Source organism: Rhizobacter sp. Root1221 (assembly GCF_001425785.1).
Classification (GTDB): domain Bacteria; phylum Pseudomonadota; class Gammaproteobacteria; order Burkholderiales; family Burkholderiaceae_C; genus Rhizobacter.
Map to the genome: position 1 here is coordinate 56,759 of NZ_LMDI01000010.1, position 82,911 is coordinate 139,669.

Consider the following 82,911-nt stretch of genomic DNA (forward strand, 5'->3'; position numbering starts at 1 on the left):
TTCGACCAGACCTACGGCCTGCGCGACGGGGTGTATCCGGTGCTCGAGTGGCTGGTGACCCAGCACACCGAAAGCCCGTCGTTCCACGTGTTGCACGGCAAGACCACCAGGCTGTGCCTCTTCCGCATCGACTCACCCCACGCCACGCTCGACCGCGTGCGCGAGGGCGATGTGCTGCCGCTCGACAAGGGCGCGGGCGGCCGGGCCCTCGCGGCGTTCGCGCAAGGTGCCAGCGCCAAGGCGCCACTCGTGTTCACGTCGCATGGCGAACGCGACCCGCTGTGTGCGGCCATCGCGAGCCCGGTGTTCGGGCCATCCGGGCTGCTGCTGGGCGCCTTGTCGCTGTCCGGTCCGCTGGAGCGTTTTTCGGAACATGCGGTGCAGCGCATGAGCATGTTGCTGCTGACCGCCGCCGAAACGGCCACCCGATCGCTCGGTGGGCGTTGGCCCGGGGCGCTGGCCCCGATGGACCGCCGCCGGGCGTGAGCGCCATCAGGCCGGCAGTGCCGTGCCGCAGCGCGCGCAGAACTTCGCTTCCGCCGATGCCGCGCCTGCGCCGCACGCGGTGCAGTGTTTTGCCGGCATGGCGGTCAGTGCCGTGGCCACGTGCTGTTCGTGGGCCAGCTGGGCCGCGGTGGGTTGCCCCAGCAGGTCTTCACCGGCACGCAGCGTGGCGAAGCGGGCATGGTCCTCGGCGGACCCCGGGGTGACCAGCACGCTCTGCGACTGCCCGAACTGGGCGAGGTGCACGGCGAGCGCCTTGGCCTCGCGTTCCGTGGAAAACATCGCGGTGACCTGGCGGCCCGCATCCTTGCCGAACACCACCGACTCGATGCGGGCACGCCAGACACGCAGTGTCATGGCCTCGGTGCGCACCACGTCGTTCTGCGTATTGAGGCGGCTCGTGAAGCTGTTGCCGGTGCCCACGCGCGACGTCTGCCAGTTGCCTGCCATCTCGACCCACACCAGCACCGATTCGAAGTTGAAGCGGCCCCAGAGCCGCGAGGCCGACTGGAAGCAGAACGCGGCCACGAAGGCGAGGATGCCCGCGCTGCCGATCAGCGACAGCGGGTTGCCGCGCCAGCCGGCTTGCACGTCGAAGCCACGCACGAAATGCAGCGCGATGCCCACGGCCACGCACACCAGCACCACCCCGTACAGGTCGAGCAGCAGCACGAACCGGTGGCGTGGCGTGCCCAGGGCCGCGCCGAACGTTGGCGCCTTCGTGCCCGCCACCGGCAGCGGCTGGGTTTCCTCGAACAGCTCGCCCGCGAAACTGCCCGACGGTGACGTGGCCGGCGTGAGCGGGTCGATTCGCGCGTAGCGCCGGTTCGGGATGCGCTCGGTCCATTCGGACTGCAGCAGCCGGTCCAGTTCGTCCATCAGCAGGGCGGGCGGCGCGTTCATCGAGAGGCGGCCCTGCTCGACACTCGTGCGTGTCTGCGGGGACGGGTCCACCTGCGCCAGCACCGCGGCCATCGCGAGCCCGCAGGCCACGAGGGCAGTGCCCAGCATCACGAAGGTCTGGGTGTTGAGCGAAAAGCCGCCGGTGGACGGCAGCCGCGGCGCGAGCCAGGCCACGAGCACCGGGCCCACGATGGCGGTGACAACGAGGCCCACCAGCGAGGCGGCGCTCAGGCGCGCGCGTTGCTGGGTGAGCACTGGCCGGGCGAGGAAAAAGAAGCCGAACGCGAAGTACAGGAACCCGATCCACGGCCGGGTGCTGCCCGTGCCGAACAGCACCCACGACACCAGGAAGCTGACGAGCGTGGCCGCGATGGCCGCCAGGTTGAACACGTGCCGGCGTGCCAGGTCCTGCACTTCTTGCGGCGCCGTGATCAGCGTGGGCGCCCAGTGGTACAGCAGGCCTTCCACGGCACCTTGCGGTTCAGGGTAGGTGATGCCTCCCTGGCGCAGCATCTCCTTGACCCGGTCGGCCGAGGCCGAGCCACCCACCGCGCCCGCGGGAATCTCGGGGGCGAGTGGTGCCGGCCGGCCGCGACCGAAGAAGAACCGCAGCCGCCGTGCCGCCGTGGCGGCGCACGCGAGACCCGCGACGAGCATGGCCACACCGGTCAGCAGCGGGGCGATCACGAGGCGCCAGGCCTGGTCCTGCACGGCTCCGCGTGCCCACCACAGGCCGGTGACGCCGGCCAGCACGAGCACCACGGCGCACAGCCACAGCAGGTGGTTCTGAAGCCGGTAGGGGTTGGGCAGCTCCAGCAGTTTGGATTCGGAGCTGTAGTCGTAGGCCATCGGGGCTCCAGGCAGGGCTGCGGTCAGAGGTCAGCGGTCGGTGCGGAACGGGGCGTCCGGGTCGTCGTCTTCCGGGGCGGGGGGTTTGGCGGCCAGCCGGTAGCTTTCGCTGGCCCAGGCGCCAAAGTCGTTGTTCTTGCAGCGTTCGCTGCAGAACGGGCGGAACGGGTTTTCGGCGGCGTAGACGCTGTCGCCACGGCAGCGGGGACAGGCGACGATGCGGCGCGGGATCGAAGGGACGGTCATGTGCACAAGGTGAGCTCGAAGCTCGCGTCGGCACCGGTAGGGCGCAGGCGGCCCTCGGCGTCCTGGCGCATCAGGCGCACGAGCACCATCAGGCGATGGCCGCTGATCTCCGGCACGAGCTGTTGGGAAGGGTCGATGCGCAGGCGCAGCAGCTGGTACACGCGGCCGGCCGGCAGGCTTTGCTGGTATTGGCCGCCCTGGCTCATCACCTTGTGCGGCACACCCGAGTCGCGCAGCAGCGCGAGCACGAGCTTGAGGGCTTCGGCGAGCGGCATCATGGTGCCGACCCAGCCGTTCAGGTCGGCCCGGCGGCGCGCCGGGTCGAGCTGCTGCCACGCGTAGTACGCCGGCAGGTCGAATTCGCAGGTGCCGCCGGGGATGCTGATGCGGCTGCGGATGCTCATCAGCCATTCGTTGCTGTTGAGGGACTGGCCTGCCTTGCCGGCAAGCGTGTTCAGCCCGTCGAACGCGTGGTCGATGCGGCGGATGACGCCGTCGAGTGCGTCTTCGGCGATGGCCGGGTTGCCGCGGTAGCTGTTGAACTGGGTGCGCTGGCGCTCGAGGTCTTTCAGGACGTCGGACTTCAGGTCGGCGCGCGACGAGACATCCATGATCTCGAACAGCGTGGCGAGCGCGTAGTGGTGGTCGACCGCTTCGTCTCGCGGCAGCAGCCGGCCCAGCCGGTCGAACAGGTGTTCGAGCCGGAGCATGGTGCGGATGCTTTCGTTGAAGGGGTATTCGTAGAGGACCAAGTGGTGGCTTTCTGCTCGATCAACACCGATCGCTTCAGCGCCATTGTTCCACAGGGCACCAGCGCTGCCACAACGAAGCCACCTCGGCGGCAAGCTCTTCCAGCCCGATGCCGTCGTTGAAGATCACCGCGTCGGCCGCGGCGCGGCGTGCAGCGCGGCTCGCCTGCTGTCCGATGACGGCCAGCACCGTGTCGCGCGCCCACGCGGAGCGCGCCAGCACCCGGGCCACCTGCACCTCTTCCCGGCAATCGACCACCAGCACGCGGTCCACCCGGGCCCGCCAGCGGGCCGATTCCACGAGCAGCGGCACGTCGAACACCCGGACGGCGTCGCCGGCGGCATCGGCCTGGCGGTTGCATTCGAGGCCGATGAGCGGGTGCAGGATGCCCTCGAGGCGGGCCTTGGCGGTGGGATCGGCGAACACGTGCTCGCGCATGCGGGCGCGGTCCATGGCGCCGTCGGGGGCGATGAGGTCATCGCCGAAGGCGGCGCGCAGCGGCTCGATGGCCAGGCCCCCCGGCCGCGTGAGGCTGCGCGAGATGGCGTCGGTGTCGATCAGCACCGCCCCATGGGCCACCAGCATGGCCGCCACCGTGCTCTTGCCGCTGCCGATGCCGCCCGTGAGGCCGATCTGGAGCGGGTGGGTCACCACGGGCGAGATGCTCAGTCTCTCAGCGCCAGCCGAGCCAACCTGCCACGCGTTCCGGCCCGGCCAGCATCACCACCAGGCCGCCGCCGGCCAGGAACGGGCCGAACGGCACGTACTTGCCCTCGCGGAGCCCGCCAGTGAGCTTCAGGACGATGCCCACCACGGCCCCAACGAGCGAGGCGCCGAGCACCACCGGCAACAGCATCTTGATGCCGAGCCAGGCGCCGAGGGCGGCGAGCAGCTTGAAGTCGCCGTTGCCCATGCCCATTTCGCCGCGGAGGCGCGCGTGCACGTTGGCGACGACCCAGAGCGACAGGTACCCGGCCACGGCGCCCCAGATGGCCTGCGGCAGCGGCACGGTCCACCCGAGCGTGCTGGCGATGAGGCCGGCCCAGAGCAGCGGCAGGGTCAGGTTGTCAGGCAGCAGCGTGGTGTCCCAGTCGATGCCGGCCATCGCGATCAGCATGGCGACGAACCCGCACCACACCCAGGCCACGGGTTGCTCGCCAAAGCGCCAGGCGACCGCCGCAAACAGCGCGCCGGTGGCCAGTTCGATGAGCGGGTAGCGGGGCGAGATGCGTGTCTTGCACGCCGAGCAGCGTCCGCGCAGCACGAGGTAGCTCACCACCGGGATGTTCTCGTACCACGCGATGGCGTGCCCGCAGGACGGGCACCGTGACCGTGGGCGGGAGAGGGTGACCGGCTCGGGCAGGTCGACCTTCACGTCCAGGAACTCTGCGCTCTCCGCCTTCCACTCGCGTTCGAGCCGAAGGGGGAGCCGGTAGATCACGACATTGAGGAAACTGCCGATGCACAGGCCCACCAGGGCCAGCAACCAGGTGCTGGCCGCGATGTCAGTGGGCAACCACGAAAGCCATTCCATCACGGCGGATCAGACCACGGCCCCGAGCTTGAAGATGGGCAGGTACATCGACACGACGATGCCGCCGATGATGGTGCCCAGGATCACGATGATGAACGGTTCCATCAGGCTCGACAGGCCGGCCACGGCCTCGTCCACTTCCTGCTCGTAGAACTCGGCGGCCTTGCCGAGCATGCCGTCCAGCGCACCGGATTCCTCGCCGATGGCGGTCATCTGCAGCACCATGTTCGGGAACACGCCGGTCGTCTCCATCGACGACGTGAGGCTGGCGCCAGTGGAGACGTCCTTCTGGATCTGTTCCGTGGCGTCCTTGAACACGGCGTTGCCGGAGGCGCCGCCCACCGAGTCAAGCGCTTCAACCAGCGGCACGCCAGCGGCGAACATCGTTGACAGCGTGCGTGTCCAGCGGGCCACGGCGGCTTTGTTCACGAGCGGGCCGAACACCGGCACCTTCAGGAGCAGCCGGTCCATGGAGCGCTGCATGTTCTCGGAACGCTTCCACGATTCGAAGAAGAAGTAGGTGCCACCGCCCAGGAAACCGAAGATGGCCCACCAGTACTGGGTGAACACCTTGGACATGCCGATCACGAACATGGTGGGGGCGGGCAGGTCGGCGCCGAACGACTGGAACACGTTCTCGAACACCGGGATCACGAACAGCATGATCACGACGACCACGACGAATGCGACGACCAGCACGGCCACCGGGTAGATCAGCGCCGACTTGATCTTGTTCTTCAGCGCCATCGTCTTTTCCTGGTAGATGGCCAGGCGATCGAGCAGCGTGTCGAGAATACCGGCGGCTTCGCCGGCCTCCACCAGATTGCAATACAGCGAATCGAAGTGCAGCGGGTGCTTGCGGAACGCCGACGACAGGCTGGTACCGGTTTCAACGTCGGTGCGGATGTCGATCAGCAGCTTCGTCATGCGGGGGTTCGAGCTGCCTCGGGCCACGATGTCGAACGACTGCAGCAGCGGCACGCCGGCACGCATCATGGTGGCCAGCTGGCGGGTGAAGACCGCGATGTCCTTCTGCTTGATGGCCTTGCCGCCGCTGGTGCGGCGCTTCTTCACCTTCTTGATCAGGATGCCCTGGCGGCGCAGCGTGGCGCTGACCATGGCTTCGCCACCGGCCCGGATTTCACCACGGACAACCTTGCCGTTCTTGTCCTTGCCTTCCCACTCGAAAACGAACTCTTTCTCTCTGACGGCTGCTGCTGTTGCCATGGTCTCTCCGGGAAATACAGTGTTCCCGTCCCGTTTAGGTTGTCGTTCGGTATTGTGCTGATGGATCCGGGGGTGCCGCGGCCGATCACTCGTTGGTCGCGGCGATCACCTCTTCGAGCGTGGTGAACCCGCCACGGACCTTCACGAGCCCGGACTGGCGCAGGTCGCGGATGCCTTCGCGACGGGCCTGTTCGGCGATGTCCATCGAGGTGCCCTCGGACAGGATGATGCGCTGGATCTCTTCGCTGATGGGCATCACTTGGTAAATGCCGACCCGGCCTTTGTAGCCATTCGTGCACGCGGAGCAGCCCACGGCACGGTAAGGTTTCCAGGAGCCGTCGAGATCGGCTTCCTTGTAACCGGCCTTCAGCATGGCCTCGCGGGGGTACTCGGCCGGGGCCTTGCACGATTCGCAGAGGCGGCGGGCCAGCCGCTGGGCGGTGATCAGCAGCACGCTCGACGCGATGTTGAACGGGGCCACGCCCATGTTCAGCAACCGCGTGAGGGTGGTGGGGGCGTCGTTGGTGTGCAACGTGGACATCACCATGTGGCCGGTCTGGGCGGCCTTGATGGCGATGTCGGCAGTTTCCAGGTCCCGGATTTCGCCGACCATGATGACGTCGGGATCCTGCCGCAGGAACGATTTCAGCGCGGCGGAGAACGTGAGCCCCGCCTTGTCGTTCACGTTGACCTGGTTGATGCCCGGCAAGTTGATTTCGGCCGGGTCTTCCACCGTGGAGATGTTCACCCCCGGCTGGTTCAGGATGTTCAGGCAGGTGTAGAGCGACACGGTCTTGCCGCTGCCGGTGGGGCCGGTCACGAGCACCATGCCGTACGGACGCACGATGCACTTGAGCAGGCGCTCTTTCTCGATCTTCTCGTACCCGAGGGCCTCGATGCCGAGCTTGGCGCTCGAGGAATCGAGGATCCGGATCACGATCTTCTCGCCGAACAGCGTGGGCAGCGTGCTGACCCGGAAGTCGATGGACTTGTTGCCGAACTTCAGCTTCATGCGGCCGTCTTGCGGGACCCGCTTTTCGGCGATGTCCATGCGCGAAATGACCTTGATGCGCGACGCGAGCTTGTCTTTGATGGCGATGGGCGGCTGCGTGATCTCGCGCAGTTCGCCGTCGACGCGGAAGCGCACGCGGTAGTGGTACTCGTAGGGCTCGAAGTGCAGGTCGGACGCGCGGGCGTTGATGGCGTCGATCAGCATCTTCTGCAGGAACCGCACGACCGGCGCGTCCTCGACGTCCGTGGTGACCTCTTGCGGTTCCGGGGTGTTCGAGGCTTCGTCGTTGACGTCGAACTCGAAGTCGCCGCCCACGATGTTGTCGAGCGATTCGGCCGCGGAGATGCCGGCGCTTTCCAGCACCTTGGCGAGCTTGTCGTGTTCGAGGATGACCCATTCGGGCGACAGCTGCGTGGCGAACTTGATGCGTTCGACGGCTTCCTGGTCGGTGGGGTCGGAGCCACCGATGAACAGGCGGTTGCCCCGCTTGCCGAGCACCAGCACCTGGTACTGCGTGGCCAGCTTGACGTCGATGACGTTGCGCGGCAGCCGCTGCAGGTCGACCGCGTTGATGTCCATGACCGGCATGGCCAGTGCATGGGACAGGGTGTGCGCCAGGTCGGCCGGGGTGATGGCGCCGCCGGCGATCACGGAGGAAATGAAGGAGACCTTCTTTTCCTTGGCGGACTTGACGAGGTCTTCGGCGGTCTTGGCGTTGAGCTTGCCGGCGTGTACCAGAACCCGTGCGACGCCAGACAACGACGATTGGGGGGCTTCGACAAGGGTGTCCACAGGCACGGTTTTATGTCACAAGGTGAAATGAGGGCGAATCGACTCATGATCGCCGATTCGACCAACACTGTAAACCTCGCCCACCCTCACGATTTGCCAGAAAAAGCAGCTTTCTGGCCGTGATTTCCTGCAACCAAATGCGTCCAAGTGGCTGGGCGGCCGGTGGAGGTCACCCCGACGGTACCAGGGAGGCCGCCAGCGCCTCGCGTTCGCCGGTGAACCGGTACTGCAGCGCAGGCAGGTCGTCCTCCCACTGGGCAAAGGTCCGCACCATTTCCTGGCGGTGGGTGATCGGCGGTTCGAGTTCCCGGGTGGCCGGTTCACCGCGCCAATGACCGACCTGGTCGCCGGCGATCAGGCCTTTCGGCTGGTGTGGGGGTTGTCGGCCAGGACCCCGTGGACCGCTTCGATGGCGTTCGCATCACGGTTGACGGGCATCCGAGGAATACCTCGCCACGGCGAACCGGTCCTGGTTCGCCGTGCTGCGCCAGCCGCACGTGACGATCCATGCCACACGGGCGAGGCCCGGCTCGAGCGCATGCTGCCGTTGCTCGCCTTCTTCCGGGCCCACGAGCAGGACCATCTCGCGAGCCCGGGGTGACGAGGATCAGCGCGGCGCGCCGGGGGCTTCGGCCCACGCCGCTTCCTGGTCGCCGGAGATGGCGCTTCCCACCACCTCGGCCCACACGTTCCTGAACTGGTTCGACACATACTCGGGGTGCAGGTAGCGGCTGACCACCATGTCCTCGAGGTCGAGCACGATGGGGGCTGGCATGTGGCCGCGCGCGGGCAGTTCCAGCACGGCACGCCGATAGCTGCGCATGCCGTCGCGGCCGTTCTCTTCGTCCAGGTCGAGGGCCCATCGATAGCCGTCGTGCCGCTGCACGATCAGTTCGCCCAGCAGCAGCGTCACGTCAAGCAACAGCGAGTACACCACCGCGTTGCCCGAGCGGTGGCCGCGCAGCCACACGTCGCGGTGGGCGATGGCGGGATCGTGCCACGCGGGCCAGCGGGCGTTGGCCCACTGGTGCAAGGCGTCGAGCAGCGGTTGGGGGTTGCCGCCCACGAGCGCCGGCCGGATGTCGATGCCTTCGGGGCGCAGCCAGTCGCCCAGCACCACCATGCGGTGGGCCCGGTGCCGCATCAGGTGGTCGAGGTTGTCCTGGGCCTGGGCCAAGGTCCATCGCGTCTGCGGCCCCGCGTGGGGGGCGTCGTAGGGGGGGTACACCTGCAACCGCGCATGCGCGTCGCGGGTGTCCGGGTCATGCGGGCCTGTCAGGCGCGCCAGCCATTTCAGCATCGGTGTCCGTCCGCGGGTCAGAACCAGCTTTTGACTGTATCAAAGAGGCCGCGGCGCGGCTTCGGCGCCGAGGCCGGACAGCGAAAGGGCGCGGCCGGCACGGGTGGTGCCACGGTCACTTCACCCACTGGATGGTCGAGCAGGCCGAAACCCATTGGCCGCCCGTGCCGGACAGGTCGTGCACCTTCAGGCCGTATCTGACGTCGTAGGTGGGCCAGTCCAAGTGCCCACCGGCAGCGCGCGCACGAACCGCAGTTCGCTGTCGTCCCGCGTGCCCAGCCGCGAGCCGCGGTCCTGCTGCATCCGCTTGAGCGACGCCATGGAGGCCCAGGCCAATGCCACCACGAAGGCCAGCGCGACGAAGGTGCTCAACCGCTCACGCGAGAAGCGTGTTCATGTTCTCCGGCGGCCTGCTGCTGTTCGCGGGAGCTCGTGCTGATGCTCACGCTCGGGTCGATTCCGTCACCCGCATGGTCACCCCAGGCCTCCGCCGTGCCATGCGCGTGGCGCTCACGGGCAAGATCCTGTTGAGGCGGAGCACAAGGCCGCGGCATACCGCCCGGCAGATGGTGCCGTCCCTATCTAGGGTCGACCCCGGGGATGTGTGCCGCACCGGGGCGCAAGGGGGCTTTTCGCCGTGCGCGGCACACGGCCTCGAGGTCATGGCCGTCGGCCGACAGCATGCCTTCGTACACCCCGCACGGCCACTGGATGCCGCCGTAATTGTGCAGGCCCCACGCGAGCGGTTCGGCATCGCAGATGTCGATCAGCCTCACCTGCCACGGCCCGTCGGCCTGGTTCAGGACCACCCAGAGCCGCTTGTCCATCCCGGGTGCACACGACGTGAGTTCCCAGTCGAGGGTGGCGCCGGGTGCCGGGTACAGCTCGCCTTGCAGCAGGGCCCAGCCGTCGTCGACGAACAGGGACTCCACCTTGAGCCGCACCGGCTGGCTGGCCTTGGCCGCGGCCACGGCGCGTGCGGCATCCAGGATCGCCTTGCGCTCCGCGCCCGTGGGCGCGCGCGCGGCACACGCCAGTGCCGCGAGGCTCAACAGGAGGAACGCGGCGATGCGGTGCATGGGGGAGTGCCAATGAGAAAGCCGTTGATCTGCAAGGAGGTTCCTTGCGAATCAACGGCTTGGATTGGTCGGGGTGAGAGGATTCGAACCTCCGGCCTCTACGTCCCGAACGTAGCGCTCTACCAGGCTAAGCTACACCCCGATGTTTTCGTTCTTGTGAGATCGCTCGACTGCTTCAGGAAGAGCGGTCAACCGACCGAACGCAGAATTCTATCAGAGCTTCCTTGTGAGGTGAAGGGGGAAGCATCGACAAGCTCACGCGGGCCTTCTCGGCCTCTTGGCGCGCGGCATCGCGTGTGGCGTCCAGTGCGCCGGTGCGGCTCACGATCTCGACGATCTCCGCCAGGCGCGTGACCTCGCCGTGTTCGATCGCATGGCGGATCAGCGTGCGTTCGTCGGGGGTGGCGCGTTCCATGGCCACGAGCAGCGGCAGCGTGGGCTTGCCCTCGCGCAGGTCGTCGCCCACGTTCTTGCCGAGCTGCGAGGTGGAGCCTTCGTAGTCGAGCAGGTCGTCGACCAGCTGGAACGCGGTGCCGAGCGAGCGGCCATACGACGCGCAGGCATCCTCGATCTCGGGGTTCGCGCCGGCCAGCACGGCGCCCAGCCGGGCGCTCGCCTCGAACAGCTTGGCGGTCTTGAAGCGGATCACTTTCAGGTAGTCCTCGACGGCGAGGTCGGCGTCGTGCATGTTCATCAGCTGCAGCACCTCGCCTTCGGCGATCACGTTCGTGGCGTCGGCCAGCACCTCGAGCACACGCATGCGGTTCACCGAGACCATCATCTGGAACGCGCGCGAGTAGAGGAAGTCGCCGACGAGCACGCTCGCCGCGTTGCCGAACAGCGCGTTGGCCGTCTGGCGGCCGCGGCGCAGGTCGGACTCGTCGACCACGTCGTCGTGCAGCAGCGTGGCCGTGTGGATGAACTCCACGGTGGCGGCCATCTCGTAGCGCTCACGGCCCTGGAACCCGAGCGCGTTGGCGAACAGCAGCACGAGCATGGGCCGCAGGCGCTTCCCACCTGCGCTGATGATGTAGTGCGAGATCTGGTTGATCAGGACAACTTCGGAGGCGAGCCGGAGTCGGATGACGGCATCCACCTCGCGCATCTCCGCCGCGATGAATGCGGCGTGGCCGGATGGAACTTCGGAGGGGGAGGGGGATGGCGGCTGCACGGTGGGCTCAATTGGGTATCGCAAATTATAGGAAGACCGGACGGCCTCCCGGGAGTGAGCTTCCGGGCGCCCCACGCGTTCCGTGTGGCATGGCGCGGCTGCACAAATTTCTGGCAGTTGGCCAAATCCCCGTGCTAGAATGTTCGGCTCTGCGTGTCAAGCAGGGCAGTTCCAGGGTGCCTTCGGGTGGTCTGGCGCTGATTTCACTGAAAGGCTGATATGTACGCGCTCATCAAAACCGGTGGCAAACAATACAAGGTTGTTGCCGGCGAAAAAATTAAAGTCGAACAGATTGCTGCGGACGTTGGCCAAGAGATCACGATCGACCAGGTGCTGGCTGTTGGAGCCGGTGCCGATCTGAAGGTCGGGACTCCCTTGGTAGCAGGCGCAACCGTTGTGGCCACCGTGGTGGCCCAAGGCAGGCATGACAAGGTGCGCATCTTCAAGATGCGTCGCCGCAAGCACTATCAGAAGCGGCAAGGCCACCGTCAGGCCTACACCGAACTTCAGATCAGCGCCGTCAACGCCTGAGTCTGGCCCAACCCCCGAGTTTGCAGGAGTTAAACGATGGCACAGAAAAAGGGCGGCGGTTCCACACGGAACGGCCGCGACTCTCAACCGAAGATGCTGGGCGTGAAAGCGTTCGGCGGTCAGGTCATTTCGGCCGGCTCGATCATTGTTCGTCAGCGTGGCACGCAGTTCCACCCGGGCATCAATGTCGGCATCGGCAAGGACCACACGTTGTTCGCCCTGACCGACGGCACCGTCGAGTTCGCGGTGAAGGGTTCGGCCAACCGCCGTACCGTCAACATCAAGGCCTGATGCCGGGGCTGCTTCGCAGCTTCGCATCCGCCTGATCGAACGAAGCCCCGGTCCGCCGGGGCTTTGTTTTTTTGGGGCGCGGCTCGCTTACGATGCGAGACCGAGCCCCTCAATTGAACGGATGCCCAGGGGTGTCCGTCTGGATACACCATGAAATTCGTTGACGAAGCCACGATCGATGTCGTGGCGGGCGATGGCGGCAACGGCTGCATGAGTTTTCGCCGCGAGAAGTTCCTGCCGTTCGGCGGCCCGAACGGCGGCGACGGCGGCAAGGGCGGCAGCGTGTGGGCCATGGGTGACCGCAACCTCAACACGCTGATCGACTTCCGGTACGCGCGGCGTCACGAGGCCCGCCGCGGTGAAAACGGCCGGGGTTCCGACCAGTTCGGCGCGGCCGCCGAAGACATCGTGCTGCGCATGCCGATGGGCACGATCATCACCGACGTCGAAACCGGCAACGTGATCGCCGAGCTGCTGGTGCCCGACGAGAAGATCCTGATCGCCAAGGGCGGTGACGGTGGCTTCGGCAACATGCACTTCAAGACGAGCACGAACCGCGCGCCGCGCCAGAAGACCCCCGGCTGGCCCGGCCAGTCGTTCAAGCTCAAGCTCGAGATGCGCGTGCTGGCCGACGTGGGCCTGCTCGGCATGCCCAATGCCGGCAAGTCCACCCTGATCACGGCCGTCTCGAACGCCCGCCCGAAGATCGCCGACTACCCCTTCACCACGCTGCACCCGAACCTGGGCGTGGTGCGCGTGGCGCCGGAGCAGAGCTTCGTGGTGGCCGACATCCCCGGCCTGATCGAAGGCGCGTCCGAAGGGGCCGGCCTCGGCCACCTGTTCCTGCGCCACCTGCAACGCACCCACCTGCTGCTGCACCTTGTCGACATGGCCCCGTTCGACGACAGCGTGGATCCGGTTGCGCAGGCCAAGGCCATCGTCGGCGAACTGAAGAAGTACGACGACCAGCTCTACGACAAGCCGCGCTGGCTCGTGCTGAACAAGCTCGACATGGTGCCGGAGGACGAACGCGAGAAACGCGTGAAGGACTTCGTCAAGCGCTTCAAGTGGAAGGGTCCGGTGTTCCAGATCTCGGCGCTCACGCGCGAGGGCTGCGAGGGCCTGGTCCACGCCATCTACCAGCACGTGTCCAAGTTGAAGAACGTGGTGCCGGACGATCCGGACCCGCGTTTCGATGCCCCCGCCGACAGCACTGACCCGAGGGCACTTCCCACCGCCTCCCATGACTGACGCCCTCAAGAACGCTCGACGCATCGTCGTCAAGGTCGGCTCGAGCCTCGTGACCGACGAGGGCCGTGGCGTCGATGCCGAGGCCATCGGCACGTGGTGCCGGCAGATGGCGGCGTTGGCGGGCCAGGGGCGTGAGGTGGTGATGGTGTCGAGCGGCGCCATCGCCGAGGGCATGAAGCGGTTGGGCTGGCGGTCGCGCCCGAAGGAAATCCACGAGCTGCAGGCGGCGGCCGCGGTGGGGCAGATGGGTCTGGCGCAGATCTACGAGACGCAGCTGCGTGCCTATGGCATGGGCAGTGCCCAGGTGCTGCTCACGCACGCCGACCTGGCCGACCGCGAGCGCTACCTGAACGCCCGCGCCACGCTGCTGGCGCTGCTGCGCCTGAACGTGGTGCCGGTGATCAACGAAAACGACACCGTGGTCACCGACGAAATCAAGTTCGGCGACAACGACACGCTCGGCGCGCTCGTGGCGAACCTGATCGAAGCCGACGCGCTGGTCATCCTCACGGACCAGAAGGGCCTGTACTCGGCCGACCCGCGCAAGAACCCCGACGCCCAGTTCATCCACGAAGCCCAGGCCGGCCTGCCCGAGCTGGAGCAGATGGCCGGCGGTGCGGGGTCGAGCCTCGGCCGTGGCGGCATGATCACCAAGATCCTCGCGGCCAAGCGGGCGGCACGCAGCGGGGCGTCCACGGTGATCGCCTACGGGCGCGAACCCGACGTGCTGCTGCGCCTGGCCGCTGGCGAGGCCATCGGTACCGCGCTCACTGCGTCAACGGCCAAGATGGCCGCGCGCAAGCAGTGGATGGCCGATCACCTGCAGATGCGTGGGGCGGTGGTGGTGGACGACGGGGCCGTGGCCAAGCTGCGTGATGGCGGCAAGAGCCTGCTGCCCATCGGCATGGTCGAGGTGACCGGCGACTTCGTGCGCGGCGACGTGATCGCGGTGCGCAACGCCGCGGGTGTGGAGATCGCGCGGGGCCTGTCGAACTACTCGGCCGCGGAGGCCCGGCTCATCGCGCGCCGGCCGTCGTCGGAGTTCGAACGGCTGCTCGGGTTCACCGCGGAACCCGAGATGATCCACCGCGACAACCTGATCATCACCTGAGAGCAAGAAGGACCGGCACTCAGGCCGGTTCGTCATCGCCCGGGGGCTGGCTGTCGGGGTGAACGTGCGGGGCATCCATCGGGTGGCCGTCGTGGCCGTCGTAGCCGTCGTCCCGGTGGTGCGTGCGCATGCCCGACCGCAGGTAGCGGTTGTGGTGGTTGCTGCGCGGCAGGAACCGGGCGAGTTCGGTGAGCGCCATCTGGTACACGTCGCGCTTGAACTCGATGACCCATTCGAGCGGCACCCAGTACTCGTTCCAGCGCCAGGCGTCGAACTCGGGGTGGTCGCTGGCGCGCAGGTTCATGTCGCTGTCGCGGCCCACCAGCTGCAGCAGGAACCAGATCTGCTTCTGGCCCCGGTAGTGGCCGCGGGCGTCGCGGCGGATGAAGTGGTCGGGCACCTCGTAGCGCAGCCAGTCGCGCGTGCGGGCCACGATGCGGACGTGGTCGGGCAACAGCCCCACTTCCTCGTGGAGCTCGCGGAACATCGCCTGCTCGGGCGTCTCCCCGTACTTGATCCCACCCTGGGGGAACTGCCAGGAATGGGTGCGGATGCGCTTGCCCCAGAACACCTGGTTACGGGGGTTGAGCAGGATGATGCCGACGTTGGGTCTGAACCCATCCCTGTCGAGCATAATCAACCTCGAAATCTCTAGTTGAAATCATTATTGCACCGCGATGACGGGAATCAACCCCGCAGAATCCCGCTCCGATCCAGCGTGTGCAGCCCATCCGATCCCTGACTTCCTGTTCTCCGCCTGCCCATGAAAGCGTCCCAGTTTTTCATCTCCACCCTCAAGGAAGCCCCCGCTGAAGCCGAGGTCGTCAGCCAGAAGCTGATGATGCGGGCGGGGTACATCAAGCGCCTGGGGGCGGGCATCTACAGCTACATGCCGATGGGGCTGCGCGTGATCCGCAAGGTCGAGGCCATCATCCGCGACGAGATGACCCGCGCCGGCGCCGTCGAGCTGCTGATGCCGGTGGTGCAGCCGGCCGAGCTGTGGCAGGAGTCGGGCCGCTGGGACAAGATGGGCCCCGAGATGCTGCGCGTGAAGGACCGCCACGACCGCGACTTCATCATCCAGCCCACCAGCGAGGAAGTCATCACCGACATCGCCCGCCAGGAACTGCGCAGCTACCGCCAGCTGCCGAAGAACTTCTTCCACATCCAGACCAAGTTCCGTGACGAACGCCGCCCGCGCTTCGGCGTCATGCGCGGCCGCGAGTTCACGATGAAGGATGCGTACTCGTTCGACCGCAACCCGGAAGCCGCACTGAAGAGCTACCAGGCGATGTACGACGCGTACTGCCGCATCTTCGAGCGCCTGGGCCTCACGTACCGCGCCGTGTCGGCCGACACGGGTGCCATCGGCGGCGCGCTGTCGCACGAATTCCAGGTGATCGCCGACACCGGCGAAGACGCCCTCGTCTACAACCCGCAGTCCGACTTCGCCGCCAACATCGAGCTGGCCGAGGCGGTGTCGCTGCTCGCGTCGCGGGCCGCACCGTCACAGCCGCTCACCAAGGTGCCCACGCCGGGCAAGAGCACCTGCGCCGACGTGGCCCAGCTGTTGTCGCTGCCTCTCTCGCAAACCGTGAAGTCGCTGGTGCTGGCCACCGACACCAAGACCGATTCGGGTGACACCACCGTGACGGTGTACCTGCTGCTGGTGCGGGGCGACCACGACCTGAACGAAGTGAAGGCCGGCAAGGTGCCGGGCCTGAAGCACGGCTTCCGATTTGCCACCGCGGCCGAGATCGAGCGCCACTTCGGCTGCAAGCCGGGTTACCTGGGCCCGGTGGGGCTGAATGCGGACGAGCGCGAAAAAGTTGTGGTCGTGGCCGACCGCACCGTGGCGAACATGAGCGATTTTGTCTCCGGCGCCAACGAACCCGACTTCCACATCACCGGCCTGAACTGGGGCCGTGACCTGCCTGAACCCGACCTGGTGGCCGACATCCGCAACGTCGTCGAGGGCGATCCGTCGCCCGACGGCAAGGGCACGCTGGCCATCCAGCGTGGCATCGAGGTGGGCCACGTGTTCTACCTGGGCACCGTGTACTCGAAGCCGCTGAACGCCACGTACCTCGATGAACAGGGCAAGCCGCAGCTGATGGAAATGGGCTGCTACGGCATCGGTGTCACCCGCATCCTGGGTGCCGCCATCGAGCAGAACCACGACGACCGCGGCATCATTTGGCCGGCGTCGATCGCGCCGTTCGAGCTGGTGCTGTGCCCCATCGGCTACGACCGCTCGGCCGACGTGCAGGCCGCGGCCGACACGCTGTACGGTGAACTCCAGGCCCTCGGCGTGGACGTCATCCTCGACAACCGCGGCGAACGCCCGGGTGCCATGTTCGCCGACTGGGAACTCGTGGGTGTGCCACACCGCGTGGTGCTGGGCGACCGGGGCCTGAAGGATGGCCAGGTCGAGTACCAGGGCCGGCGCGACGCGGCGGCCCAACCGGTGCCGCTCGCAGACATCGTGGCCTTCGTGAAGGCCAAGCTCGGCCGATGAACCCGGCCGGTCTTGCCGGCCCGGGGCTCACGAGGCGGCAACTTGCGTTCGGGGCCGCGGGTGCGCTGGTCTTCCCCGGGGCCGCCCATGCCGGCCGCCAGGCCGAGGAGCCCCTGGCCGATTCGGTGCGGTCGGTGCTGTCGTCTGCCATCGCCAACAACGCGCCGCCGAAGCCCAACTTCGACTCGGTCGAGGCCCGCATCACGTACCTCAAGTGGCTGGGCGAGATGAGCAACCGGCTCAAGAAGCGCAAGGCCGAGCATGTGACCCGCATCGAGTTCCTCGAGACGGTGTACTACGAGGCCAAGCGCGCAGGCCTGGAGCCTGCACTGCTGCTGGGGCTGATCCAGGTGGAGAGCGGGTTCCGCAAATACGCCATCAGCATTGCGGGGGCGCGCGGCTACACGCAGGTGATGCCGTTCTGGTCGCGCCTGATCGGCGACGGTGAACCGGCGCGGCTGTTCCACATGCAGACGAACCTGCGGTTCGGGTGCGTGATCCTGCGCCACTACCTGGACCGCGAACGCGGTGACCTGTACATGGCGCTCGGCCGCTACAACGGCAGCCGCGGCAAGCCCGAGTACCCGAACCTGGTGTTCGGCGCGCGGCGCGCCTGGGAATACAAGCCCGCCTGAAAGACCGAGAGTCTCGGGGCGCGGGTCAGAGCCCCGCCCAGGCCTTGGGTGCGGCGCTGTCCACCCCGATCAGCGCCAGCACCCGTTCCACGGTTTCGTTGACCATCTCGTCGATGGTCTGGGGCCGGTGGTAGAAGGCCGGCAGCGGCGGGAACACCACGGCACCCATCTCGGTGGCGGCGGTCATGTTGCGCAGGTGGGCCAGGTTGAACGGCGTTTCGCGCACCATCAGCACGAGGCGGCGGCGTTCCTTCAGCGTGACGTCGGCCGCGCGGCTCAGCAGGTTGTCGCAGAAGCCGTGGGCCACCGAGGCCAGCGTCTTCATCGAGCAGGGGGCCACCACCATCGCGGCCGTGGCAAACGAACCGCTCGCGATGGCGGCACCCACGTCGGACGGGTGGTAGGCCGTGTGCGCCAGGCCTTCGAGCGTCTGCCGGTCGAGGCCCAGCTCGTGGTGCACGTTGAGCACACCGGCCGGACTGACCACCAGGTGCGTTTCGCGGCCGGCAGTCCTCAGGCGTTCGAGCAGGCGCACGCCGTAGACGGCGCCCGTGGCCCCGGTGATGCCAACCACCACCCGGGCGGGCGCGTTCGACATGGGGAGGTCAGGCCGCCTTGGCGCCGAGCACTTGCTGCAGTTCGCCGGCTTCGTACATCTCCATCATGATGTCGGAGCCGCCGACGAATTCGCCGTCGACGTACAGCTGCGGGATGGTGGGCCAGTTGGCGTAGTCCTTGATGCCCTGGCGCACGTCCGGGTCCTCGAGCACGTTGAACGTCTTGAGGTCGGTCACACCGCAGGCCTTCAGGATCTGCACGGCACGGCCGGAAAAGCCGCATTGCGGGAACTGGGCGGTGCCCTTCATGAAAAGCACCACGCGGTTGCCTTTGACGAGGGTGTCGATGCGTTGCTGAACGTCGCTCATGATCGGTAGCCGGGCAAGCCGGGTCAAAACGTGTGAATCCCGCAAGGATAAGGCATCGGGCCGGCGCGAGGCGCTGGCGATGCAATTGGCCTTGGCGGATCAGAAGGCGTAGGTGAAGCCGAACTGCAGCACCGGCGACAGGCGCAGGTCGCGGACCATGTCATCGAGGTTCTGCGAGCCGCCGAGCACCTTGCCGAAACGGCCGATGTTGCCGGGGCTGAGCGACATGAGGCCCAGGTCGGCCGAGAACCCCCAACTGCCGCTCTTGCCGTAGGTGCCGCCCGTGCCGGAGTAACCGAGGCCGACGTACGGCGTGGACGTGTGTTCGTAGTTGCCGCTGTCGTAGCCGGTGTTGCGGCGGTCGATGCCGAAACCGCCGAGGTTGTTGGACGACATGCCCCACAGCGCCGACCGCCGGCCGAACATGATGCCGCTCGTGGCACGCAGGCCGCCCAGCGTGAGCTGGCTCAGCGACGGACGCAGGTAGTAGTCGCCCATGAAACTCAGGCTGCTGACCTTGAATGCGGTTTCCGACGCCTGCAGGTCGGTGCGCAGCGGGGTGGTGTCGGTGGCAAAGGCCAGGCGGCCCTGCAGGCGGCCCCAGCTGAGCGGGGCGAGGGGCGCCGAGGCGCCCGTGGTGCCCACCGTGTCGGCTCGGCTCGGCGTGACCGCACCCAGGGTGCAGAGCATGCAGAACGCGGCGGACAACAAGGTGGTGCGCATGATGGGCTCGGGGAAGTCTTCTTGTGGAGTCTGGCGCGGGGTCCGGGTAGGACCTTGGCCCCTTGAATGGAATCCTACGCCTGAAGAATCCGCCTGTGTGTCACCGAACGCATCCTTCGGCCATTCGGACGAGGGGGGGCCTTGCGGTGCGTGGAGAACACCACGGTTCGCGGTGGGGCGGTGCCTAAATACAACGCCCGCCGGTGCACCGGGGGACGCCCCCGAGGTCGTGCCGGGTGGCCACTTCGGTGAAACCGTGGTCGCGCAGCAACTCTGCCACGGCACCGGCCTGGTCGTAACCATGTTCGAGCAGCAACCAGCCGCGGGGTTCCAGGTGACCGGGGGCGCCAGCCACGATGTCGCGCAGCGCCTGCAGGCCGTCGCCTTCCGGGGTGAGCGCCAGGCGCGGCTCATGGGTCAGGTCGTCCAGGTGGTGGTCGTTCCCGGCGATGTAGGGCGGGTTGCTCACCACCACGTGGAACCGGCGCCCGGCCAGCGGCGTCCACCACGGGCCGGCGGCGAATTCGACGCCGAGGCCCAGGCGGGTGGCATTGCCCTGGGCCACGGCCAGGGCGTCCGGGCTCACGTCGGTGGCGGTGATGTGGGCGTCCACCAACGCCGCCCGCAGCGCGAGGGCGATGGCGCCGCTGCCGGTGCCGAGGTCGGCCACGCAGGGTGACCCGATCCCGGCCAGGCATTCGAGTGCCCATTCGACCAGGGTTTCGGTGTCGGGCCGCGGCACGAGCACGGCCGGCGACACCTGCAGCGTGAGCCCGCGGAATTCCTTGCGGCCCACCAGGTAGGCGAACGGTTCGCCGGCCGCGCGGCGAGTGGCCCAGGTGTCGAACCGGGCCTGGTGGTCCGCGGTGAGCGGGTCGTCGCCATGGGCGAAAAGCCAGGTGCGCGGCTGCCCGAGCACCTCGGCCAGCAGCAACTGGGCGTCGAGCCGCTCGACACCACGTGCGACGGCCGCCCGCAGGGCCTCGTCGACGGTCACGACCCGCGTCCTTCGAGTTCGGCCAGCTGCTGCGCCGCCCGTTCGGCCTGGAGCGCCGCCAGCACGTCGTCGAGCTCGCCTTCCATGACCGCCCCGAGCTTGTACAGCGTCAGGTTGATGCGGTGGTCGGTCAGGCGGCCCTGGGGGAAGTTGTAGGTGCGGATGCGGTCGCTGCGGTCGCCGCTGCCGATCAGGCCTTTGCGGGTGGCGGCTTCCTTGGCGGCGCGTTCGCTGCGGTCCTTCTCGCGCAGGCGGGCCGCCAGCACCGCGAGGGCCTTGGCCTTGTTGCGGTGTTGCGAGCGGTCGTCCTGGCACTCGGCAACGGTGCCGGTGGGCAGGTGGGTGATGCGAATGGCGCTGTCCGTCTTGTTGACGTGCTGGCCACCCGCACCACTGGCGCGGAACGTGTCGATTCGCAGGTCGGCCGGGTTGATCTGGATGTCCTCGGCTTCGTCGGCCTCGGGCATCACCGCGACCGTGCAGGCACTGGTGTGGATGCGGCCCTGCGTTTCCGTCACGGGCACCCGTTGCACGCGGTGCCCGCCCGATTCGAAGCGGAGTCTTGCGTACACGTCCTGGCCCTCGATCCGCACGACCACTTCCTTGTAGCCCCCCAGGTCGGACGTGCTTTCGGACATCAGTTCCGTGCGCCAGCCCTGGCGTTCGGCATGGCGCAGGTACATGCGCAGCAGGTCAGCCGCGAACAGCGCGGATTCGTCGCCGCCGGTGCCGGCGCGGATTTCGATGAAGGCGTTGCGGCGGTCGTCGGGGTCACGGGGAAGCAAGGCGGCCTGCAGTTCGAGGTGCAGGCGGGCCAGGTCGGCCTCGGCCGACACGATCTCCTCGCGGGCCATCTCGGCCATGTCCGGCTCGCCGAGCATCTCGCGTGCCGCGGCCAGGTCGCGTTCGCGCTGTTCGTACTGGCGGAACGTGGCAACCACCCCACCCACCTCGGCGTGTTCGCGGGTGAGTGCGCGAAAGCGCGTCATGTCGGAGACGATGGACGGGTCGGCGAGCGTGGCGTCGAGTTCGGTCAGGCGCAGGCCGAGGCGCTCGAATTGTTGGCGAAGGGCGGCTTTCATGCAGGGCTCCGGAGGCGGTGGGGCGCCGGTGCAGCGGCCGCAGTGGCGGCGGGCGCACCGGGAGGGCGTTCGGAGCGCCGCTAACGGGAGTCGTCGGCCGGGTTGCGGCTGGCGCCGCGCAGGAACAGCCGGGACACGGTCTGGGCCAGTTGCACCCGGTGGTCGCCATCGACCGCGTGCAGCTCGGCCATGGCGCCGTGCAGCATCTTCTGCGTGAGGCCACGCGACAGCGCGTCGAGCACGGACTCGATGTCCTCGCCCTTGGCGAGCAGCTTGCGGGCGCGGGCGATCTCGCCGGCGCGCCAGGCGTCGGCCTGCGCGGTGAGGGCCTGGATCAGCGGCACGGTGCCCCGCTGGCCCAGCCAGTGCACGAAACTCTGCACCCCCGCGTCGATGATGGCCTCGGCCTGCTCCACGGCGGCCTGGCGCTTCTCGCCGGCGGTCTGCACGAGGGCGGACAGGTCGTCCACGGTGTACAGGTACACGTCGGACAGGCGGGCCACCTCGGGTTCCACGTCGCGTGGCACGGCCAGGTCCACCATGAAGATGGGGCGGTGCTTGCGGCTCTTGAGCGCGCGTTCGACGGCGCCGAGCCCGATGATGGGCACGGAGCTGGCCGTGCAGGAGATGACGGCATCGAACTCGCCCAGGCGGGCGGGCAGGTCGGCCAGGCGAATGGCTTCGGCGCCCAGGCGGCCGGCGAGCTTCTCGCCGCGCTCGAGCGTGCGGTTGGCCACGGCCATGGCACGCGGCTGGCGGGCGGCGAAGTGCGTGGCCACCAGTTCGATCATCTCGCCGGCGCCCACGAACAGCACCCGGGTTTCGCGCAGGTCTTCGAACAGCTGCGATGCCAGGCGAACGGCCGCGGCGGCCATGCTGATGGAGTGCGAACCGATCTCGGTGGACGTGCGCACGTCCTTCGCGACCGCGAACGAGCGCTGGAACATCTGGTGCAGCGTGGTGCCCAGCGTGCCGGCGGTGTCGGCCTCGCGCACGGCCTGTTTCATCTGGCCGAGGATCTGCGGTTCGCCGAGCACCATGGAGTCGAGGCCGCTGGCCACGCGGAACGCGTGGCGGGCCGCGGCGCCGCCCTGCAGCACGTAGGCGTGGTCCATCAGCTGGTGCGGCGCCACGCCGCCCACGCTGGCGAGCCAGTCCACCGCGGGCTGCACCACCGCGGCTTCCGCCGCGCAGTACAGCTCGGTGCGGTTGCAGGTGGACAGCAAGGCCACCTCGGGCGCCCCCGGCACGGCCACCAGCCGCTGGCGGAATGCCTGCAGTGTGGGGGCCACTTGCTCGAGCGAGAACGCGAACCTTCCGCGCAGGTCCAGCGGGGCGGTGGTGTGGTTCAGGCCGAGGGCGAAGACGCTCATTTGCAGGATTATAAAATCGACGGCTGCCGGTCGTCCGACGACCGTCAATTTCCCCGGCGCCGCGGCGCCCGACCTCGTGAGGAATGCACTGCCATGGGCATGCTGGACGGACTGTGGCACCTGCTGAACTTCTTCGCCCCGGCGATGGCCGTGGGGGCGCTGGCGTCCGCATTGACCAAGCTGCTGTGGTGGCGCGACCTCAAGACGGTGTCGTGGCTGCGCCTGGCGGCCTGGGCCGTGGCCGTGTCGTCGGCCGTGCTGGTGGCGGGCCTCGCCTGGACGGGCCGGGACGGCAAGATGGTCACCTACGGCGCCATGGTGGTTGGCAACGCGCTCGGCCTGTGGTGGGCTGCGTTCGGCCCGAGACGGGGCTGACGCGCGACCGCTGCCCGCCGGGTGCCTCAGTCCGCCGTGACGGGGGCCACGGGTTCCGTCAGCGCCACTTCGGCGCGGAGCGAATGGGCGTAGGCGGCCGTGATCTTCACGTCGATCATCTGGCCCACGAGGCGCGGAGGGGCCTTGAAGTTGACGATGCGGTTGCACTCGGTGCGGCCCATCAGCTCCCCGGCGTCGCGGCGCGACGGCCCTTCCACGAGCAGGCGCTGCGTGCTGCCCACCATCGAGCGGCTGATGCGTTCGACGTTGTCCTCGATGCGCGCCTGCAGCACCTGCAGCCGGGCGAGCTTGGTCTCGTGCGGGGTGTCGTCTTCCAGCGAGGCGGCCGGCGTGCCCGGGCGCTTGCTGAAGATGAAACTGAACGATGCGTCGTAGCCCACGTCGTCGATGAGTTTCATCATCTTGGCGAAGTCGTCGTCGGTTTCGCCCGGGAAGCCCACGATGAAGTCGCTGGACAGCGCGAGGTTCGGGCGCACCGCCCGCAGCTTGCGGATGGTGCTTTTGTACTCGAGCGCGGTGTAGCCGCGTTTCATCGCCATCAGGATGCGGTCGCTGCCGTGCTGCACCGGCAGGTGCAGGTGGTTCACGAGCTGCGGCACCTTCGCGTAGACGTCGATCAGGCGTTGCGTGAACTCGTTCGGGTGGCTCGTGGTGTAGCGGATGCGTTGGATGCCGGGGATCTCGGCCACGTACTCGATCAGCAGTGCGAAGTCGGCGATCTCGGCCGTGCCGCCCATGGGGCCGCGGTACGCGTTGACGTTCTGGCCCAGCAGCGTGATTTCCTTGACCCCCTGGTCGGCCAGGCCGGCCACCTCGACGAGCACGTCGTCGAACGGGCGTGACACTTCCTCGCCGCGGGTGTAGGGCACCACGCAGTAGCTGCAGTACTTCGAGCAGCCTTCCATGATGGACACGAAGGCGCTGGCGCCCTCCACCCGGGCGGGCGGCAGGTGGTCGAACTTCTCGATCTCGGGGAAGCTGATGTCGACCTGCGGGCGGCGCTGCGCCTGGCGTTTCGCCAGCAGTTCGGGCAGGCGGTGCAGCGTCTGCGGTCCGAACACCACGTCCACGTAGGGGGCACGTTCGATGATGGCGGCGCCTTCCTGGCTGGCCACGCAACCGCCCACGCCGATCAGCACGCCCTTGGCCTTCAGGTGCTTGACCCGGCCCAGGTCGCTGAACACCTTCTCCTGCGCCTTCTCGCGCACCGAGCAGGTGTTGAAAAGGATCAGGTCGGCCTGTTCGGGGTCGTTCGTGGGCTCGTAGCCCTCGGCGGCGCGCATGACGTCGGACATCTTGTCCGAGTCGTATTCGTTCATCTGGCACCCGAAGGTCTTGATGAACACCTTCTTCGTGACGGTCGTGTCCATGGTGTCGCTCACGGCTTGGTCCAGGTCTGCGCAGCCGGATCGAAGGCCCACGCCTGCGCCTGCGCGGTGGTGACGGGCCACGGGCGCATCTTCACTTCCTCCGGGCGGAGGATCCAGACGTTGTGCACCTGGCCCGACGCGTCGATCGTGTAGTTGACGACCACCTTCAGGTTGATCAGCTGGCCGGTCATCACGACCATGTTGTTGCCGTCGCGCACGCGCGCACCGGGCGACAGCTGGGTGACCTGGCCGTTCAGCGCCACCACGGGCGGCTGGCCGAACGTGATCGTGCCGCGCAGGGCATTCTGGGGAAACGGGCGCTGGACCTGGGCGAGGGCAGGGGCGGCGATGGTGGCGGCGGCCACCACGGCGATGAGACAGCGGTACATGGTATGCGTCCAGTGGCTGTGGAAACGAACAGGGGAGGGGTGCCGAACGGCAATCCGACAGTGTACGCGGCAGGGCGGGGTCAGTGGTGACGCCCCCGTGCCCACCGCCTGCCCGGATGGGCGCTTTTCACGGTTCGCAGGCCTGCACAAGCCCCGCAAACGGGGCATTCACCAATCGGGCAGGTTCGGGCGCCGGATGGTAGAATCCATACATCGCAACGACCCTTCCACGGCGCCCCGCGCCCCTCCGTGAAGCCTGGTCTCTGGCAGCAGAGCCGGTCGTCGTTGCCTGCCTCGCGTGCGAGGGCGCCAACCCGGTGCGCCATCCTGCTCGCACGTTCCACCCGTCACTCGCGCTGCTGCTGTGTGTCGGGGCTTCTCTTTCTCCCGCCGGCTTTCGCCGGCACCGGCCTCGCCGGGTCGCTCCGACCCTGCCCGGCCGTCCGATCCCTCTTTGAAGAAAGTGTCCATGGCCAAGGAAGAACTGATCGAAATGCACGGCAAGGTCGACGACGTGCTGCCGGACTCCCGGTTCCGCGTCACCCTCGAAAACGGCCACACGCTCGTGGCCTACACCGCGGGCAAGATGCGCAAGCACCACATCCGCATTCTCGCGGGTGACCGCGTGTCGCTGGAACTGTCCCCGTACGACCTGACCAAGGGTCGCATCACGTTCCGGCACATCGAGGGCCGCGGCCCCGGTCCGCGCAGCAGCTGATCCCTGCGGTATCGTCCCGGCTCCACGAATGGGGCAGGGATGGACAAACACACCTCGGCGGCCCGAACCGCCTTCAGACGACGGGCCGCTTGGCTGGCTGTGCTGTGTGCGCTGGCGAGTGCCAGCGCCATCACTGCGCGCTGGTGGCCTGAAGCGCCGCTCCCCACCTTGCAATGGCTGATGGGCCTGTCGATCCATTGGCAGTGGCTCTACCTGTGCCTGGGTGGTGCCGCGTCCGTGGCGTGGGCGGCTCTCGGCGGTCGCGCCGCCTGGTTGGCGCTGTTGGTGTTGGTGGCGGCATGGTGGACCCACGCCCCCTCGGCCCCTCCTGCCGCTGAAGCGGCCCGCGGGGCCCCGGTGCTGCGCATCGGCACAGCCAACCTCCAGATCGGCAACCCCGACCTCTCCCGCCTGCAGCAATGGCTGCTGGACCCCGCGTCGCCCGACGTGGTGATGCTCCAGGAATTCGGCGACGACGCGGCGCGCCTGGTGGCCCACGGGCCCGTGCGGGCGCGTTACCCGCACCAGGTTCTGGCGCCAGCGCCCGACCCGTTCGGCATCGCGCTGCTGTCACGCCATCCCTTCACCGCCACCGACACCGTCACCACGCCTGCAGACCCGCGGCGCACGCCTCACCTGCGCGCGACGCTGTCGTGGCAGGGGCGTGCCGTGGCCGTCTCCGCCGTGCACCCGATGCCCCCGCTCGACCGCGCCTACGCGCTCGTTCGTGATGCCACGTTGCGTGACGAGGCCCGCTGGCTCGCCGGCGCCGCACCGCTCGGGGTGCTGGCCGGCGACCTCAACGACACACCCTGGTCCACGGGGCTGCGCGGCGTGGCACCCGCGTTGCAGCGGGCGTCGGGCCTGGCCCCCACGTGGCCCAACCTGGGCGGGTGGCTGTCACTGCTGCCGCTGGACCATGTGCTTGTCAGTGCCGGATGGCTTCGGGTGGCGTCGGCGGTCGGGCCCGACCTCGGGTCGGACCACCGGCCGGTGATGGTGGACGTGACACCCGCGCCATGACTCAGGGAAGCGTGCCGCCCAGGGGCGGGCGTCCCCTGACGTCAGTGGCGCACGCGGCCGTCGGCCGTCAGCACCGTGAGGTCGACGTAGCGCGAGCCGGTGTGCTTGTTCGGGCCGAAGTCGATGAAGTGGCCGCCGAGGTTCAGGTTGCTCAGCGATTCGAGCGCGCCCACCATCGAGTCGGGGGTGGGATTGGCGCCGGCCCGTTTCAGGCCTTCGACGAACACCCGCGCTGCCACGTAGCCTTCGATGCCGCCGTAGTTGGGTTCGAACTTCGTGCCCGACGACTTGCCGGCTGCGAGGTACTCGCCCGCGAGCGGGCTGGTGGCGCTGAACGGCAGCGGCATGACCTGGCTGATGACCACCCCGCGCGCGTCGGCGCCGAGTTCATTGACAAGCGCCTGGGTGCCCACGAACGACAAGTTGTAGAACCCGCCGGTGAAACCCGCCTTGCGCGCGGCCCGCACGAAGGCGGCGCACGACTTGTACGCGCTCACCTGCACGATCGCCTCCGGCTTGCCGGCGAGGATTTCCTTGACCGCGGTTTCCACCTCCACCGTGTTGCGCTCCACCGTGCCGAGCGACACGGCGGCCAGGCCCCGGGCCTTCAGTGCCTGGTTGACGCCGTCGAGGCCGGTCTGCCCGTAGCTGTCGTTCTGGTAGAAGACCGCGATGCGCTTGATCCCCACGGCGGTCAGCTGCTTGACGATCTCGGCGGTCTCATCGAAGTACGATGCACGCACATGGAACGCGTAGCGGTTGAACGGGGCACGCAGTGCCTCGGCGCCGCTGAACGGCGCGAAGAAGGGCGTGCGTGCGGCGGCCGCGAGCGGCAGGGCCGCCAGGCTGGTGGGCGTGCCCACGTACCCGAACAGCGAGAACACGTCGGCCGCCAACAGTTTCCGGGTGTTTTCGGCGCAGCGTTGCGGCTCGTAGCCGTCGTCGACACTGCGCAACTCGATGGTCCGTCCGTTCACGCCACCCCTGGCGTTCACTTGGTTGAACACGAGTTCCGCACCTTCCTTGAGCTGGGTGCCGAGCGAGCTGGCCGGGCCGGAAAACGGGGCCGATTGGCCGAGCACGATCTTGCGTGATTGTGCGATGGCGGGGAAGGCAAGCCCTGCCGAAGCAGTGGCGCCGAGCTGGAGGAGATGACGACGTTTCAAGAGAGGGTCCAGGTCAGCGGCGCACTTTGCCGTCTTCGGTCAGCATCGACACTTCGACGAAGTGCGAGGCCACGTGGTCGCGCGAACCGAAGTTCACGTGGAAACCACCGAGGTTGTTGTTCTGCACCGACTCGAGCGACGAGATCAGCTGCTCGCGGCTCGGGTTGCGCCCGGCGCGTTTCAGGCCTTCGACGAAGACCTTCGCGGCCACGTAACCCTCCATGCTGGAGTAGTTCGGCTTCGCGTCGCCGCCGGCCTTGGCCACCGCGTCGAGGTACTCGCGCGAGATGGGCGTGGTGGTGGAAAACGGGAACGGCATCACCTGGCTGATCACGATGCCGTGGCCTTCCTTGCCCAGTTCGTCGGCCAGCGCCTGCGTGCCCACGAACGACACGTTGTAGAACTGTCCGCCGTAGCCGGCCTTGCGGGCCTCGCGGATGAACGCGGCACACGCCTTGTAGGCGCCGATCTGCACGATGGCTTCCGGCTGGGCGGCAGTGATGTCGCGTACCGCCTTGGCCACGTCGACCGAGTTGCGCTCCACGGTGCCGAGTGCGGCCGGGGTGAGGTTCAGCGGCTTGAGCGCGCGCGTCACGCCATCGAGGCCGGCCTTGCCGTACGCGTCGTTCTGGTAGAAGACCGCGATCTTCTTCATGCTGAGCGACGTCAGCTGCTTCACGATCAGTGCCGTCTCGTCGTAGTAGGACGCACGGATGTGGAAGATGTTCTTCGCAAACGGGTCGCGCAGCGATTCGGCGCCCGTGAACGGACCGAAGAACGGGATGCGGCTCTCGAGCACGAGCGGCAGCGCGGCCAGGCAGGTGGGCGTGCCCACGTAGCCGAACAACGCGAACACGTTGTCCTTGATGAACTTCTCGGTGTTGGCCTTGCAGCGATCGGGCTCGTAGCCGTCGTCGAGCGAACGCAGCTCGATGGTGTGGCCGTTGACACCGCCGCTCGCATTGACGGCGTCGAAGTACACGCGTGCGCCGCGGTTCATCTGGATGCCCAACTGGGCGGCCGGGCCCGTGAAGGCAGCCGACTGACCCAGGACGATGCGGCGTTCGGATTGCGCGAAAGCAGGCAGGGCCAAGGCGGCGCTGCCGGTCAGCAGGTTCTGGATCAGGGTGCGTCTTTTCATCGGAGGGGTCTCGATCAAGGCGAAGCGCGCAGGCATCATGCATGCGGTGGGGCAGTGTAAATACCGATTGGCAGCTTGTAAGCTTCCGTGACATTCGTTCACGTCCGGAAATCGAAGGCCCCGTGAAATCCTTCTCTCGGGGTGACGAAGTTCGTCACTTCGGTAAACATTCTGGCAACCGAATTTCGTGATGGCTGTCACGTTTCTGCCAACAGCTTGGCGCGGAGGCACCCCCGAGGCGCGGGGGTGCCTTGCCAGTGTCGCAGCGGGCCTCTACCCTTGCCCCCCAACGCAGCAGCGGGGACTTGCTCTCGGCCCCACGCTGTTTTCGACCCCTACGCCGCCGTTTCGAGCGGCGACCTCATTTTCATCACACCTCTTAAGGAAGCAGCATGTCGGCTGTCATTGGGACGGGAGACACTCCGTCTGGAGCTCTTGGAATACTGGCCAAGGAACGCACGATCGCGGGCCCTGGCTTCAACCGCTGGCTCGTGCCGCCCGCGGCACTGGCGATCCACCTCTGCATCGGGATGGCCTATGGCTTCTCGGTGTTCTGGCTGCCGCTGTCGAAGGCGGTGGGCATCAACTCTGCCCTGGCCTGCCCGAAGGACATGGGCCTGGTGGCCGAGCTGTTCGCCACGAACTGCGACTGGAAGATTTCCACGATGGGGTGGATGTACACCCTGTTCTTCGTGCTGCTGGGCTTGTCGGCTGCGCTTTGGGGCGGTTGGCTCGAACGCGCTGGTCCGCGCAAGGCCGGTGTGGTCTCGGCGGTGTGCTGGTGCGGTGGCCTCGTGCTCGCGGCCATCGGCGTGTCCATCCACCAGATGTGGTTGATGTGGCTGGGGGCCGGGGTCATCGGGGGCATCGGGCTCGGGCTCGGGTACATCTCACCCGTCTCGACGCTGATCAAGTGGTTCCCGGACCGCCGTGGCATGGCCACCGGCATGGCCATCATGGGCTTCGGCGGCGGCGCGATGATCGGTTCGCCGCTCGCGGCCGAGCTGATGAAGACCTTCGCCACGCCCGACAACGTCGGCGTCGCTTCCACGCTGCTCGTGATGGCCGCGGGCTACTTCGTCTTCATGATGGCCGGTGCCTTCGGCTACCGCGTGCCGCCGAGCGGCTGGAAGCCCGAAGGCTGGACGCCGCCGGCCGCCCAGGTCGACAACCAGATGATCACGCGCCGCCACGTGCATGTGAAGAAGGTCTGGGGCATCCCCCAGTTCTGGCTCGTGTGGATGGTGCTTTGCATGAACGTCAGCGCCGGCATCGGCGTGATCGGCATGGCCAGCCCGATGTTGCAGGAAGTCTTCGGCGGTTCGCTGATCGGCCTCACGCAGAAGTTCGGTGAACTCGACAAGACCCAGCTCACCGCCATCGCCGGCGTCGCCGCAGGCTTCACCGCGCTGCTGAGCCTCTTCAACATCGGCGGCCGCTTCGTCTGGGCGAGCCTGTCCGACCGCCTCGGCCGCAAGGTGACGTACATCGTGTTCTTCGTGCTGGGTGGCCTGCTGTACGCCAGCATCCCGGCCAGCGCGTCGGCCGGCAGCAAGCTGCTCTTCGTGGGTGCCTTCTGCATCATCCTGAGCATGTACGGCGGCGGTTTCGCCACCGTGCCGGCGTACCTCGCCGACCTGTTCGGCACGCAGATGGTGGGCGCCATCCACGGCCGCCTGCTGACCGCATGGGCCACCGCCGGCATCCTGGGCCCCATCGTCGTGAACTACATGCGCGAGTACCAACTCGGCCTGGGCATCCCGCGCGAGCAGGTCTACAACCAGACCATGTACATCCTCGTGGGCATGCTCGTGATCGGCCTGATCTGCAACCTGCTGGTTCGCCCGGTCGCCGACAAGCACTTCATGACGGACGAGGAACTCGCCGAAGAGAAGCGCCTGGCCCACGACCGCAGCGTTGCCGCGGAAGTGACCGGCAGCGGTTCGGGCGGCACCACGCCCACGTTCGTCGTGGCGCTCGCCTGGGCCGCCGTGACGATCCCGCTGCTGTGGGGTGTGTACCGCACGCTGCTGAGCGCCGCGAAGGTGTTCAGCTGATCCGGCTCACCCTCTCGACATGAAAAGGCCCGCGCAAGCGGGCCTTTTTTGTTGCGGCTGGCTACTGGTCGAGCCCGTGGGTTCGAAGAAAGGCCGACAGCAGGCCGGCGATCTCGCCGTTGTTGAGATCGGAGAACGGAAAGTGCGTGTTGCCGCGGATGCCGATCTCCGGGAGATGCACCACCGTGGCGTTGCCGCCGTGCCGGTTCACGGCTGCTGCCCACAGCCTGGCCATCTGCAGTCGCACGCGCCAGTTGTCCTCGCCGAAGTGCTTCGACGGCTCGCTCGGGATGTTGTCGCCGTAGTAGATGACGATCGGAATTCGCGTCAGCTTGGCAAATTCCGCTGGCGGCACGGCCACCCCTTCGAGCGGGCCGGTGGCGCTCGGCATCGGGGCCGGCAGCTCACCTTCGGGAAAGACAAAGCCGCTGCCCGGTTCGTAGGACACGATGGCCCGCACCCGCGGATTGTTCATGGCCACGGTCCAGCCCATTCCGCCGCTGTGCGAATGCGTGACGAGCACGCCCGGGCCGATTCGGTCGAACAAGGCAGACACGGCACGGGTCACGACCTGGGTGTCGAGCGGTCCCGTGTCGGGCACCATCTGGCGGAAGTACTGCGCCAGGGCCAGCGGGTCCTGCGAGAACTGCACGCCCGGGAAAAACGCCGGCCAGCGTCCCAGCCGGAACGTGTTGAACCAGCGTTGGTCATCCGGTGTGGCGGGCAGCTCAGCCGCCACCGTGCTGCGTGCGGCGCCACCACGGCGGCTGATCGACCACATGCACCGGAAAGCGTTGGCGCAGCAGGAGCGTCTGGAAGCCCTCGCGGCCGTCGGGTGTGCTCTCCCAGGTCTTGCCGAACTGCCCGAAGCCGTGCCACAGGACGAGGGGCAGCTTCCGCGCGTTCACGGGCACCTGGTAGAAGACACGGGCGTGATCACCGTGGAGGGTCTGCCCCGCGAGGCCTGGCTGATCCGGGTCGTAGGTGCCAGGACTTCTCACCACCGTGCCGCCGACCGCGAAGCTGCCTTGCTCCTGGATCATCAGCGGGGACGACGTCGCCCCGGCCTTGTCGGCGGCGTGGCTGACCACGCCGGTCGTGAGCAGCCAGGCCGCCATGACGGTTCGAGCGACGTTCGCTGGGTGGTGTCTGGTGAACATCCTGGTTTCCCGTGGGTAGGCCGGCTGGTCAAGGTTTGCTCGCGAACACGTCGCGCGCCACACCGATGGCCGTGACGGCGTTGGGCCAACCGGAATAGAAGGCGAGGTGCGTGATCGTTTCGACCAACTCGTCCCGGGTCACGCCGTTGTCGCGGGCGAGGGCCATGTGCGAGCGCAACTGGTCCGGGCGGTTCATCGCGATCAGGGCGCTCACCGTGACGAGGCTGCGGTCGCGCGGCGGCAGGCCGGGCCGGGTCCACACGTCGCCGAACAACACGTCGTCCGTGAGTTGTGCGAGCTTCGGCGCCACGTCGCCCATCAAGCGCTGCGCGCGCGACGGTTGTGCCGCCTGGGGTGTCTCGGGGGTCTTGGCACTTCCGTACTGCGTGTCGGTCACCTGCTCCAGCCAGTCGACGGTCTTGCCGTCCAGTGCCTCCGTGATCGCGACATGGCTCATGGTGCCACCCGGCCCCGCGCCATGCCAATGCTTGACGCCGGCGGGGATGTGCACGACGTCACCGGCGCGGATGTCTTCCACCGGCCCACCCCAGCGCTGCACGCGGCCGGTGCCGGCCGTCACGACAAGCGTCTGCCCCAGCGGGTGGGTGTGCCAGGCGGTGCGAGCACCCGGTGAGAACGTGACGGTTCCGGCCGACGCGCGTTCGGGCCCGGCAGGCGTGTGGAGCATTTCCACCTTGACCTGGCCTGTGAAGTTCCGGGCCGGTGCGTCGTTGACTGCGCGGGTACCCGCACGCGAGATCAGCAGGTCGTCGCCGGCCGCCAGGGCGGGCGACAACATCGACAGGGTCAGCGCGAAGGTGCAAATGGATTTCATGGCGTGTTCCCGGGGTGGCTGTAGAGATCAAGAAGCAGGTGCCGCCCGGGCAACTCTAGGAAAATCACAGACATGCGCATAGCTGTCGGACAGTTGATTGATTGACAAGCAGTGGCGGACAATCAGGGCGAAGAGGAGACCCTGCCCATGAACGAACTGCGCGCCATTTCCATCTTCGTCCGCGCGGCCGAACTGGGGAGCCTGCGCAAGGCCGCCGCGGCGTTGGACATCAGCCCACAGGCGGCAAGCCAGGCCCTGGCACTGCTGGAGCAGCATCTGGATGCGCGCCTGTTCCACCGCACGACCCGCGCCATGTCGCTGACCGACGAAGGCCGGCAGTTCCTGGAGGAGGCCCAGCCGTCGCTGGTCGGGCTCGAACGGGCCATGCGGGGCGCCAAACGGGCGAAGGATGAGTTCGCAGGGCCACTGCGCATCGTCGGCCCCCGGAGCACCTTCCAGCACATCCTTTGGCGGCTCCTCGACGAGTTCTGCACCCAGCACCCGGGCATCCAGCCCGACGTGCAGCTGGAGGACCGTGTGGGCAGCTGGGTGGAAGACCGCGTCGACGTTGGATTCCGGCTCGGTTCCTCGACACACGAGGGTGTCATCGCGCGACGCCTGTTCCCGGTGCAGCTGGTCACCTGCGGGTCACAGGCCTACTTCGACCGGCAGGGTGCGCCCGACAGCGTGTCGGCATTGCAGTCCCACCGTTGCAGCGTGTACCGCAACCCGGGAACGGGCAAGGTCGTCCCGTGGCGCTTCAAGGTGGGCAACGATCTGATCGAACAGCCCGTGGTGCCGGCCATCCACACCAACGACGAGGCCCTCGAACTCCAGGCCGTGCTGTCGGGGCGGGTGCTCGGCCAACTGGCCGGCGTCACGGCTGCGCCGTACATCCGTTCCGGCCAGTTGATTCCCGTGCTGTCGGACTACATGCCCGAGCACTACAGCTACTTCGTCTATTTCGGCAGTCGCAGTTCGCAGCCGGCGCGTGCGCGCGCCTTCATCGATCTTGCGGTCAAGCGCCTGACCAACAACCGGGAGTACGTGCTCAGCGCGAAGGAGCTGAGAGGCGGGTCGAGGGCGCGGCCGCCTGGTTGACCGCCTCAGGTTCAGGCCGCCGAGGCCTTCATGGCCTGGCGCACGAGGTCGTCGATCTTCGAGGTGATGGCCGACAACTCGCCAGCCACGACGGCGAACTCGCGTCCCGCCCCGCCGGCCCGGGCGGCCGCCACCTGGGCGTTGAAGGCAACAATGCGCGCGTGCTTGGCGATCGACTCGATGTCGTTCAACACGCCGGTCAACTGCGTGCGCGACGCGGCGGCGTGGGTCACGGCAAGGTTCTCGTACACCTGGGTGATCTGGTTCAACACGGCCAGCAGCGGCGTGGCGCCGTCCACCAGCTGCGCCACGAGGGCCGCCGCACCACCGCCGCGGGTGGCAAGCAGGTCGTGGGCGCGGCGGGCCAGGCCGATGAACTCCCGGATCGTCTTGTCACCGCCTGTCGGGCCCAGGTAGGCATCCTTCAGTTCGTCGCAGAACAAGCCCGGCACCGTGCCGTTGCCGTTCACGAGGGCCTCGTGCGCCTCGGAGAAGGTTGCCAGCGCCGCCTGGGACAGCGCGAGCGCACCGTCCTGCTCTTGCAACGCGAGCACCGCGTACAGCACGACCCGTTGCGACGTGAAGCGGCGCCGGCCGGAGAGGTTGATCAGCGTGCCGTACACCTGGCCCGAAGGCCGCAACGTGGTGCCTGCGGGCGGGTGCCGGGTGGGTGCTTGCGCTTGTTGAAGGTGCAGCATGGTCGTGTTCCGTGTGGTGGTTCACGCGCGGTCGACCCTGGATGGGGCGGCAGGGCGTTTGCCTCACGCAGGAAGCAGGGTTTGTACCAGCGGTTACGGATGCGCCCCAAGGCAGGGCGTTGGCCGGGTGTGCTCACACCTGCTCAGGCGTTCGGCGGGTCTTCGGGGTACTGCGCCGCCCCTTCGATGGGGGTCATCCAAGCCTCGCGCCGCTTGATCCACAGCTCTTCGGTGGGCACGAGGCCACAGGGTCCGCCGTCCAGCGCGCCGAGTTTCACCTCCACCTCATGCTCTTCCGGCCGGAGGGCATACAGGCGGGTGCCGCAGCGGGGGCAGAAGTCGCGGCCTTCCCACGTGCGCGTTTCACCGCCGGTGGTGAACGCGGCGGTGTCCCACACGGCATAGGCCATGGCGACGCTGCCGGTTTCCTTGCGGCATGTGGTGCAGTGGCACAGGCCCACCTTCTGCGGTGGGCCGATCAAGGCAAAGCGGACGCTGCCGCAGCTGCAGCCGCCGAGGCGGGTGTTGGGAGGAATGCGCATGGCAGATCCTTTCGAGCCCGGCCCCGGGGAAAGCGGGGATCAATCGCGGCCGGGCTTGCGGTAGCCGCCTTCGATCCAGGCGGTGGCCGAGTCGCGCGTGAGCTTGAACGCCGGTGACACCCCGACCCGTGCGAGTTCGTTGCCATCGCCATCGCGGTCGCGGGCGGTGAGCACGGCAGTGGGGTCGTCGTCGTCGGGGGTGATGTCCATCGTGACGCGGATGCGTGTGAGGCCCAGGTCCACGTCGACCTGCTTGTGCAGGATGGCGTGCAGCTGCTGCTCGTGGCGGCGCAGCACCTCGTTGGCGGTTTTCACGAGCGTGTGGAACGCCGGGGCGTCGAGGGGCTTGGGGTTTTTCTTGTCGCGGCCCATGGTCCATGGGCCCACCAGCGCGGCTTCGGACTGGCCGTCCTGGGTCATGGCAACGGCCCAGCCGTCGTCGTCTTCGTTCTTGATGATGCGGGCGGTCCAGCCGTCGTCCTGCCAGAGCGTGGCTTGCTGGAGGGCGACAGGCGCTTCGTCTTCGATGGCAAAGGTCATGGTGGCGTGCGCAAATGAGGTTGACTGTAAGTTTATACAGTATTCGAGCGCGCTGGCAACCATCGGTGCGCGGGCCGCGCCGCCGTCATCGCGGCGGCATCGGTGCTGCAAGCGTGGGTGTGATGGCCGATGCCGGGTGGCACGCGCACGCGTGTTCGCCGGTGGCCGTCATGAACGACTGCAGGATGGCGCAGGACCGCGTGGGGTCGCCGTCGCACTGCTGGCGCAGCGACAGGAGCTGTTGTTCGAGTGCCTTCAACGCCGCCAGTTTCGCCTGCACGGTGGTGATGTGGCCGTCGAGCAGCGCGTTGACCTGGGCGCACGAGCGGTCCGGCGCGGCCGCGAAATCGATCAGCGTGCGGATCTCCGGCAGCGGGATGTCGAGCGAACGGCAGTGGCGGATGAACTGCAGCCGCTCGCGGTGCTCGGTGGCATAGGCGCGGTAGCCGGACGGCTCGCGCCGGGGTTCGTCGAGCAGGCCTTCGCGCTCGTAGAAGCGGATGGTCTGCACGTCGCATCCGACCTGGGTGGCCAACTCGCCGATTCGCATGGGGTGTTTCTTTCGCGGGAACGCTGTATCGAGTACAGGGTTGCCACTGTACGGGGTTGGCCGGGACTTCGCCGGCGATGGCGCCGAAGGCGCAAGGGCAGCAAGGCGATGCGCCTGCGTCAGCCGGCAGCGGCTACCGCCCGCCAGAAACTCTCGGGCGTGGCCGGCGACGCCCCGGGCTGCCGGTACAGGCGGATGTCGACCGGGATGGCCCAGCTCGCGTCGCCCGCGGGCACCAGGCGGCCCGAGGCCAGTTCGTCGCCGATGAGGCTCTGCGGCAACCAGGCGAAGCCGCGGCCGTCGAGGGCCATCGACTTCAACACGGTGGCGAGGTGGGCGGTGAACACCGGTTCGGTGTGGGCGCTGTCGAGCGCCGCGCCGCGCAGGGCCCGCACGAGGCGGCCGATGCCGGATTCGGCGCTGTACGTGAGCATCGGCACCTTGCTGGCGGGCGCCTTGCCCACGCGGCGCAAGGCGTGGCGCGGCCGGCCGCGGGCGTCGGGCGCGCTCACCGGCAGCAGGTCGTCCGTGCCCACCCGCACCGATGGGTACCCCGCCTGTTCGAGCCGGTTGGGCAGGTGCTCGTGGGCGTGGCACAGCACGAACTGCACGCGGCCCTGCAGCATCGCGGCCTCGCACTGCTGCATGACGTCGGAGACGAGTTGCACCGGGCCCACCGTCAACCGCGATTCCAGGCTGCGCAACCACGTGGGCAGGAACGTCAGCGACAGCGCATGGGTGGACGCGATGCGCAGCGTGGCCGAACTGGCATCCGCCACGGCGCGCGCCTCGTCGGGCACGCGGTCGACCCGGGCGAGGATCTCCTGTGCCACCGCGCGGAACCACTCCCCCACCTCGGTGAGCGTGACCGGGTGGCCGGTGCGGTCGAAGAGCGTGACCCCCAGCCAGTCCTCCAGCGCGCGGATGCGCCGGCTGAACGCGGGCTGGGTCATGTGGCGATCCTCCGCGGCACGGGAGAAGTTGCCGGTGGCGGCCAGGGCCAGGAAGTCGTCGAGCCAGATCAGGTTCATGGGCGAGGGGCAGCAGCAGTGCCCTGTGAGCATGCAAGCAGACCGAAGCGGCATTGGTCAGGACGAACCCGTACGGCGATCATTTTCCAGTCGAGTCCGCGAGCTCGATGCGATCTGCCCCTTGTCCCGTTGCCCCGTTGACCCCAGGAGACACCATGCCCTCGACCCCCGACTACCGCGGCATCATTCCCGCCATCGCCTGCCCGTTCACCAGCGATTACCGGATCGACGAACCTGCGTTGCGCAAGCACGCCTCCTGGCTGGCCACGCAACCCGGGGTTGTCGCCGTGATGACCAACGGCCACACCGGCGAGGTGTTCTCGCTGATGCCGCGCGAGCGTGCCGAGGTGACCCGCATCGTGGCCGACGAGCTGAAGGGCCGGCTGCCGGTCATCTCGTCGATCGTGTGCGAAGGCATCCGCGACGCCCAGGAGCAGGCGTCGATGGCCCGGGAGGCCGGCGCCCGCGCGCTCGACGTGATGCCGCCCCACCACTGGCTGCGGTTCGGCTTCCGGCCGGACCACGTGAAGGACTATTTCGCCGCGATCGGCGAGGTGGGCCTCGACCTCGTGGCCCACGTCTACCCTGCCTGGACCCGCGCGTCGTATTCGAGCGCCACGCTCGCCGAACTGGCCCGGCTGCCGTACGTGAAGGCCTTCAAGGTGGGCCAGCGCGACATGAACAAGTACGCGGCCGACATCCAGGCCATCCGCGCGGCGGACCCCGCCAAGGTCATCCTCACCTGCCACGACGAGTACCTGCTCGCGTCGATGGTGCAGGGGGTGGACGGGGCGCTGGTCGGGTTCGCCACCTTCATCCCGTCGCTCATCAACGACCTGTGGGAAGCGGTGAAGGCCGGCGACCTGAAGAGGGCCATGGCCGTGCAGGACGTGATCACGCCGCTGAAGGATGCGGTGTACGGCGGCGGCGAGCCTACCGGCGAGGCGCACGCGCGCATGAAGATGGGCATGTACCTCGCGGGCGTGCTCGACTCGCCCACCGTCCGTCCCCCGACCGAGTCACCGAACGACGCCGAGATGGCGGCGCTCCGTGCCGCCGTGGCCAACGCCGGCCTGCTCAAGCGCTGACACGGAGGCCCCATGCAACGCCAACAGTTCCTGCGGCTCGCCGCCGCCGCGTGGCTCGGCCTCTGCGGCGCCGCGTTCGGCCAGCAGCCGTACCCGGCTGCCAAGCCCGTGACCATCATCATTCCGTTCCCGCCGGGCGGCACGCTCGACGCCGTGGGCCGCCAGCTGGCGCAAAAGCTCGGCGAGCAGATGCACCAGACGTTCATCGTGGAGAACCGCCCCGGTGGTGCCGGCACCATCGGCGGCACGATGGTGGCGAAGGCCCCGGCGGACGGCTACACGTTGCTCTTCAACGCGTCGGCGCTCACCACCACGCCGATGACGATGAAAACCCCGCCGTACGACGTGGCCAAGGACTTCCAGGCCATTGCCCTGGTGGCCAAGGCCCCGCTGTCGGTCTCGATCAACAAGAACCTGCCGTTCAACGACGTGAAGGGCCTGCTGGCGTATGCCAAGACCCATCCCGGCAAGCTCACGTTCGCGATCGGTTCGGCCGCGTCGGCCGGCCACCTGTCCACCGAACTGCTGAAACGGGCCGGCAACATCGAGTACGTGATCGTGCCGTACAAGGGTTCTGCACCGGCCTACCAGGACCTGGTGGGCGGCACCATCGACGGGTTCATCGACCCGATCCTCGGCGCCACCGGGTTCGCCAAGGCCGGCCAGCTCAAGATCATCGCGGTGACCTCGAAGGCCCGCCTGGCCACGTTGCCCGACGTGCCCACCGTGGGTGAAACCGTGCCCGGCTACGAGTTCTACAGCTGGTACGGCCTGTGGGGGCCGGCGGGGCTGCCGAAGGAGATCGCGCAACGCCTGAACGACGAGGTCAACAAGGCGATCCGTGGCGAGATGAAGGACAAGCTGACCCAGCAGGGCCTGGTGCTGACCCCCGGCTCGATCGAGGACTTCGCGCGCTTCCAGAAGGACGACATGGCGCTGTCGGCCAAGATCATCACCGAGGGGAAGATCCGTGCCGAATGACCGCCATGCCGTGGTCACCGGCAGCAGCTCGGGCATCGGGCTCGCGATTGCCCGTACGCTGCTAGCCGATGGCTGGTCCGTCTCTGGCCTCGATGTGTCGGCCCCGGCCATCGACCACCCGGCATTCCAGGCCGTGGCCGTGGACCTGGGTGACGGCGCCGCCACGCGGGCGGCCGCCGCCAGGTTCACCGGTGCGCAGGTGCTCGTGCACGCCGCCGGCGTGTTGCGGGTGGCGCCCCTCGGGGCCTTGCAGGCGGCCGATGGCGACCTGATGTGGCGGCTGCACGTGCAGGCGGCCGAGGTGCTGGCCGATGTGCTCGTGCCCGCGATGGTGGCCGCCGGGCGCGGGCGCGTGGTGCTCGTGGGCAGCCGCGTGGCACAGGGCAAGGCCGGCCGCAGCCAGTACGCCGCCAGCAAGGCCGCACTCGCCGCGTTGGCGCGCAGCTGGGCCGCCGAGGTGGTGGCCCATGGGGTGACCGTCAACGTCGTGTCGCCCGCCGCCACCGAGACGGCCATGCTCGGCGACCCCCGGCGCCAGAGCGAACCCCCGGCGCTGCCACCGCTGGGCCGCCTCATCCAGCCCGGTGAGATCGCATCGCTCGTCGCTTACCTGCTGTCGCCCGCCGCGGCGCCGATCACGGGCCAGGACATCCAGGTCTGCGGTGGCGCCTCGCTGCCGCGCTGACCCCTCTCTCCCTTTCTTCTCTCCCTTTCTTGTCTCTACGGAACACCTCCCATGAAGATCATCGACATCCGCGAAGAAACCAAGCCCATCAAGTCGAACATCCGCAACGCCTACATCGATTTCTCGAAGATGACACTGAGCCTCGTGGCCGTGGTCACCGACGTGATCCGCGATGGCAAGCCGGTGGTCGGCTATGGCTTCAACTCCAATGGCCGCTACGGGCAGGGCGCGCTGATCCGCGAGCGGTTCCGCCCGCGTGTGCTGGAGGCCGATCCGGCGAGCCTGCTCGACAGGCAGCGCGACAACCTCGACCCGCACAAGGTGTGGGCCACGATGATGACCAACGAAAAGCCCGGCGGCCACGGTGAACGGTCCGTGGCGGTGGGCACGATCGACATGGCCATCTGGGATGCCGTGGCGAAGATCGAGAAGAAGCCGCTGTACCAACTGCTCGCCGAGCGGTACGGCAACGGCACGGCCAACCGCAAGGTGTTCGTCTACGCTGCCGGCGGCTACTACTGGCCGGGCCAGGGCCTCGAAGGGCTCGAGCGCGAGATGCGCAGCTACCTCGACCGCGGTTACTCGGTGGTGAAGAAGAAAATCGGCGGCGCGCCGCTTGCAGAGGACTGCCGGCGCATCGAGGCGGTGCTGAAGCTGCTCGGCCCGGGCCAGCGCCTGGCCGTGGATGCCAACGGGCGTTTCGACGTCAGGACGGCCGTCGCCTACGCCAAGGCGCTCTCGCAGTACGACCTGTTCTGGTACGAGGAAGCGGGTGACCCGCTGGACTACGCCCTGCAGGCCGAGCTGGCGAACCACTACGACAAGCCCATGGCCACCGGCGAGAACCTGTTCTCGATGCAGGACGCCCGCAACCTGATCCGGTACGGTGGCATGCGCCCGGACCGCGACTGGCTGCAGTTCGACTGTGCGCTCAGCTACGGCCTCGTCGAGTACCTGCGCACGCTGGACATGCTCAAGGACAACGGCTGGTCCCCGTCGCGCTGCATCCCGCATGGCGGCCACCAGATGTCGCTGGCCATCGCCGCGGGGCTGGGCCTGGGCGGCAACGAGTCGTACCCCGACCTGTTCCAGCCGTATGGCGGGTTCCCCGATGGCGTCACCGTCGACAACGGCCACGTGATGCTGCCCGAGCTGCCGGGCATCGGCTTCGAAGGCAAGGCCGACCTGTTCGCGGAGATGCGGGCGCTGTCGGCTTGACGCGACGGGGGTGGCTGGTACTCAGCCGGCTGTGTCGGTCAGCGGGTTCAGTGCCAGCCACGCCTCGAAGTTCGTGCGGGCGGCATTGGTGAGCAGGCTGCCGAACCGGGCCCGGTCGGCCAGGTACAGGCAATGGCGGATCAGCGTGAACGGGTTGAGCCGTGCGGTGGAGCCCTGCGATTCGAAGTGCGCCTGGTACCGCTTGACCCGCGTGATGTGGGTCTTCAGGTGGGTGTTGAACTTGCCGCGGGTGATGTCCGGGTCGAGCGACACGATCCGTTCGGTGAAGCCGTCCACCTTCTGCGGGTCGAACTCGTCGGTGCGGAAGAAGTGGCGGGCGATGCGGACGAACGCGAACGCGTCGAGCGCCACGTTGCGCCGCCCCGCCACGGCTTCACCCGGGCCGGCCCGGGCGATGGCGCCCTCCGGCTGCTCCTCGACGGCGATGTCGGCGGCCACCTCGGAGGCCACCCGGGCCAGTTCTTCCTCGGTGGAATCGCGGATCTCGCGGAACTCGCGGTCGGCCAGCTCGAACAGCGCGGCCAGCGTGTTGATGCGGCGCTTGAGCCGGTTGGGGATCGACTTCTTGTACTTGATCTTGTGGTCGAGCACGCTCCAGGAGTCCTGGATGATGGTGCGGATCTGTACCTCGAACTGGAAGCCCGCGTAGGCGCGGTGTTCCGGCAGCGCACGCCGCTCGGCGCCGAGCCGCAGGTCGAGGTGCAGGCCCTTGTAGCCGAACGAACTTTCCGTGTTCTCGATGGACGCGATCTTGTTCGTCACCTCCATCACCTCGAAATGACGGGCGAGCTGGTCGCGCAGCTTCTCGATGTCGTCCTCGTACAGGCACACGATGCGCAGGCCGATCAGGTCCATGACGTGGTCCTTGATCGCGTACGGGGCGCCGGTCTTCTCGAGTTCGGCCCGGTACTTCAGGTCGAACTTGTTGATGCATTCCTCGCAGTCCTTGACGCGGCCCTCGACCTTCGAGATGGCCACTTCGCCCGTGTCCACCACGAGGGAGCGGACCAGGGCCAGGAAGGCGTTCTTGGCGTCTTCCAGCACGCGCGTGTTCGCATCGTGGAACGCGCGGAACGCGTTCTTTTCCGCCTCGAAGTCTTCCTGTGCCATGGGGTTTCCGTGTCGCTTGTTGTCGGTTCGATGGTACGGCACGGCCGTCAGGCGGTGTCCGACAGCTGCGCCGCCATGAAATCGATGAAGGCCCGCGTGCGCTGCGGCAGCCGCTTGCGGCTCGGGTAGTACATGTGGAAGCCGAGGTCCGCGGGGCGCACCTCGGGCAGCACCACGACGAGCCGCCCCGCCTGCAGGTCGCCCGCGGCGGTGATGTCGTCGAGCAGGCCGATGCCCATGCCGGCGCGCACCAGTGCCACCTCGGATTCCGGGTCGTTGGTGCAGAAGACCGGGTCGGGATCGAACGCGCCGGCGCCGGGCAGGTCCCACGGCCACAGCTTGCCCGACTGCGAATCGCGGAAACCCGTGCAGCGGTGCTGGCGCAGGGCCTCGATGCTGTCGGGGGTGCCGTGGCGCGCCAGGTACGACGGCGCGGCACACAGCCGCTGTCGCACCGCGAACAGGCGGCGCGCCACCAGATCGCCGCGGGGTTGGTGGCCCGACCGGAAGCCCACGTCCACCTGCTGGTCCACCGTGTCCGTGAACGCGTTGGCGGTGACGAGTTCGATGCGCACGCGCGGGTGCCGCTCGCAGAAGCGGGCGATGGGCTCGGCGAGAACGGCACGCGCGGACGGCGCGGCACTGACCCGCAGCGGCCCCACGACCTGCAGGCTTGTCGCGTTCACGATGTTCAGTGCGCGGGCCAGTTCGTCGAGCGGCGTGCGCGTGAGGTCGAGCAGCGATTGCCCCTCCTGCGTGAGGCTGCAGCGGCGCGTGGTGCGGTGGAGCACGCGCACACCGAGGTGGTCCTCCAGCTGGCGGATGCTCTTGCCCACGGCCTGTGCCGTGATGCCTTCATCGACCGCCACCCGCTGGAAGCTGCCCAGGACGGCCACCTTCGAGAAGAGCCTCAACGCACGCAATTGATCCATGGCCTTCGATTCCCAACTTTCGGTTTGCAATGTGACGTCGCGCGACGGGCTTCTCCGGTGGCAGGCGGCTGCCTACAGTGGATGCACACCCACCCACCACCCGGAGGCCTTCCATGAAGCAACACCCACTCGGCAACGACCCGACCGTCCACGTGTCCGAACTGTGCCTCGGCACCATGTATTTTGGTACGCGGATCGACGAACCCACGTCGTTCGCCATCCTCGACCGCTTTGTCGACGCGGGCGGCACCTTCATCGACACCGCCAACTGCTATTGCTTCTGGACCGGCGGCGGGCAGGGCGGCGAAAGCGAGCGGCTCATCGGGCGGTGGCTGCGCAGCCGCGGGCTGCGCGACAAGGTGGTGCTGGCCACCAAGGTCGGGGCCGCGATCGTCGATCGAAGCCGCCCCTATTCGGCGCTCAACCGCGAGGGCCTGGCCGCGGCAACGATCAAGGCGGAGGCGGCAAAGAGCCTGAAGCACCTCGGCGTCGACCGCCTCGACGTGTACTACACCCACGTCGATGACCGGGCCACCGCGTTCGAGCAGACCTTGCGCGGGCTGGCCGAGTTGGTCAGCAACGGGGACGTGGCCGTGGTCGGCGCCAGCAACTACCCCACGTGGCGGCTCGCGTTGATCCGCGACATCGCGCGCCGTTCGGGCCTGCCGCTGTTTCGTGCGGTGCAGATGCGCCACAGCTACCTCGAGGCACGGCACCTGCGCGTGCCGGCCCCGGAGGTCTCGCAGTTCCCCGTCACACCAGAATTGCTCGACTACGCCGGCACCGATGGTGCGCTCACCGTGCTGGGATATTCAGCGCTGCTCGAAGGCGCCTACGTGCGGCCCGACCGACCGCTGCCGCCCGACTACGACACCCCGGGCGCGGACCGCCGCCTGGGTGTGTTGCATGCCGTGGCCAGCGAGCTGGGGGCCACGCCGAACCAGGTGGTGCTGGCATGGATGCTCGCGGGCACCGTTCCCGTGACACCGGTGCTCGGGGTCAGCAGCGTCGCGCAACTGGACGAGGCGCTGGGTGCCACCACCTTGCGCCTGGACGAGGCGACGATGCGCCGGCTCAACGACGCGTGACGGCCCCGGCCCGCGGAATCCAGTACGCCAGTTGCGCGGCGGCGCCCAGCGCGATCACCCCGGTGACCGCGATGCCGGCGCCCAGGGTCAGCGTGGCGGCCATGAAGGACAGCAAGGCGGGCCCGCACGACGAACCGATGTCGGCCATCAGCCGCCACACCCCGAGGAAGTGCGCGCGGCCGATGCGCGGCGAGTGGTCGGCGCCGAGCGTCATCACCATGCCCGACCCGATGCCGTTGCCGAACCCGATGGCCATCGCGGCCAGCAGCAGCGTGGTGGCGCCGTGGGTGAACGGCGTGAGCAGCAGCGCCGCGCCCATGATGACCATCGAGGGAACCGCCACCCAGCGGCGGCCCTTCAGGTCCATCAGCCGGCCGGCGGGGTAGAACACGAGCATGTCGACGCCGCCGGCCAGGCCGTAGATCAGTGACGCCACCGACGGCGCCAACGCGAGGTGGTCCGCCCACAGCGGGATGATGGCCTGCCGGCTCGCCCGCACGGCGCTCACGAGCATCACGCCGATGCCCAGCGTGATGAAGATGTGGCGGTGGTCCTGCAAGGTCGACCGCAGTGTCGGGCGGGCGGCGGGGGCCGTGGGGTCGGCGGGGGGAGCCTCGAGGTCCGGCATGCGGGCACCCACCACGGCGGCCACCGCGAGGGCCACGATGCCCACCCCGTAGGCACCGTCGATGCCGTGCAGGTGGATCACTGCGGACGCCACGAACGGGCCGATGAACATGCCGATGCGCATCACGCCGCCGAGGGTGGACAGCGCGCGTGCGCGGTAGGCCACCGGCACCGCCTCGGTGAGGTAACTCTGGCGCGCGAGCGTGAACACCGCCTGCGACATGCCGATCATGAAGGCGCCCACGAGGAACACACCGAGGTGGCGCGTCCATGCGCACAGCGCCATCGCCAGCGCGCTCCAGGCGGCTGCTGCGACGATGGCCCATCGCTCTCCCTTGTGCATCGTGATCAGCGACGCCGGGATGTTGCTGACGAGCGAGCCTACGCCGATCAGCATCACCACCAGCGCGGCCATGGCCACGGATGCCCCGAGGCCGCGCGCGCTCAGCGGGATGACCGGGAGGATGGCGCCCTCGGCGAGGCCGAACAGCAGCGAGGGGGCAAAGGCGGGGACGGCGATGCGCCGCAGCGAGAAGGCGTCAGGGGGCACGGGGATGGCGGGTTCGATGCGACCGCGCATTTTCGCGCTGGGGGCGGCTCGGTGCAGGGGCCTGTGGAATGCCCGTCCCCGCAGCACCGGGAGCCGCGGTCGCTGTGCATGGTCAAACCCGGCCCCGGTCTACGTCCGGAACCATGCCTGCGCATCTGTGAAAGGTCCGAGGATGGTGCGTTGTGCACTGTGCACGGGCGATGCGCAGCGCATCGTGCTGCGCGAAGACAGCGAGTGGCGGCCGGTGTGGAACCGTGTCCATTTCCATGCCGAGAGGGCCCCCGCGACGCCGGGTCGGCAGCGCTGCGCCGGTCGGCCGGTGAGGTTGTGCCAAAGACGATCAGGCACGCTTAATGCATTAAGCGACACACTACTTTACCGACCGGGAGGATTGAATGTTCCTTAAGACGAAGCTCTCCGCGAGCCTGGTGCTTGCCTTCGGAGGTGCTATCGCGCCAAGCGCGTTTGCCCAGCAGGCCCTTGAACGGGTGGAGATCACCGGCTCGTCGATTCGTCGCGTCGACGCCGAGGGCGCCCTGCCCGTCACGGTGCTTCAGCGCGCCGACATCGAGAAGACCGGCGCCACCAGCGTCACCGACTTGCTCCAGAAGATGCCTGGCCTGCAAGGCGGCACCACGGAGTCGACCTCCGTCGGCGGCGACGGCAAAGGCTTCGCCGGTGCATCGATCCACAACCTCACCGAGAACCGCACGCTGGTGCTGTTGAACGGCCGCCGCCTCGCGAACTACGGCGGGCAAAGCCTGACCGGCAACCTGGCCGGGTTCGACCTGAACAGCCTTCCGCTCGCCGCCATCGAGCGCGTCGAAGTGCTGACCGATGGCGCGTCCGCGCTGTACGGTGCCGATGCCATCGCCGGCGTCGTCAACTTCATCACCCGCCGCAACATGAGCACCGGCGACCTGAGCCTCGGTGCCTCGCGTCCGAAGGGCGCCGTGGCACGCGAAGAGCGCTTCAGCCTGAGCAAGGGCATCGGCGACCTCGAGACCGACGGCTTCAACCTGATGGCCTCGTTCGCGGTGGACCGTCGCTCGCCGATGAACGGCACGGACCGCTCGTTCTCGAAGACCGGTGTGATCGATTTCGAGAACGGCGGCAAGCGCTACCAGGCCTTCCTGGGCTCGGTCCGCGGGGCACCGGCGAACGCCACCGACGATGCAGGTGACCTGGTCAATCCGCACTACTTCCGCACCGGCGCCTGCGCTTCGTCCAACATCAAGGTCACCGACCCGGGCACCAACAAGACGTCCTGCTACTACGACTTCGCGTCGAAGCTCGAGACGTACTCGGAACGCAAGCGCCACAGCTTCTTCACGACCGCCACGGTCAAGGTCGCCCCCGACCACACGGTGTTCGCCGACGTGCTGCTCAGCCGCAACACCAGCAGCGGGAAGCTCGCTGCGGTGCCGGTTGAAATCGGCATTGCCGCGGGCAGCGCGCTGCACGACGAATACCTCGCACCGATGGGCATCACGGGGGACTCCGTGGCCTACTGGCGCGCGGCCGACCTGGGTGGTCGTACCGACGAGAACATCTCCGACTTCGGCAACGTCGTCATCGGCGCGAACGGCCTGCTGGCCGGCTGGGACTACAAGGGCGCCATCACCCATTCGGAAAGCCGCTTCAAGCAGAACATCTCGGGCTACCCGGGCGGCCTGGCCCTGAACCGCCTCCGCGACAGCGGCACCATCAACCCCTTCCTGGAGGTCGGCCAGCAAGACGCCGCAGGTGTCGCAGCGCTGTCCGCCGTGGCCTACAAGGGCCTCTGGGACGCGGGCGATTCGAAGCTGACCTCGGCCGACCTGAGCGGTTCGCGCGAGCTGTTCCAACTGGCCGGTGGTCCGCTGTCGCTCGGTACCGGCGCGAGCTTCTACCAGGAGCAGTTCGCCGGCAAGCCGTCCCTGTTCGCCCAGGGCAAGCTCGCTGACCCGGTTGCCGGCACGTTGTGTACGCCGGGCCTGCAGTACCCGGATCCGGGCGCCTGCGACCAGCGCGCCGGTGATGCCGCCGCCATCGTGCCTTACAGCGCGAAGCGCAACGCCTACGGCCTGTTCCTCGAGCTCAACGCCCCGCTGGTCAAGAGCTTCGAGCTGAATGGCGCTGTGCGGTACGACCACTACGACGACTTTGGCAGCACCACGAACGGCAAGACCAGCTTCCGCTGGACGCCGGTGCAGGGCCTGCTGTTCCGTGGCTCGGTGGGCACGGGCTTCAAGGCGCCCACGGTGCCGCAGGTCAAGGCCACGGCGCAGCCATACGGCGTGACCAGCGCGGCCTACGAGTCGACCGCAGCCCTCGAAGCCATCGCCACGTCGTTGGGTGCACAGACCCGTCCGGGCGAGGTGCAGTATGACCAGACCGCCGGCGGCAACGCCAACCTGAAGCCGGAAAAGTCGCGCCAGGCCACCATCGGCATCGTGTTCGAGCCGGTCCCGAGCGTCTCGCTCGGAGCCGACCTGTGGCACGTGGCCGTGCGTGACGTGATCGGCCAGGTCAGCGAAGGCAGCGCCTTTGCCGACCCGGCCAAGTACGCCAGTTCCTGGGCCGTCCAGCGCGACAACGCGACGGGCATCGACTACATCGCGTTCAAGGCCGACAACCAGAACCTGGGCAAGCTGTACTCCACCGGCATCGACTTCAACGTGCAGGGTCGCACCAGCACGCCGTTGGGCCGCCTCACCACGCAACTGCTGGCCACGTACATGCTGCGTGAGAAGAAGCAGCAGGCCGCCGGTGGCGAATACTTCAGCGCCGTCGGCCAGTACGACCCCTCGCTGACGACGGTGACGTTCCGCTGGCAAGGCCGTGCCACCGCGTCGCTGAAGACCGGCAACTGGACCAACACCCTGCAGGCCAACTTCAAGTCGGGCTACAAGGATGCGGTCGCGGAAGTCCAGATCGTCAACGCCGACGGCACGCTGAGCGGCGAGTACGAGGACGTGCAGCTGAAGATCAAGCGCTACGTCACCTTCGACTTCCAGTCGCAATTCCAGGCCACGAAGAACTTCTCGATCACGGCCGGCCTGCTGAATGTGTTCGATCGTGACCCGCCGCTGTCGCTTGCCAACGGCGGGCTGGGCAAGGGCCAGATGTTCGGCTACGACGACCGCTACTACGATGCGCGCGGCCGCACGCTGTACGTCAACGGCAACTTCACGTTCTGAGGTCACGGCCAGGCCGGAGCCGGGCACCATGCCCGCCTCCGGCCGGCCCGCAGGCGTGTGAACGCCGCCGCCGGTCATCCCGGTGGCTCCGGTCGTTCACCGCGCCACGACGATGTCCATCATGGCTTGTTACCCCGCGGCGACTGTGCTTGCGAGCCTGGTTGTTGCCTGTTCCATGGCGCCGTGCAGTGGGCCTGCCGCTTGCTTAGTGTTGTCCACGTCACTGAGGATCCCCACCATGTTCCAAACCCTCCGAAAATCCGCCATTGCCGCTTCGGCCGCCTTCGCCCTGATGACCAGCGCCGGCCTCGCCGTCGTGGCCCAGCCCGTCCACGCCCAGGCCGCCAGCGAGTCTGCCGCGCCCGCCACCGCGCCGGCAACGCCCGCCGTGCCGTCGGCCGCCGCGAAGCCCGCCACCACCACCGTGGACAACCCGTACGGCCTTGAAGCGCTGTGGAAGACCAGCGATGCCATCGCGAAGACCGTGCTCGTCATCCTGCTCGCCATGTCGATGGGCAGCTGGTACGTGATCGTCGTGAAGCTCATCGAGCAGACCAAGATCACCCGTCAGGCCAAGCTGGCCAACAAGACCTTCTGGAGCGCCGGCACCGTGCTCCAGGGCGCCGCTTCGCTGGAACAGGTGAGCCCGTTCCGCTTCATCGCTGAAGCCGGCCTTGAATCCACCAAGAAACACGTGGGCCTGCTCGAGCACGTCGACCTGAACAGCTGGGTCACGCTGTCCATCCAGCGCGCCATCGAGCGCGTGCAAAGCCGCCTGCAGAACGGCCTGGCCCTGCTGGCCACCGTCGGTTCCACCGCCCCGTTCGTCGGCCTGTTCGGCACGGTGTGGGGCATCTATCACGCGCTGACCGCCATTGGCGTGGCCGGCCAGGCGTCGATCGACAAGGTGGCCGGCCCGGTGGGTGAAGCGCTCATCATGACCGCCATCGGCCTGGCGGTGGCTGTGCCGGCGGTGCTGGGCTACAACTGGCTCGTGCGCCGCAACAAGGGGGCCATGGACGAAGTGCGCGGCTTTGGCAACGACCTCCACTCGGTGCTGCTCGCGACGAGCCGCAAGGCCTGAGCCATGGGCATGAACGTCGGGTCATCCGGCGGCGACGACGACGAAGTGGTTTCTGCCATCAACACCACGCCCCTCGTGGACGTGATGCTGGTGCTGCTGATCATCTTCCTGATCACCATCCCGGTGGTGACCACGTCCGTGCCGGTCGCGCTGCCGAAAGAGTCCATCGAGGTGCGCGAGAGCAAGCCCGAGAACATCATCATCTCGGTCGACCAGACGGGCGCCATCTTCTGGTACGACGCGAAGGTGCCGAATACGCAAGCCCTCGTCAGCAAGCTGAAGGCCGTTTCGCAGATGAAACCGCAACCCGAAGTGCAGATCCGCGGTGACCGCGGTGCCAACTACGACTCGGTGGGCAAGGTGGTCTACGCCAGCCAGCGGGCCGGCATCGTGAAGCTGTCGTTCATCACGGAGCCGCCCCCACGCGGGGGCTGAAAGGAGCTGTCATGGGTATGAACATTGGAAGTTCGAGCGGCAGCGACGAACCGGAAGTCATGATGGACATCAACACCACGCCGTTGATCGACGTGATGCTGGTGTTGCTGATCATGCTGATCATCACGATCCCGATCCAGCTGCACGCCGTCAACCTCGACATGCCGACCGGCAACCCGCCTCCCCAGGTGGTGCAGCCGGTCATCATGAAGATCGACATCGACGAAGCCAACCGGATCTTCGTCAACGGCGTGCTGGTGGCCGGTGGCCTGCAGGAGGTCGACTTCAAGCTGGCCGAGATGGCCAAGCTCGACATCAGCCAGCAGCCCGAGCTGCACCTGCGGCCGAACAAGCTTGCGAAGTACGAGACCGTCGCTGCGGTGATGAGCGCCGTGCAGCGTTTCGGGCTGACCAAGTTCGGCATTGTCGGCAGCGAACAGTTCATCGAATGAGGCTGCATCGCCGCCCGCTGGTCACGAGAGCCGCCGGCGGCGATCCCAGGAGACCCATGCCATGGAATTGAGTTACGAACACCCACCGTCGTCCCGACGATTCGCCGGCCTGATCGCGGTGGTGGCACTGCACGCGTTCCTCGTGTACGCGCTGGTGTCGGGGCTGGCCCGCGAAGTGGTCGAGATCGTCAAGAAACCGCTCGAGACGAAGATCATCACCGAGCTCCCGCCACCTCCGCCGCCGCCGCCGCCGCCCCCGAAGGAGATCGTCAAGGCGCAGGCGCCCAAGGTGGAGGCCCCGCCGCCGCCCTTCGTGCCGCCACCGGAAGTGCCGGTCGCCGCTGCACCCGCGCCGGTGATCACGGTGGACGTCACGCCGCCGCCGGCCGAGCCCAAGATCGAACCGGCTCCGCCGCCGGCACCGGCCCCTGCGCCACCGGCCCCGCCGGCACGCAGTGACATCGGCGTGGCCTGCCCCACCCAGGTGCAGCCGACGATGCCTCTCAAGGCCGTGCAGGAACGCATCACCGGCGTCGTGCGCGCGCAGGCACGCATCACCGGGGGTGTGGTCAAGGAGGTCACGATCCTGTCGGGCAACCGCGTGTTCTACAACGTCGTGCGCAACGCGATGCTGGCCTACAAGTGCACCGACACGGGCCAGGAAATGATCGCGACGCAGGAGTTCAACTTCAAGCTGGACGACTGACGCGGCGTCAGCGCGGGTGCCGGTGCCATGGACGGATCGTCATGGCGCCGGTGTCCCGACCTCCAGCGGGTCGGGTTCCGTCGCGGCCCGCGCGGGGTCAGGCGGCCCGGGGCAGCGCGCTGCCGTCGGCGACGGCATCGGCGAAGTGGCAGGCCACCTCGCTGCCGTCCACCGGGCGCAGCTGAGGCTCCTCGATGCTGCAGCGCGCCTGGGCATACGGGCACCGCTTGTGGAACGAGCAGCCCGATGGCGGGTTCAGCGGCGATGGCAGTTCGCCGACGATGCGGATCTTCTGCGCCCGGCGCTGCGGGTCGATGCTGGGCGTGGCCGACAGCAGTGCGCGGGTGTACGGGTGCAGGGGTTGCGCGAACAGCCGCGCCTTCGACGCAAACTCGACCACACGCCCCAGGTACATCACCATCACCCGGTCGGCGATGTGTTCGACAACGCTCAGGTTGTGGGAGATGAAGACGTACGCCATGCCGGTGCGTTCCTGCATGTCCATGAACAGGTTCAGGATCTGCGCCTGGATGGACACATCGAGCGCCGACGTGGGCTCGTCGGCCACCAGGAGCCCGGGCTGCAGCATCATGGCCCGCGCGATGGCGATGCGCTGGCGCTGCCCGCCCGAGAACATGTGCGGGTAACGCTGCGCATGCTCGGGCCGCAGCCCCACCATGGCAAGCATGGCGGCCACGCGTTCTCGGCGCTCGGCGGCGGTCAGCCCGGTGTTCAGCAGCAGCGGCTCGTCGAGCATCTGCGCGATGCGCTTGCGCGGGTTCAGCGAGGCATACGGGTTCTGGAACACCATCTGCACCCGCTTGCGCAGGGCCTTGGTGCCGGCGGCGTCCACCGTGGCGGCGTCGGTCCCACCGATCATCAGGTGCCCACCGGTGGGCTTTTCGATCAGCGTCAGCGCCCGCGCGAGCGTGGATTTTCCGCAGCCGGACTCACCTACGACGGCGAGGGTTTCGCCCCCCGACAGCGAGAAGCTGACGCCGTTGAGCGCCTTCACGGTGGCCGACGGCTTGAACATGCCGCGGGAGACTTGGTAGTGGCGCGACAGGTCGCGCGCCTCGAGCAACGGTGCGGTCATGATGAAACGTGAAGCGGGTACATGCAGCGGGCCAGGCCGCCATCGGGCATCGGCAGCAGCGCGGGGTGCACGGTGCGGCAATCGTCGCGGATGTGCGGGCAGCGGGGCGACAGCAGGCAGCCCGCCGGCCGCTCGTTGACACCCGGCACCATGCCGGCCAGCGTGGGCAGGCGGTGCGCGCCGCGGCTGTGTTCCGGAATGGACGCGAGCAGCGCCTCGGTGTACGGATGGTGCGGACGGTCGAAGAGCTGCGGCACCGCCTGCGTCTCGACCATCTCGCTCGCGTACATCACGGCGATGCGCCTGGCATGCTCGGCGAGCAGCGCCAGGTCGTGCGTGATCAGTACGAGCGCCATGTTGCGCTGGCGCTGCAGGTCCACGAGCAGGTCCAGCACCTGCGCCTGGATGGTCACGTCGAGCGCGGTGGTGGGCTCGTCGGCGATCAGCAGCTTCGGGCTGCAGGCGAGTGCCATCGCGATCATCACGCGCTGGCTCATGCCGCCCGACAGCTGGTGCGGGTAGGCATTCAGGCGCGATGCCGGGTCGGAGATCTCGACGAGCGAGAGCAGTTCGACGGCGCGGTCGCGCAGGCGCGACTTGCTGTCGTTCTGGTGCACCTTCAGCGTCTCGGTGATCTGGAAGCCCACGGTGTAGCTGGGGTTCAGGCTGCCCATCGGGTCCTGGAAGATCATCGCGATGTCGCGGCCGACGATCTCGCGGCGCTGGCGGGGCGACAGTGCCAGCAGGTCGTGGCCGTCGAAGCGCAGCACGTCGGCGGTGACGCGGCCGGGGGCTTCGATCAGGCCCATCACGGCCAGCATGCTGACACTTTTGCCGGAGCCGGACTCGCCGACGATGCCGAGCAGTTCGCCCCGGTCGAGCGTCATGTCGACGCCGCGCACCGCAGCGAACGGGCGCTCCTTCGAGCCGAACTCGACGGTCAGGTTGCGGATTTCGAGAAGGTGGTTCACGCGAGTTTCCTCATGCCCGGATCGAGCGCGTCGCGCAGGCCGTCGCCCATCAGGTTGATCGCGAGCACGGTGGTGAGGATGGCGACGCCGGGGAAGGTGACCACCCAGTTCGCGCGTTCGATGTAGTCGCGGGCCGACGCCAGCATCGTGCCCCACTCGGGCGTGGGCGGTTGCGCGCCCAGGCCCAGGAAGCCCAGCGCGGCGGCGGTCAGGATGGCGTCGGAGAAGCCGAGCGTGGCGGTGACGATGACCGGCGCCATGCAGTTCGGCAGCACGGTGTCGAACATCAGCCGGAAGGTTCCGGCACCGGCCAGGCGGGACGCCACGACGTAGTCGCGGGTCAGTTCGGTCATGGCCGACGCCCGCACGAGGCGCACGTAGCCGGGCACTGCGACGATCGCGATGGCCAGCATGGTGTTGACCAGGCCCGGGCCGAGCACCGCGACGACGGCGATGGCGAGCAGCAGGCTCGGCAACGCCAGCATGATGTCCATCAGGCGCAGGATGGCCACGCCCAGGCGCTGCGGGAAGAACGCGGCCAGCAGCCCGAGTGCGATGCCGGGCAGCATGGACAGCAGCACCGCAACGAAGCCGATCATCAGCGACAAGCGGGCACCGTACAGCAGGCGCGACAGCACGTCGCGGCCGATGTCATCGGTGCCGAGCAGGAAACGGCTGCTGCCGGCATCAGACCAGGCAGGCGGGGTGAGCAGCGCGTCGCGGAACTGCTCGACCGGGTCGTGCGGGGCCAGCACGCCGGCGAACACCGCGCAGAGCATGATCAGCACGAAGAACACGAGGCCCACGACGGCGCCGCGGTTCATCGCGAAGCTGCGCCAGAAGTCTTTCAGCGGCGAGGGCGTTGCGGACACGTCCGCGGTGGTGGCGAGGACGGCGCTCATCGGGGCGCCCCGCAGGGGAAGTGGATTGGCATGGAGGTGTCTCGGGTCATCGAGTTCGGAAGGGCGGCCAAGCTCATCGCGCGTGGCGGATGCGCGGGTTGACGAGCCCGTACATCAGGTCCACCGCGAGGTTGACGAAGATCACCAGCGAGGCGGTGATCAGGATGCCGCCCTGGATGACGGGGTAGTCGCGGCGCGCGATCGCGTCGATCAGCCACTTGCCCACGCCCGGCCACGAGAAGATGGTTTCGGTGAGCACGGCGCCACCCAGCAGGGTGCCCACCTGCAGCCCGATCACCGTGATGACCGGCACGAGCGCGTTGCGCAGCGCATGCACGAACACGATGCGGGCTGGCGACAGGCCCTTGGCGCGCGCGGTGCGCACATAGTCTTCTCGCAGCACTTCCAGCATCGCCGAGCGGGTCATGCGGGCGATCACGGCGAGGGGCACGGTGCCCAGCACGATGGCGGGCAGCATCAGGTGCGACACGGCGGAGCGGAACGCACCAGGCTCTCCCGACAGCCACGCGTCGACCAGCATGAAGCCGGTGCGCACCGGGATGTCGAACTCCAGCGTCATGCGGCCGGACACCGGCAGCGCCAGGGCCGGGGCCCAGTCGCGCATGTAGACCGAGAAGAACATGATGAGCAGCAGGCCCCACCAGAAGATCGGCATCGAGAAGCCTGTGAGCGACAGGCCCATCACGCCGTGGTCGAGCAGCGAACCGCGGCGGATGGCCGCGATCACGCCGGCCAACAGCCCGACGACGGCCGCGAAGGCCAGCGCGCACAGCGACAGCTCGACGGTGGCCGGGAAGAGCTTCAGGAACTCGGACCACACCGCTTCATGGGTGACGAAGGATTCGCCGAGGTCGAGGTGCATCGACTTCCAGACGTACGCGAGGTACTGCTCCCACAGCGGGCGGTCGAGCCCGAGGCGGTGCAGCACTTCGGCGTGGAACGCCGGGTCGAGCCGGCGTTCGCCGGCCATCACCTGCACCGGGTCCCCCGGAATCAGGTGGATCAGCGAGAACGCGAGCAGCGTGATGCCGAAGAACGTGGGAATGACAAGCGCCAGGCGGCGCAGGATGAATGCGAGCATCGGGGTCAGTCCAGCCGGGTGAATCGGAAGTCGCTGCCGCCGAACGGCGTGGCGATGAAGCCCTTCGCGCGCTGGTGCACCGCGAAGAGCTGAAGTTTGTTGGCCAGGGGAATGAGCGCCGTCTCGGTGTGGATCATGCGTTGCGCCTGCACGTACAGGTCGGTGCGCTCCTTCAGGTCCACGGTGGTTCGGGCGCGCGTGAGCAGCGCGTCGAAGGGCCTGTGGCACCAGCGTGACTTGTTGCCGCCATCCACCGCGGCGCAGCTGAGGTTGGGTGTGAAGAAGTTGTCCGGGTCGCCGTTGTCGCTGAACCAGCTGAGCAGCGCCAGGTCGTGATCGCCCTTCGCGGTGCGTTTGTAGAGCTCGCCGAGCTCCATGAGCTGCGGGCTCACCTTGACACCGATGCGCGCCCAGTCGCCCTGCAGCAGTTCGACGGCACGCTTGATGTCGCTGCTGCGCGCGGTGGCGAACAGCGTCAGCTCGCGGCCGTCGTAGCCCGACGCCTTGACGAGCTGCTTCGCACGTTCGATGTCGGTGGGGTTCTTGATGCCGGCGTCGTGGCTCCAGATGCCGGGCGGCAGGAAGCTGCCTGCGGTCGTGGCCTGCCCGCCGTACACCGACTGCACGATGCTCGCCCGGTCGACGGCCAGCGACAGGGCCTCACGGAAACGCTTGTCCGACAGGAACGGGTGCGTGTGGTTGGGCGCCAGGTACGAGGTGCTGAGCGGCTTGCTGCGCAGGATGGCGATGCGCGGATCGCCCGAGAACGAAGCGACGTTGTCGCCGCCGACTTCGCCCACCAGGCACTCGCCCGCCTTCAGGCGCTGCACGCGCACGCTCGGGTCGGGCGTGATCGCGAAGATCAGGTCGGCCTTCGGTGCGCCACCCCAGTAGGCGGTGTTGGCGGCGTAGCGCACCACCGCGTCTTTCTGGTAGCTCTTGAACACGAACGGGCCGGTGCCGACCGGCAGCGTGTTGATCTGCGTCAGCTTGCCGGCCTTCAGCAGCTGGGCCGCGTACTCGGCCGAGTACACCGACGCGATGGACGTCATCGTCAGGTTGGCGATGAGCGGCGCCTCGGCGCGCGTCAGCCGCAGGCGCACGGTCAGCTCGTCCACCTTCTCGGCCGACTGCAGCAGCGCCGGCATGCTCATGCCGGCCCAGTACGGGTAGCCCGCCTGCGCGGCGGCATGGCCGGGGTGCCTCGGGTCGTTGATGCGGTTGAGCGACCACAGCACGTCGTCGGCGTTCAGGTCGCGCGTGGGGGTGAACCAGGGCGTGGTGTGGAACTTCACGCCGCGGCGCAGGTGCAGCGTCACCACACGGCCGTCGGCGCTCACCTCCCAGCGCTCGGCAATGCCGGGCGCCACCGTGGTGGTGCCGGGCTTCATCTGCAGCAGGGTGTCGTACAGCGGGATGCCCGAGGCGTCGTTCGTGCCCACGGTCTCGTACTGCGCCACGTCGAAGCCTTCAGGCGAACTCTCCGCGCAGAAGGTCACGCTGCCGGCGGCGTGGGCGGCCGGGCCGCACAGCACCCCGGCGGCGAACGCTGCGGCCAGGGCTGCCGCCGCGCGGGCGCGGGCACAGGCGCGCGTGAGCGGACGGTGTCGCGACGTCACTTGAGGCTCACCGAGCGGAAGTCGCTGTGGGAGAACGGGCTCGGCACGAAGCCCTCGACCCGCTTGTTCAGTGCCGTCATGTTGACCGGGTACACGGTGGGAATGGCCGCGACCTCGTCATAGATCATCCTCTGCGCCTTGATGTAGATGTCGGCGCGCTTCTTCGGGTCTTTCTCGAGGCGGCCGGCCGCGAGCAGCGCTTCGAACGGCTTGTGGCACCACTGGCTCTTGTTGCTGCCGCCGGCGACGCTGGCGCAGCTCAGGTTGGGGGTGAGGAAGTTGTCCGGATCGCCGTTGTCGCTGGCCCAGCTGACGAAGGTGATGTCGTGGTCGCCGCGGCCGGCGCGCTTGAGCAGCTCGCCCCATTCCATCATCTGCACGCGCACGTTGACGCCGATGCGCGCCCAGTCGGACTGCATCAGCTCGGCCGCGCGCTTGCCGTCGATCGCCCCGCCGATGCGGGTGAACAGGGCCAGTTCGGTGCCGTCGTAGCCGCTCGCCTTGACCAGCTGCTTCGCCTTTTCGACGTCATGCCGGTCCGCAAGGCCCTTCTCGTAGCCCCACATGCTGGGCGGCATGAAGCTGACGGCCGGCGTGGCGTTGCCGCCGTACACCGAGGCCACGTAGGTCTTCTTGTCGAAGGCGAGCGCGAGGGCTTCGCGGAACCGCTTGTCCGACAGGAACTTGTGCTTCATGTTGGGCGCGATGTAGGCCGTCAGCAGTGGCGAGTTGCGCAGGATGCGCACGTTCGGATCGTTGTCGAACGTGCTGACCGTCTCGGGCTTCATGTTCGTGCCGACCAGGCACTCGCCGGCCTTCAGGCGCTGCACGCGGACGTTGGGATCGTGCGTGATCGCGAAGATCAGGTTGTCGACCTTGGGCGCGCCGCCCCAGTACGCGGTGTTGGCCGTGTAACGGATGATCGCGTCCTTCTGGTAGCTCTTGAACACGAACGGGCCGCTGCCGATGGGCTGGGTGTTGAGCTGTTCGAGCTTGCCCGATTTCTGCAACTGCTCGCCGTACTCGGCGGAGAAGACCGAACCCAGCGGCTCCATCGCCATGTCGGCGAGGAACGGCGTTTCGGGCCGGGTCAGCGTGAAACGCACGGTGTACGGGTCAACCTTGGTGACCGACTTGATCAGCGACGACATGCCCATGCCTTCCCAATACACGTAGCCGTTGCGGGCGGCAGCGTACGCGGGGTGCTTCTTGTCGTTGATGCGGTTGACCGACCAGATGACGTCGTCGGCATTCAGGTCGCGCGTGGGCTTGAACCAGGCCGTGGTGTGGAACTTGACGCCGCGGCGCAGCGAGAAGGTGTATGTCATGCCGTCGGGGCTGACCTCCCATTTCTCGGCGAGGCCGGGAACCACTTCGGTGGTGCCGCGTTTGAAGGCAAGCAGCTGGTCGTACAGCGTGCGGCCGGCCGCGTCGTTCGTCACGGCGGATTCGTACTGGGCGATGTCGAAGCCATCGGGCGAGTTTTCGGTGCACACGGTGAGGGTGCCGGCCGCGTGGGCGGACGCCGCGCCAAGGGCCAGCGCGGATGCCAACAGGGCGGTGGAGGAGAGGGACGGTTTCATCGGGGTCTCGGAAGCTGGGAAGGGCGGGGGCCATGAGAGGGGCGGCGCGACGCAGCCCCTCACCAGATGTGGATGCGCTCGGCGCGCGGCTTGTACATCGCATCGCCTGGGCGGGTGCCGAACGCCTCGTGGAAGGCGTCCAGGTTGACGACCGGGCCGTTGGTGCGGTACGACGCCGGCGCGTGCGGATCGCTCGTCAGCTGCTGCAGCGTGCGGGCGTCGCGGGCCTTCTCGCGCCACGACACCGCGTACGAAAGGAAGAAGCGCTGGTCGCCGGTCAGGCCGTCCACCACCGGCGCCTCGTGGCCGCCCAGCGACAGGCGGTAGGCCTTGTAGGCGATCTCGAGCCCGGACAGGTCGGCGATGTTCTCGCCGAGAGTGAGCCGGCCGTTGACGCGGTGGCCCGGCACCGGCTCGTAGCCGTCGAACTGCTGTGCGAGGCGGTTGCCGAGTGAATCGAAGGCTTTGCGGTCGGCGCGGGTCCACCAGTTGACGAGCCGGCCGCCGCCATCGAACTGGCTGCCCTGGTCATCGAAACCGTGGCTGATCTCGTGCCCGATGGTGGCGCCGATGGCGCCGTAGTTCGTGGCGTCGTCGGCCGTGATGTCGAAGTAGGGCGCGTCGAGGATGGCGGCCGGGAACACGATCTCGTTCAGGCTGGGTTCGTAGTACGCGTTGACGGTCTGCGGCGTCATGAACCATTCGCTGCGGTCCACCGCCCGGCCCACCTGGCGAGCCAGGCGCTCGTGCTCGAAGCGGCGGGCGCGCATCTCGTTGCCCAGCGCATCGCCGTCGACGACGGACAGATCGCCGTACTCGCGCCACCGGTCGGGGTAACCGATCTTGGTGGTGTAGCGGCTGAGCTTGTCTTTTGCGCGTGCCTGGGTCCGGGGGCCCATCCAGTGCAGCGTATCGATGGACTGGCCGTAGGCCACCATCAGGTTGTCGACGAGGGCCTGCATGCGAGCCCGGTGCTCAGGCGGGAAATGCCGGGCCACGTAGATCTGGCCCACGCCTTCGCCCAGCGCGTGGTCCACCGCGGCGGTGGCCTGCTGCCAGCGGGGGCGCGGTTGCTCTTCGCCGCGCAGCGCCTGGCCGTGGAAGGCAAACGCGGCCATGCGGAACGGTTGCGGCAACACCGGGGCGTTCGCGTCCAGCACGCGCACCCGTTGGTACAGCTTCCACGTGGCGAGCGGCGTGCGCTGCACGATGCGACTCAGCGCCGCGGCGTACGGCGGCTGCGAGACCGACAGGTGATCGATGTTGGCGGTGTGGGCGCCGGTGAAATACGCCGGCCAATCGACGCCCCGCGCCAGACGCGCCAGCTGGGGCAAGGTGCGCGGGTTGTAGGTCTTGACCGCGTCGCGGCTGTCGACCTGCGACCACTGCACCCCGGCCAGTTGCAGCTCGAGCGCGTAGACCGCCTGGGCGTGCGCCTCGGCTTCGGCGTCGCCCGCCAGCGTGAGCAGCGTGCCCAGGTAGCGGCGGTACGCGTCCCGCGCCTTCGCGAATCCGGCGCCGTCGCGCAGGTAGTAGTCGCGGTCGGGCAGGCCGAGGCCGTCCTGGCGGATGGTGACGCGGTAGCGCCCCGGCTCCTTCGCGTCGGGCGTCACCTGCGTCTCCACCGGTGCCGGTACCGCGCCCATCCAGCGGCCCCAGAGGGCCGCCAGCGCCGACGGCGAATCGACCGCGTCGATCTGGTCCAGCAGTGGTTCCAGCGGCCGCAGGCCGGCGGCGTCGATGGCCGCTTCGTCGAGGTAGGTGCGGTAGTACTTGCTGATCTTCTGGCCAACGCTGCCGGGCGCCTGCGGCTGCTCGCCGAGGGTTTCGCAGATGCGCTGCACGCGGGCATCGGCGCGGTCCACCAGCGCGTACGCCACGCCATAGGCCGACTTGTCGGCCGGAATGGGCGTGGCGTCCAGCCATTCGCCATTCGCGGCCACGAACAGGTCATGGCGGGCACGGGCGATGAGGTCGGCCGCGGCTGGCGCCGCCAGCGCCGGGCGGGCGCACGCGGCGAACAGCACGGCGCACCCGAGGCGTGCCAGCATTGAGGGGGTTCTGACAACCATGGGCGCGCTCACCAGATGCGGATGCGGGCGTGGCTCGGCTTGTACATGCCGTCGCCGGGGTTCGTGCCGAAGCCTTCGTGGAAGCCATCGTGGTTGGTGGCCGCGCCGTTGGCCCGGAACCGCGGCGGCGAGTGCGGGTCGATCGTCAGCATCTGCAGGATGCGGGCCTCGCGGAACTTGCTGCGCCAGGCCTGGGCCCACGACATGAAGAAGCGCTGGTCGCCCGTCAGCCCGTCGATCACCGGCGCCGGCTTGCCGGCGAGTGCGGCGTGATAGGCCTTGTAGGCGATCTGCAGGCCGGAGAGATCGGCAATGTTCTCGCCCAGCGTCAAGCGTCCATTCAGCTTGTGGTGCGGCAGCGGCTCGTAGGCGGCGTACTGGGCGGCGAGCTGTGTGCCGAGCACGTCGAAGGCCTTGCGGTCGGCTGCGGTCCACCAGTTGTCCAGCTTGCCATTGCCGTCGAACTGGCTGCCCTCGTCGTCGAAGCCGTGGCTGATCTCATGGCCGATCACCGCGCCGATGGCGCCGTAGTTGGTGGCGTCGTCGGCGCCCATGTCGAAGAAGGGTGGTTCGAGGATGGCGGCCGGGAACACGATCTCGTTGGTACTCGGGTTGTAGTAGGCATTGACGGTCTGCGGCGTCATGCCCCATTCGGTGCGGTCCACCTTCTGGCCCACCCGCCTGGCGCGGCGCTCGTACGAGAACCGGCCCGCGCGCACGGCGTTGCCGAACGCATCGCCGTCGCGGATGGCCAGCGCGGTGTAGTCGCGCCACTTGTCGGGGTACCCGATCTTGGTGGTGTACTTGCCGAGCTTCTCCTTCGCGCGCAGGCGGGTGACCGGGCTCATCCAGGCGACGCCGTCGATCGACTGGCCGAAGGCGGTCAGCAGGTTCTGCACGAGCTCGTTCATGCGGCTCTTGTATTCCGGGGGGAAGTGGCGTGCCACGTAGATCTGCCCTGCGGCTTCACCGAGCGCGCCATCGAGCGCCGCGGTGGCCAGCTGCCAGCGCGGCTCTTGCACCTCGCTGCCTTGAATGGCCTTGCCGTGGAAGGCGAAGTGGGCCTCGCGGAAGGCCTGTGGCAGCACCTGGGCGTTGCCGTCGAGCAGGCGCACGCGCAGGTACAGCTTCCACGTGGCGAGCGGCACCTGCTCCACAGCCTTCGCGAACGCGATGGCATAGCTCGGTTGGTTGATCGACACGCGGTCGATGACGGGCAGCGACGCGCCTTCGAAGTAGGCGTTCCAGGCGAGGCCCGGCGCGCGGCGGTTCAGCACGTCGACCGTCATCGGGTTGTAGATCCTGACCGGGTTGCGGTTGGCGACCGGGGTCCATTGCGCCTTGGCAAGGCGCGTCTCCAGCGCCACGACAGCGGCCGCGTGGGCCGGGGCATCGGCGTCGCCAGCGAGGCCCAGCAGCGTCTGCACATACACGGCGTAGGCCGCGCGGGCCTTGCCGAAGCGCTCGCCCGCATGGAGGTAGTAGCCGCGGTTCGGCATGCCCAACCCCGACTGCCAGGCCGCGGCGCGGTAGGTGGTGGGGTCCTTCGGGTCGACATCGACGTCGCTCTGCATCGGCGTGGAGACGACGCCTTGCAGCCGGCCGAACAGCGCGGCCAGCTCAGCCTTCGACGCCACGGCGTCGATCTGCGCGAGCCACGGCACCACCGGGGCGGTGCCGGCCAGGTCGATGGCGGACTCGTCGGTGAAGCTGCGGTAGAACGCGCCGATCTTGAACTCGTTGGTGCCGGGCGCCGCCTGGCCCGCGGCCAGTTCCTCGGCGATCTTGCGCACGCGCTCATCGGAGCGGTCGCGCAGCTGGATGAAGCTGCCGAAGCTGGATTTGTCGGCCGGGATCGGCGTGTCCTTCAGCCACTGGCCGTTGACGGCGGAGAACAGGTCGTCCTGGGGGCGGACGGTGGTGTCGAAATGCACCCGGTCGATGCCGGAGCGCAGCGGTTGGGCCAGCGCCACGCTGGTGTGCAACGCGAGCACGGAGAGCGCAATGAAGCGGAGTTGCATGGGAACTTCGATGAATGGGCGAAGCCGCGCGCCCGCACGGGGGAATCGGCCAGCGGGCCGGGCGGACTATTTCAGACGGACGCCGAAGAACTGGACGCTGGCGAACGGGCTCAACTTGTAGCCCTCGACGTTCTGCAACATCGGCTGGTACATGACCGAGTGCGCGAGCGGCACCCACGGCGCCTGGCGCTTGACCACCTCTTGCGCCGTTTCGTAGAGCTTCGTGCGTTGGGCGACGTCGGCGGTCTGCTTGGCCTTGGTGATGAGGCTGTCGAATTCGGGGTCGCACCACTGGGCGTAGTTGCTGCCGCCCACCGCGGCGCAACCCAGCAGCACGGCCAGGAAGTTGTCCGGGTCGCCGTTGTCGCCGTTCCAGCCGAACATGCCGATGTCGCTCTCGCCGGCCTTGCCGCGCTTGAGGTATTCGGCCCATTCGTACTTGACGATCTGGGCTTTGATGCCGACCTTGGCCAGGTCGGACTGGATCAGCTCGGCCGTCTGCTGGCCGTTCGGGTTGTACGGGCGCTGCACCGGCAGGGCCCAGAGCTTCGTCTCGAAGCCGTTCGGGAAGCCGGCCTTCGCGAGCAGCGCCTTGGCCTTCTCGGGGTTGTATTCGTAGTCCTTGACCGCCTTGTTGTAGGACCACATGGTGGGCGGAATGGGGTTCACCGCCACCGTGCCGGCGCCCTGGTACACCGCGGACATCAGCGACTGCTTGTTGATGGCCATGTTGATGGCCTGGCGCACGTCGCGGTTGTCGAACGGCTTGTGCGTGACGTTGAGCGACAGGTAGCCGACGTTCAGCCCCGGTTGGTGCAGCAGCTTGATGCGCGGATCCTTCTTCATCGACTCGACCTCGGCCGGCTTCGGGTAGGCCGACACGTGGCACTCACCCGCCTTCAGCTTCTGCGCCCGGACGGCGGAGTCGGTGGTGATCGCGAAGATCAGGTTGTCGATGGCCGGCTTGCCGGCCCAGTAGGCGGGGAACGCGGCGTAGCGGATCTGCGCGTCCTTGTCGTAGCGCTTCAGCACGAACGGGCCGGTGCCGACCGGTTTGGTATTGAGGTCGTTGCCGGTGCCAGCCTTGAGCAGCTGGTCGGCGTACTCGGCGGATTGGATGGAGGCGAAGTCCATCGCGAGGTCGGCGAGGAAGGCGGCATCGAGTGTCTTCAGCGTGATGCGCACGGTGAGCGCATCGGGCTTCTCGAGCTTGGCGATGTTGGTGTCGAGGCCCATGTCCGACGCGTATTCGAACGACGCCGGGAACGCCTTGCGGAAGGCGTTCTCCTTGTTGATCATGCGGTCGAGCGTGAAGATCACGTCATCGGCGTTCAGCTCGCGGGTGGGTTTGAACCACTCGGTGGTGTGAAACTTCACACCCTTGCGCAGGTTGAACGTGTAGACCAGGCCGTCGGGACTGATGGTCCAGCGCTCGGCGAGGGCGGGCTCGATGCGCGTGCCGCCGCGCTCGAATTGCACGATGCGATTGAAGATGGCTTGCGAGCTGGCGTCGAAGGTGGTGCCGGCGGTGTAGCGGGCCGGGTCGAACCCCTCCGGGCTGCCCTCGGAACAGTAGATGAGGGTGGTGCTGGCACCCTGCGCGCCCAGGGCGGTGGCGGCGAGGGCAGTGGCCGCCAGGGTATGGCGGATGACACGGTGCATGGTGTTCATTGACAAAGGCCGCCTTGTGGGCAACGAGAGTTTGACGAGGTCCAGATCACCCGAGACCCGGGAATTGGGTGCGTTCCCGTCAACGCAAGTTTCGAACCAGCTGGCAGGAGAGCGGCGATGTGGCCACGTCCGGACAGGGGCGCGTCATTCGGGCACAGCCCCTTGGCCGCCTGCCCCGGGGGCGGTGGCGACATCGCGGGACAAGTGGCTGCGTGGGGCCGGGTTCACCGGCTCGCACCAGAATGGCGCTGCTGAAGGGCGTCCGATGCCGGCATCGACGGCCTCGCGGAACAGCGCCCTTGGCCCAGAGTCGAGCAGCTCGCTGCGCTTGCCGAACTTCATGCGCTTGAGCTGCGCCATCTCGAACGTCAAGGTGCATGGACGCGACCTCGCCAACGAGGCGATCGCGAAGACGAACCCCATCGATGCGATCCGTTCTGACGAAGACATTCGCTGGCGGGCAGTCGGGCGCCTGCAAGGCGATGTTCGCCTTCTCGAAGGCCTTCGCCATCGCGGATTCGGTCATCAAGATCGAGCAGGCCACCACGAGCGCAGCGATGTCTGCTCCGTTTCCGGCGAACCATGGGTGCCATGGCGACGGTGGCGGCCAGTCCGAAGGACGCCTACTAGCCCCCTATGCCGATCCACCTCCGGGATGATCCTACGCCCGCGCGACGATCGGCCCGTTAAGCTGCCGAGTCTGCCGTGGCGAACAGCAGTCTTTGGGGAGGAAAGCATGGAAGAAAATGCATCACCCACGGTCAGGTGGACCGACGAGTGGTGGCGGTGGCCGCTGGTGCCTGTCGCTGCGGTCGCGGGACTGTTTGCTGCGTGGATCGCTGCGAGCGCGGTGCTCTGGCTTCAGATGAAGTTCACAGGCGGTTTTGCCGAGGACGGCTGGTACTTCCGCTTCATCGTTCCAGCCCTTGCCTCGGCGGCGGCGGGCTACGGCTACTCAATGGCAGCTTGCATGACTGCCCCTCGGGGTCACAAGTTCGCCGGTACTGCGATGGTGACCCTGCTCGCCGTCGTCGGGCTGCTGAGCACCACGATCGCCTGGACTTCTACAAACTACTCAGTGGGCCTCGCTATCCAGACCACCGTTGCCGCGGTCGTTACCCAGGCTGCCGCGATCGCCGCCCTAGTCGCGTTCGAGACGTGAGGCGCTATTGACCACCTACGTGTGAGCAAGGTGAAGATCGAGCGCGAAGACGCCAATCGCATCAAGATCGAAGGGCCCTAAAAAGGGCCGGCTCGTCGAGCAGGACAGTCTCTGGAATCCGACCGCACCCCTTCGCCCCTTCGGGCCATCACATGCCGTCCGCAGCGACAACAACCACGGAAGAACCGATGATGAAGACATTCGCCGTTTCGGCTGCTGCACTGACCCTGTGCGGTTGCATGACCAGCGCGATCACGCGCATGGATGGAGACACGTACATGGTGTCCAAGACCAGCGCCGGCGGTGGTTTGGTCACTGCCGCCGGACCAACCGCTGACGTGTACGAGGCAGCCAACAAGTTCTGCGACGAGAAGGGTCAGGTCGTGGAGACCGTCAATCTGGTCGCACAAAACGGCGTGCCGTTCCGCGCCGCCAATGCCCGCCTGCAGTTCAGATGCAGAAAACCGGGCTGACCCACCTCAACTCTCAGGGCCTGCTTTCGCTTTGCTGTTCCCTTCGAGTCCATGGCAGCCCTCCACCGCATGGCCGAGGGTTCTTCTCCTGTCACGCCTGATCCCCACTTTTCTCAGTGGACAGAGACCACCCGCTGAGGGCCCCGCGGACGATCAATTGAAGAGTTCGGTCGCCGCTTGCTTGAACTGCGTCACCAAAAGAGCCACATCGGTTCCGATGGCGGCGCCAACAGCGCCTTCAAGGATGGTGCGCACCGATCGCGCGCTCTCCCGAATGAACGCCAGGCGCGGCTTCGGCGCAGTAGCCTGCGCCGCGATCGTGGCGAGGTCCGCCGCCACTTCCGCGGCCTGGGTCGGACTCAGCTTCAGCTGATCCACCTTCGCCTGCAGCTCGCGCGTGGCGGCGAGCAGCGCCGACAGGTCGCCCGAGCCCGAGTGGGATAGCGACTGTGTTGAATCCACTGTGCCCAGCTGGATCTGAGAATGGTCGCCCTGGTTGAAGATGTTCTGGTTCTCGATCACGTAGGTTACCTCCGCTCTGTGCGCATTGGACTTTTCGTCTTGTGAGAAGGTCATGTCTTGACCCACGACGCCTGCCTCTTCGAGCTTGAGCGCCCAGTCGAGCACCGCATTTCTCACCGCGTTTGGGATGGAATGAATAGCCGCGGCGGTGACCAGGAACGCTGGCCGAGGAATTCCCAGCTCCCGCATCAGCTGTCCCTCAAAGGGCGGAGGGTAGAACAGCTGCAGAGTTCGGGAGATGCTGTCTTCGAGCGGCCCGCCCATTGCCTCCAGGTCCGCGAGTGGCTGTGCCATCCCACGACGCTGCAAGAGTTCCGCATGCCTTGGGTTTACCGACAAGGGGACCCATGACCCAGACGGATGAAGGCACTGGAGGTTGCCCTGTAGGTATCGGTACTCCGGCAGGTCAGACGTCCGCGTGTAGCCGTTCAACTCGCGCTCGATCCATCCGACGAGTTCGACCGCGCCCAACTTTCGAGACGTGACCAATGCCTTGCGAAGGAGGGCGCCGACGCTGTGCGCGTCGGACATGGCGGCCTGCTGGAGTTCATGAACGAGTGATCCCATCGGCCCGACTCCCCGGTAGGCCCGATCGAATTTCAGACGACTGCCTGATAAAAGTCGAGCCGCATGCGAAAACGGGCTGCACCTTGCGATGCAACCCGTTGATTCATTTGGTGGCGCTTCAGGGATTCGAACCCCGGACCTGCGGATTATGATTCCGTCGCTCTAACCGGCTGAGCTAAAGCGCCTAAGCCTCACATTATAACCATGCAATCGGCGACTGCGCTACTCTTGCGCCTCGGCTCGCCACACACGAATTCACATGTTCAGCTTTTTCAAGAAGAAGTCCTCCCCTACCGAGGCCCCTGCGCCTGCACCCGCCGAGGTGCCGGCCGAGGAGCGCCGCAGCTGGGTGGACCGGCTTCGCAGCGGCATCGGCCTGGGTGAATCCCCCGCGGAGGCCGAGCCCACGGCGCCCGAACCTGCGCCTGCCCCGGCGCCAGTGCCAGTGCCAGTGCCAGTGCCAGTGCCAGTGCCCGCGTCAGTCCCGTCGCCGTCGCCTGCACCGGCCGCTGTGGTGCCTGTCCCCGCGCCGGTGGCCGAAGTGCCGCCGGCCACCCCCGCGGCAGCCCCGCCGGCCATCGAACCCGAACGCCGCTCGTGGATGGACAAGCTGCGCAACGGCCTGCGCAAGACCGGCTCCAGCATTTCGCAGGTGTTCACCGGCACCCAGATCGACGATGCGCTGTATGAAGACCTCGAATCCGCACTGCTGATGGCTGACGCGGGTGTCAAGGCCACCGAGTTCCTGCTGACGGACCTGAAGTGGCGGGTCAAGGAGGCCAAGGTCACCGACCCGGCGGCCGTGAAGGGCCTGCTGGCCGACGCCATCACCGACCTGCTCCGGCCTCTGGAAAAACCGCTGCAGATCGGCGAGGCCACACCCACCGTGATGATGGTGGTGGGGGTCAACGGCGCGGGCAAGACCACCAGCATCGGCAAGCTCACGCGCCACCTGGCCGACAACGGCCAGAAGGTGCTGCTGGCCGCGGCCGACACGTTCCGCGCCGCCGCGCGCGAGCAGTTGGCGGTGTGGGCCGACCGTGCCGACCGCCCCGACGACAAGGCCGTGGCGGTGGAGATCGTGTCCCAGGAAAGTGGCGACCCGTCGTCGGTCAGCTTCGACGCCGTGGTGGCCGGCAAGTCCCGCGGCTGCGACGTGGTGATCGCCGACACGGCCGGCCGCCTGCCTACACAGCTGCACCTGATGGAAGAGCTGAAGAAGATCAAGCGCGTGATCGGCAAGGCGCAGGACGGCGCGCCGCACGAAGTGCTGCTGGTGGTGGACGGCAACACCGGGCAGAACGCGCTGTCGCAGGTGAGGGCGTTCGACGACGCGCTGCAGCTGACGGGCCTGATCATCACGAAGCTCGATGGCACGGCCAAGGGCGGGGTACTCGCGGCCATCGCGCGCGAACGGCCGATCCCGGTGTACTTCGTGGGCGTGGGCGAAAAGCTCGAAGACCTGCAGACTTTCAATGCCCGGGAGTTCGCGCAGGCGGTGCTGGCCTGACCCCCTGTGTCATCTCGGCGGACGCCCACTGCTGACCAGGGAAAATCTCGGGTCATCCCGGCGCAGGCCCACTGCTGTCCGGGGAAAATCTCGGGTCATCCCGGCGAACGCCGGGACCCACCGAGTCCAGGCGCCGCGACGTCCCGGTCACATCTGGCCTGAAACCCCCGCCTCAACGCTTCTCTCGACAGCGTCTAACGTTTGGACCCGCTGCAGGCAACACCTGCTCTGCATCACACGCTCGAGCCCATGCGTCCAGTGGGTCCCGGCTTTCGCCGGGATGACAACGCTGCGATTGAGTCGACCCATCGGTGAATCGGCCTGCACCTCCGATGCCTGCTGGCAACGCAGCCATTCGGGTTGAATTTCCCCGGACAGCAGTGGGCGCAGCCCGGGATGACAAAAGGATTTAGGCCTTCCGCGACGGCGGCGCACCAGCCGACGAACGCGGCGGGGCGGCCGGCACGTTGCCCAGCGGCACGGCGGCCGAGTCGAGGTTGTCGAACCAGGTGGACGGCGGCGGGTCGCGCTGCTCGAGCTCGGAGTCGAGCATGGCATCGGCTTCCACCGGCTCGTTGAGGCGTGGCAGCACCGGCGCGGCAGTGGCCCCCTCCGCAGCAGCGGCTTTGCTCAGCACCAGGTCGCGCGCAACGGCCGGCGTGGGGATGGTGTGCTCGTGCCACACGTGCATCGGGATGCCGGCGGCGGCGATCACGCGGTCCATGCGGGCATGGCGCTGGCGGGCCCGTGCGTTTTCCTTGCCGTCTTCCGCACGCACGTCGACCACGGCCACTACCTGGGACTGGGCGTCGCAGACGACGATGTCGGCCGACATCAGCCCCACGCGCCGAAGCCATTCCGAATAGGAGTTGCGGGTGGGCACCTTCATGAACCGCGACAGGGGCACCTGGGCCAGGATGATGTGGTCGGGCAGGGCGGTGTGCAGCACGAACCACGCCTTGCGCTCGGCGGGGGTCAGCACCCGGGTGGCCTGGGGGGGCCATGCGGCCACGGTGTCGAGTGCCTCCATGCCGCGTGGCTTGTTGCCCTTGCCCTTGCGCTGAGGGGGCGCGGCGGGTTTGCGCAGGCGCATGAACACCAGGGCCAGGACGGCCACGACAACAAGCCCCGCAATGATCAACGGTTCCATCGCACTTCTTGGTTAGGGAGGGGGATCGCCGACCTTAACGGCGGAGGTCAGGCGGGTCAATGGCGGAAGTTACCTGCCGTGACGAATCAGCGCAGGCCGGCGGGGCCACCCATGCCCTTCATGCCCCCCATGCGTTTCATCATCTTCATCAGGCCGCCTCCCTTCATCTTCTTCATCATTCCCTGCATCTGCTCGAACTGGTTGAGGAGGCGGTTGACGTCCTGCACCTGGACCCCCGCGCCCGCGGCGATGCGGCGCTTGCGGGTGGCCTTCAGCAGTTCGGGCTTGCGGCGCTCGAGCGGGGTCATCGAGTTGATGATGCCTTCCATGCGGCGCACGTCGCGCTCGGCACGGTCCATGTCGGCCGCACCCGTCTTGGCGGTCATCTGGGCCGGCAGCTTGTCCATCAGGCCGGCCAGGCCGCCCATCTTCTTCATCTGGGAGATCTGGGACAGGAAGTCGTTCAGGTCGAAGTTGTCGCCCGACTTGAGCTTGTCGGCGAGCTTCTGGGCCGCCGCGACATCCACGCCCTTCTGGACCTCCTCGACGAGGGCGACGATGTCGCCCATGCCGAGCACCCGGCCCGCATGGCGCTGGGCGTCGAACACCTCCAGGCCGTCGATCTTCTCGCTGACACCGGCGAACTTGATGGGCACGCCGGTGACCTGCCGCACCGACAGCGCGGCGCCGCCGCGGGAGTCGCCGTCGGTCTTGGTCAGCACGATGCCGGTGAGCGGCAGGGCCTCCTTGAACGCCCGGGCGGTGTTGATGGCGTCCTGGCCCTGCATCGCGTCCACGACGAACAGGGTCTCGACCGGGTTGACCGCCGCGTGCAGCTCGGCGATCTCCTTCATCAGGGCCTCGTCGATGGCCAGGCGGCCGGCGGTGTCGACCAGCAGCACGTCGAAGTAGTGGCGGCGGGCGTGGTCGAGCGCGGCGCGGGCGATGTCGACCGGCTTGTCGGTGGGGAGGGACGGGAACCACTCGGCGCCGGCCTGCCGGGTGACCGTCTTCAGCTGCTCGATGGCGGCGGGGCGGTACACGTCGGCGGAGACCGTCAGCACCTTCTTCTTGCGGCGCTCGATCAGGTGTTTGGCGAGCTTGGCGGTGGTGGTGGTCTTGCCGGCGCCCTGCAGGCCGGCCATCAGGATCACCGCGGGCGGCTGGGCGGCGAGGTTGATGTCGGACACCCCTTCGCCCATCGTGGCCGTCAGTTCGCGGTTGACGATGCCGACGAGTGCCTGGCCCGGCGACAGCGACCCCACCACGTCGGCGCCAAGCGCCTTTTCCTTCACCCGGGCGATGAAGTCTCGAACGACGGGCAGCGCCACGTCGGCTTCGAGCAGCGCCATGCGCACCTCGCGCAGCATGTCCTGGACGTTGTCTTCGGTGATGCGGGCTTGCCCGCGCATCGTCTTGACGAGGCGACTCAGGCGGTCGGTGAGGGTGGATGCCATGGGGGAGGGCGCACGCCGGGAACCGGGCACGCGAAAGTACACTGTGGCGATGATTTTATCGTCCGGCTTGTCCGCCTCCCTCGCGAACCCTGCCACGCTGGCGCTGTGGGTACCCAGCCTGCTGGCGCTGGTGGCCTATGGCGCGGCCGTGTGGCTGCGTGAATCCGCGGGCGACTGGCCCCGGCGCGCACTGCTCATCGGGTGGGCCGCGCACGCGGCGGCCATCGTGGTCGACATGGCCGGCATCGGCACCGGCATCCCCGGCGCGCGCTTCGGGTTCGCGCCGGCGCTGTCGGCCACGTTGTGGCTGGTGCTGGCGGTCTATGCCGTCGAAACCCAATGGGTGCCGCTGCCCGGCGTGCGGCGTGCACTGGCCTCGCTCGGTGTCGTGGCCGTGGTGCTGGCCGCGCTGTTTCCCGGTGAGTTCCGCCCGCAGATCGCATCGCCCTGGGCGCCGGTGCACTGGGCGCTCGGCATCGCGTCGTACGGGCTGTTCGGTGCCGCGGTGCTGCACGCGGCCATGCTGGATGCCGCCGAACGCCGGCTGCGCCTGAAGCGCCTGGCGCCCGACGCCGCGCCCCTCGGCATGCCGCTGCTGCGCCTCGAACGCCTGACGTTCCAGTTCGTGGCCGCCGGGTTCGCGCTGCTGTCGGCCACGCTGCTGCTCGGCTGGTGGTTCGCCAATCCCTGGCGGTGGGACCACAAGGCGGTGTTTTCGGTGCTGGGCTGGCTCGTGTTCGCCGCATTGCTGGTGGGACGCCGCAAGCTCGGCTGGCGCGGCCGGCCGGCGGTGCGGTGGCTGTACGCCGGCGCGGCGCTGCTGCTGCTGGCCTACGTCGGATCGCGTTTCATGCTCGAAGTGGTCCTGCAGCGGGCCCCCTATGCCTCGTGAAGTGAGTCGACCGTGATGAAGTTCGTGTTGCTTGCGTTGCTGATCGCCGCGGTCATCTGGTGGCTGAGGGGCGCGCGCCGGGTGGGCAAACCGCCGGCCGGCAGCCCGCCGCCCGCACCGTCCGCCACCGAACCGTCGGTGATGGTCGCCTGCGCCCACTGCGGCGTGCACCTGCCGCGGGCGGAGGCGCTGCCCGGCCCCGATGGGGTCTTCTGCAGCGAGGCCCACCGCACCGCCGGCCGGATGCCCCGATGACCACCGATCGCAGCCCCCGGGACGAGCGGCGCAAGGCGTCGCGGCGCGTCCCCCCGAAACCGCGCGACGAATCCTGGTTCGGCGCCCTCGGTGTCAGTGGCGAGACCACCATGCCGGAGGACGGCTGGGCCGACGCCGCCGAGTCGCGCCACGACGGTGACTGGCAGGCCGTGGGTGCCGCTGAAACAGAATCCCGCTTCCTGAGCCGCCAGGCCCGGCGCATCGTCGGCAGCGGGCAGACCGCGTTCCAGCGCATCTACGGCGCCTTCATCAGCGCGCGCGCCACGCTCGGCATCGCCCTCGTGGCGTCCGTGGCCATCAGCAGCGTGTTCGGCACCCGGCCGCCCTTCGAGGCGGCGCTCGTGTGCATCGCCTACGCGGTGCTCGCGTTTTCCATGTGGGTGCTCCCGCGGGTGCGGCCCAACGTGCCGCCGAGCACGCTCGCGCGGCTGCGCAGCAAGCAGTTCCTCGCCACCATCGGGGTCGACGTGGTGTGTTTCATCGCGCTGCACGCGATGTCGCCGCCGGCCACGCTCAACTACGTGGCGCTGCTCGTGCTGCCGGTGCTGATGGCCGGGGTGCTGACGCCGCGGCTGATGGCGCTTGGCACCGCGTCGGTCATCACGCTGGCGCTGCTGGCGCTGGCCGCCCTGGGGGTTGTCAAGGGCGGTGAGCTGACGGTGCTGCTGACCCAGGCCGGACTCGCTGGCGCTGGCTTGTTCGTGATCGCCATCCTGGCGGGCGAACTGGCCGGGCGCCTGGCGCGCGAGGAACTGACGGCCCGCGGCAGCCTGGAACTCGCCCGCCAGCAGGCGCAGCTCAATCGCCTGGTCATCGAGGAGATGACCGAGGGGGTGCTGGTGGTGGACCGCCGCGGCCGCGTGCGCGCGGCCAACCCGGCGGCGCGCGGCCTGCTCGTCACCGAGGGGCTGTCCACCGAGGCGCCATTCCCGCTGTGGGGCGTGGGCGCGTGGTCGGCCCTCGTGAAGTCGGTGGAGCGCGCGTTTTCGGATGGCCGGTGGCCGGACGGTGGCCGTGACGTGGTGCTGACGTTCGACTCCGGCGCCACCCGCACGCTGCGCCTGCGGGTGCGGTTCACGCGCCGCCGTGACTCCAAGGCCACCGAGGAGCTGTGCGTGCTGTTCCTGGAAGACGTGCGCAGCGTGCAGGCCCGCACCCGGCAGGAAAAGCTCGCGGCCATGGGCCGGGTGTCGGCCGGCATTGCTCACGAGATCCGCAACCCGCTCGCGGCCATCTCGCAGGCCAACGCGCTGATGGCCGAAGATGCCACCACACCCAGCCAGCGCCAACTCACGCGCATGGTCACCGACAACGTGGAGCGCCTCAAGCGCATCGTCGACGACGTGATGGAGGTGGCCCCGGGCGAGTTGCGCGAACCCGAGGTGATCGACGTCACCGCGCTCGTGGGGTCGGTGTGCAGCGAATGGGCACGCACCGTGGAACTGCCGCTCGGGGAACACAGCGTGCTGCGGGTGGACATCCCCAACGAGCCCGTGGGGGTGCTGTTCGACCCCGAGCACCTGCGCCGCGTGCTCGTCAACCTGCTCGACAACGCCCGCCGCCACGCCAGCAACGCGGCCGGTGCGGTGCGGGTGCGGCTGAGCGTGCGCGACGACACCCGGGCGGTGGTCAGCGTGCTCAGCGACGGCCTGCCCATCCCGCCAGATGTGGAACGTTACCTCTTCGAACCGTTCTTTTCCACGCGGAGCCGCGGCACGGGCCTGGGACTGTATATTTGCCGCGAATTGTGCGAACGGTACGGTGCCCGCATCGACTACCGCATCCGCCCTCCCGCCGAACCGAACCGAAACGAGTTTTTCGTGGCCATGCGCCGGCAGCCGTTGCCGAGCAGTGGTGCCATGGAAGCCCGATTGCACCTGACCTCTTGAGCCGCGCTGCCACCCTGGGACCGACCGAATGAGTTCCCCCTCGCATTTCAGCCTGCTCGTCATCGACGACGAGCCCGACCTGCGCACCCTCTACGAGCTGACGCTGCTGCGCGAAGGCTATGACGTTGAAACCGCGGGCACCGTCGAGGACGCCTGGCTGCACCTGAAGGACCGCACGTACAGCGCGGTCATCACCGACATGCGCCTGCCCGACGGCACCGGGCTCGACCTGCTGCGCCGGCTCGAAGAGGCCGGCCGCCGCGAGAAGGCCATCGTCATCACCGCCTACGGTTCGGCCGAAAACGCGGTCGAGGCGCTGAAGTCGGGGGCGTACGACTACCTGACCAAACCCGTGGACCTGAAACAGTTCCGCGCCGTCGTGGCGTCGGCGCTCGGGCGCGGCGCCGGTTCGCCCACCGTGAACCCGGCCAGCCTGCCGTCCGAACACGGCGGTGCGCCAGCCGTGGCTGCCCCCGCGCCGGGCTTGCTGCTCGGCACCCCGGCGGTCGTGGTGGCCCCGGCGGCGCGGGGGCCGGTGAGCCTCGCGCTGTCGCGCATGGCCGGGCAGTCGTCGGCCATCGAGCAGGTGCGGTCGCTGGTCGAGAAGGTGGCGCGCAGCATGGCGCCCGTGCTGGTCAACGGCGAGTCCGGCACCGGCAAGGAGCTGGTGGCCCGTGCCATCCACGAGGTCAGCCCGCGAGGGGCGCAGCCGTTCATCGCGGTGAACTGCAGCGCCATCCCCGAACACCTGCTCGAGGCCGAGTTCTTCGGTTACCGCAAGGGCGCCTTCACCGGCGCTGCCGACGACCGCGAAGGCTTCTTCCAGGCTGCCAACGGCGGCACGCTGTTCCTTGACGAGATCGGTGAACTGCCGCTCGCGATGCAGAGCAAGCTGCTGCGGTCGATCCAGGAGCGCTCGGTGCGCCCGGTGGGCGCGGTGGTGGAGCAGCCGGTCAACGTGCGCATCGTCAGCGCCACCCACAAGGACCTGGGCGCCGAGGTGCACGGCGGCCGCTTCCGGCAAGACTTGTATTACCGCCTCAACGTGATCCAGATCCGCGTGCCGGCGCTGCGCGAGCGGCTGGAAGACCTGCCCGCCATCTGCGAACGGGTGCTCGAGCGCATCGCACGCGACGCGGGCGTGTCGCCGCCGCCGCGGGTGAGCCGCGAGGGCCTGCTGCACCTGAGCCGGTACGCGTTCCCCGGCAACGTCCGTGAACTCGAGAACCTGCTGCACCGCGCCGTTGCCCTCACCGGCGCCGAAACCATCGGGGTGGCCGACCTCGGCGTGCCCGAGCTGGCCCTGGGCCAGCACGAACCCGATGCACGCCTCCAGGCGGCCGTGGCCGAGCCCATGCGTCCCGACCCGCTGCGGCCCGTCGCCCCGGTGCAGGTGCCGCTACCCACCAACCTGGCCGCCTACCTCGACGAGGTCGAGCGCGACGTGCTCGACCGCGCGCTCGAACGCTACCGCTACAACCGCACCGCCGCGGGCGCGAGCCTCGGGCTGTCGCTGCGGCAGATGCGCTATCGGATGGCGCGCCTGGGGGTCAACGTCGGCGGCGACTCCGACGGCGTCGAGCCTGACCGCAACGACGAGGGCTGAGAAGGTGCCCCGGTGCCCCCGTTGATCCTCGACGACTCGGGCTGGATGACCGGCACGCGGCACTGCGTGTCGCCCAACTTCGGACCGCGTCCGGCGGGCACCGTGGTGGACCTGGCCGTGGTGCATTCCATAAGCCTGCCGCCGGGGGTGTATGGCGGAGACGCCATCGAGCGCCTCTTCACCAACCGGCTCGACTGGAACGCCCACCCGTACTACGGTGAGATCCGTGGCATGGAGGTGTCGGCGCATTTCCTCGTGCGCCGCACCGGCGAGGTGGTGCAGTTCGTCTCCACCCGCGACCGGGCGTGGCACGCTGGCCGGTCAGTCTGGCAGGGCCGCGAGAACTGCAACGACTACTCGGTGGGCATCGAACTCGAGGGCCTGGAAGGCGCGCTGTTCGAACCCGGGCAATACGACCGCCTGGCCCAGTTGCTGATCGCGCTGCTGCCCCGCTTGCCGCTGCAGTGCGTCGCGGGCCACGAACACGTGGCCCCGGGACGCAAGCAGGATCCCGGTCCGGGTTTCGATTGGCCGCTGCTCATCGAGCGGCTCGGCTGGCCCGGTCGGTATTTTCCCGAGGCGGTGCGCGCCGCGCGCTGAATCCCTTCGCCGGCCGGCCCGTGCGGCGGCCTCGGAGAAGCGTTCATCCATGCGGCCTCGCGCGCGAAATTGCCCCGTGACGCAGCAGGCGCGCCGATTGCCATGATCGAACGCCGATGCCATCGTGGCTTGGCCCGGTTGCTGCTCCGCATCAATGCACACCGCACCGATTGCGGGCTTTTCGCGATGTGTGTCTTCTGCATTGCAGTACGCTATCTGTAGTGCTTGAAGCACATCCAACCCCCAGATATAGTGTCCTTCGTGTTATCCTTCTCCCCTGGGAAACGCCCCTCCATGCACACACTCAGCGTTTCGCGCGTGGCACTTTGCGCGAACAGAACCTCGCGGATTGGTTCGAGTCTGACAGGCACGGCAGTGGCGTTTTTTCCGGGGAACCAGGATGGCGGCAGTGCACAGCGGTGTGCGCGTGCGGCCCATGCCGCCGGCCCCGTCCAGTCGCTCTTTCTCGCAGTTCCCCTCGTTCCTTTCCACGTCCCGATTCGTGTCGATCACGTCCCCGGCCCGGTGCCACCGCACCCCGGCCTCGGCAGCGCCTTGTTGGCGCGCCGGCGAAGACGTGACCGGCACTTCCCGATTCGCCGCTCCAAGATTTCCCGCTGTTGCCATTGACAAGAGGTAAACCCATGCAAACCGTCGCACCCACCGCCACCCCGGCAGCTCCCACCGCAGCGCGCCCGGCCGACAACCCTTCGCACGCTGCGTCGGCCTACCAGGCTTACCAGATCATCCGCCGCAACGGCGCGGTGGTGTCGTTCGAGCCGAGCAAGATCGCCGTGGCCCTGATGAAAGCGTTCCTGGCCGTGCACGGCACGCAGGGCGCGGCGTCGGCCAGCGTGCGTGAAACGGTCGACGGCCTGACGGAAGCGGTGGTGCGTGCGCTGTTGCGCTCGCGTCCGAGCGGTGGCACGTTCCACATCGAGGACGTGCAAGACCACGTGGAACTCGGCCTGATGCGTGGTGGTCACCACGAAGTGGCACGGGCCTACGTGCTGTACCGCGAGCGCCGTTCGCAGGAGCGTTCCAAGGCCGGGGTGCCCGAGCGTGCCGCCGAACCGGCGCTGATGGTCACCGACCGCGGCGTGCGCGTGCCCCTCGACCTGAACCGCCTGCAGCAGCTGATCGAGTCCGCCTGCGCGAACCTCGGCGCCGACGTGCGCCCTGACCCCATCCTGGCCGAAACCAAGCGCAACCTGTACGACGGCGTGCCCATCGTCGAAGTGCACAAGGCCGCCATCCTGGCCGCCCGCACGCTGATCGAGAAAGACCCGGGCTACACGCGCGCCACGGCCCGCCTGCTGCTGCACACCATCCGCAAGGAAATCCTCGGCGAGGAACTGCTGCATGCGGAAATGCACACCCGCTACGCCGAGTACTTCCCTGGCTACATCAAGAAGGGCGTCAAGGCCGAACTGCTCGACGACAAGCTGCTCCAGTACGACCTGGAAAAGCTCGGCAACGCGCTGAAGGCTGACCGCGACCTGCAGTTCGACTACCTCGGCCTGCAGACGCTGTACGACCGCTACTTCCTGCACATCGAAGACGAGCGCATCGAGCTGCCGCAGGCGTTCTACATGCGTGTCGCGATGGGCCTCGCCCTGAACGAGGTGGACCGCGAAGCCCGCGCCATCGAGTTCTACGAAGTGCTGTCCACGTTCGACTTCATGAGCTCCACGCCCACGCTGTTCAACGCGGGCACCCGCCGTTCGCAGCTGTCGAGCTGCTACCTCACCACCGTGGCCGACGACCTGGACGGCATCTACGAGGCGCTGAAGGAAAACGCGCTGCTGTCGAAGTTCGCCGGCGGCCTGGGCAACGACTGGACCAACGTCCGTGCGCTCGGCTCGCACATCAAGGGCACGAACGGCAAGAGCCAGGGCGTCGTCCCGTTCCTGAAGGTGGTCAACGACACCGCCGTGGCGGTGAACCAGGGTGGCAAGCGCAAGGGCGCCGTCTGCGCGTACCTGGAAACCTGGCACCTCGACATCGAGGAATTCCTGGAGCTGCGCAAGAACACCGGCGACGACCGCCGCCGCACGCACGACATGAACACGGCGAACTGGATTCCCGACCTGTTCATGCGCCGCGTGATGGAAAACGGTGAGTGGACGCTCTTCTCCCCGAGCACCTGCCCCGACCTGCACGACAAGTTCGGCAAGGAATTCGAGGTGGCCTACACCGCCTACGAAGACAAGGTCGCCCGTGGCGAGATCAAGCTCTTCAAGAAGATGCGTGCCACCGACCTGTGGCGCCGCATGCTCTCGATGCTGTTCGAGACCGGCCATCCCTGGATCACGTTCAAGGACGCCTGCAACGTGCGCTCGCCGCAGCAGCACGTCGGTGTCGTGCACTCGAGCAACCTGTGCACCGAGATCACGCTGAACACCAGCGAAACGGAAATCGCCGTCTGCAACCTCGGCTCGGTGAACCTCGTCCACCACGTCAAGGACGGCCAGATCGACCACGCGAAGCTGAAGAAGACCATCGCCACCGCGATGCGCATGCTCGACAACGTGATCGACATCAACTACTACGCCGTCAAGAAGGCCCGTGACTCCAACCTGCGCCACCGTCCGGTCGGCCTGGGCATCATGGGCTTCCAGGACTCGCTGCACGAGCTGCGCGTGCCGTACGCCTCCGACGCGGCTGTCGACTTCGCCGACCGCTCGATGGAAGCCGTCTGCTACTACGCCTACTGGGCGTCCACCGAGCTGGCCGAGGAACGCGGCCGCTACTCCACGTACCGCGGCTCGCTGTGGGACCGCGGCATCCTCCCGATCGACTCGCTGAACCTGCTGGTCGAGCAGCGCGGCGGCTACGTCGAGGTGGACCGCAGCGTGTCGCTCGACTGGGATGCCCTGCGCGCCCGCATGGGCCAGTACGGCATGCGCAACTCCAACTGCGTCGCCATCGCCCCCACGGCCACCATCTCGAACATCGTCGGTGTCAGCGCCTCCATCGAACCGTCGTTCGGCAACCTGTCGGTCAAGTCGAACCTGTCGGGCGAGTTCACGATCGTCAACGAGTACCTGGTGCGCGACCTGAAGAAGCTCGGCCTCTGGGACGACGTGATGGTCATGGACCTGAAGCACTTCGACGGTTCGCTGCGCCGCATCGACCGCGTGCCGGAAGACCTGAAGGAGCTCTACGCCACCGCGTTCGAGATCGAAACGCAGTGGCTCGTGGAGGCCGCCGCACGCCGCCAGAAATGGATCGACCAGGGCCAGTCGCTGAACATCTACATGGCCGGCGCGTCGGGCAAGAAGCTCGATGAAACCTACAAGCTCGCGTGGTTGCGCGGCCTCAAGACCACCTACTACCTCCGCACCGTGGGCGCCACGCATGCCGAGAAGTCGACGGTGAAGGCGGGCCAGATGAACTCGGTGTCGAGCGGTTCCGACTCGGGCGCGAAGCTCGCGGCACCGGTGGCCCAGGTGGCACCCGCGGCCGTGGTGGCTGCACCTCAAATCGAGGCGGCCACGGACATCAAGTTCTGCGCGATCGACGACCCGGGTTGCGAAGCCTGCCAGTGAACATCAACGCGTGTTCGATCGTGATGCGATGTGCGTGAGCCTCGCGATCGAATGCGCCGTCGACGTCATCGGCATCGTGTGTGTGTCGCATCGAAAATTCGATGCGACACAGCAACAGCGAAGTGGCCGAGATGTCAATAAGTGCTTGGTGTTCCAACGCAACACTCTCATAATTCAAACGTACGGGAATTTTCAATATGCTGGTTTGGGAAGAAGACCTTCAACCCTCGATAACTCACAAGGCGAGCGTCGTGCCGGATCCTTCGGTTCAAGCGCGTGACGAGTCGTCTGCTGAGTTCGGCACGCCGGCGCTGCAAACCGCTGCAGCGATCCAATCGCCCGTGACCTCCGCATCCACTGCAACGTCGGCCACCTCCGCCGCCGCGCCCGTCGCGCGCCGCGTGAAGGCCTCCGACAAGCGCATCATCAACGGCCAGACCGACGTCAACCAGTTGGTGCCGTTCAAGTACAAGTGGGCGTGGGAGAAGTACCTCGCCACGTGCGCGAACCACTGGATGCCGCAAGAGGTCAACATGTCGCGCGACATCGCGCTGTGGAAAGACCCGAACGGCCTGACCGAAGACGAGCGCCGCATCATCAAGCGCAACCTCGGCTTCTTCGTCACCGCCGACTCGCTGGCCGCCAACAACATCGTGCTGGGCACCTACCGCCACATCACGGCGCCCGAATGCCGCCAGTTCCTGCTGCGCCAGGCCTTCGAGGAAGCGATCCACACCCACGCGTACCAGTACATCGTCGAATCGCTCGGCCTCGACGAGAGCGAGATCTTCAACGCGTACAACGAAGTCAAGTCCATCCGTGACAAGGACGAGTTCCTGATCCCGTTCATCAGCGCGATCATGGACCCGCACTTCCACACCGGCACCCCGGCCAACGACCAGACGCTGCTCAAGTCGCTGATCGTGTTCGCGTGCCTGATGGAAGGGCTCTTCTTCTACGTGGGGTTCACGCAGATCCTGGCGCTGGGCCGCCAGAACAAGATGACCGGGGCTGCCGAGCAGTACCAATACATCCTGCGCGACGAATCGATGCACTGCAATTTCGGCATCGACCTCATCAACCAGCTCAAGCTCGAGAACCCGCACCTCTGGACGGCGGAGTTCAAGGCCGAGATCAAGGCGCTGTTCCTGCACGCCGTGGAGCTGGAATACCGGTATGCCGAAGACACCATGCCGCGTGGCGTGCTGGGTCTGAACGCCTCCATGTTCAAAGGATATCTGCGGTACATCGCCAACCGGCGTGCACAGCAGATCGGTTTGGAAGAGCTCTTCCCGAACGAGGAAAACCCGTTCCCGTGGATGAGCGAAATGATCGACCTGAAAAAGGAGCGCAATTTCTTCGAGACGCGTGTCATCGAGTACCAATCGGGTGGCGCGCTCTCCTGGGACTGACGTTCGCTGGCTGGGCCAAGCAGCAACAGGTCATGTGAGAAGGATCAAGATTCGCGGATCGAGGCTGACCGACGCAGAAGCGGCGGCCTTCGATCCGCAACCCCATTCATCGCACCGGGGCGCCCCTCCTGGGCAGACCATCGGGTGATGAATAACTGGCCAGTGTCGGCACCTCCGCTGATGCAGGGCAGTGTTTTTTCAACTTGATCAAGGAGAAATGTAATGGCAACTGCAAAGAAGGCTCCGGCCAAGAAAGTCGCGGCGAAGAAGGCTGCACCGGCGAAGAAGGTCGTCGCCAAGAAGGCCGCTCCGGCCAAGAAGGCGGCCGCCAAGAAGGCGCCGGCGAAGAAGGTTGCGGCCAAGAAGGTCGTCGCCAAGAAGGCAGCACCGGCCAAGAAGGCGGCTGCGAAGAAGGTTGTCGCCAAGAAGGCGGCGCCGGCGAAGAAGGCTGCGGCCAAGAAGGTCGTCGCCAAGAAGGCTGCACCGGCGAAGAAGGCTGCTGCCAAGAAGGCTGCACCGGCCAAGAAGGCTGCTGCCAAGAAGGCCGCACCGGCCAAGAAGGCTTCTGCCAAGAAGGCCCCTGCCAAGAAGGCTGCCGCTGCCCCTGCGAAGAAGGCTGCTGCGAAAAAGCCTGCGAAGAAGGCCGCTGCCAAGCCTGCCGCTGCGAAGCCCGCTGCTGCTCCCGCTGCCGCTGCTGCCACCAAACCGGCTGCTGCACCTGCTGCGAAGACCGCACTGAGCCCCGCTGCTGCGTGGCCGTTCCCCACGGGCGCCAAGCCCTGAGGATCGGAGCGATCTGTTTGCTCAAACCCGGCTTCGGCCGGGTTTTTTGTTGGCCCCCCACGTCGCTTCGCTGGTGCTTGTTGGCCCCCACGTCGCTTCGCTCCTGCCCCCCACGGGGGCGCCCGCGGTCACCCGGGGGACCCGGGCTCGGCGGTAGCTTGATCTGCGGCTTCGCTTAGCTTGCCTGCCTGGCGTGCGCGGTTCGGGGCTTTGCTCGCTGCGCGTCGCTCGCCCCCTGATGCTGTCATCCCGTACATGGACGCCCCTGTTTCGCAAGCACTTTGTTGGCATGGTCTGGCTGGCAGGAAGAGAGTTGCACCCGTACATCCGGACTTTGAAGTTG

At 67.7% G+C, this 82,911-nt stretch carries 80 protein-coding genes and 2 tRNA genes (1 of these 82 running past the window's edge); 34 read left to right on the forward strand and 48 right to left on the reverse strand.

Going from position 1 to position 82,911, the window contains the following annotated elements; all coding sequences use genetic code 11:
- Positions 1-486, forward strand: partial view of an IclR family transcriptional regulator gene (locus ASC87_RS08740; protein ID WP_056659662.1) — the 3' portion only. It extends 255 nt beyond the left edge of the window; the window shows 486 of its 741 coding nt (coding positions 256-741); the start codon falls outside the window, past its left edge; its stop codon occupies positions 484-486.
- 6 nt (positions 487-492) lie between these two features.
- Here the strand turns inward: ASC87_RS08740 and ASC87_RS08745 are convergent, their stop codons facing one another.
- The 12 genes from ASC87_RS08745 to ispB all read right to left on the reverse strand — a co-directional run bounded on the left by ASC87_RS08745 (position 493) and on the right by ispB (position 11,301).
- Entirely contained in the window at positions 493-2,256 is a 1,764-nt protein-coding gene (locus ASC87_RS08745) for a zinc ribbon domain-containing protein (RefSeq protein ID WP_056659664.1), read from the reverse strand.
- Positions 2,257-2,286: 30 nt separating this feature from the next.
- Complete coding sequence (locus tag ASC87_RS08750; RefSeq protein ID WP_056659666.1) at positions 2,287-2,502, reverse strand: DNA gyrase inhibitor YacG; 216 nt, start codon at positions 2,500-2,502, stop codon at positions 2,287-2,289.
- The gene (zapD, locus tag ASC87_RS08755; RefSeq protein WP_056659668.1) at positions 2,499-3,254 is read right to left on the reverse strand and encodes a cell division protein ZapD; all 756 of its coding nucleotides are present in this window, start codon (positions 3,252-3,254) and stop codon (positions 2,499-2,501) included. Before zapD ends, ASC87_RS08750 begins: the two co-directional genes overlap by 4 nt.
- Before the next feature lie 34 nt (positions 3,255-3,288).
- Positions 3,289-3,906, reverse strand: a complete 618-nt coding sequence (coaE, locus tag ASC87_RS08760) for a dephospho-CoA kinase (RefSeq protein WP_157603921.1) — start codon at positions 3,904-3,906, stop codon at positions 3,289-3,291.
- 19 nt (positions 3,907-3,925) lie between these two features.
- Positions 3,926-4,786: an A24 family peptidase gene (locus ASC87_RS08765; RefSeq protein WP_056659670.1), complete on the reverse strand. Its 861-nt coding sequence runs from the start codon at positions 4,784-4,786 to the stop codon at positions 3,926-3,928.
- Between the two features lie 9 nt (positions 4,787-4,795).
- Entirely contained in the window at positions 4,796-6,013 is a 1,218-nt protein-coding gene (locus tag ASC87_RS08770; RefSeq protein ID WP_056659672.1) for a type II secretion system F family protein, read from the reverse strand.
- Between the two features lie 85 nt (positions 6,014-6,098).
- Positions 6,099-7,823: a type IV-A pilus assembly ATPase PilB gene (gene pilB / locus ASC87_RS08775; RefSeq protein WP_056659674.1), complete on the reverse strand. Its 1,725-nt coding sequence runs from the start codon at positions 7,821-7,823 to the stop codon at positions 6,099-6,101.
- A 415-nt stretch (positions 7,824-8,238) separates the two neighbouring features.
- Complete coding sequence (locus ASC87_RS31705; protein WP_157603922.1) at positions 8,239-8,400, reverse strand: hypothetical protein; 162 nt, start codon at positions 8,398-8,400, stop codon at positions 8,239-8,241.
- A gap of 24 nt (positions 8,401-8,424) precedes the next feature.
- Positions 8,425-9,117, reverse strand: coding sequence for a hypothetical protein (locus ASC87_RS08780; protein WP_056659676.1), 693 nt, complete (start codon positions 9,115-9,117; stop codon positions 8,425-8,427).
- 578 nt (positions 9,118-9,695) lie between these two features.
- The gene (locus ASC87_RS08790; RefSeq protein ID WP_056659680.1) at positions 9,696-10,196 is read right to left on the reverse strand and encodes a hypothetical protein; all 501 of its coding nucleotides are present in this window, start codon (positions 10,194-10,196) and stop codon (positions 9,696-9,698) included.
- A 65-nt stretch (positions 10,197-10,261) separates the two neighbouring features.
- Positions 10,262-10,338, reverse strand: a tRNA-Pro gene (locus ASC87_RS08795).
- A gap of 33 nt (positions 10,339-10,371) precedes the next feature.
- Positions 10,372-11,301, reverse strand: a complete 930-nt coding sequence (gene ispB / locus ASC87_RS08800; protein WP_056659682.1) for an octaprenyl diphosphate synthase — start codon at positions 11,299-11,301, stop codon at positions 10,372-10,374.
- A gap of 285 nt (positions 11,302-11,586) precedes the next feature.
- On the opposite strand from ispB, the gene rplU reads away from it, so the two are divergent.
- The 4 genes from rplU (at position 11,587) to proB (ending at position 14,551) form a co-directional block, all read left to right on the forward strand.
- Positions 11,587-11,898, forward strand: a complete 312-nt coding sequence (gene rplU / locus ASC87_RS08805; RefSeq protein ID WP_056659684.1) for a 50S ribosomal protein L21 — start codon at positions 11,587-11,589, stop codon at positions 11,896-11,898.
- A 36-nt stretch (positions 11,899-11,934) separates the two neighbouring features.
- The gene (gene rpmA / locus ASC87_RS08810; RefSeq protein ID WP_056659685.1) at positions 11,935-12,189 is read left to right on the forward strand and encodes a 50S ribosomal protein L27; all 255 of its coding nucleotides are present in this window, start codon (positions 11,935-11,937) and stop codon (positions 12,187-12,189) included.
- A 150-nt stretch (positions 12,190-12,339) separates the two neighbouring features.
- On the forward strand, positions 12,340-13,440 hold the full coding sequence (gene cgtA / locus ASC87_RS08815; RefSeq protein WP_056659687.1) for an Obg family GTPase CgtA: 1,101 nt from the start codon (positions 12,340-12,342) through the stop codon (positions 13,438-13,440).
- Positions 13,433-14,551, forward strand: coding sequence for a glutamate 5-kinase (proB, locus tag ASC87_RS08820; RefSeq protein ID WP_056659689.1), 1,119 nt, complete (start codon positions 13,433-13,435; stop codon positions 14,549-14,551). Before cgtA ends, proB begins: the two co-directional genes overlap by 8 nt.
- A 19-nt stretch (positions 14,552-14,570) precedes the next feature.
- Here proB and ASC87_RS08825 read toward each other — a convergent pair whose 3' ends face one another.
- A complete protein-coding gene (locus ASC87_RS08825) occupies positions 14,571-15,185 on the reverse strand; it encodes an RNA pyrophosphohydrolase (RefSeq protein WP_056659691.1) in 615 nt (204 codons plus the stop codon).
- Between the two features lie 129 nt (positions 15,186-15,314).
- Here ASC87_RS08825 and ASC87_RS08830 point away from each other — a divergent pair, with 129 nt between their 5' ends.
- Positions 15,315-17,069 (forward strand): proline--tRNA ligase, encoded by a 1,755-nt coding sequence (locus ASC87_RS08830; RefSeq protein WP_056659694.1) that lies wholly within the window; start codon positions 15,315-15,317, stop codon positions 17,067-17,069.
- Complete coding sequence (locus tag ASC87_RS08835) at positions 17,066-17,704, forward strand: lytic transglycosylase domain-containing protein (RefSeq protein WP_056659695.1); 639 nt, start codon at positions 17,066-17,068, stop codon at positions 17,702-17,704. Before ASC87_RS08830 ends, ASC87_RS08835 begins: the two co-directional genes overlap by 4 nt.
- A 25-nt stretch (positions 17,705-17,729) precedes the next feature.
- Here the strand turns inward: ASC87_RS08835 and ASC87_RS08840 are convergent, their stop codons facing one another.
- The 6 genes from ASC87_RS08840 to hemA form a co-directional block, all read right to left on the reverse strand.
- Positions 17,730-18,302 carry a UbiX family flavin prenyltransferase gene (locus tag ASC87_RS08840; RefSeq protein WP_056659697.1) on the reverse strand — a complete coding sequence of 191 codons (573 nt, stop codon included), beginning with the start codon at positions 18,300-18,302 and terminating at the stop codon, positions 17,730-17,732.
- A 7-nt stretch (positions 18,303-18,309) separates the two neighbouring features.
- On the reverse strand, positions 18,310-18,630 hold the full coding sequence (gene grxD, locus ASC87_RS08845) for a Grx4 family monothiol glutaredoxin (protein WP_056659699.1): 321 nt from the start codon (positions 18,628-18,630) through the stop codon (positions 18,310-18,312).
- A gap of 99 nt (positions 18,631-18,729) precedes the next feature.
- On the reverse strand, positions 18,730-19,353 hold the full coding sequence (locus tag ASC87_RS08850) for a hypothetical protein (protein WP_056659701.1): 624 nt from the start codon (positions 19,351-19,353) through the stop codon (positions 18,730-18,732).
- A gap of 184 nt (positions 19,354-19,537) precedes the next feature.
- Positions 19,538-20,350: a peptide chain release factor N(5)-glutamine methyltransferase gene (prmC, locus tag ASC87_RS08855; protein ID WP_056659704.1), complete on the reverse strand. Its 813-nt coding sequence runs from the start codon at positions 20,348-20,350 to the stop codon at positions 19,538-19,540.
- Complete coding sequence (prfA, locus tag ASC87_RS08860; protein WP_056659706.1) at positions 20,347-21,432, reverse strand: peptide chain release factor 1; 1,086 nt, start codon at positions 21,430-21,432, stop codon at positions 20,347-20,349. Before prfA ends, prmC begins: the two co-directional genes overlap by 4 nt.
- 80 nt (positions 21,433-21,512) lie before the next feature.
- Positions 21,513-22,805, reverse strand: coding sequence for a glutamyl-tRNA reductase (hemA, locus tag ASC87_RS08865; protein WP_056659709.1), 1,293 nt, complete (start codon positions 22,803-22,805; stop codon positions 21,513-21,515).
- Between the two features lie 93 nt (positions 22,806-22,898).
- On the opposite strand from hemA, the gene ASC87_RS08870 reads away from it, so the two are divergent.
- The gene (locus tag ASC87_RS08870) at positions 22,899-23,180 is read left to right on the forward strand and encodes a hypothetical protein (protein WP_056659711.1); all 282 of its coding nucleotides are present in this window, start codon (positions 22,899-22,901) and stop codon (positions 23,178-23,180) included.
- A gap of 26 nt (positions 23,181-23,206) precedes the next feature.
- Here the strand turns inward: ASC87_RS08870 and miaB are convergent, their stop codons facing one another.
- Complete coding sequence (gene miaB / locus ASC87_RS08875) at positions 23,207-24,571, reverse strand: tRNA (N6-isopentenyl adenosine(37)-C2)-methylthiotransferase MiaB (RefSeq protein WP_056659852.1); 1,365 nt, start codon at positions 24,569-24,571, stop codon at positions 23,207-23,209.
- Between the two features lie 8 nt (positions 24,572-24,579).
- Positions 24,580-24,960, reverse strand: coding sequence for a hypothetical protein (locus ASC87_RS08880; RefSeq protein WP_056659713.1), 381 nt, complete (start codon positions 24,958-24,960; stop codon positions 24,580-24,582).
- 469 nt (positions 24,961-25,429) lie between these two features.
- On the opposite strand from ASC87_RS08880, the gene infA reads away from it, so the two are divergent.
- The gene (gene infA / locus ASC87_RS08885) at positions 25,430-25,678 is read left to right on the forward strand and encodes a translation initiation factor IF-1 (RefSeq protein WP_056659715.1); all 249 of its coding nucleotides are present in this window, start codon (positions 25,430-25,432) and stop codon (positions 25,676-25,678) included.
- Between the two features lie 39 nt (positions 25,679-25,717).
- Positions 25,718-26,701, forward strand: a complete 984-nt coding sequence (locus tag ASC87_RS08890; protein WP_056659717.1) for an endonuclease/exonuclease/phosphatase family protein — start codon at positions 25,718-25,720, stop codon at positions 26,699-26,701.
- 41 nt (positions 26,702-26,742) lie between these two features.
- Here the strand turns inward: ASC87_RS08890 and ASC87_RS08895 are convergent, their stop codons facing one another.
- The gene (locus ASC87_RS08895) at positions 26,743-27,867 is read right to left on the reverse strand and encodes an ABC transporter substrate-binding protein (RefSeq protein WP_056659719.1); all 1,125 of its coding nucleotides are present in this window, start codon (positions 27,865-27,867) and stop codon (positions 26,743-26,745) included.
- 13 nt (positions 27,868-27,880) lie between these two features.
- Complete coding sequence (locus ASC87_RS08900; protein WP_056659721.1) at positions 27,881-29,008, reverse strand: ABC transporter substrate-binding protein; 1,128 nt, start codon at positions 29,006-29,008, stop codon at positions 27,881-27,883.
- 392 nt (positions 29,009-29,400) lie between these two features.
- Here ASC87_RS08900 and ASC87_RS08905 point away from each other — a divergent pair, with 392 nt between their 5' ends.
- Positions 29,401-31,065 (forward strand): OFA family MFS transporter, encoded by a 1,665-nt coding sequence (locus ASC87_RS08905; RefSeq protein ID WP_056659723.1) that lies wholly within the window; start codon positions 29,401-29,403, stop codon positions 31,063-31,065.
- Between the two features lie 61 nt (positions 31,066-31,126).
- Here ASC87_RS08905 and ASC87_RS08910 read toward each other — a convergent pair whose 3' ends face one another.
- The 3 genes from ASC87_RS08910 to ASC87_RS08915 all read right to left on the reverse strand — a co-directional run bounded on the left by ASC87_RS08910 (position 31,127) and on the right by ASC87_RS08915 (position 33,060).
- On the reverse strand, positions 31,127-31,846 hold the full coding sequence (locus ASC87_RS08910; protein ID WP_369820746.1) for an alpha/beta fold hydrolase: 720 nt from the start codon (positions 31,844-31,846) through the stop codon (positions 31,127-31,129).
- Positions 31,794-32,183, reverse strand: a complete 390-nt coding sequence (locus tag ASC87_RS33695) for a hypothetical protein (RefSeq protein ID WP_369820747.1) — start codon at positions 32,181-32,183, stop codon at positions 31,794-31,796. The genes ASC87_RS08910 and ASC87_RS33695 overlap by 53 nt, the downstream gene beginning before the upstream one ends.
- Positions 32,184-32,253: 70 nt before the next feature.
- The gene (locus tag ASC87_RS08915; protein WP_056659725.1) at positions 32,254-33,060 is read right to left on the reverse strand and encodes a carboxymuconolactone decarboxylase family protein; all 807 of its coding nucleotides are present in this window, start codon (positions 33,058-33,060) and stop codon (positions 32,254-32,256) included.
- A 141-nt stretch (positions 33,061-33,201) separates the two neighbouring features.
- Between ASC87_RS08915 and ASC87_RS08920 the strand changes: the two genes are divergently transcribed.
- Positions 33,202-34,161 (forward strand): LysR family transcriptional regulator, encoded by a 960-nt coding sequence (locus ASC87_RS08920; protein WP_056659855.1) that lies wholly within the window; start codon positions 33,202-33,204, stop codon positions 34,159-34,161.
- A gap of 11 nt (positions 34,162-34,172) precedes the next feature.
- Here ASC87_RS08920 and ASC87_RS08925 read toward each other — a convergent pair whose 3' ends face one another.
- From ASC87_RS08925 to ASC87_RS08945, 5 genes are all read right to left on the reverse strand, one after another.
- Positions 34,173-34,859, reverse strand: coding sequence for a methyl-accepting chemotaxis protein (locus ASC87_RS08925; protein ID WP_056659727.1), 687 nt, complete (start codon positions 34,857-34,859; stop codon positions 34,173-34,175).
- Positions 34,860-35,002: 143 nt separating this feature from the next.
- Entirely contained in the window at positions 35,003-35,401 is a 399-nt protein-coding gene (locus tag ASC87_RS08930) for a GFA family protein (RefSeq protein WP_056659730.1), read from the reverse strand.
- A gap of 39 nt (positions 35,402-35,440) precedes the next feature.
- The gene (locus ASC87_RS08935; RefSeq protein ID WP_056659732.1) at positions 35,441-35,941 is read right to left on the reverse strand and encodes a hypothetical protein; all 501 of its coding nucleotides are present in this window, start codon (positions 35,939-35,941) and stop codon (positions 35,441-35,443) included.
- Between the two features lie 85 nt (positions 35,942-36,026).
- A complete protein-coding gene (gene cadR / locus ASC87_RS08940; RefSeq protein WP_056659740.1) occupies positions 36,027-36,491 on the reverse strand; it encodes a Cd(II)/Pb(II)-responsive transcriptional regulator in 465 nt (154 codons plus the stop codon).
- Positions 36,492-36,610: 119 nt separating this feature from the next.
- Entirely contained in the window at positions 36,611-37,522 is a 912-nt protein-coding gene (locus ASC87_RS08945) for a LysR family transcriptional regulator (RefSeq protein WP_056659743.1), read from the reverse strand.
- Between the two features lie 155 nt (positions 37,523-37,677).
- On the opposite strand from ASC87_RS08945, the gene ASC87_RS08950 reads away from it, so the two are divergent.
- Genes ASC87_RS08950 through ASC87_RS08965 form a run of 4 tightly spaced genes read left to right on the forward strand, consistent with a single transcriptional unit; the run spans position 37,678 to position 41,494 of the window.
- On the forward strand, positions 37,678-38,610 hold the full coding sequence (locus ASC87_RS08950; protein WP_056659746.1) for a dihydrodipicolinate synthase family protein: 933 nt from the start codon (positions 37,678-37,680) through the stop codon (positions 38,608-38,610).
- Between the two features lie 12 nt (positions 38,611-38,622).
- Positions 38,623-39,591 (forward strand): tripartite tricarboxylate transporter substrate binding protein, encoded by a 969-nt coding sequence (locus ASC87_RS08955; RefSeq protein WP_056659749.1) that lies wholly within the window; start codon positions 38,623-38,625, stop codon positions 39,589-39,591.
- Positions 39,581-40,276, forward strand: coding sequence for an SDR family NAD(P)-dependent oxidoreductase (locus ASC87_RS08960; RefSeq protein ID WP_056659752.1), 696 nt, complete (start codon positions 39,581-39,583; stop codon positions 40,274-40,276). Before ASC87_RS08955 ends, ASC87_RS08960 begins: the two co-directional genes overlap by 11 nt.
- Before the next feature lie 51 nt (positions 40,277-40,327).
- Entirely contained in the window at positions 40,328-41,494 is a 1,167-nt protein-coding gene (locus ASC87_RS08965) for a mandelate racemase/muconate lactonizing enzyme family protein (RefSeq protein WP_056659758.1), read from the forward strand.
- Positions 41,495-41,515: 21 nt separating this feature from the next.
- On the opposite strand, the gene ASC87_RS08970 is transcribed toward ASC87_RS08965, so the two are convergent.
- Together ASC87_RS08970 and ASC87_RS08975 are read right to left on the reverse strand one after the other, a co-directional pair.
- A complete protein-coding gene (locus ASC87_RS08970) occupies positions 41,516-42,625 on the reverse strand; it encodes a GTP pyrophosphokinase family protein (protein ID WP_056659760.1) in 1,110 nt (369 codons plus the stop codon).
- A 47-nt stretch (positions 42,626-42,672) separates the two neighbouring features.
- Complete coding sequence (locus tag ASC87_RS08975) at positions 42,673-43,557, reverse strand: LysR family transcriptional regulator (protein WP_056659761.1); 885 nt, start codon at positions 43,555-43,557, stop codon at positions 42,673-42,675.
- A gap of 113 nt (positions 43,558-43,670) precedes the next feature.
- Between ASC87_RS08975 and ASC87_RS08980 the strand changes: the two genes are divergently transcribed.
- Positions 43,671-44,645 carry an aldo/keto reductase gene (locus ASC87_RS08980; RefSeq protein WP_056659763.1) on the forward strand — a complete coding sequence of 325 codons (975 nt, stop codon included), beginning with the start codon at positions 43,671-43,673 and terminating at the stop codon, positions 44,643-44,645.
- Here the strand turns inward: ASC87_RS08980 and ASC87_RS08985 are convergent.
- Entirely contained in the window at positions 44,632-45,852 is a 1,221-nt protein-coding gene (locus tag ASC87_RS08985) for an MFS transporter (protein ID WP_056659765.1), read from the reverse strand. The two genes, ASC87_RS08980 and ASC87_RS08985, sit on opposite strands and share 14 nt — an antisense overlap.
- Positions 45,853-46,217: 365 nt before the next feature.
- On the opposite strand from ASC87_RS08985, the gene ASC87_RS33510 reads away from it, so the two are divergent.
- From ASC87_RS33510 to ASC87_RS09010, 5 genes are all read left to right on the forward strand, one after another.
- Positions 46,218-49,004 (forward strand): TonB-dependent receptor domain-containing protein, encoded by a 2,787-nt coding sequence (locus tag ASC87_RS33510; RefSeq protein WP_056659768.1) that lies wholly within the window; start codon positions 46,218-46,220, stop codon positions 49,002-49,004.
- A 238-nt stretch (positions 49,005-49,242) separates the two neighbouring features.
- On the forward strand, positions 49,243-50,088 hold the full coding sequence (locus ASC87_RS08995; protein WP_056659771.1) for a MotA/TolQ/ExbB proton channel family protein: 846 nt from the start codon (positions 49,243-49,245) through the stop codon (positions 50,086-50,088).
- A gap of 3 nt (positions 50,089-50,091) precedes the next feature.
- Positions 50,092-50,523 (forward strand): biopolymer transporter ExbD, encoded by a 432-nt coding sequence (locus tag ASC87_RS09000; RefSeq protein ID WP_056659775.1) that lies wholly within the window; start codon positions 50,092-50,094, stop codon positions 50,521-50,523.
- A gap of 11 nt (positions 50,524-50,534) precedes the next feature.
- Positions 50,535-50,975, forward strand: coding sequence for a biopolymer transporter ExbD (locus ASC87_RS09005; protein WP_056659778.1), 441 nt, complete (start codon positions 50,535-50,537; stop codon positions 50,973-50,975).
- Positions 50,976-51,036: 61 nt separating this feature from the next.
- On the forward strand, positions 51,037-51,681 hold the full coding sequence (locus ASC87_RS09010) for a hypothetical protein (protein WP_056659779.1): 645 nt from the start codon (positions 51,037-51,039) through the stop codon (positions 51,679-51,681).
- A 97-nt stretch (positions 51,682-51,778) separates the two neighbouring features.
- Here ASC87_RS09010 and ASC87_RS09015 read toward each other — a convergent pair whose 3' ends face one another.
- From ASC87_RS09015 to ASC87_RS09060, 10 genes are all read right to left on the reverse strand, one after another.
- Positions 51,779-52,777, reverse strand: coding sequence for a peptide ABC transporter ATP-binding protein (locus ASC87_RS09015; protein WP_056659783.1), 999 nt, complete (start codon positions 52,775-52,777; stop codon positions 51,779-51,781).
- A complete protein-coding gene (locus ASC87_RS09020) occupies positions 52,774-53,748 on the reverse strand; it encodes an ABC transporter ATP-binding protein (RefSeq protein WP_056659785.1) in 975 nt (324 codons plus the stop codon). Before ASC87_RS09020 ends, ASC87_RS09015 begins: the two co-directional genes overlap by 4 nt.
- Entirely contained in the window at positions 53,745-54,650 is a 906-nt protein-coding gene (locus ASC87_RS09025) for an ABC transporter permease subunit (protein ID WP_056659787.1), read from the reverse strand. Before ASC87_RS09025 ends, ASC87_RS09020 begins: the two co-directional genes overlap by 4 nt.
- A gap of 73 nt (positions 54,651-54,723) precedes the next feature.
- Positions 54,724-55,752, reverse strand: coding sequence for an ABC transporter permease subunit (locus ASC87_RS09030; protein ID WP_056659789.1), 1,029 nt, complete (start codon positions 55,750-55,752; stop codon positions 54,724-54,726).
- A 5-nt stretch (positions 55,753-55,757) separates the two neighbouring features.
- Positions 55,758-57,371, reverse strand: a complete 1,614-nt coding sequence (locus ASC87_RS09035) for an ABC transporter substrate-binding protein (RefSeq protein ID WP_157603923.1) — start codon at positions 57,369-57,371, stop codon at positions 55,758-55,760.
- On the reverse strand, positions 57,368-58,954 hold the full coding sequence (locus tag ASC87_RS09040; protein WP_056659792.1) for an ABC transporter substrate-binding protein: 1,587 nt from the start codon (positions 58,952-58,954) through the stop codon (positions 57,368-57,370). The genes ASC87_RS09035 and ASC87_RS09040 overlap by 4 nt, the downstream gene beginning before the upstream one ends.
- 59 nt (positions 58,955-59,013) lie before the next feature.
- Positions 59,014-61,005, reverse strand: coding sequence for a M13 family metallopeptidase (locus ASC87_RS09045; RefSeq protein ID WP_082568506.1), 1,992 nt, complete (start codon positions 61,003-61,005; stop codon positions 59,014-59,016).
- A gap of 29 nt (positions 61,006-61,034) precedes the next feature.
- Positions 61,035-63,047, reverse strand: a complete 2,013-nt coding sequence (locus tag ASC87_RS09050; RefSeq protein WP_056659795.1) for a M13 family metallopeptidase — start codon at positions 63,045-63,047, stop codon at positions 61,035-61,037.
- Between the two features lie 66 nt (positions 63,048-63,113).
- Positions 63,114-64,718, reverse strand: coding sequence for an ABC transporter substrate-binding protein (locus ASC87_RS09055; protein ID WP_235582114.1), 1,605 nt, complete (start codon positions 64,716-64,718; stop codon positions 63,114-63,116).
- A 144-nt stretch (positions 64,719-64,862) separates the two neighbouring features.
- Positions 64,863-65,141 carry a hypothetical protein gene (locus ASC87_RS09060; RefSeq protein ID WP_056659800.1) on the reverse strand — a complete coding sequence of 93 codons (279 nt, stop codon included), beginning with the start codon at positions 65,139-65,141 and terminating at the stop codon, positions 64,863-64,865.
- 2 nt (positions 65,142-65,143) lie between these two features.
- On the opposite strand from ASC87_RS09060, the gene ASC87_RS09065 reads away from it, so the two are divergent.
- From ASC87_RS09065 to ASC87_RS09075, 3 genes are all read left to right on the forward strand, one after another.
- Positions 65,144-65,377 (forward strand): hypothetical protein, encoded by a 234-nt coding sequence (locus tag ASC87_RS09065; protein WP_056659802.1) that lies wholly within the window; start codon positions 65,144-65,146, stop codon positions 65,375-65,377.
- Between the two features lie 77 nt (positions 65,378-65,454).
- Positions 65,455-65,880, forward strand: a complete 426-nt coding sequence (locus tag ASC87_RS09070) for a hypothetical protein (protein ID WP_056659804.1) — start codon at positions 65,455-65,457, stop codon at positions 65,878-65,880.
- 188 nt (positions 65,881-66,068) lie between these two features.
- A complete protein-coding gene (locus ASC87_RS09075; RefSeq protein WP_056659808.1) occupies positions 66,069-66,353 on the forward strand; it encodes a hypothetical protein in 285 nt (94 codons plus the stop codon).
- A gap of 153 nt (positions 66,354-66,506) precedes the next feature.
- Here the strand turns inward: ASC87_RS09075 and ASC87_RS09080 are convergent, their stop codons facing one another.
- Positions 66,507-67,442, reverse strand: coding sequence for a hypothetical protein (locus ASC87_RS09080; RefSeq protein ID WP_255358920.1), 936 nt, complete (start codon positions 67,440-67,442; stop codon positions 66,507-66,509).
- A gap of 108 nt (positions 67,443-67,550) precedes the next feature.
- A tRNA-Met gene (locus tag ASC87_RS09085) sits at positions 67,551-67,627 on the reverse strand.
- 74 nt (positions 67,628-67,701) lie between these two features.
- Here ASC87_RS09085 and ftsY point away from each other — a divergent pair.
- On the forward strand, positions 67,702-68,952 hold the full coding sequence (ftsY, locus tag ASC87_RS09090; RefSeq protein WP_056659812.1) for a signal recognition particle-docking protein FtsY: 1,251 nt from the start codon (positions 67,702-67,704) through the stop codon (positions 68,950-68,952).
- 409 nt (positions 68,953-69,361) lie between these two features.
- Here the strand turns inward: ftsY and ASC87_RS09095 are convergent, their stop codons facing one another.
- Together ASC87_RS09095 and ffh are read right to left on the reverse strand one after the other, a co-directional pair.
- Positions 69,362-70,102 (reverse strand): DUF2726 domain-containing protein, encoded by a 741-nt coding sequence (locus ASC87_RS09095; protein WP_056659815.1) that lies wholly within the window; start codon positions 70,100-70,102, stop codon positions 69,362-69,364.
- Positions 70,103-70,188: 86 nt separating this feature from the next.
- Positions 70,189-71,559: a signal recognition particle protein gene (ffh, locus tag ASC87_RS09100; RefSeq protein WP_056659817.1), complete on the reverse strand. Its 1,371-nt coding sequence runs from the start codon at positions 71,557-71,559 to the stop codon at positions 70,189-70,191.
- Between the two features lie 49 nt (positions 71,560-71,608).
- Between ffh and ASC87_RS09105 the strand changes: the two genes are divergently transcribed.
- The 8 genes from ASC87_RS09105 (at position 71,609) to ASC87_RS09140 (ending at position 82,568) form a co-directional block, all read left to right on the forward strand.
- Positions 71,609-72,451, forward strand: a complete 843-nt coding sequence (locus ASC87_RS09105; protein WP_056659863.1) for an inner membrane protein YpjD — start codon at positions 71,609-71,611, stop codon at positions 72,449-72,451.
- Between the two features lie 15 nt (positions 72,452-72,466).
- Positions 72,467-72,706: a PP0621 family protein gene (locus ASC87_RS32400; RefSeq protein WP_056659820.1), complete on the forward strand. Its 240-nt coding sequence runs from the start codon at positions 72,467-72,469 to the stop codon at positions 72,704-72,706.
- Positions 72,703-74,616 (forward strand): PAS domain-containing sensor histidine kinase, encoded by a 1,914-nt coding sequence (locus ASC87_RS09115; protein ID WP_056659823.1) that lies wholly within the window; start codon positions 72,703-72,705, stop codon positions 74,614-74,616. The genes ASC87_RS32400 and ASC87_RS09115 overlap by 4 nt, the downstream gene beginning before the upstream one ends.
- A 28-nt stretch (positions 74,617-74,644) precedes the next feature.
- Positions 74,645-76,222 (forward strand): sigma-54 dependent transcriptional regulator, encoded by a 1,578-nt coding sequence (locus ASC87_RS09120; RefSeq protein WP_056659826.1) that lies wholly within the window; start codon positions 74,645-74,647, stop codon positions 76,220-76,222.
- Positions 76,223-76,234: 12 nt separating this feature from the next.
- A complete protein-coding gene (gene ampD / locus ASC87_RS09125; RefSeq protein ID WP_255358921.1) occupies positions 76,235-76,822 on the forward strand; it encodes a 1,6-anhydro-N-acetylmuramyl-L-alanine amidase AmpD in 588 nt (195 codons plus the stop codon).
- Positions 76,823-77,466: 644 nt separating this feature from the next.
- Positions 77,467-80,373, forward strand: a complete 2,907-nt coding sequence (locus ASC87_RS09130; protein WP_056659829.1) for a ribonucleoside-diphosphate reductase subunit alpha — start codon at positions 77,467-77,469, stop codon at positions 80,371-80,373.
- 197 nt (positions 80,374-80,570) lie between these two features.
- Positions 80,571-81,785, forward strand: coding sequence for a ribonucleotide-diphosphate reductase subunit beta (locus ASC87_RS09135; RefSeq protein WP_056659832.1), 1,215 nt, complete (start codon positions 80,571-80,573; stop codon positions 81,783-81,785).
- Between the two features lie 222 nt (positions 81,786-82,007).
- On the forward strand, positions 82,008-82,568 hold the full coding sequence (locus tag ASC87_RS09140) for a histone H1-like DNA-binding protein (protein WP_056659834.1): 561 nt from the start codon (positions 82,008-82,010) through the stop codon (positions 82,566-82,568).
- Positions 82,569-82,911 lie beyond the last annotated feature (343 nt).

Coding starts and splice junctions, on each gene's coding strand:
- ASC87_RS08745 (WP_056659664.1), bottom strand. CDS start 2,256: ATGGCCTACGACTACAGCTCCGAATCCAAACTGCTGGAGCTGCCCAAC.
- ASC87_RS08750 (WP_056659666.1), bottom strand. CDS start 2,502: ATGACCGTCCCTTCGATCCCGCGCCGCATCGTCGCCTGTCCCCGCTGC.
- ASC87_RS08765 (WP_056659670.1), bottom strand. CDS start 4,786: ATGGAATGGCTTTCGTGGTTGCCCACTGACATCGCGGCCAGCACCTGG.
- ASC87_RS08770 (WP_056659672.1), bottom strand. CDS start 6,013: ATGGCAACAGCAGCAGCCGTCAGAGAGAAAGAGTTCGTTTTCGAGTGG.
- ASC87_RS31705 (WP_157603922.1), bottom strand. CDS start 8,400: ATGGTCCTGCTCGTGGGCCCGGAAGAAGGCGAGCAACGGCAGCATGCG.
- ASC87_RS08780 (WP_056659676.1), bottom strand. CDS start 9,117: ATGCTGAAATGGCTGGCGCGCCTGACAGGCCCGCATGACCCGGACACC.
- ASC87_RS08790 (WP_056659680.1), bottom strand. CDS start 10,196: ATGCACCGCATCGCCGCGTTCCTCCTGTTGAGCCTCGCGGCACTGGCG.
- ispB (WP_056659682.1), bottom strand. CDS start 11,301: ATGCGCGAGGTGGATGCCGTCATCCGACTCCGGCTCGCCTCCGAAGTT.
- rplU (WP_056659684.1), top strand. CDS start 11,587: ATGTACGCGCTCATCAAAACCGGTGGCAAACAATACAAGGTTGTTGCC.
- rpmA (WP_056659685.1), top strand. CDS start 11,935: ATGGCACAGAAAAAGGGCGGCGGTTCCACACGGAACGGCCGCGACTCT.
- cgtA (WP_056659687.1), top strand. CDS start 12,340: ATGAAATTCGTTGACGAAGCCACGATCGATGTCGTGGCGGGCGATGGC.
- proB (WP_056659689.1), top strand. CDS start 13,433: ATGACTGACGCCCTCAAGAACGCTCGACGCATCGTCGTCAAGGTCGGC.
- ASC87_RS08825 (WP_056659691.1), bottom strand. CDS start 15,185: ATGCTCGACAGGGATGGGTTCAGACCCAACGTCGGCATCATCCTGCTC.
- ASC87_RS08830 (WP_056659694.1), top strand. CDS start 15,315: ATGAAAGCGTCCCAGTTTTTCATCTCCACCCTCAAGGAAGCCCCCGCT.
- ASC87_RS08835 (WP_056659695.1), top strand. CDS start 17,066: ATGAACCCGGCCGGTCTTGCCGGCCCGGGGCTCACGAGGCGGCAACTT.
- ASC87_RS08840 (WP_056659697.1), bottom strand. CDS start 18,302: ATGTCGAACGCGCCCGCCCGGGTGGTGGTTGGCATCACCGGGGCCACG.
- grxD (WP_056659699.1), bottom strand. CDS start 18,630: ATGAGCGACGTTCAGCAACGCATCGACACCCTCGTCAAAGGCAACCGC.
- ASC87_RS08850 (WP_056659701.1), bottom strand. CDS start 19,353: ATGCGCACCACCTTGTTGTCCGCCGCGTTCTGCATGCTCTGCACCCTG.
- prfA (WP_056659706.1), bottom strand. CDS start 21,432: ATGAAAGCCGCCCTTCGCCAACAATTCGAGCGCCTCGGCCTGCGCCTG.
- hemA (WP_056659709.1), bottom strand. CDS start 22,805: ATGAGCGTCTTCGCCCTCGGCCTGAACCACACCACCGCCCCGCTGGAC.
- ASC87_RS08870 (WP_056659711.1), top strand. CDS start 22,899: ATGGGCATGCTGGACGGACTGTGGCACCTGCTGAACTTCTTCGCCCCG.
- miaB (WP_056659852.1), bottom strand. CDS start 24,571: ATGGACACGACCGTCACGAAGAAGGTGTTCATCAAGACCTTCGGGTGC.
- ASC87_RS08880 (WP_056659713.1), bottom strand. CDS start 24,960: ATGTACCGCTGTCTCATCGCCGTGGTGGCCGCCGCCACCATCGCCGCC.
- infA (WP_056659715.1), top strand. CDS start 25,430: ATGGCCAAGGAAGAACTGATCGAAATGCACGGCAAGGTCGACGACGTG.
- ASC87_RS08890 (WP_056659717.1), top strand. CDS start 25,718: ATGGACAAACACACCTCGGCGGCCCGAACCGCCTTCAGACGACGGGCC.
- ASC87_RS08900 (WP_056659721.1), bottom strand. CDS start 29,008: ATGAAAAGACGCACCCTGATCCAGAACCTGCTGACCGGCAGCGCCGCC.
- ASC87_RS08905 (WP_056659723.1), top strand. CDS start 29,401: ATGTCGGCTGTCATTGGGACGGGAGACACTCCGTCTGGAGCTCTTGGA.
- ASC87_RS08910 (WP_369820746.1), bottom strand. CDS start 31,846: ATGTGGTCGATCAGCCGCCGTGGTGGCGCCGCACGCAGCACGGTGGCG.
- ASC87_RS33695 (WP_369820747.1), bottom strand. CDS start 32,183: ATGGCGGCCTGGCTGCTCACGACCGGCGTGGTCAGCCACGCCGCCGAC.
- ASC87_RS08915 (WP_056659725.1), bottom strand. CDS start 33,060: ATGAAATCCATTTGCACCTTCGCGCTGACCCTGTCGATGTTGTCGCCC.
- ASC87_RS08925 (WP_056659727.1), bottom strand. CDS start 34,859: ATGCTGCACCTTCAACAAGCGCAAGCACCCACCCGGCACCCGCCCGCA.
- ASC87_RS08930 (WP_056659730.1), bottom strand. CDS start 35,401: ATGCGCATTCCTCCCAACACCCGCCTCGGCGGCTGCAGCTGCGGCAGC.
- ASC87_RS08935 (WP_056659732.1), bottom strand. CDS start 35,941: ATGACCTTTGCCATCGAAGACGAAGCGCCTGTCGCCCTCCAGCAAGCC.
- cadR (WP_056659740.1), bottom strand. CDS start 36,491: ATGCGAATCGGCGAGTTGGCCACCCAGGTCGGATGCGACGTGCAGACC.
- ASC87_RS08945 (WP_056659743.1), bottom strand. CDS start 37,522: ATGAACCTGATCTGGCTCGACGACTTCCTGGCCCTGGCCGCCACCGGC.
- ASC87_RS08950 (WP_056659746.1), top strand. CDS start 37,678: ATGCCCTCGACCCCCGACTACCGCGGCATCATTCCCGCCATCGCCTGC.
- ASC87_RS08955 (WP_056659749.1), top strand. CDS start 38,623: ATGCAACGCCAACAGTTCCTGCGGCTCGCCGCCGCCGCGTGGCTCGGC.
- ASC87_RS08965 (WP_056659758.1), top strand. CDS start 40,328: ATGAAGATCATCGACATCCGCGAAGAAACCAAGCCCATCAAGTCGAAC.
- ASC87_RS08970 (WP_056659760.1), bottom strand. CDS start 42,625: ATGGCACAGGAAGACTTCGAGGCGGAAAAGAACGCGTTCCGCGCGTTC.
- ASC87_RS08975 (WP_056659761.1), bottom strand. CDS start 43,557: ATGGATCAATTGCGTGCGTTGAGGCTCTTCTCGAAGGTGGCCGTCCTG.
- ASC87_RS08980 (WP_056659763.1), top strand. CDS start 43,671: ATGAAGCAACACCCACTCGGCAACGACCCGACCGTCCACGTGTCCGAA.
- ASC87_RS08985 (WP_056659765.1), bottom strand. CDS start 45,852: ATGCGCGGTCGCATCGAACCCGCCATCCCCGTGCCCCCTGACGCCTTC.
- ASC87_RS33510 (WP_056659768.1), top strand. CDS start 46,218: ATGTTCCTTAAGACGAAGCTCTCCGCGAGCCTGGTGCTTGCCTTCGGA.
- ASC87_RS08995 (WP_056659771.1), top strand. CDS start 49,243: ATGTTCCAAACCCTCCGAAAATCCGCCATTGCCGCTTCGGCCGCCTTC.
- ASC87_RS09000 (WP_056659775.1), top strand. CDS start 50,092: ATGGGCATGAACGTCGGGTCATCCGGCGGCGACGACGACGAAGTGGTT.
- ASC87_RS09005 (WP_056659778.1), top strand. CDS start 50,535: ATGGGTATGAACATTGGAAGTTCGAGCGGCAGCGACGAACCGGAAGTC.
- ASC87_RS09010 (WP_056659779.1), top strand. CDS start 51,037: ATGGAATTGAGTTACGAACACCCACCGTCGTCCCGACGATTCGCCGGC.
- ASC87_RS09015 (WP_056659783.1), bottom strand. CDS start 52,777: ATGACCGCACCGTTGCTCGAGGCGCGCGACCTGTCGCGCCACTACCAA.
- ASC87_RS09025 (WP_056659787.1), bottom strand. CDS start 54,650: ATGAGCGCCGTCCTCGCCACCACCGCGGACGTGTCCGCAACGCCCTCG.
- ASC87_RS09030 (WP_056659789.1), bottom strand. CDS start 55,752: ATGCTCGCATTCATCCTGCGCCGCCTGGCGCTTGTCATTCCCACGTTC.
- ASC87_RS09040 (WP_056659792.1), bottom strand. CDS start 58,954: ATGAAACCGTCCCTCTCCTCCACCGCCCTGTTGGCATCCGCGCTGGCC.
- ASC87_RS09045 (WP_082568506.1), bottom strand. CDS start 61,005: ATGCTGGCACGCCTCGGGTGCGCCGTGCTGTTCGCCGCGTGCGCCCGC.
- ASC87_RS09050 (WP_056659795.1), bottom strand. CDS start 63,047: ATGCAACTCCGCTTCATTGCGCTCTCCGTGCTCGCGTTGCACACCAGC.
- ASC87_RS09055 (WP_235582114.1), bottom strand. CDS start 64,718: ATGAACACCATGCACCGTGTCATCCGCCATACCCTGGCGGCCACTGCC.
- ASC87_RS09060 (WP_056659800.1), bottom strand. CDS start 65,141: ATGGGGTTCGTCTTCGCGATCGCCTCGTTGGCGAGGTCGCGTCCATGC.
- ASC87_RS09065 (WP_056659802.1), top strand. CDS start 65,144: ATGCGATCCGTTCTGACGAAGACATTCGCTGGCGGGCAGTCGGGCGCC.
- ASC87_RS09070 (WP_056659804.1), top strand. CDS start 65,455: ATGGAAGAAAATGCATCACCCACGGTCAGGTGGACCGACGAGTGGTGG.
- ASC87_RS09075 (WP_056659808.1), top strand. CDS start 66,069: ATGATGAAGACATTCGCCGTTTCGGCTGCTGCACTGACCCTGTGCGGT.
- ASC87_RS09080 (WP_255358920.1), bottom strand. CDS start 67,442: ATGGGATCACTCGTTCATGAACTCCAGCAGGCCGCCATGTCCGACGCG.
- ftsY (WP_056659812.1), top strand. CDS start 67,702: ATGTTCAGCTTTTTCAAGAAGAAGTCCTCCCCTACCGAGGCCCCTGCG.
- ASC87_RS09095 (WP_056659815.1), bottom strand. CDS start 70,102: ATGGAACCGTTGATCATTGCGGGGCTTGTTGTCGTGGCCGTCCTGGCC.
- ffh (WP_056659817.1), bottom strand. CDS start 71,559: ATGGCATCCACCCTCACCGACCGCCTGAGTCGCCTCGTCAAGACGATG.
- ASC87_RS09105 (WP_056659863.1), top strand. CDS start 71,609: ATGATTTTATCGTCCGGCTTGTCCGCCTCCCTCGCGAACCCTGCCACG.
- ASC87_RS32400 (WP_056659820.1), top strand. CDS start 72,467: ATGAAGTTCGTGTTGCTTGCGTTGCTGATCGCCGCGGTCATCTGGTGG.
- ASC87_RS09115 (WP_056659823.1), top strand. CDS start 72,703: ATGACCACCGATCGCAGCCCCCGGGACGAGCGGCGCAAGGCGTCGCGG.
- ASC87_RS09120 (WP_056659826.1), top strand. CDS start 74,645: ATGAGTTCCCCCTCGCATTTCAGCCTGCTCGTCATCGACGACGAGCCC.
- ASC87_RS09130 (WP_056659829.1), top strand. CDS start 77,467: ATGCAAACCGTCGCACCCACCGCCACCCCGGCAGCTCCCACCGCAGCG.
- ASC87_RS09135 (WP_056659832.1), top strand. CDS start 80,571: ATGCTGGTTTGGGAAGAAGACCTTCAACCCTCGATAACTCACAAGGCG.
- ASC87_RS09140 (WP_056659834.1), top strand. CDS start 82,008: ATGGCAACTGCAAAGAAGGCTCCGGCCAAGAAAGTCGCGGCGAAGAAG.